We start from the raw sequence: 111,346 nt of genomic DNA on the forward strand, positions 1-111,346 counted from the left end.
CGGAGTTCCCACGGCCGAGCCATGGCGCTTGGTGACCAGCGGCGGTGCTCCTTCGGGCCTTGAGGGCATGAAGGCGCTCGGGCGCGCTCCGGTCCGGGACAGCCCCGCGACACCCGCCGGCGCGCAGCGCCATGAGAGCCAAGGAGAACCGGCATGAGCCAGCCTGACCAGGAGCATATCGAGCCCCCCGGCACCGAGGCGGAGATGACGCCGCGTGCCGACCATGGCGAGGAGAGCTACCGGGGCTGCGACAAGCTCACCGGGCGCGTGGCGGTGATCACGGGCGGGGACAGCATCGGGAGGGCGGTGGCCATCGCCTACGCCCGCGAGGGCGCGGACGTGCTCATCAGCTACCTGAGCGAGGCGGAGGACGCGGACGCCCGGGAGACGGCGCGCCACGTCGAGGCGGCGGGGCGACGCTGCGTGCGGGTCCCCGGCGACATCGCCGAGGCCGCCCAGTGCCGGTCGATCGTCGACCGGGCCGTGGCCGAGTTCGGCCGCATCGACATCCTGGTGAACAACGCCGCCTTCCAGCGCACGTACCAGTCGCTGGACGAGGTTCCGGACGAGGAGTGGGAGTACACGTTCCGCACCAACATCACGGCCATGTTCCGCCTCGCCCAGGCCGCCGTGCCCCACATGCGGCCGGGCTCGTCCATCATCAACACCACCTCGATCCAGTCGGACAAGCCCGCCCCGATGCTCTTGGCCTACGCCGCGACCAAGGGCGCCGTCTCGAACTTCACCGCGGGCCTGGCCCAGATGCTGGGCGGCAAAGGCATCCGCGTGAACGCGGTGGCCCCCGGGCCGATCTGGACGCCGCTCATCCCCTCCACCATGCCGGACGAGAAGGTGAAGAGCTTCGGCGAGGACACGCCGCTCGGCCGCCCCGGTCAGCCCCGGGAGCTGGCGGGCATCTACGTCCTGCTCGCCTCCGACGAGGGCAGCTACATGACGGGCGGCATCCACGCCGTGACCGGGGGCACGCCGCTGCTGTAGGCTTCGCACGCTCGGCGGCGCCTGGCGCGGTGAGGCCTCGATCGGGTCGCGGTCGATCACCGGAACCTGATCAGGACTACGCGCCGCGGGGTTACCCCGGTCCTTGCCCCTCCTCGGTCGGCTGGCCCAGAGCCGGGTGGAAGTCGGCGAAACCGGCATCGTCGAACAACGCTCCGAGCCGGTCAGGCAGGAGCAGGGAGGCGATATCGTGCGGGAAGGCGGCGGTAGGCCCGCCTGGAGGGATGGAGCGTGATGGCCGAGCCCTGGCGCGTGGTGATCATCGGTGGCGGCTTCGCGGGCCTGGAGGCCGCGAAGGCGCTCGGGCGCGCGCCGGTCGAGGTCACCCTGATCGACCGGCAGAACCACCACTGCTTTCAGCCCCTGCTCTACCAGGTGGCCACCGCCGCGCTGAACCCGGCCGACGTCGCCTGGCCGATCCGCGGCATCCTCTCGCGCCAGAAGAACACGCGCGTTCTGATGGCCCAGGTGAACGCGATCGACGCGGACCAGCGGCTCGTCCACACGACCGGCGGCGACTTCGCCTACGATCAGCTTGTTGTCGCTACAGGCGCGACCCACGCCTACTTCGGCCATGAGGAGTGGGCGCCGCACGCGCCGGGGCTGAAGCGCATCGAGGATGCGACCGAGATCCGCCGCCGCATCCTGATCGCCTTCGAGCGTGCCGAGCTCGCGTCCGAGCCGGCCGAGCGCGAGGCTCTGACCACCTTCGTCGTGGTCGGGGGCGGTCCCACCGGGGTCGAGATGGCCGGCGCCATCGCCGACGTGGCGCGCGAGGCCCTGCCGCCCGACTTCCGCACCATCGATCCGCGCCAGGCGCGCGTGCTCCTCGTCGAGGCCGGCCCGCGGCTGCTCGCGGCCTTTCCCGAGCCCTTGAGCGCCTATGCCCGGCGCACCCTGGAGCGTCGGGGGGTGGAGGTGATCACGGGCACGCCGGTCACCGCCATCGGCCGGGGCCACGCGATCGTGGGCGAGCGCCGGATCGATGCGGGCGCCATCGTGTGGGCGGCCGGCGTGGCGGCCTCGGCGGCCGCGGACTGGCTCGGCGCGGAGCGCGACCGCGCCGGTCGGGTCAAGGTGGCCCCGGACCTGACGCTTCCGGGCCGGCCGGAGATCTTCGTCATCGGCGACACGGCCTCGGCCGCCATGCCGGACGGCAGGCCGGTGCCGGGGCTTGCTCCCGCCGCCAAGCAGATGGGCCGCTACGTCGGTGAGCTCATCGCCGCCCGCGCCAGGGGACGGCCGCTCCCCGGTCCGTTCCAGTACCGGCACCAGGGCGACCTTGCCACGATCGGGCGGCGGGCGGCGGTGGTGAAGCTCGACCGCCTGACCCTCACCGGGTTCACGGCCTGGCTCTTCTGGAGCGTGGCCCACGTCTACTTCCTGATCGGGCTCCGCAGCCGGATCGCGGTCGCGTTCAGCTGGGTGTGGGAGTACGCGACCTTCGGCCGGCGCGCGCGCCTGATCACCGAGCCCGCGAACGCCGGTCCCGCCGAGGCGCCGCCGGGAGGGCCGTCGCTCCTGCCCTCCGCCGCCCAGCCGGCGGCCGGGGCGGGGGTCGCCCCGTCGAAGGGCCGCGTCTGGGGTTAGCTCGACGGCTGGGCTCACCCTCGCTGTGGGGCGCGCTCAACACGCACCTGCAGGCGAGAGTTCGAGCTGTTCTCGGCGAAAAACCGGGTCGACCAGGGCACCGGTCGAGGTCTGGTCCGTTGTCGTGCCCGTTGCGGCACCTCTCCCCGCGGCTCGATGCGGTACGAACGGAGGAGTGAGCGCGATGCGCCCTGAGACGCTGGACTTCATGAGATCGCTGGCCAACGCGCCCTCGCCCAGCGGCTTCGAGCAGCCGGCCGCAGAGGTCTACCGCCGCTACACGGAGCGCTACGCCGACCTGGTCAGGACGGACGTCGCCGGCAACGTCGCCGCGGTGCTGAACCCGGAGGCGGAAGCCAGGATCATGCTGGCCGGGCACATCGACGAGATCGGGTTCCTGGTCCACCACATACGCGAGGACGGCCTGCTGCACTTCAGCGGCATCGGCGGGCATGACGACGTCACCCCGGTCGGGCAGCGGGTCTGGGTGCATGGGCGGCAGCGCTTGCCCGGCGTAGTCGGCAGCCGGGCCTTCCACCTTCTGAGCCCTGACGAGAAGACGAAGCGGCCGGAGATCAAGAAGCTCTGGATCGACATCGGGGCGAGGTCGAGGGCAGAGGCCGAGGAGGTGGTCCGGCTCGGGGACCCGGTCACCTTCCAGCAGGAGTTCCAGCCGCTCATGGGGGAGCGCGCCGCCGCGCGCGGGTTCGACAACACGGCCGGCGCCGTGATCATCGCGGAGGCGATGCGGCTGCTGCACGACGAGGGCGGCCTGCATCCCGAGATGGGCCTGTACGCGGTCGCCACCGTCCAGGAGGAGATCGGGTCGCGCGGCGCCCAGACCGCGACGGAGGCCATCGGGCCGGTCACGGGTCTCGTCGTCGACATGGACCACGCAACCGATCTGCCGCGGCTCGACGAAACCCAGCTCGGGCAACTCGAACTCGGGCGCGGGCCGACGATCGCCCGCGGCGCGAACGTGAACCCGGTCGTCTTCGACCTCCTGACCTCGGCGGCGCGCGAGGAGGGCATCCCCTATCAGGTGAGCGTCTTCGCGGGCATCACGCCCACGGACGCGAACGCCGTGCAGGTCGGCCGCGCCGGCGTCGCCACCGGGCTGGTCGGCGTGGCGCTTCGCTACATGCACACGCCCTCCGAGACCTTGAGCCTCGCCGACGTCGAGGCCTGCGCCCGCTTGGTCGCGGCGTATTGCCGGCGGGTCGGGCCGGACACGGACTTCACGCCGCGCCTCGCGAACGGCTCGTGAGACCGGCGGTGAGGCGTGGCGCACAGGTCCCTTCACGTCACGCCAGGGCCGGGAGGGGCAGTACCTCCGTGCTCCCTCCCGGCCCTCACCACTATGCGCGAGGCGTGGTCGACCCAGTAATGCTGCATGGGCCGGAACGTTCCTGTTTCGTATGCTGCCGGACGGTGTGCCGGGACCGGGCGGCTTCGCAGGGTGCATGAGCAATTGTGAATGTCCGCGTGGCTTGCGGGTGCTCTCTCCCAGGTATGGCAACGATGCCTTCTCCGCCCCTGATGCAGTGCCTCAGCCCCGCGGAACTCCGGGTGGTCGAGAGCGCTTACCGAACCGCCCTGAACGCGGTCGATGAGAGCACCACGGCCGCCTTCTCGCCGCTGGAACTGCGCCGAGTGCTCGCCCGCAGCGTCATCGAGCCTGCGCTGGGTGGCGAGCGTGATCCGAGCAGGATGTGCGAGGCTGCGCTGCGTCGTCTTCGGGGGTTGAGGAGCGGATAGCGGCTTCCCGCCCAGCGTGGTGGCCAGCATGGCGGGGCATCTGCTTGGCAGCGCCTCGGCGCAGCGGTGGATCGGTCGCACCGCCGGCGGGTCCATGATCGGCGCCGAGGTGGTGATCGCCTCGCCGCAGCACACCAGGCTTGACCAGCCGTCCCGCTTCCCACTCGGCGCCCAAGACGCGTGAGGGCCGCGAGCAGGCGCGTCGGTCCGACCGGTGCCCTGACGAGAGGAGGAGGGCTGGGAGGAGCTTTGTGACGAGTGTTGGGGTGAGAGAAAGGCTCTCGCCCGCCCGTCGCGGAGACCCGCCGACATGGCGACCTTGCCGAAGATCACGCTCACCAGCGCGCGCGACATCCCCTTCAACAAGCTGGTGCTGTCCCAGAAGAACGTCCGCCGCATCCAGAACGGCCAAAGCATCGAGGACCTCGCTGAGGACATCGCCCGCCGCGGCCTGATCCAGTCCCTCCACGTCCGGCCCCTGCTCGACGGCGAGGGGGCGGAGACCGGCATGTTCGAGGTGCCCGCCGGCGGCCGCCGCTACCGGGCGCTTCAGCATCTCGTGAAAACCAAGCGGTTCGCCAAAACCGGCGCCGTGCCCTGCATCGTGCGGGAGGCCGACAGCCCGATCTCGGCCGAGGAGGACTCGCTCGCCGAGAACACCATGCGCGAGGCCCTGCACCCGCTCGATCAGTTTCGGGCCTTCAAGGCCCTGATCGACACCGGGCTCGGCGAGGAGGAGATCGCAGCCCGGTTCTTCGTCACGCCCGCGGTGGTCAAACAGCGGCTCCGGCTGGTGACAGTCTCCCCGAAGCTCCTGGAGGTGTACGCCGAGGGCGGGATGACGCTCGAGCAGCTCATGGCGTTCTCGGTCTCGCCCGACCACGCCCACCAGGAGCAGGTCTGGGCCGCGCCGAGCAACGGCTGGAACAAGGAGCCTCACTCCATCCGCCGCCAGCTCACCGAAGGGCACGTCGAGATCCGGCGCGACCGCCGGGCCCTGTTTGTGGGCGTAGAGGCCTACGAGGCGGCCGGGGGCGAGGTGCTGCGCGACCTGTTCAGCCAGGATGGTGATGGCTGGATGAAGGATGTGCCGCTCCTGAGCCGCCTCGCGCAGGAGAAGTTGCAGGCAATCACGGCCGAGGTGCTGGCCGAGGGCTGGCGGTGGGTCGAGGCGGCCGAGAGCTTCCCCTACAACCACACCTACCACCTGCGCCGGCTAGAGCCGGCCGAGGTGGCGGTGATCGAGGACGCCCAGGGCGCCTTCGCCGCCCTGCAGGAGGAGTACGAGCGCCTCGAACAGGAGTACCAGGACGTCGAGGAGTTGCCCGAGGAGGTGGATGCGCGGCTCGGCGAACTCGAGCAGGCGATCGAGACCTTCGAGGGCAGGCAAGCGCGCTACAGCGCCGAGCAGATGGCCTACGCCGGCGCCTTCGTGAGCATCGGCTACGACGGCAAGCCCGCCATCGACCGGGGCTGGGTGCGCCGGCAGGACGAGCCGAGAGCGGCCGAGCCCGCCGTCGCCGAGGGCGGTGGGACCGACGTCACGCCCGGGCAGACGCGCGCCGGGACCATCCAGCGCGCCACCTTCACGGTCGGCGGCGCGGCGGTGGGCGGCGCTGACGTCCAAACTCCCCAGGGGGCGGAGCCCGAGGACGAGGACGGCGAGCGTCCCTTGAGCGCGCGCCTGATCGCAGAGCTGACCACCCAGCGCACGGTCGCCCTGCGTGAGGCGCTCAGCAACGACCCGGACGCGGCCTTCCTGGCCGTGCTCCACGCGCTCGCGCTCGGCGCGTTCTATCGCGGCATGGCCGCCTACGCGGCCGGTTACAGCGCCCATGGTCGCGGGGCGGAGAGCTGCCTGGAAATCCAGTTCCGCTCGACGGAGCCCGGCCGGGACGTCCCGAACCTGGCCGAGGCGCCGGGAGCCATCGCCCTGGAGCGTCGGCGGCGCGAGTGGCAGGAGCGCCTGCCCAAGGAGGGTGTGCGCCTCTGGGACGCCCTGCTGGGCCTCGACCCCGACTCGCGGGCGGACCTGTTCGCCCTGTGCGCCGGCCTGAGCCTAAACCGATGCAGCAGCCCCATGACGGGCGGGCCGGGGCCATCGCCCATGCGGACCGGGTGGCGGAACTCGTCGGGCTCGACATGACCGAGCACTGGCAGCCGACCAAGGAAACCTTCTTCGGGCACGTCACGAAGGGGCGCATCCTGGCCGCCGTGCGCGAGGCCAAGGGCGAGGCGGCCGCGCAACTTATCGATCACCTGAAGCGGTCCGAAATGGCCGAGGAAGCCACGCGACTGGTCGAGGGCACCGGCTGGCTCCCGCAGCCGCTGCGCACGCCGGGCCTGGAGCGCAGCAATCCGGCACCCACCCAGCCCGAGCCGGCGCCCGCCGCCTTGGAACCGGAGGAGGAGGCGCTTCCGGCCTTCCTGGCGGACGAGGGCGAAGTGCCGGCCGCCGTTGCCGGCCCCGAGCCGGGCGAGGAGCCCCAGGTCGGCATGGACGAGGATCGGAGCTGGGACATCGACGCCTTCGAAGGCGATCCGGAGAGCCTGGAGCCCGACGCCGAGGCCCGGGCGCTGGCTGACGCGGAGCGCCGCGACGACGAGGGCTACTACGGCATCGCCGCCGAGTAGGCCTCAACGGGACCGCCTCCGGGCGGTCCCACCCCCATCAGCATCGCACATCACGAGCCGAGCCCGCCTTGACGAGCGGGCTGCGCGCCGGAGGATGCGTGCGAGCGAGGAGCGCAACGCCTTCCTGGTTCGCTTCTCGGACGCGGTGCGCGGCCTGTCCGACCCGGCCCTGGTGGCGGAGGAGACCTGCCGCATCCTCACCGAGCAACTCGGCACCGAGCGCACGCTCTGGGCCGTGATGGATTGGGAGGCTCGGGAGTACGTTTCAGATTGGGTCTTCTACGCGGACGGCACGACGGCCGAACCGTCGCGCTGGCCGTTCGACGAGCGCGAGCCGTTCGCCGCGGAACACCTGGCGGGCCGGCCGGTGGTTTACGAGGATGTCGTGCTCGACCCGCGCATCCCCGACCCGGTCAAGGCGGCGATGGTCGAGCGAGGCCTCCTGGCCGGGATCGCGGTTCCGGTGCTGGTGGGCGGCCGACTGGTCGCAATCCTCAACACCAGCCAGGGGATCGCGCCCCGTCGCTGGACCGCCGAGGAGGTCGCCTTCGTCGAAGCGCTCGCCAAACGCGCCTGGTCGGAGATCGAGCGGACCCGCATCGAAGCGGGGCTGCGGGAGAGCGAACAGAAATACCGAACCTTGTTCGAGTCGATCGACGAAGGCTTCTGCCTGCTCGAATATGTCGACGATCCCCAGCGCTCGTTGGACTACCGTTTCGTGGAAGTGAACGCAGCGTTCGAGAAACAGACCGGGCTGACCGGTGTCGTCGGCAAGCTCAGAAGCGAGGTGAGCCCGAACACCGAGGATTACTGGATCGGAACCTATGCCGAAGTGGCCCGAACCGGCGTGGCACGGCGCGTCGAAAGCCACCATGAAGAAACCGGCAGGTGGTACGACGTCTTCATCTCGCGCGTTGGCGGGGAAGGCAGCCGGCAGATCTGCCTCGTCTTCAACGACACGACCGAACGCAAACGCGCTGAGGAGGTGCTGCGCGAACGCGAAGAGCGCCAAGGGTTCCTGCTTGAGCTGGGGGACGCCATGCGGTCCCAGACGAGCGCCGAGGGCGTGGTCGAAACTGCTGCCCGGCTCCTGGGACTCAGGCTCAACGCCTCACGCGTCGCCTTTGGGGAATTCGACGACGAACACGACCTGGTCCACATTCGCCGGAGTTGGACTGCGGATGGTGCCGAGACGCATCCTGCCATCCTACGGCAGTCCGATTTCGTCGGACCACTTTTGGATGACCTGCGGGCGGGCAGGACGGTCCGCTTCGACACGCTTGGACCACGCCCACGCTTTCAGCCTGAGCGACTGGCGCAGGGCCTCCAGGTCGCCCCTCCTCGCGTCCCCGTTGAGCTCCGCGTCGAGGGCCTCAGCCTGCCTGCGGCGCTGTTCCTCCAGGGCGAGCCGGCCGTCGTCCTCGGCGAGGGAGGCCTCGGCCGCGGCGATGGCGTCGACCGCTACCGCGTCGCCCTGCGCCGGGTCTTCCCAGCACACGAGCTGGACCGCGCCCCCGCTCCGCTCGACCGTCCCCCAGGAATAGCCCGCATCGTAGAGCGGCGCCTTCGCCAGCCGGAAGGCACGGGAATACCGCGTCGAGTCTCCCTCACCGAGCCAGAGGACGCGCGGGCCTCGGCCGGTGCGCACGTCACGAAGGCGGCGCCACGTGAGGCCGAGCGCCGAGAGGGGGATGGCCGCCCCGAGGGGCGTGGGGACCGGAGCGGCCGGCTCCGAGGCGCCCCGGGACGCGGCGACGGCGGCCGCCAGGATCGGGAGGACGACCCCGGCGGCAGTGAGGATGAGGAGAGCGAGGGAGAGCACGGCAGCGGTCTTTCACGGGTTGGCAACGAGGGTAAAGTGCCCCCCCCGAAGACAGGATTCGCAAGATGTTGTCGAGCTCCAAAATGCTTTGAAAGTCGGTGGATCGGAGCCTCCTTCGATGACATAAATTGAACGGTGTTCAATTTAACCAAGCGGCTCTTGCGCGCATCGTCGTGGTGCTTACCATCGTTGGCAATGCGGGTCGTAATAGGGCGAGCTGCGGCTTTCTACTGAGGGAATGATAACTTCGATGGGACCCAGGTTAACGCGCGACGAGGTCCTCGACCTCCTGCGTGCCCGCGTGGAGGCCGCCGGTTCGGCCAGCGCGGCCGCCCGTTCGCTGGGCGTCAGCCCGGCATACCTCATTGACGTGCGCGCCAAGCGGCGCCCCCCGGGCGCGCGGCTCCTCGCCGGCCTCGGGCTTGAGCAGGCCATCGTCCCCGTGGAGGGCGCGGGCCGTGTCGCGTAACCCCTTCCTCGACGACCCGGACATCCGGGACCTGCCCGATTTCCTCAGGCATCTCATCGCCGACGAGCGCCTGGCGCAGTCCCCGTCCTTCAACCGCTCTGCTCCCCGCGCCCCGGTCGAACCCCTTCCGCCCGAGGTGCCCCCGGCCGCGCCCGTCGACGCGCGCCCCGTCGCGCAGGTTCGCACCGTCCCGGCGGCGGCGCCGAAGCTCCCGCCGCGGCCGCCCCGCCGCATGCCGTCAGCCGATCCCCGACAGTCGCAGGGGAGGCTTCTGTGAGCGACGGCGTCTACAGCATCGACGCTGCCATCCACGCGTCGCCGTCGCCGGCTTTGGTCGCGCAGATCGTCGATTCGCACGGCGCCGAGGCCGCCCAGGAGAGGTGGCATTGGCTCGACGCCTGGGCGCACGAACGTCCGCTGCCCGAGCTGTCACCGCGAGAGGCTCGCCGTGGCTGACGTCCTCGCTCGCCTCGCCAACCGGGCGCCCTCGAACACCGAGCGGCTCCCGGGCCAACTCGATTTGGAGGATGCCATTGCCGAGAAGGTCGCTGCCGAGGCGGCAGGCGCAGCCCGCCTCGCCATTGGCGCGAACGGCGGCCCCCGCCTCGACGAGCGCGACATCGATGTCGTCGCCCGCATCGCACGCGCTCAATACGGAGAACTATGGATCGGCAAAATCGGCGTCGAGATCGGCGTGGATCACCGTCAAATTCGCCGCTGGCTCGCGGGGAAAGGCACGCCGCCCCCCACGGTTCTGTCCTGCGTCCGGCTGCAGGCTCGTAGCCACGCAGCCCGCATCCTGCGCTCGCTTGAGGAGTAGGCAATGACCGATTCCCCCTTCGAGCCCCCGGCGGTCGTCCGCCTGGAGGGCGTCGACGCCGCCGTCGAGGCCCCTCGCATCCGGGCCGGCGAGCCCTGGGCCGGCACGGAGATCGCCGGCTTGCAATACTACGACTACGACCAGACCGGCCTGGACGGCGAGCCGGTCCGCCCCGTGCCGGGGACCGCCTCGTCCTCGTCCGGGCGCCCGACAACGAGTACGACCCGCGGGCCGTCGAGGTCTGGTGGCGGAACGACATCCGCCTCGGGCACCTGCCCCGGGGCGTCGCCCGGGAAGTCGCCCCGCAGATGGATGCGGGCGTGCCCCTGCGGGCCTACGTCGCTGATGCCGGTGACGGTTCGGCCTGGTCGGCCCGGGCGCTTCTCGTCGGCCCCGCCGTCGCCGAACTGCACGGGAAGCTGATCAAGCACGCGGTCGCGCAGGCGCTGGAAGAGTGGCGCTGGTCGGAGAAGCTTGCCGAGATGCGCCGCGAGGGCGACAGCCGCGCCCGGGCCGCGCGGTTCGAAGAGCGCCTGAAGCGGGCCAGGGCCGCCCGGCTCGCGCAGGCCGTCAACACCTTCGTCGCGCAGCTTCCGCCAGAGCCCATCGACGAGGCGCGTCTGCCCGAGGCCGGACGGTGCATCGAGCTCTTCGACATCGCCCATGCGGTCGGTTGCTCGCGTTCGACCGCACGGCGCCTCGCCGAGCGGGCCGGCGCCCGCGTCGAGGTCTCGATGCGGGGCTGGTACGCGGCAAGCTCGACGGTCGTCGTCACAGACGAGCTCCGGGCGGTCCTGGCCGAATGGGCCGCCCGGCCGCGCCGGCGCGTCACCGTGGCCGAGCTCGTCTAGGGACCGGCGGACTCAGGCGGGGTTCGTCGCCCCGGCTGGCCGACGTCGCTGGCGCCACGTGCGCCCCTCGGCGTACGCCTTGGCCGCCGCCTTCCGACGGCGCTCACCTTCCGCCTCCAGGTCGGTGACGCCGCGCTGGCGAAGGTTCTCGGCCACGATCTGCTCCTTCAGCGTGATGCTGTCCGGGAGCTCTACCTTGAGCCGCTCGGCCCACACCGCTTTCTGCCACGCCTCCAGGGCCGGCGCCTTCAGGGCGAGCATCTGGTCGAGCGTGTAGCGGCGCGTCATCGCGTTCCCGTCGGACACTTCCAGCAAGTCCGAGTTCGCGTGGTCGAGGACCATGCCGACGACGGGCGTCGCCACGCCGAGATCGCGCTGGCACACGGTCGCGAAGGCCCTCCGGACGTCGTGGGGCGAGGCCTCGATGCCCGGCATCGCGGCGACGGCGTGCGTCAGGGTATGCGGCGACAGGTGGGTGACCGGGTCGCCGAGCCGCCGCGGTCTCGCTGCCGGGTACATCCATTCCGACCGCGCCACGCCCCGCTCATCCGCCTCCCGGCGCGAGAACGCGAGGTACGTGTCGATCCTCCGCCAGACGTGCGGCGGGAGCGGCAGGGCATGGGACCCGTGGCGCGGGTCGTCCTCCGTCGGCGCGCCCTGGCCGATTTTCCGGTGGCCCTGCCACCAGATGCCCCAGCCCTCACGCTCGGCCCAGGGCTCGAATTCGTCGATCCTGGCCTTGACGACGCTTAAGCGCCTCTGCGCGGTATAGATGAGGAGCTCGATGGCGCCGCCGACGGACGTCGAGAGGACGCCGTGCTGGGCGACGGCCAGCATGTAGGCGACGGCGGGCAGGCGCGGGTACCGCCGCTTCGGCTTGCTTCCGGACTTCGGCGCCCGCAGCCCCGCCATGGCGTTCGGGTCGGCGCCGGCTAGGTGTTTCCGGCCGGCGTCGCCCATCCACGGCCAGAACCGCTTCGAGACGCGGACGACGTCCCGGGCGGTCGACCGCTTGCCTTGCTCGACCAGCGTCTCGACGACGGCCGCGACGTCCGCCGCGGTGATGCGCGAGACGATGCTGGCGTCGAGCGTCCGCATGGCCGGCCCGCCCATCACCCCCAGGTAGTTCCGAACCGTCGCGTCCCGGAGGAGCCCCGCCTCGACCTCGCGCCGCATCCAGGCGCCCCAGGCCTGCCGCGCCTCGCCGAACGTCCACGTCGCCGGGCCCTTGTCGCGCGGCATGAAGGTCGGGACCTCGACCTCGCCCTTCGACGCGAGGGCGGCGCGCTTGAGCGTGATCCACTCTTCCGCCGGGACGCCTTGTCCGGCCTCGACATGGTCCCGGACGGCCCCGGCGACCGAGCGAGCCTGCGCCAGGGTCCATTCCCGGGCATCGCCGAGGCGCACGCGCAGCGGCTTGTCGGCGTGCCGGAACCGGATCGACCAGACCGCCGCCGTCGGCGTCAGGCGCAGCGTCAGCCCCGGGCATCCCCCGTCGGCGACGTCCCGGGGCGCGGCGCCAGTCTCGCGCGCCTCCCGGATCAGGCTCTCGATGCCCTTGGCGGTGAGGGTCTCGGCTTTCCTTGGCATGTCGTGCTCCGCTGGGACGGAAGCTCTAGCGCGTAGCAAACCCGTAGCAAATCGGCGTCTCGCTACCCGTCCCCCGCAGCGATTGCGGAGGCCCGGCCAGGTTCGCCCTCGCGTCCCTCGGAAGGGGCCGGAAACGGGCCTTCGCAGAGGGGAAACGCCTTTCAGGTGAGGTTCTTGTGGACGGGCGGCGGGCGGGCTGATACGACGGAAATCGGTCAGGCCCCGTAGCTCAGCTGGATAGAGCAGCCGCCTTCTAAGCGGCAGGTCGCAGGTTCGAGCCCTGCCGGGGTCGCCACTGAAATGCATTGCATGCCAATGAGTTGGCGTCTTTCAAGTATATGCAGACCCGCCCGCCGGAGCAGCGGAGCGGGAACGACAGACGCCGAAAGCTACCGATCGGTGCGAAAGATCCCGACCGACCTCCCGAAGGGTGTTCTGCGGACGGTCTTTCCTGTGCTGCCAACCGGACAGGCGGCGAATGCAAGCCGATCGCCTCACCAACATATCCCGGAACCGTACATCTGGTCCCTGAGGTCCATGCCGACCGGGATCACCCGCCGAGGGTCGAGCCGCGGCGGGTGGTCAACAGGAGACGTCAGATGGTCAGCCGGCCGGTGAGCAGGAGCACGATCAGGATGATGAGGAGGATGCCGCCGATGCCGAGGCCGCCCGTACGGTAGCGGCCGCCACCGTAGAAGCTGCCGCCGCCGCCAAAGAGCAGGATGAGCAGGATGAGGACGATCAGAAGCGTCATGGGCAGCAGTCCTTAAAGCCAAGCTGGCTGGCATGAGGAATGCCGGCCGCGCATTTTCGTTCCTTCAGGGCGTAGCGTCCTGCGGCGATGTCGCTTCGCGATGGTGGCTTCGGCGTTTCTCGATCGACCGCGGTGGAGCGGCGCGGATCGTCGCGTCTCAGCCGTGTTCCGCGCAGCGGCCCGACCCCATCGGACTTGGCCGAGGCGCAGATTTCCAGCCGGTCCGAGTTCCGCGTACGTGGCATGCCAGCGGGCTCAATCGAGGTCGGCTTCCGCATCCGATACGGGCCGGAGCCCCGGCCATCTCCTCATCGAGGCGAGCGCCGAGCCGGTTCGATTGGTCCGTTCGCCTCCGCCCCTGGCCCGGCGAAAGGGCTCACGTCCGGATGTGCTCGTGCGGATGCGGCTCCGGGCCGTGGCCGTGGTCGTCGAGCTCGATCCGGGCGGGGATCAGCGAGAGGCTGTCGTGGCGGATGCCGCGCTGGGTCGCGACCTCGTCGGCGAAGGCCAGGATGTCGCGGGCGCGGCCGCGCAGCATCAGCGTGTGCAGGCTGGCGTCGTGGTCGAGGGGGGCCTGGACCTGGGCGATCACCAGGTCATGGCGGCGCTGCTGAATCTCGGCGAGGCGCTGGCCGAGGTCGCGCACCCCCGCCTCGGCGACGAAGCCGAAGGTCGCCACGCAAGAGAGGTCGGGATCGAGCTGCCGGCGCGCCTCGGCGAGGCCGCGCCGCAGGAGGTCGCGCATCGCCTCCGAGCGGCCGGCATAGCCGCGCAGCGTCGCGATCCGGTCGACCTCCGCCACGAGGCCGGGATCGAGGGTGACGGTGATCCTCTGCATCAGCGCGCCTCCGCGGGCTCGGCCGGCAGGACCGCGTCGAGAAGTTCGCGCGCCGCCGGATGGGTGAGCGACAGGACCGGCCGGCAGGGCGAGGCATCGACGATCCGCCCGTCACCCAGAACCACGATGCGGTCGGCGAAGCGGCGCGCCAGCCGCACGTCGTGGGTGACGAGCAGGAAGGCCGTGCCGTGCCGGCGGCGCAGGGCCGCGAGCTGGTCGAGGATCTCGACCTGGCGCGGCGCGTCGAGGTTCGAGACCGCCTCGTCGAGGACGACGAGGGCCGGCCGCGTGGCGAGCGCCCGGGCGAGGCCGACCCGCTGCACCTGCCCGCCGGAGAGCTGTCCCGGGAGCCTCAGGGCCACGGCGGGGTCGAGGCCGACCGTCGCCAGCACCTCCTCGACCCGCACCTGCCGCTCGGGGACCGACAGGCCGGTCAGGTGGCGTAGCGGCTCGGCGACGATCCGCCCGACCGCGTGGCGCGGGTTGACCGCCGAGAGCGGGTCCTGAAGCACCATCTGGATCGCGGCCCGGAAGGCCCGCCACCCGGCGCGGTCGAGGCGGGACAGGGGCGTGCCGCGAAACAGCACCTCGCCGGCCTCCGCCGGCTCGAGCCCGAGGAGCAGGCGGGCGAGCGTGCTCTTGCCCGAACCGCTGCGGCCGATCAGGGCGACGCACTCGCCCTCCCCCAGCGCCAGCTCGATGCCCGCGAGCACCGGGCGGCGGGCGCCGGGCCCCGGATAGGAGTGGCCGAGCCCGCGGGCGGCGAGCAGGGCCGTCATGCCGGTTCCCCGTGCAGGGCCCGGTGGGCGGCAAGCAGCGCCCGCGTCGCCGGCGCGGCCGGCGCTGCGAAGAGCCGCGGGGCGGGACCGGCCTCGACGATCCGCCCGGCCTCCATCACCGCCATCCGGTCGGCGAGGCGGGCGACGACGCCGAGGTCGTGGGTGACGATCAGGAGCCCGAGGCCGCGGGCCCGCACCAGCCCGGCGAGGAGGTCGAGGATGCGCTTCTGGGCGACGAGGTCGAGGTCGGTGGTCGGCTCGTCGGCGACGAGGAACGGCGCGCGGGACATCAGCGCCAGCGCGATCATCGCCCGCTGCAGCATCCCGCCCGACATCTGGAACGGGTAGAGGCCCGGCATGCGGGACTCGTCGCCGAGCCCGACCGCCGCGAAGGCCTCCAGCATCGCCGTCCGGGCGGCGGCCCCGCGGATTCCCGCCACCGCCAGGGTCTCTGCCGCATGGTCGGCGAGGGTGCGCAGCGGGTTGAAGGCGGTGCGCGGCGCCTGCAGCACGGTCGCGACCGCGCGGCCGCGCAACGCCGCCGGCTCCGCCGCGACGCCGTCGAGGAGGATCCGCCCGCCGCCCTGCCGGGTGCCCGGCGGCAGCACGCCGAGGAGGGCCGCGCAGGCGAGCGACTTGCCCGAGCCGCTGGCGCCGACGAGGGCCAGGACCTCGCCGGTGACGAGATCGAGGCTGGCCTCGCGCACCAGCGGCACCGCCTCGCGGCCGGCCTGGGTCTCTTGCCGGGTCTCGCGCCGGGTCTCGCGCCAAGTCTCGACCGACAGGCCCTCGGCCCGGAGCGTGCGGGCGCTCACAGGCCCCGCTCCGCGGTCAGCGCCGGGTCGAGCCGGTCGCGGAGCGCGTCGCCCAGCCGGTTGAAGGCCAGCACCGCGAGCGCGATGGCGAGGCCCGGCCAGACGACGAGGAGCGGCCGGGTCCAGAAGAAGGCGCGGGCGTCGTTGATCATCACGCCCCATTCCGGCGTCGGCGGCTGCACCCCGAGCCCGAGGAAGGACAGGCCGGCGACGTGGAGCGCCATGTGGCCGATATCGAGGGTGGCGAGCGCGGCGAGCGGCGGCACCACGCCGGGCAGGATGTGCTCGGAGAAGATCGCCCGTCGCGGCGCCCCGGCGATCCGCGCGGCCAGCACGTAGTCGCGGGTCTTCAGCTCCAGGACCAGGCCGCGCACGATCCGCGCGTACCAGGCCCAGTGCGACAGCGCGATCGCCGCCACCACGTTGGCGAGCCCGGTGCCGAGCGCCCCGATCATGAACAGGGCCAGCACGAAGGTCGGCACGGTGAGGAAGACGTCGCAGAGCCGCATCAGGGCCGTGTCGATCCGGCCGCCGAGCATGCCGGCGAGCCCCCCGACCGCGAGGCCGAGGGCGGCGACGATGGTGAGCACCGCCAGCACCGCGCCCAGCGTCGTGCGCGCCCCGGCGACGAGGCGCGAGAGGATGTCGCGGCCGAGATGGTCGGTGCCGAGGGGATGGAGGAGGCTCGCGGGCGCGAAGCGGTGGGCGAGGTCGACCGCCAGGGGGTCGTGCGGCGCCAGCATCGGCCCGAGCAGCGCCAGGAGCAGGAAGACCGCCGCGAGGAGGCCCGCGAGAACGACCGGGGGAGAGGCGGGCACGGCGGGTCTCACGCGGCCTCCCGCCCATGGCGCAGGCGCGGGTCGAGCCAGGCGTAGGCCAGGTCGACCGCGAGGTTGCACAGCACGAACACCAGCGTCATCACCAGGGTGAAGCACTGGATCACCGGATATTCGCGGTCGTAGATCGCCGAGACCGCGTAGCGGCCGACGCCCGGCCAGGAAAAGATCGTCTCGACCACGAGCGCCCCGCCCAGGAGTTCGCCGACATGCATGCCGGTGGCGGTGACGACCGGCACCAGCGCGTTGCGGAAGACGTGCCGGCGGGCCACCGTGCCCTCGGAGAGGCCGCGCAGGCGGGCGTAGAGGACGTGGCGCCCGCGGCCCGCCTCCAGCATGCTCGCCCGCAGGAGTCGGGCATTCACCGAGAGCGACATCAGGCAGATGGCGAGCGCCGGCATCACCAGGTGGGCGGCCCCGCCGCGGCCCATCGCCGGCAGCCAGCCGAGCGTGACCGAGAAGGCGACGACGAGCAGGAAGGCGACCCAGAAGTTCGGCAGCGAGACGCCCAGCACCGCGATCCCCCGCACCAGCCGGTCCTGCCAGCCGTCGCGATGCGCCGCCGCCCAGGCGCCGAGCGGCAGGCTGAGCGCGAGGCTGACGGCGAGCGCCGTGCCGGCGAGCTCGAGCGTCGCCGGCAGGTAGCTGAGGAGCTCCGGCAGCACCGGCCGGCGGGTGGCGTAGGAGAGGCCGAAATCGCCCTGGAGCGCCCGCCACAGCCAGTCGAGGTACTGGACCGGGAAGGGGCGATCGAGGCCGAGCATCGACCGGGCATCGGCGAGCGCCGCGTCGGTGGGCGGCACCTGCGACAGGCGCAGGTAGTCGAGCGCCGGGTCGCCCGGCCCGACCCGCAGCATCACGAAGACGAGGAGCGAGACGCCGAGCAGCATCGGCGGGATCAGGGCGAGGCGGGCGAGGACGAAGCGCAGCATCAGCGGCCCGGTCCCGGGCGCATCGCCGCGAACGGGATCTCGTTGAGGGTGGCGCCGAAGCGCACGCCGGTCACGGTCGAGCGGTGGACCTCGATCGCCACCGCCGACGAGATCGGCAGGTAGACCGCCGCCTCGTGCAGGGCGGTGAGGACGCGGCCGGAGAGGCGGCGACGCTCCTGCGGGTCGGTGGCGGCGAGTGCCGCCGTGATGGTGGCGTCGATCGTCGGCTTGTCGGGCAGGCCATTCTGCGCCTGGTAGTCGGCGTGGGAGGGGGCGCGCATCGCGCTCAGGAAGGAGGCCGGATCGTAGGGCGGGCCCCAGGTCTCGCCGAAGATCAGGCCGAAGCGCCCGTCCTTCTGGCGGGCGAGGATCGCGCTCTCCTCCTCGCCGACGAGCCGCACCGCGATGCCGACCCGAGCGAGGTCGGCCTGGACCACCTCGGCGATGGCCTTCTGCTGGGCGTTGGTGCCGACGAAGGCGAGCTCGACCGCGAGCGGCCGGCCGTCCTTCGCCCGCGCGCCGTCGCGCCCCCGGATCCAGCCGGCCTCGTCGAGGAGCTCGTCCGCCGCCGCCCGGTCGAAGCCGTACGGGGTGAGGCCGGCATCGGCGTCGGGGACGTTGCGCCCGAACAGGAAGTCGGCCCGGGGTTCGAGGCCGTCGAGGACGGTGCGCACCAGGGTGTCCTTGTCGACCGCCCGGTTGATCGCGCGGCGAACGGCCAGGTCGTCGGTCGGAGCGCGCGCCGAGTTGAGCGCCAGAACTCGTGTGGCGAGCGGCGGCGAGAGCGCGGCCGAGAAGGCCGGCGCCTGGTCGCGCAGGCGCAGGAAGGCTTCCGAGGGAATCAGGCCGGCGGCACCAGCGATCAGGTCGATCTCGCCGGTCTGCAGGGCGATGGCCCGGGTGTTGGGGTCGGGGATCACCTTGACGACGAGGCGCGCGAAGCCGGGCTTCTCGCCCCAGTAGGCCGGGTTGGCGGCGAACGTGTCCGAGACGCCGAGCCGGGTCTCGACGAGCCGCCAGGGCCCGGTGCCGATCGGCGCCGCAATCCCGTCCGCCGTGGTGCCGCCCGCCTTCATGGCGGCCGGGGAGACGAAGCGGAACGGCCGCGGCAGCGAGAGTTCGTTCAGCGTCGGCGCGTGCGGGGCGTCGAGCACCAGGCGGAAGGCCAGCGGTCCGGTGACCTCGGTGCGGTCGATCCGTCGGACGAGGTCGAGCCAGGCGTGGCGGGCCCGGTTGGCGAGGATCGCGTCGAAATTCGCCTTCACGGCCGGCGCGTCGAAGGGCGTGCCGTCGCTGAAGGTCACGCCGGGGCGCAGGGTGAAATCGTAGGTCCTCCCGTCCGGCGAGACCGTCCAGGCGGTGGCGAGCCAGGGCTCGAGGGTGCCGTCGGCCCGGTACTTCACCAGCGGCTCGTAGACGCTCGCCTGGGCGAACATCTGGTTGGGCGCGTAGAGGTGGGGGTTCAGCGGCCCGACATTGCTCGGCCAGGCCGTGGCGAGCTGCTGGGCGCCGGCCGGGCCGGCATGCAGGGCGGCGAGGGCCAGCAGCACGGTACGGACCTGGATGAGGATCGCCGGCTTCGACATCGGGCCCCTGGTATGACGAACGCACCGAAACGTCCTACGCCCTGATACGGCGGCGGGCGCGAATGGCAAGGCCGTGCCCGTCCGCGCGGGCGGGTATCTCGGGGGCCGTCTGTCGTGCTCCAATGGGACGGGCGCGCCGGACCGGACGACGCCCCGAAGGACATCGACAGGGGAGGGGACGGCATGGCGAAGGTCGCGATCGTCGGGTGCGGCGCCATGGGCTCGGTCTACGCGGCGCTGATGGCCTCGGCGGGCCACGCGGTCCACGCGGTCACGCTCTGGGCCGACCACGCCGCGGCCATGCGCGCGCACGGCCTGCGGGTCGAGGGGGCGAGCGGGGACCGCACGGTGCGGCTCGCGAGCGCCGGCACGACGACCGAAGGGATCGGCCCGTGCGACCTCGTGATAGTCGCGACGAAGGCCTTCGACGTCGCGGCGGCGGCCGCGAGCGCCGCCCCCCTGATCGGCACCGGGACGGTGGTGCAGACGATCCAGAACGGGCTCGGCTCGCCGGAGGTCGCCGCCGCCGTCATCGACCCCGACCGGATCGCCGTCGGCGTGGTCGGGGGCTTCGGCGCCTCGATGCGCGGGCCGGGCCACGCGCACCACAACGGCCTCGAGATGATCCGCTTCGGCGCCCTTGCGGGACTCTCGCGGGAGCGCCTGGAGGCCTCGGCGGCGATCTGGCAATCGGCCGGGTTCACGGTCAGCCTGTTCGACGATCTCGGCCGGATGGTGTGGGAGAAGCTGATCATGAACGTCACCTTCTCGGGCACCACGACGCTGACGGGCCTCACCATCGGCGAGGTGATGGACGATCCCGACGCCTGGGAGGTGGCGCGGGCCTGCGCCGAGGAGGCGATCGCCGTGGCGGCCGCGATGGGCGTGGCGCTGCAGGTCGGCGACCCGATCGATCACATCCGCCGCCTCGGCGGCAAGATCCCGGCGGCCCGGCCCTCGATGCTGCTCGACCACCGGGCCGGGCGCCGCGGCGAGGTCGAGGCGATCAACGGGTCGATCCCCCGGCTCGGGCGCCGCTGCGGCGTGCCGACCCCGGTCAACGACACGGTGGTGGCGCTGATCAAGGCGCGGGAGACCGCTTTCCCGGTCCAGGCCGACCCCGCGCGGTGCCCGACCTGATCAGGTCCCGAGCGCCCGGTCGGTCTCCTCCCGCCAGGGCAGGCTCGCCTGGCTGCCCCGCCGCCCGCAGGCGAGGGCGGCCGCGACGCTCGCCCGCTCCATCGCGGCGCGGAGCGGCGTGCCGCGGTCGAGGGCCGCGGCGAGCACGCCGACGAAGCAATCTCCCGCCGCCGTGGTGTCGACCGGCTCGACCGCGCGGGCCGGGACGTGCCAGGCGCCGCTCTCCGTCGCTGCCTCCGAGCCGGCCTCCCCGAGGGTGCGAACCACGTCGATGCCGAGCGCGGCGTGGAGGGACGCGGCCTCCGGCGCGCAGCCGAGGCGCGCGGCGGTCGCCTCGGCCTCGTCCTCGTTGACGACGAGGAGGCCGGCGAGCCGCATCGTGTCGAGGTCGAGCGGCAGGGCCGGGGCGAGGTTGAGGATGCTGCGCAGGCCGAGCGCCCGGGCGCGGCGCAGCAAAGCCGTCGTCTCGGCCGGATCGACCTCCATCTGTAGGAGCAGCGACGTCGCCCGGGCGAGGTCGGCATCCGCGACCTGGTCGGCCCGCGTGTGCCCGTTGGCGCCGAGCGCCACCACGATCCGGTTGCGGCCCTGCGCGTCGATCCAGATCGAGGCGCAGCCCGTCGCCGCCGCGACCTCCCGGACCCGGGCGGTGTCGGCGCCGGCCTCGCGCAGGCCCGACAGGGCCACCTCGGCCAGGGCGTCGCTCCCGACCGCGCCGACCATCGCGACCGAGGCCCCGTCGCGCGCCGCCGCCACCGCCTGGTTCGCCCCCTTGCCGCCGGCCTGCACGGCGAGGTCGTCGGCCAGCAGGGTCTGGCCGGAGCGCGGGACCTCGGGCAGGCGGAAGATGAGGTCGGCGTTCAGGGAGCCGAAGCAGACGATCACGCAGATTCCCCCTCGGACGATCTTGTCGGACGACCTTGCCGGCATCGCGCCGTCCGGCCGGGCCCGGCGCCGCCGAGAAGTGCCGGCTCGGGGCGATCTCGGCGTCGGACCGGACATGGCCGAGCCGAGGCTCCCTGGTCAAGCGGAGGCCGGAGCCGCGCCGCCGGACGCGTGCATCGCACCGTCGATCCCCGCCAGCCGCAGGGTTGCCGGCCCTCGCCGCCGGGGCGCTATCGAGGCTGGCGGAACACCGCGCGTCGGCTCGGCCCTCCGCTCCCGAGGCCGCCCGAGATCCCTTCTCGCCATGCCCGCGCTTCCGCCCGCGCTCAACCTCCGCATCGACCTCGCTCCCGGGATCCGGATCGGGCCGGACAAGATCAACCTGCTCGAGGCGATCGCGGCACGGGGCTCGATCTCGGCGGCGGTCCGGGCGCTCGGGATGTCGTATGCCCGCGCGTGGCTGCTGGTCGACGAGCTGAACCGGGCCTTCGCCGAGCCGGTGGTTGCGGGCCAAGCCCGGGGGCGTCGGGGCGGCGGTGACGCCGCTCGGCGAGCGCTTGGTCGCCAGCTGCCGCGCCGTCGAGCGCGATGCGGCCGAGGCGGCGACGCGGCACCTGGCCCGGGGGCACTTGGCCGGGCTGGAGGGGGCGCTGGCGCCGCGCCGGGCCGGTCAGGGAGCTTCGAGGCGGCTGGCGCGCAGCGCCCCCCGGCTCTCCAGGATCGGGTAGGCGGCGCCGGCCACCAAGTGGTCGTTGACCCGCTTCAAGTCGCGCACGAGGTCGGGATAGAGGGCGCTCGCCTCGGCCGGCCCTGTCCCGGCGCTCCCGCCGGCCTCGCGCAGGCGGCGGAAATGCGCCTCGGTCGAGCGTGCCTCGAGGTCGCGGAACACCGCCTTCTCGTCGGCGAGCCGCCGGGCCGCGCGGGGATCCTCGGTCAGGAAGGCGGCGCCCGCCGCGCCGAGATTCGCCTGGAGCCGCGCCAGCAGCGCCTCCACCTCCGTCCTGCCCTCGGACGAGAAGGCGAGCCCGCGCTTCAGGCGCTTGGCGGCGTGGGTCATCACGTTGCGCGAGAGGATGTCGCCGGCATGCTCCAGATTGGTGGTGAAGGCGACGAGCGCCGCGATCCGCCGCTCGTCGTCCTCGCTCAGGGCCTCCGGGTCGAGGCGCACGAGGTAGGCCTTGATCGCGCCGTTGAGCCGGTCGAGGGTGTCGTCCATCCGGCGGATCTCCGTGACCTTGGCCCGGTCGCCGCCGGTCAGCGCCTCGCCGGCGCCGGCCATCATCTCGGCCAGCACGTCGGCCATGCGCAGGGCCTCGCGGCCGGCGGCGCCCAGCGCCACCGGCGGCGTCTCGAGGGCCGCCTCGTCGAGATGGATCGGCCGGCCCGGATCGTGCGCGTCGATCCGCTCCGGCACCAGCCGGCGCAGGAGGGCCGCGAAGGGTCCGAGCAGCGGCAGGAAGACCAGCGCCAGCGCGAGGTTGAAGGCGGTGTGGAAATCCGCCACCGCCCGCGACAGGTCGGGCTGCCAGGTCACCGCGAGCGGCCCGATCAGCCCGAGGCAGGGCAGGGCGACGGCGCAGCCGGCGGCCCGGGTGAGGAGGTTGCCGAGCGCCACCCGGCGCCCCGCCGCCTCGCCGTCCCGGGCCCCCTCCAGCACCGGGTTGAGGGCCGAGCCGAGATTGGCCCCGAGCACCAGCGCCATCCCGGCCTCGAAGGGCAGCACCCCGGCCTGGGTGAAGGACATCACCAGGAGCACGATCGCGACGCTCGAATGCGCCGCCCAGGTCAGCACCGTGCCGAGCATCAGGGCGATCAACCTGTCGGTCGCGACCGCGCCGAGCAGCACGCGCAGGGCCGGCACGTCCTCGTAGGGCGTGATCACCTCGACGAGGCGCGAGAGCGCCATCAGCATCAGCCCGAGCCCGATCGCCGCCCGGCCGAGGTCGCGGGTGCGCGGCTCGGAGCCGCGGCGAAACAGGATCACGCCGACCAGCACCAGGACCGGCGCCACCCGGGCGACGTCGAAGGACAGGACCTGCACGATGAGCGTGGTGCCGATATTGGCGCCGAGCATCACGGCCAGCGCCGGCACCACCGCCACCAGCCCGGCCCCGGCGAAGGAGGCCACCATCAGCCCGGTCGCGGTGCTGCTCTGGAGCAGCGCGGTGACGCCGAGACCCGCCGCCAGCGCCTTCACCCTGTTGCCGAGCGCCACCCCGAGCAGGCGCCGCAGGTGTGGGCCGAGCGCGCGCTGCACCCCGGTCTGCACCATGTGGATGCCCCAGAGCAGCAGCGCGACCGCGCCGCACAGGTCGAGCAGGGTCAGGGTGGTGTCCATCCGCGTCGGTCGTCCTCCGTCCGGGTCCAGGCTCTGACATAGGGCGCCGGAGCACCGGGGTTCCTGCCCCCGATGCAAGTCTGCTGCCTGCTCGTGTCTGCTGCCCGCTCACGTTGGCGGAGGATGTCAGGGCCTGGGACAGGCCGGGTCCGCCGGGCGCGGCGCCCGCCGGAAGTCGAGGACCGCGCGGGTGTAGGTCTCGACCACCTCCGAGAAGGGCTGCCGCTCGCCCGTGAACAGCACCGCGCGGTGGCTGAACAGGTGCTCGGGCACCTCGAGCGTGCCGCAGGACGGGGCGGGCGGGGCCGCCTGGTCCCACCCCTCGGGCAGGGGCTGCCAGTGCGGCTCGGACCCGACGGTCTGGCGGGTGGTGCCGAGCGCCGAGACCGCCCGGCCGAACGGGGTGTCGCTGGTCTCCAGCACCCGGTTCATCTCCGGGGTCAGGCGGGCCGGCACGTACCAGTTGTCGGCCTCCGACAGGACGTGCTCGCCGCAGGCGAGCCGCACCCGGCGGTAGCGCAGGGGCTCGTCGGGGCCGACCGCGAGGCGCTTGCGGGTCTCGGCGGAAGCCGGCTTGTCGACGCCCCGGTCCAGCCGGGCGACGAGGCGCGGCGCTTCGGCCATGCGGTGGGCGCCGCACCAGCCTTCCAGCGTCGCGGTGGCGCTGCGGCTCGCGAGCAGGGTGGCGTTGAGGCTCTGCACCACCGCCACCGCCTCGACGCGGGAGAGATAGGTGTCGGGCCAGTCCGGCCCCGCGGCGCGGGCGGGCGACGCGGCCACGGCGATGGCGAGGAGGAGGGCGGCGGACGGGGTTCGGCGCATGGTCGGGCGTCTCTCGGGATGTCTCTTCGGGGCGTCTCTTCGGGGCCGGCCCTCGCGGCGGGGCCGTGCGGCAGGCCTGCCCGCTCCCGGGCGGCCCTGCAAGCGGGGGCTGGCGCCGCCCGGCGACCCGGCTATGAAGGCGCGGGCGCCGCCGGCTTCATCGATCGGGCGCGCCCCCGGTTCTTCGTCCTGTCGCAGGGTTTCGCCAGACGAGGCCGCGCCTGTCGGATTGGTTCGGGAGAGACGACGATGTCGGGTGGTCACGGGGCGGTGGACAGCTCCAACAAGAAGGTCGCGCTGCTGATCTCGGTGCTCGCGCTGTTTCTCGCCCTCGGCGAGACCCTGGCGAAGAGCGCCCAGACCGATGCGCTCGGCGCCAACGTCGAATCCGCCAACCAGTGGGCGTACTTCCAGGCCCGCACCATCCGCGGCACGGTGCTGAAGACCGCGGGCGAGCAGATCGCGCTGGAGCCGAACGCCTCCCCGGAGGCGGTCAAGAAGCAGATCGAGGAGTGGGCTAAGACCATGGCCCGCTGGGATTCCGATCCGGCCTCCGGCGACGGCCGCAAGGAACTCGCCGCCAAGGCCAAGGCGGCCGAGGCCAAGCGCGACCTCTCGCTCGCCCGCTACCACCATTACGAGCTCGGCTCGGCCGCGTTCCAGATCGGCATCGTGCTGGCCTCGGCCCAGGTGATCACCGGCATCGCCGCGCTCGCCTTCGCGGGCGGGGCCCTGGGGATCGCGGGGATCGGCATGCTGGCAATCGGGCTGTTCGCCCCGCACGCGATCCATCTGTTCTGAGGCGGGTGCCGGAGGCCCGGTCGGGCCTCCGAGCGATGATTGTCGCACCCCATGATGTTGTTCCGGGTCCGCGCGGCGGTGCCCGGGATCCGCAAAGGGCACAGTCGAGACGACGACGCGAAAAGTGTCGCCATGTCCTGTCCGGCCCACTCGACTGCATTTTGGATCACGCGCCGCCGCCGCTGACTGACGCTGGGGCGGGATCAGGCGCGCGCGTGATCGATCCGGATTGGACGGTGCGCGGGGCCCGCCCCGTCTCCACTCCGCGGCCCGATCCGCCTGGATGCAGGGGCACGCCCGATGGCAGCGCTTTCTTATCGTGCTATTATGTCGCGGAAACCCGTGCTTGCCAGCACGGCGCCCCACCCCGCTAACTGAACCCATCAGTTCAGTTAGGGCTTCATGAGCGACGCCGCACGCCACGCCGATCGCCCGCACATCGCGCACGCCGCCGCCGCGCGCCCGCTTGATCCCGCGCGCCGCCGCCGCATCCTCGAAGCCGGGATGGGGCTTTTCTCGGGCCTGCCCTACGCTGCCGTGCACATGGATGCGGTGGCGGCCGCCGCCGGCGTCGCGAAGCCCACGCTCTACCGCTACTTCTCGACCAAGGAGGCCCTGTTCATCGCCGGCCTCGCCTGGACGCTGGCCGATCTGCGCGAGGCGATCGGGGCGATCCGGGTGGTCGACGCGCCGGCCCGCCTGCGCGCCGCCGTCGCGCTGGTGCTGGAGCGGGTCGGTGCCCTGTCGCCGGCGCTGACCGCGATCGAGGGGCGGGGCGCCGAGTTCGGCGAGCGCAGCCGGCGCGTCCTGCGCGAGGGGTTCGACGGCCTGCGCGGCGCGCTCGCCGACCTGTTGCGGGCGGGCGTCGAGGCCGGCGAGCTCGCCGTCCCGGACGTCGAGCTCGCGGTGCTGATGATCCTCGGCGGCATCCGCATGGCGGTGCACGGCACCGGCCGGCGCGCGCCGGCTTCCGCTGCGGTCGCCGACTTCTTCCTCCACGGCCTCGGCGCGCCGGCGCCGTCCACAGGAGCCCCGCGATGATCCGCCTCGTCCTCCTTCTCCTGGCGCTGGTCGCGGCCGGGGCGGGCTGGCTCGTGCAGCGCCACGGCGGCGACACCCACGCCGCCTGGACCACGGCCCGGACGGCGCTGCCGCCCGACCTCGCCCGATACCTGCCCGAGCGCCCGCCCGGCGCGGTCCCCGCGCAACTGCCGTTCGCCGCCCTGACGCCGGCCCCGGCGGCGAGGCCCGCCAACCCGGCCGCCTCGCCCCCCCTGGTGACCACCGTGGCGGCGGGCGTCACCGACCTTGCCCTGACCCGCTCGGCGGTGGGCTGGATCGAGCCGATGGCGAGCGTGGTGGTGCGCCCGCGCATCGACGGCGTCATCACCGAGCAGCTCGCCCGCGACGGCCAGGTGGTGAAGGCGGGCGACGTGCTCTACCGCCTCGACGACCGCGAGCTCCGCGCCCAGATCGCCCGCGACGAGGCGGCGCTCGCCCGCGACCAGGCGACCCAGGTCCGCACCCAGAACGACGTGCGCCGTGTCGGCGAACTGCTCTCCCGCTCCTCCGCCTCGCAGGCGCAGTTCGACGTCGCCTCCGCCGAGGCCAAGGTGGCGGCGGCGAACGTCGCGGCCTCCCAGGCGGCGATCGACGCCGACAAGGTCCGGCTCGACTACACCGTCGTGCGCGCGCCGATCTCCGGCCGCCTCGGCCGGGTGCTGGTGACCACCGGCAACCTCGTGAAAGGCAACGAATCGGCCGGCACCGGCCTCGTCACCATCACGCAGATGCGGCCGCTCCGCGCCACCTTCTCGCTGCCCGAGCGCGACCTCGACGGCTTGCGCGCGGCGCTCGCGCGGCCCGGCACCGCCCCGGTCCGGGTCTTCTCCAGCGGCGGCGAGGCGGTGCTGGCGGTGGGCCGGCTCTCCTTCGTCGATTCGAGCGTCGACCAGGCCTCCGGCACCGTCACCGCCTGGGCCTTCTTCCCCAACGAGGACGACCGGCTCTGGCCCGGCCAGTACGTGCGGGTCGAGGTCGATCTCGGCTCGCGGCCCGGCACCGTGACGGTGCCGCAGGCCGCGGTGCAGCCGGGCCAGGAGGGCAGCTTCGTCTGGGTGGTGCGGCCCGACCGCACCGTGGAGCGCCGTACCGTCGAGGTCATCACCTCCCGTGACGGCCGAGCCGCCCTGAGCCTGGGCCTGCGCCCCGGCGAGCGGGTGGTGGTCGAGGGCCAGTTCCGGGTCCGCCCGGGCCTGCCCGTCAGCGAGCGCCAGCAGGACGCCGCCGAGGCCCAAGCGTCCGTTCCCGGCACCCCCACGCGGATCGAGTGACCCGATGAATCTCTCGGCCCCGTTCATCCGCCGGCCCGTCGCCACGATCCTGCTGTCGATCGCGCTGACGCTGTCGGGGCTGTTCGCCTACCGCTTCCTGCCGGTCGCGGCCCTGCCGACCGTGGACTTTCCGACCATCTCGGTCACCGCGCAGCTCCCCGGCGCCTCGCCGGAATCGATGGCGGCCTCGGTGGCGACGCCCTTGATCAAGGAGTTCTCCACGATCCCGTCGATCGCCACGATCTCGGCGACGAACTATCAGGGCTTCACCTCGATCACCGTCGAGTTCGAGCTGTCGCGCAACATCGACCAGGCCGCCGCCGACGTGCAGGCGGCGATCACCCGGACCCTGCGCCGGCTGCCGATCGAGCTGACCATCCCGCCGAGCTTCCGCAAACTCAACCCCGCCGACGCGCCGGTGATCCTGCTCGCCCTGTCGAGCGAGACGACGCCGCTGCCGACGCTCGACGCCTTCGCCCAGACGGTGATCTCACCCTCGCTCTCGACCATCACGGGCGTGGGCCAGGTGCTGGTCTACGGCAGCCAGAAATTCGCCGTGCGGGTCCAGCTCGATCCCAACGTGCTCGCCGCCCGCGGCATCGGCGTCGACGAGGTGCAGGCGGGTATCCAGAACGCCAACACCTCGACCCCGGTCGGCGTGGTCGAGGGGAGAGGGCAGAATCTCACCATCCAGACCAACACCCAGTTGATGAACGCCGATGCGTTCCGCGACGTGATCGTGGCGGTCCGCAACGGCCGGCCGGTGCGTCTCGGCGAGGTCGCCCGCGTCATCGATTCGGTCGAGAACAACCGCATCGCCTCGTGGAAGGACGGCACCCGCGCCCTGGTGCTCGCCGTTCAGCGCCAGCCGGACGCCAACACGGTCGACGTCGTCGACCGTGTCCGGGCGATGCTGCCGAAGTTCCAGGAGCAGCTGGGCGCGAGCGGCACCATCGACGTCGTCAACGACCGCTCGGTGTCGATCCGCGAGGCGGTGCACGACGTCCAGTTCACGCTGGTGCTGACCATCGTGCTCGTCGTGGCCGTGATCTACCTCTTCCTCGGCCGGCTCGCCGCGACGCTGATCCCCTCGGTGGCGGTGCCGATCTCGATCATCGCCACCTTCGGGGCGATGTATCTTCTCGGCTACTCGATCGACAACATCTCGCTGCTGGGCCTCACCCTGGCGGTCGGCCTCGTCGTCGACGACGCGATCGTGATGCTGGAGAACATCGTCCGGCACGTCGAGGAGGGGATGAAGCCGTTCGAGGCGGCGCTGAAGGGCGCGGGCGAGATCGGCTTCACCATCCTGTCGATCACCATCTCGCTCGTCGCGGTGTTCATCCCCGTGCTGCTGATGGGCGGCGTCGTCGGGCGCATCTTCAACGAGTTCGCCATCGTGGTGACGATCGCGATCATCGCCTCGGCGGTGATCTCGCTGACGCTCACCCCGATGCTCGCCGCCCGCCTGCCGGCCGATGCCGCCGGCCACGGCCAGAAGAAGAACCTGTTCGAGCGCGGCTTTGCCCGCATCCAGGCCTGGTACGAGCGCGGCGTCGATCTCTGCCTGCGCTGGCCCTTCGCGGTGCTGATGGTGTTCTTCGCTTCCGTCGCGCTCACCGCCTGGATGTTCGTCGTCATCCCGAAGGGCTTCTTCCCGTCCGAGGATATCGGCCAGCTCCAGATCGCGACGGAGGCCGGCCAGGACGTGTCCTTCGACGCGATGAGCGCGCTCCAGCACGAGGCCGAGGTGATCCTCGCCCGCCATCCGGCGGTGGCCCACGTCGTGAGTCGCGCCGGCTCGAACGGGTTCTCCGGCACGCTCAACCAGGGCTCGTTCTTCGTCGAGCTCAAGGACCGCGACCAGCGCCCGCCGCTGCCCAAGACCATCGCGGAGCTGCGCCAGCAGCTTGCCGCGGTGCCGGGCCTGACCGCGTTCATCACGCCGGTGCAGAACCTGCGCCTCGGCGGGCGCCAGTCGAAGAGCCAGTATCAGTACGTCGTGCAGGGCCTCGACCGGCCCGGGCTCGAGCGCTGGTCCGAGCGGCTGACCGAGGCCCTGGCGAAGGACCGCGCCATCTTCGCGGGCGTCACCAGCGACCTGCAGAACGCCGCGCTCCAGGCCAAGGTCACGGTCGACACCGACAAGGCGCAGGCGCTCGGCATCACCTCCGACCAGATCCGCCAGACCCTCTATACCGGCTTCGGCACCCGCCAGGTCTCGACCATCTACGGTACCGCCGACAGCTACCAGGTCATCACCGAATTCGACCCGCGCCTGAACTGGACCGCCGACCGCCTCGACGAGATCCGCCTGCGCGCGACCAACGGCAAGCTCGTCCCGCTCTCGGCGGTGGCGGGCATCACCCGGGTGCCGGGCCCGCTCTCGATCAACCAGCTCGGCCTCCTGCCGGCGGTGACGATCTCGTTCGACCTCGCCCCCGGCGTGGCGCTCGGCCAGGCGGTCAACCGCATCGCGGAGATCAAGGACTCGCTCGGGGTACCCGGCACCATCACGACGACGTTCGCCGGCACCGCCCAGGTATTCCAGGACGCGCTGGCCAACCAGGGCCTGCTGCTGGCCGCCGCCGTCATCACGATCTACCTCGTGCTCGGCATCCTCTACGAGAGCTTCATCCACCCGCTCACCATCCTCACCGGCCTGCCGGCGGCGGCGATCGGGGCGCTGGGGGCCCTCCAGCTCTACGGGATGGACCTCTCGGTCATCGCGATCATCGGCGTGCTCATGCTGATCGGCATCGTGAAGAAGAACGCCATCATGATGATCGACGTCGCCCTGGTGCTCCAGCGCGAGAAGGGCTGGAGCCCGGCGGCGGCGATCCGCGAGGCCTGCGGCTTACGCTTCCGGCCGATCATGATGACGACGGCCGCCGCCGTGATGGGCACCCTGCCGATCGCCATCGGGCACGGCGCCAGCGCCGAATTGCGCCAGCCGCTGGGCGTCGCGGTGGTGGGCGGGTTGCTGGTCTCCCAGCTCCTCACCCTGTTCATCACGCCGGTGCTCTACCTCTACATGGACCGGCTCGGGACGGGCGTGACCCGGACGGTCCTCGCCCTGCGCCGCGGCCGCCGGCCCGCGGCCCGTCCCGACGAGGCGGAGGGGCGGCTGCCGGCGGAGTGAGCCGGGCCCCGCCTCAATGCTCCTTGGCGGCCGCCGTGACGGCGATGACCGGCTCTGGCATCGCCGAGGAATGGTGGTGGGCGATCAGCCACTCGCCGTCCCTGAGCACGTAGACGAAGCTGTAGCGGGCCGGCACGACGACGTGCTCGCCCGGCTTCTTGCCGTCGACCAGGAAGGTGTAGGTGCCGACATCGGTCGCCAGGTTGCAGCCGATGCGGATGGTGTGGGTGTTGATGACGCCCTGCGGGTGCTTCTCCAGGAAGTGCACGAAGTAGTCCTGGATCATCGCCCGGTCGGTGCGCGGCACGTTCGAGACCGTCGGCAGCAGCACGGCGTCGGGGGCGTAGTTCGCCGTGACCTTCGCCGGGTCGAGGGTCGCCAGCGACGCGTTCCAGCGGTCGAACAGGCCCTCGATCTGGCGCTCGCTCACCGCGGCGCAATCCATCGCCTCGGCCCGCGCCGGCACCGTGCCGAGCAGCGCCGCCCCGACCGCCAGGGCGGCCGCCATCATCCTCGTCGTCATCCGATCGTCCCCTGCCTGTGAAGCAGCGGAACGGTACGGCGGCCGCCGCGCGCAATCGACGTCAAATCTGCGCGGTTCCGAGGAGACTTCGAATTCTTTCGATATAGTTCGGATGACTGAGGGGAAGAATGCCCCTCTGCTAACGGTTAGAAGGTTGCGCCGTCGCGGAATTAGGCTTCGGCGAGCGGCCGCGTCGCCGCCGCCAGCCACGTCCGGGTCTCCGGGTCGACGAGGTCGTCGAGGGCCGCGCGCACCCGGGCGTGGTAGGCGTCGAGCCAGGCCGTCTCCGCCGGGGTGAGCAGCTCCAGGGCCACCAGCGCGCGGTCGAACGGCGCCAGCGTCAGGGTCTCGAAGCCGAGCATCGGTCGCTCGGCACCCGGCAGGCTCGTCTCCTCGACCAGAACCAGGTTCTCGAGGCGGATGCCGAAGGCCTGCACCTTGTAGTAGCCGGGTTCGTTCGAGACGATCATCCCGGGCTGGAGCGCCACCGTGCCGGTCTTGGCGATGCGCTGCGGCCCCTCGTGCACCGACAGGAAGGCGCCGACGCCGTGGCCGGTGCCGTGATCGAAGTCGAGGCCGGCCTCCCAGAGCGGGCGCCGGGCGAAGGAATCGATCTGCGCCCCCGTGGTGCCGCGGGGAAACACCGCGGTGGCGATGGCGATGTGGCCCTTGAGCACCCGGGTGAAGCGGTCGCGCATCTCCGGGCTCGGGGTGCCGACCGCGACCGTGCGGGTGATGTCGGTGGTGCCGTCGGCGTATTGTGCGCCCGAGTCGATGAGGAACAGTTCGCCGGGCTGCACCCGGCGGTCGGTGCCGCGCGAGACCCGGTAGTGCACGATGGCGCCGTTCGGGCCCGAGCCAGAGATGGTCGGGAAGGCGATCTCGCGCAGAAGGCCGGTCTCGGCCCGGAAGGCCTCGAGCCGCACCACCGCGTCGATCTCCGAGACGGCGCCCCCCGGGGCCTCGCGGGCGAGCCAGGCGAGGAAGCGGGTCACCGCGGCGCCGTCGCGCCGGTGGGCGGCGCGGGTGCCGGCGATCTCGGCGGCGTTCTTCGCCGCCTTCATGGCGGTGATCGGGTCGGGCCCGACATCGACGCTGCCGCCCGCCGCCTCGATCCGCCGGCGCAGGGCCACGGCGCCGGTCGCCGCGTCGAGGCGCACCCGGGCGTTGCCCGCGCCGAGGGCGTCGAGCGCCTCGGTCAGCGCCTCGGGATCGTGGCGCTCGGCCAGCCCGTCGAGGGCGGCGAGCGCCTCGGCCGTGACCTTGCGGGCATCGAGAAAGAGGCGCGGCAGGCCGTCCCGCGGGATCACCGCGTAGCCGAGCGGCAGGGGAGTGTGGGAGACGTCGCCGCCGCGCAGGTTGAACGCCCAGGCGAGGTTGTGCGGGTCCGACACGACCAGCGCGTCGAGCCGCGCCTTGTCGAGGGCGGCGCGCACGCGGTCGAGCTTGGCTGCCGCCGCCTCGCCGGCGAGGTGGTCCGGATGGGGCACCACCGGGGCGCGGGGCGCGGCCGGGCGGTCGATCCAGACGAGGTCGACGAGGTTGAGCGCCGTCGCCTCGACGCGTCCGCCCGCGGCCTGCGCGGCCCGCTCCAGCCGGGCGAGGCCGTCCGGCGTGTGCAGCCAGGGATCGTAGGCGAGCACCCCGCCCGCCGGGAGGTTGGCCTCGATCCAGGCCTCGACGCTGGTCTCGGCCAGCGGCACCGGGGTGACGATCGCGGTGTCGACCTGCTCGGCCGCCTGGAGCGTGTAGCGCCCGTCGACCACCAGGGCGGCCTTGTCGGCGAGCACGATCGCCGTGCCGGCCGAGCCGGTGAATCCGGTGAGCCAGGCCAGCCGCTCGGCATTGGCCGGCACGTATTCCGACTGGTGCTCGTCGGCCCGCGGCACGACGAAGCCGGCGACGCCCCTCTGCGCCATCGCCGCCCGGAGCGCCGCGACCCGCGCCGCGCCCTCCCGGTGGCTGGGATCCTCGAAGCTCTGGAAGCGCGCGGTCTGGCTCATGCCCCCTGGGGTACGACGGCCGGGGCGGGGCGGCAACCGCCCCGCCGCGTCAATTCGGCGGGCTCAGTACAGCGGCTGCAGCCGGACGTTCGGCACCGCGAACGGCCCGACCACCACCCGCCCGCCGGCGAGGCGCACGGTCGGCAGCACCTTGAGCGGCGGCTCGCCCGGCCGGTCGCCGGCACCCTGGCCCGGCGCCGGCTCCTTGCGGCGCCCGCCGAGGAACTGGCCGACGATGTTGCCGATCAGCGCCGCGCCGTCGCCGCCGAGGCGCGCGCCGAGCTGCTCGCTGATCAGCGGGGCGATCACCTGCTCGAGCCCGGCGGTGCGCACGTCGAGCTGGCCCGAGGGCCGGTGCAGCTCGTCGAGGGCGAGCACGCCCTGCGCCCGCAGCCGCCGGCTGCCCTTCTCTGCGGCGAGGCTGGTGATCTCGACGGTGCCGCCGGCCTCGCGCCAGCGCTCGAGCTCCTGTGCCAGGGTGCGGGTGCGGAAACCCGCCGCCCGGGTCACGGTGGCGTCGAGCGCGAGGTCCGCCGGCTCGGTGCCGCCGAGCACCGGGTCGAGCATCGGCACGGCGGCCTGCCTCACCCGGGCGCTGAGGTCGACGGCACCGTCGGTCTCGAAGCGGCCCGGGGTCGGGCGGGCATGCAGCTCGAGATGCTGGGTCGAGAAGTCGATCGGCGACGGGTCGGCGCCGGTGACGCTGCCCTTCAGGCCGTCCGCCACCACGGAGGCGCGCTGGAAGCCGTCGCTCGTGGCGTGCAGGCTCGCCTCCAGGCTCGTCCAGGTCACGTCGGCATCAAGGCCGCCCTGCTGCACCTTGAACGGCCCGGTCGCCTCCAGGATGACGTGGCGCGGCTGGTAGACCTGCGCCACCGCGACGAGCGGCCCGGTGGTGAAGCGCACGTCGGAGCGGGCGAAGCCGAGCGAGGCGCAGCGCAGCTCGAACCGGAACGGGAAGCCGGTCAGCGAGCGGTCGGCGCAGGTCCATTGCCGCCCGGCCTGGGCCTCGCGGGCAAACCACCGGTCGATCTCGCCCTCGGCCTTGCCCCGCAGCCAGAACCACCCCGCGCTCCAGGCGAGCGCCAGGAGCAGGAGCAGCACGAACGGCGCGAACAGGCCGAGGCGCAGGCCCGGTCCGCGTCCTCCGGTCGTCCGCCCCGTCTCGGTCGTCGGCCCCGCTTGCGTCGGCCTGTCCATCGGCATGATCCCGGTTCTGCGGCGGCCCTGAAGGACCGCCCGGATTGAACCGCGCTCCCGTAGCTGCTACCGGCCGCGCCCGGCAAGTGAGACCGGCGGGTGACACCGAACGGGTGAGGCACGCTCACGCGGTCGTGCCGGGGGGAGGATGCGGGCGATGGAGGCGGGCGAGCCGTCGGATCTCTGGGTGTTCGGCTACGGCTCGCTGATGTGGCGGCCGGGCTTTCCCTTCGTCGAGAGCGGGCCGGGGCGCCTGCGCGGCTATCACCGCTCGCTCTGCGTCCTCTCGCACGTCCATCGCGGCACGCCGGAGCGGCCGGGCTTGGTGCTCGGGCTCGACCGGGGCGGCTCCTGCCGCGGCATGGCGTTCCGGGTCGCGGGCCCGGACGCGGCGTCCACGCTCGCCTACCTGCGCGAGCGCGAGCAGGTCACCGCGGTCTACGTCGAGCGGGTGCTCGGGGTCACCCTCGACGACGGCCGCCGCATCGCGGCGGTGACCTACCTCGTCGACCGCCGCCACCCGCAATATGCCGGCCGCCTGCCGGAGGCCGAGCTGGTGCGGCTGGTGCGCCAGGGCCTCGGCCGCTCGGGCGCCAACCCGGACTACGTCCGCCACACTCACGACCAGCTCGTCGCCATGGGCATCCCCGACCCGATGCTCGCCCGCCTCGCCGCCGCCTTCGCGGTGCCGAGCCCGTGATGCCTCGCGCCTCGGCAGGTCGATGCCGAGGGCCGAGGGGTCGGGCGCGTCGGCGCCGTCGCCCGTCCGGGCTCGGCCCGGCACCGTCGAACGGATCGGTTCGACGGCGCCGCGGTGCGGGGCCGGGTGGTGGCAGGCGCACGATCATTCCCCGTTCAGGTGCGGTAGGCCGTGTGGGCCTGGACTTTTGGACGACGGCCCGAACGGGCAAGCCGGAGCGCTTCCGCGTTGATGAACCCCACCACCCACCTCGCCCTGATCAACGTCTTCGTGGGCGACATCCAGGGCGGGCTCGGCCCCTTCCTCGGCACCTGGCTGGCGCAGGCCGCGAAGTGGGGCCCGAGCGAGGTCGGCCTCGTCACCACCATCGTGGGCTTCGCCACCCTGGGCCTGAGCGGGCCGCTCGGCGCCCTGGTCGACCGGCTCGGCCGGCCCCGGATGCTGATCGCGGCGGCCTGCGCGGCGATTCTCCTCGGGACCCTGCTGCTCCTGCCGGCCCGGGCGTTCATGACGGTGCTCGCCGCCCAGTTCATCGCCGCGGTCGGCGGCACCCTGGTGGTGCCGGCGGTGACGGCGCTGACGCTCGGCATGGTCGGCAAGCAGGCCTTCCCCAAGCAGCAGGGCCGCAACCAGGCCTGGAACCACGTCGGCATCCTGGGGGCGGCGCTGGCGATCAGCTTCGGCACGCCGTACATGGGCCCGAGCATCGCCTTCTGGATCCTCGGCGGGCTCTCCGCCTGCGCCATCGTGGCGGCCCTGACGACGCCGAAGCAGGCCTATAACGGCCGCCGCGCCGTCGGCTGGAAGGAGGACGATCCGGACGACAAGCCGGAGCGCTCCGGCATCCTGAAGGTCCTGTCGGACCGCCGGCTCCTGATCCTCTCGGCGGCGCTCGCCCTGTTCAACCTCGCCAACGGCTCGATGCTGAGCCTCGTCGGCCAGAAGCTCGTCGCGGCGGGTGAGGACGGCACCGGCTGGACCGCCCGCTACGTCATCGTCGCGCAGGCCGTGATGATCCCGGTGGCGCTCTTTGCCGGCTCCCTCGCCGACCGGCGCGGCCGGCGCCAGCTCCTCCTCGTCGCCTGCGCGGTGCTGCCGGCCCGCGCGCTCCTCTCGGCCTTCCTGTCCGACCCCTACTGGTTGATCCTCGCCGAGGTGCTCGACGGCGTCGCCTCGGGCGTCATCGGCGTCGCGGTGCCGGTGGTGGTGGCCGACCTGACCTGGGGCTCGGGCCGCACCCAGACCGCGCTCGGCACCGTCGCGGCGGTGCAGGGGGTGGGCGGCGCCCTCTCGGGCTGGGTCGGGGGCCTGCTCGCGTTGCATCTCGGCTGGACCTGGGCGTTCCTGGCGCTCGCCGTGCCGGCCGGCCTCGCCCTGATGATGGCCCTGTGGCTCGAGGAGACCTGCGCCCCCGGCGGCCAGGACGGGGCGGGCGCCGCTTGCAGCCAGTCCAACCCGCCCGAGGGGGAAGATCCGCCCGAGGACGACGCAGCGCCGGAGGAGGCCGGGGAGGCGGAGCCGCGCCGCCGCGGCGCGGTGGAGGCCTCGGCACGATCCTGACGCTCCGCCGTGGAGGAGCCGTCCTGCCCCCTGGACAGGGCGGAGGCCGCCGTGATGCTATCGCGGGGTCCCGAGGCTCCAGAGGTGAGTGCGCCGCCATGAAGACGCTTCTCGTTCCGGTCGCCCGCCACACCCTGCTCGATTCGGTGCTCGACACCGCCGTGCTCACCGCCCGCCGGTTCGACGCCAGCATCGAGGGGTTCGGCCTGCGCCCGGCGCTGGCCGAGTACGTCCCCGTCGACATGGTCGGCGGCATGACCTGGGTGCGCGACGAGGAGACCGACCTCGTCGAGGCCCGCGATTGCGGCGGCCTGTTCACCGCGGCGATGGACCGCCACGGCGTCGCCCGCGACAGCGCCGATGCCGGCCGCAGCGGCCCGCGCTACCGCTGGCGCCCCGACGCGCCTCCCGGCGACGGATTCCTGGCCCAGCACGCCCGGCTGTTCAACGCCACGATCGTCGGCCGGCCCGGAAGCGGGGAGGGCACGCCCCGGATGACCACCCTGGAGGCGGTCCTGTTCGAGAGCGGGCGCCCGCTGATCATCGCCCCGCCGACGACGCCCGCGAGCATCGGCGAGACCGTGATGATCGCCTGGAACGGCTCGACCGAGACCGCCCGCACGGTCGCCTTCGCGGCGCCGTTCCTGCGCGCCGCCTCGCGGATCGAGGTGCTGGGGGTCGATGCCGGCATGGTACCCGGCCCGAGCGCCGAGGAGATGGCCGCCGCCCTCAACCGCGAAGGCCTGTCGGCGCAGGGGCGCACCCTCGCGGCCGGCCGCCGCGCCGTCGGCGAGGTCTTCCTCACCGAAGCGGAGGCGATCGGCTGCGACCTCCTGGTCAAGGGCGCCTACACCCAGAGCCGCCTGCGCCAGATGATCTTCGGCGGCGCCACCAGCCACATCCTCGCCCATGCCACCATGCCGGTGCTGATGGCGCATTGACGGACCCCGATGACCGATTTCGCCCTCGACCCGCGGCTCTCCGCCGACACCATCGCGCTCGGCGACCTCGCCCTGTCGAGCGTGCTGCTCCTGAACGACAAGCGCTTCCCCTGGTTCGTCCTGGTGCCCCGGCTCCCCGGTGCCTCCGAGCTGACCGACCTCTCGCCGCAGGACGCCGCCCGGCTGATGGAGGAGACGCGCCTGACGGTCGGGGTGATGCAGGCGCTCGCCCAGCCCGACAAGGTGAATGTCGGGGCGCTCGGCAACGTGGTGGCGCAGCTCCACGTCCACGTCGTCGGGCGCTTCCGCTCCGATCCGGCCTGGCCCGGCCCGGTCTGGGGCCACGGCACCCGCGAGCCCTATCCGGCGCACGCAGCGGCGCAGCTCGTGGAGCGGGCGCGAGGATTGTTCGCGGCGGCGTGACGAAACGCCGGCTCGCTGCTTACCTTGGGCGAGGAACGGGCTAGGGTGCGCCGTCCCGTCCCGAATCGCGCTGGCCCACTCCGATGACCGACGACCCGTCCGCTCCGCTCGCCGCCTGGGGCCCCCCGGTGATCCGCACCATCGCGATGCCGGCCGACACCAACCCGGCCGGCGACATCTTCGGCGGCTGGCTCATGGCGCAGATGGACCTCGCCGCCGGCAACGTCGCGGCGCGGCGCGCCCGGGGGCGCTGCGCCACCATCGCGGTCGAGGGCATGACATTCCTGCAGCCGGTGGTCGTCGGCGACGAGGTCAGCCTCTACGCTCACATCGTCTCGGTCGGCCGCTCCTCGATCCGCATCCAGATCGAGGCCTGGCGCCGCGCCCGGGAGAGCGAGGAGACGATCAAGGTCACGCAGGCGCTGTTCACCTTCGTGGCGATCGACGAGAATCGCCGCCCGCGGGCGGTGCCGCCGGATTCGGCCGCGGTGGCGCCCGGCGTGGTGTGACGTCGAGGAAAAACTCGTCTCGCGCGCCGGTTCCTGGAAAAATAGTCCACGTCCCGGTCCGGACTTGATCCCGAGGTTTCGGCCCGGCAAGGATGGGTTGACATGGAAGGGCACTTGCAGTCGGCGCCACAATTTCCTTATCGCTCAGAGCCTGTTTGACACACGCGATAGGTCGCAGGATGATCTTGCCTCCAACACCTCAGGATGAGGTTGCTGGCGGGATGGAAAATCCCCTCGCGAATGTATCGATGCAAGTCGAACAGATTGGGTAGTTGGCGAGACGCTGCAGGTCCGCTGAAGGCTGCTCCTCCTATCGAGCCGTGAGATCGTGATCGAGGTTCGATCGCCACGGCATCGGGAAGGAGCGGCCATGACGCACTTTGCCGGCCTCGACGTCTCCCTGGAAGAGACCCCGATCTGTGTGGTCGACGCGACGGGTCGGATCCTCAAGGAGACGCGGGTAGCAAGCGAGCCCTGCGCTCTCATCCGCGGCCCTGACGGCGCTCGGCCTGCCCCTGGAGTATATCGGCGATCGGCAGGACCCTGCAGGTCGGCCTCATCCTGGGCTCTCGAAGGACGACCCCGTAGACCTCCCGATGATCGTCGATGAAGCCGATCAAGGCCGCGACCGGCGGTCGAGCTCGGCAAAAGCGAAATACGCGCTCGCCTTGCGCAGGATCTCGTTGGCTCGGCGCAGCTCACGGTTCTCACGTTCGAGCGCCTTGATCCGCTCGCGCTCGTCCGTCGTCTGCCCGGGTCGCACACCTTGATCGCGTTCGAACTGGCGCACCCGGTTTCGTAGCGTCTCGCCCGAGCAGCCGATCTTGGCCGCAATCGACTGGATCGCCGACCATTGCGAGCCGTGCTCGCCCTTGAGGTCGCGCACCTCAGGGAAAAAGCCGGGCTGTTCGCTTCGTCATGGCTCCCCCTCTCAGAAGCCGGAGCCTCCGGGACACGCGGAGCGGTTCGTTCCCCGTACGGGAGAGGGGGGATGCGTCTACGGTTAGTCGAACAGATCGCGCGGAAACCACATCACCCCTAGGACGCCGTGTACCGGCCGTCTTGAGCGACCGTCGGGCACGTGGTCGTGGCGCCGAGCTGATGCCCGGACGGAAGCGGCGCCGGCCGCGCGACCGCCTCTCCGGCCCCTTCGCAGGTCCCCGTTCGGCCCGAAGGTTCCGCCCGTCCACCGGCGAAGCGGCCTACGTGGTTTACCACAAGTATAGAGATCGCGCGGGATTCGGTGGTTCCCGGACCGGAAGAGTCGATCGACTCTCAGCCTTGCGCGAAACCCTCCGCAATTCGCCGAAATACGTAATAAATCCCGAGGGCAATTTTACCCTCTTGGGGGTTTCGGCTTGCCTGGCGGGCGTCGCCCCGGCTTCACTGCCGGACAAGCGTGGCGCTGGCGAGTGTCGCGCCGGCGTCATTCCCCGCGACCCCCGAGGATCTCCGACCATGACCGCTCCGGTCACCCGTGCCATCGCCGCGACCGCGCTCGCGGCCGGCCTCGTCTCCGCCGCCCCGGCGCTCGCCGGCGGCTACGGCTGCACCACCGATTGCTACCGCCAGGTCTCGACGCCGCCGGTCTACGGCACGGTGTCCGAGCAGGTGATGGTGCGCCCGCCGCGCACGGTGACCCACGTCGTGCCGCCGGTCTACGACACCGTGTCCGAGCAGGTGCTGGTGGCCCCGGCCCGCCGCGTCTGGCAGACCTCGGTCGACGCCTACGGCCAGACCGTCGGCTGCTGGGTCACGATCCCGCCGCGCTACGCGACCCAGACCCGCCGGGTGCTGGTGCGCCCGGCCCAGGTGGTGCCGCAGGTGATCCCGCCGGCCTACGCCTCCTACCAGCGCCGCGTCCTGGTCGAGCCCGGCCGCTCGGGCTGGGTGCCGGCCAATGGCGGCGGCTACGGCGGTGGCTACGGGGCCGGCCCGGCCGCGGGCGGCCTCGTCGGTGCGGGCCTCGGCCTCGCGGGGGCCGGGATCGGGCTCGGTGCCGCGGCGGTCGGCGCCGGCACCGGCCTCGTCTTCGGCGGCGGCAGCATCTACGACGGCTACTGAGCCGATGCGCGGCCCGGGCCGGACCCGGGCCGCTCCCTTGCCGACCCCCGGCCCGGGTCCGACCCGGGCCGTCGTCACCTTGCCGCCGGGGGGCTCGCGCCCCACAACCCGGGTCGGCGACGCGGCACGAAGGCCGCGCGCGGACAGGGAGGCGACGGCGTGGGTACCTTCAAGGCGGTGGTGATCGAGAAGGGCGAGGGCGGCCAGCGCGTCGCGCTCAAGGACTTCGACGAGGCCGATCTGATGGACGGCGACGTCACCGTCCGGGTCACCCACTCCACCCTCAACTACAAGGACGGGCTGGCGCTCACCGGCAAGGCGCCGGTCGTGCGGCGCTGGCCGATGATTCCCGGCATCGACTTCGCCGGCGTGGTCGAGGCCTCCTCCCATCCGGACTGGAAGCCCGGCGACGCCGTGGTGCTCAACGGCTGGGGCACCGGCGAGACCCATCTCGGCGCCTACGCGGAGAAGTCCCGCGTCAAGGGCGACTGGCTGGTGGCGCTGCCGGCCAGCCTCACCCCCGAGCAGGCGATGGCGATCGGCACCGCCGGCTACACCGCGATGCTCGCCATGCTGGCGCTGGAGCGCCACGGACTCACGCCTCAATCCGGTCCGGCCCTGGTGACCGGGGCGGCCGGCGGCGTCGGCTCGGTGGCGGTGTCGCTGCTCGCCCGCGCCGGCTGGCACGTCGTCGCCTCGACCGGGCGTGCCGCGGAGGAAGCGGAGTACCTGCGCTGCCTCGGCGCGGCCGAGATCATCGACCGCGCCGAGCTGAGCGCCCCGGGCAAGCCGCTCGGCAAGGAGCGCTGGGCCGCCGCGATCGACGCGGTCGGCGCGACGACGCTCGCCAACGCTCTGGCGATGACCCGCTACGGCGGCGCCGTCGCCGCCTGCGGCCTCGCCGGCGGCATGGATCTGCCGACCTCCGTCGCGCCCTTCATCCTGCGCGGCGTCGCGCTCTACGGCATCGAGAGCGTGATGGCGCCGCTCCCCTTGCGCCGCGAGGCCTGGGCTCGCCTCGCCCGCGACCTCGACCCCGCCGCCCTCTCGGCGATGACCACCACGGTGCCGCTCGCCGAGGTGATCGCGCGCGGCCCCGAGATCCTGGCCGGGCGCACCCGCGGGCGGGTGGTGGTGACGATCGCCTGACCGTGCCGGGAGACGGAACCTTGGCGTGGCCTCGCGCATTGCCCGTTTCATGAGCATCGCCTTCGTTCGCGAGAAGGAGGGCGGGGAAGCCTTCGAGGACCTCCCCGACCGTCCCGTCTCCCCGCACCCCAACTTCGTCACGCCGGAGGGCCTCGCCTTCATCGACGCGGAGCTCGACCGGCTGCATACCGAGCATGCCGGCCTGTCGCCCGACGACAAGGCGAACATGGCGCGGGTGAACCGCGACCTGCGCTACTGGACCGCCCGGCGCAACTCGGCCCAGGTGGTCGAGCAGCCTCCCGGCGACACCGTGCATTTCGGATCGACCGTCACCATCGCCCGCGACGACGACGACGAGCAGACCTTCCGCATCGTCGGCGAGGACGAGGCCGATCCGGCCAAGGGCAGCATCGCCTACGTGGCGCCGCTCGCCCGCGCGCTCACCGGCAAGCAGGCCGGCGACACCGTCACGCTCGCCGAGCATGAGATCGAGATCATCGCGGTGCGCTGAGTGCGCACCTTGGGGCGGTAAATTGTCAGGCCCGACCTCGCGGTGGTCGACGAGGTTGGGCCTTTTTTGTGATGTCATGGGCCAGCTAGCGGACTTATAGAAGTGTCGTCTCGCATGGCCTGTTCGACAAGTGCGCCTGCTCTCACGAGCGCTTTTCATCCCATCGACAACTTAGTGCACCTCACAAAACTCCCGCCGCAACGTCGCTGCCACAGCAAGCCGAGGCGGTGATCGGGGGTTTTTTGAGAGACACTTAATCCCGAGGTATCGGACCATCGACGCCTGCCGGATTACAGCAAGAGCCCTTGTCCCACCCTCGACCTCATCCTGAGGTGTCAGTCCATCAGAGATGGACTGACCTCGAAGGAGGGCTCCAAGGATCACACCGCCTGCTGGAGGTCTCCTTCGAGGTCAGTCGATTTTCAATCGACCGACACCTCAGGATGAGGTTGCGTGTTGGAGATAAGATCGTCCATCAACGTATTGGATTCGTTGAATCGGCTTTCGACCCGTCGAAGACGGGCTGACCTTGGAGGAATCCTCCATCCGTCATGAAAGCTCCTGGATTCTTTCTTCGAGTGCCCGCCAGGGCCGACGGCGGGGTCGTCGCATGCCGGAACGAAGCCGGACGACGGGGCGTTGCCGGGGGCACTTCAGTACCCCACGGGAGCATACGCATGGCCGACGACAAGACCCTTCGGGCGCTCTTCCTGCACCAGCTCAAGGACACCTACTTCGCCGAGAACGCGATCCTGAAGGCCTTGCCGAAGATGGCCCAGGCCGCTCGCTCCGACGCCCTGCGCGGGGCCTTCGGCGTCCACCTGGAGGAGACCCGCGAGCAGGTGAAGCGCCTCGACCAGGTGTTTCGGATCGTCGGCGAGAAGCCCGAGGGCGTCACCTGCCAGGCGATCCAGGGGATCCTCGCCGAGGGCGAGGAGGTGATGCGGGACTTCGCCGGCGGGGAGGCCCTCGACGCCGGGCTGATCGCCGCCGCGCAGGCGGTCGAGCATTACGAGATCGCCCGCTACGGGACGCTGCTCGCCTGGGCGCGCCAGCTGGAATTCGGCGAGGCCGAGGAGCTGATCAAGGAGACGCTGATCGAGGAGGAGAATACCGACGAGTTGCTGTCGGAACTCGCCGAGGACGCGGTCAACCCGGCCGCGGCGGCGTAACCGCAGGGGCCGTCCGGGCGTTGGTCCGACGTGAGGTGCCAGCCATGCCGCCGATCGCCGGGATCCTCGAGACAGTCCTCTACGTCGACGACCTCGCGCGAGCGGCCGCGTTCTGGGGCGGGCCGATGGGCCTGCCGTGCCTGTACGAGGACCACCGGATGCGGGCCTACGACGTCGCCGGGCGCGGCGTCCTGCTGCTGTTTCCCCGCGGCGGCTCGCTCCGCCCGGTCGCGACCCCCGGCGGCACCATCCCGCCGCATGACGGGGCGGGCCCGCTCCATCTCGCCCTGTCGATCCCGGCCGACGCGCTCGACGCCTGGGAGCGGCACCTCGGGGTGCACGGCATCGCGATCGAGGGCCGCACCACCTGGCCGCGGGGCGGCACCAGCCTCTACTTCCGCGATCCCGACGGCCACCTCGTGGAGCTGGCGACGCCGGGCTTGTGGAACGGGTACTGAGCGGCCCCGCTCACGCCACCCAGTGCTGCCCGTCATAGGCGAACCGGTCGGGCTGGCAGGCGAGCGCCGCGAGGCCGGTGAGCGCCGGGTCGGCGATGGTGATGACGCAGGTCGGGATCTGCGTCATGCGGTCGGAGAAGGGCGGCTTGTGCTCGAAGGCGCGGCGGAACGTGCCGTCGTTCAGGACGTCGAGGATGCGGGGCGCGATGCCGCCGCCGATATAGACCCCGCCGGTGGCCAGGAAGGTGAGGGCGAGGTCGCCGCAGAGCCGCCCGAGCAGCTTGGAAAACACCTGCAGGGTGCGCCGCGCCGCCGGGTCCTCGCCCGACATGCCCCGCTCGGTGATGTCCTTCGGATCGGCCTCGCCGCCGCCGAGGCCGGCATGCAGCCGGGTCAGCCCGGGTCCGGAGAGCAGAGACTCGACGGTGATCCGTCCCTCGATCCGGGCGAGGTTCGGCCAGAACGCGGCCTCGTCGGCGTCGCTCGGCCCGAAATCGATGTGCCCGGCCTCGGTCGAGACGATGGCGAGCTGCTTGCCGTAGGGTACGAGCGCGGCGGCACCGAACCCGGTCCCGGGGCCGAGGACGAGGCGCGCGCCCCCGTCGGGGCACAGCGTCGGGCCGATCTGCTCGAGGATCGAGCTGTCGCGCCCGGCCGGGTCGAGGGCGGCGGCGCCGGCCGCCACCGGGACGTAGTCGTTGACGACCCGGCAGCTCTTCAGGCCGAAATCGCGGCCGATCCGCTCGCCCTCGATCACCCAGTGGGCGTTGGTGAGGTGGACCGACGGCCCGTCGACCCGGGCGGCCACCGCCAGGATCGCCGAGCGGGGCGGGGCGACGTCGCTCTTCGCGAGCGCCGCCCGGATCGCCGCGCTCGGATCGGGATAGGCGGCGGTCTTCTCGTGGGCGAGCACCACCGGCTCGGCCCCGGGCGTCTCCTGCACGGCGAAGCGCGCGTTGGTGCCACCGATGTCGCCGAACAGGACCGGGAACTCGAACATGGGCCGCCGCTTCTCTCCGCCTCAGGGCTACCCGTTATAGCGCCGCGGCGGCTCCGGTCGACCGGTTCACTCGCCTTCCATCCGGCCGACATCCTTCATGGCCCGCTTCAGCGCGAGCAGGCGCCGGTCGCGGTCGCGGAACAGCTCGGCCGGGTCGCGTCCGCCCCAGTCGAAGAAGCCTTTTCCCGCCATCACGCCGGTGCGCCCCTGCGCGACGAGATCGTCGACCGCCTCCGAGCGGGTGCGGGCCGGAGGCGGGCTGTAGCTCGCATTGGCGAGCGCGTGGCGCAGCAGCTCGATGCCGGTGAAGTCCGCCTTGGCGAGGTGGCCGAGGATCGGGATGCGCAGCGCTAGGCCGTGGATGATCGCGTCGTCGATCTCGCGGGCGGACGCCACGCCCTCGTCGAGCAGGTGGTAGACCTCGGCCGAGATCGCCGACTGGATCCGGTTGGCGACGTAGCCCGGGATGAAGCGCTTGAGCACGATCGGCACCTGGCCGAGGCCGAGCACCAGCTGGCGCGCCTCCTCGATCACCGCCGGATCGGTCCGCGGGCCCGGCACCACGTCGACGAGATCGACGATGTAGGGCGGGGTGTACCAGTGCATCACGAGCGCCCGCGCCTGCCGGGCCTCCGGAATCAGCGGGAAGACGTCGAGGTAGCTGGTGTTGCTGGCGATCCGGGTCTCGGGCGCGCACAGCCGGTCGAGCTCGGCGAACAGGGTGCGCTTGGCCTCCGGGTTCTCGGTGATCGCCTCGATGACGAGGCTCGCCCCCGCCACGGTCGCGGCGAGGTCCGGTTCGAGCCGGATGGCCTGCGCCGCCCGCTCCGGCGTCCAGTCGGCGGAAACCGCGCCGGCCTCCCGCAGGGTGTCGAGGGCCGAGGCGATCAGGCCCGGCACCCGCTCCAGGGTCTCGGGCCGGCTGTCCGTCAACCGCACCCGGTGCCCGCCGAGCGCCAGCACCAGGGCGATGCCGTGCCCCATCAGTCCGGCGCCAACGACCGCGATCTCGCTCATGATGTCCTCCCGTTTCGATTGATTGTCATCGTTGCGAGCCGTCCGCGACCGGCGTTCATCCGCGGCTGCCGGCTCGTCCCACCCGCACCCTCATCCTGAGGTTCCGGCGCTCGCCGATCGCAGACGTGAGAGGAGCCTCGAAGGAGGGCTCCAGGAAGCGCGCCGACATCTGGCGCCCTCCGTCGAGGTTCGGTCCATGTTTAATGGGCCGACACCTCAGGACGAGGGTGTGGATGGGAGGGGCCGGGGTGCTGAGGCTCACGCCCGCCACGGTCCCAGCCGGGCGATGTCCTTCTCCCGCCGCTCCAGCCACCAGCCGGCCTGCTGCGGCCACGCCTCGAAGCCGGGCTCCTGCGTCCCGTCGAGGACCCGGCTCGCCCGGACCGCCCAGTTCGGGTCGGCCAGCGCCTCGCGGCCGACCGCCACGAGGTCGGCGCGGCCCTCGGCCACGATGGCGTCGGCCTGGCGCGGATCGACGATCAGGCCGACCGCCATGGTGGCGAGCCCCGTCTCCCGCTTCACCGCCTCGGCGAAGCCGACCTGGAAGCCGTAGTCGCGCCGGATCCGCGCGGCGGTGGCGGAGCCGGCGAGCCCGCCCGACGAGCAATCGAGCACGTCGACCCCCAGCGCCCGCAACTCGCCCGCGAAGGCCAGCGTGTCGTCCAGGGTGAGGCCGCCCTCGAGCCCGTCGACCGCCGAGACCCGCACGAAGAGCGGCTTGCCCGCAGGCCAGGCCTCCCGCAGCGCCCGGGCGACGCGCAGGGGAAACCGCATCCGCCCGGTCCGGTCGCCCCCGAACGCGTCCTCGCGCCGGTTGGTCAGCGGCGACAGGAAGGTGTGCAGCAGGTAGCCGTGGGCGGCATGGAGCTCGATCACGTCGAACCCCGCCGCCTCCGCCCGCCGGGCCGCCGCGACGAAGGCTTCGGTCAGGGCGTCGAGGTCGTCGCCCGAGAGCTCGGCCGGCATCAGCCAGCCCTCGTCGAGGGGGACCGCGCTCGGTGCCACGATCGGCCAGGGCGCCTCGCCGCGGGCGATCTCCTCGGCCGAGAGCGGGCCGTTGCCCTCCCAGGGCCGCTGCATGCTGGCCTTGCGGCCGGCATGCGCCAGCTGCACCCCGGCGGCCGCGCCATGGGCCTTGAGGAAGGCCGCGATCCGGGCGAGCGCGGCGCCGTGCGCGTCCGACCAGATCCCGAGATCGCCGTGGGTGATGCGGCCTTCCGGCACCACCGCGGTCGCCTCCAGGATCACCAGCCCGGCGCCCCCGAGGGCGAGGCGGCCGTAATGGACGAGGTGGTAGTCGCCCGCCATCCCGCCGGCCGCCGAGTACTGGCACATCGGCGGGATCACGACGCGGTTGCGCAGGGCGACGTCGCGGAGGGAAACGGGAGTGAAGAGCGGCGCGGTCATGATCGGGCTCACACGGTGGCGATCGGCGTCGTCGGCGAGCCGACCGCGCCGGGCAGCCGCAGGGGCGGCGCCGTCAGGAGGAAGCGGTGGCGCCCGTTGGCCCGCAGCCAGTTCGCCAGCGGGGTCAGGTGCCACAATTCGCCGAGATTGACCCCGAGGCGGAACAGGCAGTGCTCGTGGAGGGGGAGGGTGGCGCAGCACCCCTCCGCCGGCATCGCCGGATGGACCTCGACCGCGTAGTTGTCGGCGATGAGGGCGGCGAGACCCGAATCGGTGATCCAGTTGAGGAGCTTGCGGTCGCGCCCGTCGAGGCCGGCGCAGAGGTCGTGGACGATCGCCGGGTCCGGGTTGCGGTTCATGCCGAGCAGTCGCTCGGCGAAGCCGGTATGCAGGCAGACCATGTCGCCCGGCTCGACCGTCACCCCGTCGGCGTCGAGGATGCGGCGAAGCTGCTCGTAGCCCACCGCCACCCGGGCCTCGCCGAGATGGGCATGAAGGTCGATCATCACGCCGCGGCCCTGCATGCCGCGCTCGGCCAGCCGCTCGATGCCGAGCGCCCGGGCACGGGAGGGGGCGCCGGCCTCCTCCGGCGTGGCGGGGCCGGTGATGTCGGTCCCGGCCCGGAAGCCGTTGTAGTAGACCGGGCGCGGGGTGCCGTCGCCCTCGGCGTCGAACAGCGAGCCGACATGGGCGAGGCTGTCCCACTGCGTCGAATATTGCAGGTGGAGCACCGCGAGGTCGTCGCTGATCACGTCGGTGGCGTCGGGCACCTCCTCGCAGACCGGGAAATTCATGTTGGGGCGGCCGCTCGCCCGCACGGTCGGCCGGATCTGCGGCGGGTGGCGCCGGGGGTTGAGCACGTTGCCGCCCGGATAGTCGAGGGGCAGGCTGAGGCAGAAGGTCAGGCCCTCCCGCACCTCGGCGGCGCCCTGGCGCACCTTCTCGGGTGTCAGGAGGTTGAGCCGGCCGAGCTCGTCGTCGGGGCCGAAATCGCCCCAGGTCGAGCCCTCCGGCCGGCGGCGCCAGCGCAGGGTCATGGTCGGGACCTCCCTTCAGGGGCAACAGGACGGCGCGCCGGTCCGCGGCGCGCGTCCGCCGTCACTTCTTCACCAGCGGGCAGCGCGAGGCCGCGAGCGGCTGGAACGCCTTGTCGCCCGGCACGGTCGCGACCAGCCTGTAGAGGTCCCACGGCCCCTTCGATTCCTCGGGCTTCTTGACCTCGAACAGGTACATGTCGTGGACCATGCGGCCGTCCTCGCGGATGCGGCCGCCGCGGGCGTAGAAGTCGTCGACCGGCGTATCGCGCATCGCCTGCATCACCGGCCCGGTCTCGTCGGTGCCGGCCTTCCGCACCGCCTTCAGGTAGTGCATCACCGTCGAGTAGACGCCGGCCTGGGACATGTTCGGCATCTTGCCGACCCGCTCGAAATAACGCTTCGACCACGCCCGGGTCTCGTCGTCGAGGTCCCAGTAGAAGCCTTCCGTGAGCAGCATCCCCTGCGTCGCCTTGAGGCCGAGGCTGTGGACGTCGCTGATGTAGACGAGGAGCCCGGCGAGCTTCTGGCCGCCTTGCGTCAGGCCGAACTCCGCCGCCTGCTTGATCGCATTGGTGGTGTCGGCCCCCGCATTGGCGAGCCCCACCACCTTGGCGCCGGAGCCTTGTGCCTGGAGCAGGAAGGACGAGAAGTCGGCCGTGTTGAGCGGCACCCGCACGGAGCCGCGCACGGAGCCGCCCTGGGCCTTCACCACCGCGCTCGCGTCGCGCTCGAGATCCTGGCCGAAGGCGTAGTCGGCGGTGACGAAGAACCAGGAATCGCCGCCGGCCTTGACGGTGGCCTGCGCGGTGGAATTCGCCAGCGCGTAGGTGTCGTAGGCCCAGTGCACCGAGACCGGCGAGCACGCCTCGTTGGTGAGCCGCACCGCGCCGGGACCGTTGAACACGATCACCTTGTTCTTGGCCCTGGCGATGTCGGCGGCGGCGAGCGCGGTGGCGGAGGCCGCCACGTCGAGAATCGCGTCGACCCCGCCGGTGTCGAACCAGGCCCGGGCGGTGGTCGCCGCGATGTCGGGCTTGTTCTGGTGGTCGGCGACCACGACCTCGACGGGAGCGCCCAGCACCGTGCCGCCGAAATCCTCCACCGCCATGCGGGCGGCGGCCGCGCTGCCTGGCCCGGTCACGTCGGCATAGGGCCCCGACATGTCGAGCAGGAAGCCGAGGCGCACCACCCCGTCGGAGATCTGCTGGGAGACTGTTGGAGCCGGCGCCGTCTGCGCACGCGCCACCCCCTGCCAAGCCATGCTCTGCAGAGCATTGATCGGCATCGCGGCGACGAGCGTCGCCGCCATAAGCGTTGTCCTCACCCGGTCCGTCCTTCGTCGAAGACGTTCGTTCGTGCGGTACGCCGTCGAGGGCGCCCGGGTGCATGGTCCGGACAAGCGCCCCCGGTTGTCAACTGCGAGCCGAGCGGGTCGGCCCGGGAAAATCGGTATGGCGGCGCCTCACGCCGCCGGTCCGGTCCCTTCCGCCGATCCGAGCCAGGGCTGGGCGTTGACCATCCCGACGCGCCAGCCGGCGCCGTCCGGGCCGTCGTAATGGTCGAGGAGGGTGAGCGAGCAGTTCTCGATCGCGAAGGCGAGGCCACCCTGGGGCGGCAGGTTCAGGGCGAGCGCGATCGCGGCCCGGATCGTGCCGCCATGGGCCACCGCCACGATGTCGCGCCCGCTATGCTCGGCGGTGAGCTCGGCGATGGCGCCGCCGACCCGGGCGGAGAGGTCCGAGAAGCTTTCGCCGCCGGGCGGGCATTCCTCGGCGGGGGCGAACCAGTAGCTCGCCGCGAGGGGCTGGCGGTCGGCGAAGAACCGCACCCGGTCCTGGCCCTGCCAGGCGCCGAGGTTCTGCTCGGCCAGGGCTGGAAGCGCGGTGAGCCGCGGGCCGCTGCCGTCCACCGTGAAGTCGCCCGCCTGCCACAACGCCTCGGCGGTCTGCCGGGTGCGGCCGAGATGGCTCGCGACCCAGACTGCGCCGCGGGGCAGGACCGGGGCGAGGGCGGAGAAGACGTGGGCGTCGCTGCAATCGCAGGCGATGTCGGCGCCGCCGTAGATGCGGCCGCCGTCGCCCCGGACGGGGGCGTGGCGCACCCACCACCAGCGGGTACGGACGAAGGAGGAGGGGGGAGAAGCGCTCATGCCCCCACTCTTAGCACCGCCCCCCGGCACCGCCAGACCGACTTCGGACGGCGGCACGCCGAAATGCCGGCCCGAATTGCCAGGCCGGCGAACTCTGCCCATACGGGCCTGGAGTTAGCGGGAGCGGACGATGGACGAGGCGGAGCACGGCACGGACGACGGCACCATCTACGGGGCGACGATCCCGTTCGCGCGGCACTGCGGCATCGAGGCCCTGGAGGTGGTGGAGGGGCGCACCCGCCTGCGCCTGGCGCTCGGGCCGCAGCACGGCAACAACCTCGGCATCGCCCATGGCGGCATCCTCTGCACGCTGCTCGACATCGCCATGGGCACGGTGGCGCGCCTCACCGCCGGCCGTCCGGTGGTGACCCTCGACATGCAGACCCGCTTCCTGTCCCCCGGCCACGGCGTGCTGCTGGCGGAGGGCCGGGTGGCGCGGGCCGGCCAGTCGATCCTGTTCTGCGACGCGGAGATCCGCGACGAGGCCGGACGAGTGGTCGCGACCTCGACCGGGGTGTTCAAGCCGGTCGGCGTGAAGGAACACGCCAAGGCGTAGAGCGGGCTTTCGGGCGGGTCGCCGAGGTTTCTGATCGGTTTCGGGTTCCCCTGGCGGCCTCGGGGGCCATCTCCGTTCCGGCACGGTCAGAGCGAAGGGCCCCGATGACGCACCCCACCGCCACCCGCCCCGCCGTCGGCGGCGTGATCGAGACCGACGTCTCGGCCCGGCTCGACCGGCTGCCCTGGGGCCGGTTCCACACGCTGGTGGTGCTGGCGCTCGGCATCACCTGGGTGCTCGACGGGCTCGAGGTGACGCTGGCGGGCGCGCTCGCCGGCGCGCTCAAGGCGAGCCCGACGCTCCAGTTCTCCAACGCCGAGATCGGGCTCGCGACCTCGAGCTACCTCGCCGGCGCGGTGCTCGGCGCCGTCGGCTTCGGCTGGCTCACCGACCGGCTCGGGCGGAAAAAGCTCTTCTTCATCACGCTGGCGGTCTACCTCGCGGCCACCGCCGCCACCGGCCTGTCCTGGAACCTGTGGAGCTTCTGCCTCTTCCGCTTCCTCACCGGCGCGGGCATCGGCGGCGAGTACACGGCGATCAACTCGACCATCCAGGAGCTGATCCCGGCCCGGGCCCGGGGCTGGACTGATCTCGTCATCAACGGCAGCTTCTGGCTCGGCGCGGTGCTCGGGGCCGGCACCTCGCTCGTCGTGCTCGATCCCGCCCTGTTCGGGCCGGATACGGGCTGGCGCGTCGCCTTCGGGCTCGGCGCCTTCCTCGGGCTCGTGATCCTCTTTCTGCGCACCTGGATCCCCGAGAGCCCGCGCTGGCTGATGACGCATGGCCGCCACGAGGAGGCCGAGGCCCTGGTCGCCGGGATCGAGGCGCGCTTCCGCGCCGAGGGCCACACCCTCACCGAAGGCCCGTTCCCGAAGGCGCGGCTGCGCCAGCGCAGCCACACGCCGCTCGCCGAGGTGCTTGCCGCCCTCAAGGCCTACCGGCAGCGGGCCTGGGTCGGCCTCGCGCTGATGTCGGCGCAGGCGTTCTTCTACAACGCGATCTTCTTCACCTACGCGCTGATCCTGATCGACTTCTACAAAGTGCCGGCGGACGGGGTCGGCTGGTACATCCTGCCCTTCGCCGCCGGCAACTTCTTCGGTCCGGTGCTGCTCGGGCGGCTGTTCGACACGCTCGGCCGCAAACCCATGATCGCCGCGACCTACGGGATGTCGGGGGTGCTGCTGGCGTTGAGCGGGTGGGCGTTCCAGCAGGAGATCGTCACCGCGACGACCCTGACCGTGTGCTGGATGGCGGTGTTCTTCTTCGCCTCGGCGGCGGCGAGCTCGGCCTACCTCACGGTGAGCGAGGTGTTTCCGCTCGAGATCCGGGCGCTCGCCATCGCGCTGTTCTACGCGGTCGGCACCTCGGTCGGAGCGGCGGGGCCGGCCCTGTTCGGGGTGCTGATCGAGGGGCATTCGCGCAACGCCATCTTCGGCGGCTACCTGCTGGCCTCGGTGCTGATGATCGCGGCCGGGATCGTCGCGGGGATCTGGGGCGTGGCGGCGGAGCGGAAATCGCTGGAGGATGTGGCGAAGCCGCTGGCGGCGGAGGAGTGAGACTCAGCCCAACGTCTCCTCCACCCCTCTCCAGATTCCGCCCAACACCTCGCCCGCCGACACCGCTTGCGCCAGCCCCGCCGCCTGCCCGGCCCAGGCCTGCATGCGGGCAAGGTCGCCCGTCTTCGCCGCCGCCTCGCGCATCGCCTGCGTCAGACCGCGCTGGACGGGGTAGGGGGCGGGCGCCGGGGCATCCGGCGCCGCGGCGGCCGCGACGTACTCGGTCGCGAGGCTGCGGCCGGCGCGGCCGCTGAAGGCGCGCGTCAGCCGCGTATCCTCGGGACGGGCCCGGCCGAGAGCGTCGGCCCAAGGGGCGGAAATCCCGGCCTCGGGGCAGCGCAGGAATCCGGTGCCGGCCTGCACGGCGCTGGCGCCGAGCAGCAGGGCCGCCGCCGCCCCACGGGCATCGGCGATGCCGCCGGTGGCGATCACCGGAATCCGCACAGCGTCGACCACCGCCGGCAGCAGCGCCATCAGGCCGATTGCGGCCAGTTCGGCCTTCGCCGGATCGAAGCTGCCGCGGTGTCCGCCGGCCTCGGCGCCCTGCGCCACCACCGCGTCGGCGCCGGCCGCCTCGGCGGCCAGCGCCTCCGCCACCGTCGTGACGGTGGCCCACCAGGCGATGCCGCTCGCCTTGAACCGCGCGACGATATCCGGCGGGTAGAGCCCCATGATGGAGGAGACGATCCGGGGCCGGGCTTCGATCACCGCCTCGCACTGGGCGAAGAAGTCCGGCGGCGTCGCGTCGCCCGCCTTCGGCGCCACGGCGGGACCGAAGCCGCCCAGGAATGTCCGCAGGCGCGCCTCGTGCCCGGGGTCGCGGACGGGGGCGGGATCGGGGATCCACAGGTTGATCTGGAACGGGCCGGCCGCCCGCACCGCCTCGGCCCAGGCCAGGATCGCGGCGGGCTGCATCAGCAGCGCCCCGCAGGCTCCGAGCCCGCCCGCCCGCATCACCGCCACCGAGAGCGCCGGCGGGCAGGCCCCGGCCATCGGCGCGAGCAGCAGCGGCCGGCGCAGGCCGTAGCTCTGCGCGAAGGCCTCGGCGCGGGCGAGTGCGGGATGACGAGGCGTCACGAATGGGCTCCGGGCTGGCGCACCCGGCGGATGCCCGGCCGCAGCATCGATCCCAGGGGGCCGGGGCGCAAGCCGCGCGCCGGGTGCAGGGGAGGCCGTCCCATGCTGCACCGCGCCCGGCGATTGACTTCGCACCCGCACAACGCCATATGGCGGATTGCAGCGTCAGCGGCCGATCGTGGCCCGCTCGAGAGGGCTGCGTGACGGATTTCGCCGCGGCACCTGCGCGGCAGGCCCGGCCCTCTCTTAATCGCTCGTCCCTTGGATCGCTCCATCACGCGGGCGGTCTCCTGACATCGGATCGCGATGAAGGCCGTGCGTTGCGCGCGCCTTGCGGCGATCCCGCTGCCAAAATTCAAGAAGATTCCCTTGACCCAGTTCACCGATTTCGGCCTCGCGGCGCCGATCCTGAAGGCGCTTGCCCAGGCCGGTTACGTCACGCCGACCCCGATCCAGGCCCAGGCGATCCCGCCGGCGATGCAGGGCAAGGACCTGTGCGGCATCGCGCAGACCGGCACCGGCAAGACCGCCTCCTTCGCGCTGCCGATCCTGCACCGTCTTGCCAGCGAGAGCCCGTCGAAGCCCGCGCCGCGCCGCAGCTGCCGCGTGCTGGTGCTCGCGCCCACCCGTGAGCTCGCCAGCCAGATCGCCGACAGCTTCAAGGAATACGGCCAGTTCCTGAAGCTCACCACCACGGTGGTGTTCGGCGGCGTCACCATCGGCCGCCAGGAGCGGGTGCTGGCGAACGGCGTCGACGTGCTGGTCGCCACCCCGGGCCGGCTCCTCGACCTGATCGACCGCCGCTCGCTGACTCTCGACGGCGTCGAGTTCCTCGTCCTCGACGAGGCCGACCAGATGCTCGACCTCGGCTTCATCCACGCCCTCAAGCGGATCGTGAAGCTGCTGCCGGCCCAGCGCCAGAGCCTGTTCTTCTCGGCCACCATGCCGAAGAACATCGCCGGCCTCGCCGACCAGTACCTGAAGAACCCGGTCCAGGTCGCGGTGACCCCGGTCGCCACCACCGCCGAGCGGGTCGACCAGAAGGTCGTCTTCGTGCCGACCGGCTCGAAGCAGTCGCTGCTCGCCACCATCCTGCGCGACCAGTCGATCGACCGGGTGCTGGTCTTCACCCGCACCAAGCACGGCGCCGACCGCGTGGTGCGGGGCCTCGAGCGCGACGGCATCGGCTCGGCGGCGATCCACGGCAACAAGTCGCAGCCGCAGCGCGAGCGGGCGCTCGCCGCCTTCCGGGCGGGCACCTGCCGGGTGCTGGTGGCGACCGACATCGCCGCCCGCGGCATCGACGTCGACGGCGTGTCCCACGTCGTCAACTTCGACCTGCCGAACGTGCCGGAGGCCTACGTCCACCGCATCGGCCGCACCGCGCGCGCCGGCAAGGACGGTCTGGCCATCTCGTTCTGCAACGACGAGGAGAAGGCCTACCTGCGCGACATCGAGCGCCTGACCCGCCAGAAGGTGCCGGTGATGGCGATCCCCGAGGGCTTCGTGCCCCCGAGCCGCGAGGAAGCCGCCCAGGCCGTGGCCGAGGCCGAGCGCGACCGGCGCCAGCCCGGCTCGGGCCCGCGCGGCCAGCGTCCCGGCGGCGGCCGCCAGGGCCAGCAGCCCGGTGGGCGCCAGGGCCAGCCGGCCGGCCGTCAGGGCCAGCCGCGCCACGGCGCCGGCCGTCCGCAGGAGCACCGCGAGCCCCGCGCCAACGACGGCCGCGGCGGCCAGGAGGGTCGTCAGGGCCGGGCGCAGGGCCAGGGCCAGGGCCGTCCCCAGGGTGGCCAGCGCACCGACGGCAACCGCCAGCAGCGTCCGGCGGGTGGCGGCGGCAACCGTGACGGCCGCGCGATCGGCTGGCTCGACCGCGCCCCGCGCTGAACGGCCTGATCCGCACTGAAAGTTGAGACGCCCGCGCTCCGGACAGGAGCGCGGGCGTCTTTCGTTTCGGGCGCTGCGTCAGCGTGGCGCGATCCGCCAGCGGATCGTCACGGCGGCGGAGAAGGTGACAACCGCCGGCGGGATGATCCGGGCGACGCGGGGGCGTGGCATGTCGGCATAGCCGTCCGGCGGCGAGGCCTCGCCGTCGGTGATCTCGGTGATCTCCACCAGCTTCAGCTCCGCGGCCTCGGCATAGATGCGCGCCTGCTCGCGGGCATCGAGCACGGCGGCACGCCGTGCCTCGTTCAGGGCCTGCCGCTCCGAGGCGACCGCGTCGGTGATCTTGCGGACCTCGACGACTCCGCTCGCCGCCAGCCGGTTGACCGCCTCGTCGACGGTTCCGACGGATGGCACGGTCAGGGTCATCTCCGTGATGGCGGTGAACGGCTGATTCGGCGGCTTCGGATTCGGGTTGTCAGCCATGCGGTACGGCTCGGATTCCCGGTTCAGGCGAAAAACGCTCGTCTCGACCGTCATGCCGGCGGTCTCGAGCGATTTGAGAATCTCCTGGACGCGCCGGGTGGGATCACCATGGGCGTCCACCGCGCCGTCGAGCGTCTTTCCCCTGGTGACGATGGCGACGTCGACCCGCGCGAGATTCGGCTTGGTGGCGAACGGGTCCGTCCCGCGGACGCGGAGGACGCTGCCGCGACGCGGCACCATGATGACATGGCGTCAGGCTCTCCGGCCTCTCGGCGTTGTCGTCAGTCCATTCGGCCCCATCTCCATCCCTCATGTCATCCAGGCAGGAGACCGCCGATGCGCTTCGAACTCTATCGCGACGGCAAGGGCGAGTGGCGCTGGCGCCTGCGGGCCGAGAACGGCGAGGTGGTGGCCGATTCGGGCGAGGGCTACGTCCGCCGCGAGAATTGCGAGCACGGCATCGCGCTGGTGAAGGGGGCGACCAACGCCCGGGTGGTCGACATGACGCTCAAGATCGCCTGAGGGTGGGCCGGGATCCGTTCGATCGACGATCGGTCCCGTTCACCATCCGACGGAGCGGGCGCAACGCTTTCCCGCCTCCGTGCGTTTCAGCCGTCCATGCCTCGATCGCGAGGCGACCGCCTCTCCCGGGAGGCCTTCTTGCATGAGTAGGACCGACGACGTGCTGAAGACCGTGATTCTGGCGGCCGGACTGATCCTGGGCGGCGCGGCCGCCATGCCGCAGGGCGCGAGCGCCGCTCCGCTGAGCGAGAGCGCCGCCCCGGCGGCGACCTCCGCGCCGACCGCCTGGGCGCAGTACGGCTATTACGGCCGTCACCGCCACTGGGGCCACCGCGGCTACGGCTACGGCCACCGTCGCCATTTCGGCCCCGGCTACGGCTTCCGCGGCCCGCGCCACTTCGGGCACCGCCACTGGGGCCATCGCGGCTACGGCTACGGCCCGCGCGGCTACTACCGCGGCTTCTGAGCCGAGGGACTTAAGCCACACCGATTAGGCGGTCGCCCCATGCGGGGCGGCCGTGCCGCATTGTCGCCGCATCCGTGACCATGGTTGGTAGAGCTTGGCCGTTCCGGCGGCCCAAGCTTGGCTCATGGCCGGCCCGTCACCGCGCGGGCCCGCCCACCAAGGGAACCCGGAATGCCCCATACCCTCAACGAACGCCGCCGCCGCCTCGAGGCCCAGCTCGAGGATTACGAGCGGACGCTCGCCGAGATCCGCTCCTCCGCGGGCCTGGGCGCCAACAGCCGCGCCCTCCAGCTCCAGCATGCCCGCCTGATCTCGCAGGCGCGCACCGAACTCGCCTCGCTCGACGCCGAGGAGGCCGCTCTCTAGCGGCGGAGCCTCCTTTCGGTCCCGCGGCTTTACGCGGGACCCTCCAGGGCGGAGCGCGCCGCGTCGTAATAGGCCAGGATGTCCTGGGGGTAGACCTGCATCGGCGGTACCGCGAGCTCGGTCCGCGACCACCAGCGGTGCTCGGCCAGGACCTCGACCTCGTTCTCCGTCCAGCCGTCGCGGGAGAGGGGATCGGTCCCCGCCCGCAACGCGAAGAAGCGCTCCTCCGCCCGGACCCATTCGCCGTCCTGCATCCGCATGACGAAGCGGCAGGCACCGACCTCGGGCGCCGTCTCCGGGCAGGTCAGCCCGGTCTCCTCCCGCAATTCCCGGATCGCGGCCTCGGCGAAGCTCTCGCCGGGCTCGACGCCGCCGCCCGGCGTCGCCCAGTATTCCTCGCCGGCGAGCGCCCCGCCGCGGAAGGCGAAACGGAACAGGAGCAGCCGGTCCTCGCCGTCGAGGACGAGGAGCCGGGAGGCGGGGCGTTCGCGCATCGCTCGAGCATTTTCCGACGAAGTGGAAACCAGTTCGTCGCAGAAAATGCGACCTGACAAAGACGGAGAGACCTTCGCGATTGCAACGCGATCGTGAAGCTCTCTAGTGGTACGGATCGGCAGCGTCGCGTAGGCCGTCGCCCAGGAAGTTGAAGGCCAGTACCACGATCACCACCGGCAGGATCGGCGCCAGCAGCCAGGGATGGAGCTGCACCGCGGCGAGGTTCTGCGCCTCGTTGAGGAGCACGCCCCAGCTCGTCACCGGCGGGCGCAGGCCCAGGCCGAGGAACGACAGCGCGGTCTCGCCGAGGATCATCGAGGGGATCGACAGCGTCGCCGAGGCGATCAGGTGGCTCATGAAGTTCGGGATCAGATGCCGGGCGATGATCCGGGTCTTCGAGGCGCCCATCAGCTCGGCGGCGCGGACGTAATCCTCCTCGCGCAGGGCCAGGAGCTTCGAGCGTACCGCCCGCGCGAGGCCCGGCCAGTCGAGGAGCCCGAGGATCAGCGTGATGCCGAAGAAGACCAGGATCGGGCTCCAGTTCGGCGGCAAAGCCGCCGAGAGCGCGAGCCAGAGCGGCAATTCGGGCAGCGAGCGCAGGATCTCGATCACCCGCTGGATCACGTTGTCGACCCAGCCGCCGAGATAGCCGGCGAGCCCGCCGAAGAAGAGCCCCAGCGCGAACGACACCGCGATGCCGACGAGGCCCACCGTGAGCGAGATCCGGGTGCCCGAGACGATCCGCGAGAGGAGATCGCGCCCGAGCCGGTCGGTGCCGAGCAGGAACATCGTGCCGTTCTCGGGCGGGCAGACGAGGTGCCAGTCGGTGTCGATCAGGCCCCAGAAGGCATAGGCGTCGCCCCGGCAGAGGAAGCGCAGCGGCTGCACTGTCCTGCGGTCCACCGTGTAGTCGCGGTGGAAGGTCTCGATGTTGAAGGTGAAATGGTAGGGATGGGTGTAGGGCCCGACGAACCGGCCCTCGTGGAAGAGGTGGATCGATTGCGGCGGCGCGTAGAGGAAGTCGCCGTGGCGCTTGGCCGGGTTGTAGGGCGCGATCACCTCGACGAACGGGATCAGGGCGTAGAACGCGATCAGGATCAGCCCCGCCGCCACCGCGACCCGGTGCTTGCGGAACTTCCACCAGGTCAGGCGCCAGGACGAGGCGCGGTCGACGGCACTGCTCTCCGCCCCCACCGGTTCGGTGCGGCCGGGGTCGAAGGGCGCGGGATCGACGTAGTGGGGCGGCCGGTCGCGCAACTCCAGGTTCATCGGCCGTCCCCTCCGAGGCGGATGCGCGGATCGAGCCAGGCGAGCAGCAGGTCGGAGATCAGCATGCCGATCACCGTGAGCATCGCCACGAACATCAGGATGAACCCGGCCAGGAACTGATCCTGGCTCTTGAGGGCGGCGAGCAGGATCGGCCCGACGGTCGGCAGGCTCAGCACCAGCGACACCAGCACCGAGCCCGAGATCAGGTGCGGCAGGAGGTTGCCGATATCGGCGATGAACGGGTTGAGCGACATCCGGAACGGGTACTTGATCAGCGCCCGGGTCGGCGGCAGGCCCTTGGCGCGGGCGGTGACGACGTACTGCTTGCCGAGTTCGTCGAGGAGGTTGGCGCGCATCCGCCGGATCATCGCGGCGGTGCCCCCAAGCCCGATCACCAGGGTCGGCACGACGAGGTGGGCCATGAGCGAGCGGACCTTCTCCCAGGTCCAGGGCTGGCCGGCATAGGCGCTGTCGTAGAGCCCGCCGATCGACACGCCGAACCAGCGGTTGGCGTAGAACAGCATCACCAGCGCCAGGAGGAAGGACGGGGTGGCGAGCCCGATATAGCCGATGAAGGTCGCCACATAGTCGCCGAGCGAGTATTGCCGCGTCGCCGAGTAGATCGCGATCGGGATCGAGACGAGGTGGACGAACACCACCACGGCGAGATTGACCACGAGGGTGAGCCAGAGCGCATCGCCCACCACCTCGCGCACCGGGCGATCGTACTCGAACGACCAGCCCCAGTTGCCCTGGATCAGCCCGTTGAAGGCGCCCTCGGGATTGGGCCACAGCCCGATCCAGCGCAGGTACTGCTCCCAGACCGGACGGTCGAGGCCGTATTGCTGCATCAGGAATTGCGCCTTGGCGACGGACGCCGCCTCGCCCTGCGAGCGCAGCTCGGCGATCTGGTTGGTGAGGAAGTCGCCGGGTGGCAGCTTGATGATGACGAAGACCAGCGCCGAAATGACGAGGAGCGTGGCCGCCATGGTGAGGAGGCGGCGGGCGAGGTAGCGGATCACCGCGCGGCCTCCTTCGGGGTCGGGCCCCAGTAGAACTCGTCCATGCGGTAGATGCCGATCAGGGCGGTCGGCTTCCAGCTGTAGGTCTCCTTGTCGGGGACGTTGCGCAGCCGGGTCTTGGCCACGACCGGCTGCAGCGCCCCCGAGACGGTGCCGATCACCCACTGGTTCTCGGCCCGGTTCCGCAGCATCTCGCCCCAGATCTTCGCCTGCTCGGCGTTGTCGGCGGTGGCCATCCAGCGGGCGTTGAGGTCGATCAGCACCTTGGCGGCGGGGATGTCGCAGGCCTCCCCCTCCTTGCCCTTGGTCTCGACGTACTGGCCCCATTTCGGCCAGGCATAGGTGTCCTGGTGGACCGGGGCGAGCTCGTCGGGGGACATGTCGGCGGTCGGCATCGCGAGGTCGAGCCCTTGCGCGGCCACCATCACGGCGGCGCCCGAATAGGCGCGGTTGCGCAATACCGTGCGGTCCTGCGGCTTGACGAACAGCTTGACGCCGACCTCGCGCCAGAACTCCGAGATCAGGGTGAGCCCGTCGGTGAGCATGCTGCTCTCGCCGTCGGTCTCGACCACGATCTCGAGCTCGCGCCCGTCGGGCAGGAGGCGGATGCCGGCGCCGTTGCGCCGGGTCAGGCCGATCTCGTCGAGGAGCCGGGAGGCCTGCCCCGGGTCGTAGCCGGCATTGAGGGTACGGTATTCCGGCCGGTAGAGCGGGCTCTCCTCGACCACCGTGTCGTTGCCCTCGGTGCCGAGCCCGAACAGCAGGGCGTTGTTGAGGGTGCGCCGGTCGATGGCGAGCGACAGCGCGCGGCGGTAGCGCAGGTCGCGGTTGAGCGCGCGCCAGACCGGGTCGGTGACGGTCATGTTGGGGTAGAGCGCCAGCTCCGAGCCGCGGGCGGTCGGCCAGAGGTGGGTCCGGTACCCTTTGGCGCGCTCGCCCTCGCGCAGGATCGGGATGTCCTCCATGTTGAGGCCGCGAAACAGGAGGTCGGCCTCGCCGGCATTGGCCTTGGCGGCGAGCAGGCCCCCGGCGGCCACGTCCATGTTGACCTTGTCGAGATAGGGCAGCTGCTGCCCGTTGGTGTCGACCCGGTGGTAGTAGGGATTGCGCACGAAGACGAAGCGGGCGGCGGGCGCGGTGTTGGTCACGCGCCAGGGCTGGAGGGTCGGCAGGTCGGGGTTGGTCTGCTCGAACATCGCGTCGAGCCGGTTGTGCAGCGCCGCCCAGCCCTTGACCTTAGCCTGCTTCACCAGGGGCTCGATCTCGGCCTTGGGCGTGTACTTGACGTTGAACTTCTTCAGGTAGTGCGCCGGACGGTAGATGAAGGGATCGCGCGGGGAGGCGAGCTCCGGCAGGAAGCGCGGGTTCGGCTTGTCCCAGGTGAAGCGGACGTGCAGCGGGTCGAGCACCTCGAAGCGCGGCAGCTGCCCGTCGACCAGCATGAATTCCGGCGGGCCGGACGGGCTCAGCTCCTTGTTGAGCGCCACGTCCTCCCACCAATAGCGGATGTCCTCGGCGGTGAAGGGCTGGCCGTCGGACCAGCGATGGCCGTCGCGGATCGTGAAGGTATAGACCTTGTCGCCGTCGTTCTCGAATTTTTCGAGGATGTCGGCCTTCAGCCCCAGCGTCTCGTCGTAGCCGACGAGGCGGGTGTAGCTGTAGGTCGAGATGTAGCGGATGTCCCGGGCCTTCGAGACCAGGGTGACGAGGTCGCCGCCCGGCTTGCCGACCTGGCGGCCGTGGGCGACGGGATCGACGACCAGGGGTTGCTTGGGCAGGCGGTCGGACGGGGATTCGGCGAGGGCCGTGCTACCGAGCAAGGGTAGCAAAATGGCCAGAACGGCAGTGCGTGTGAAAGGGCGTCGGATCCCAATCGTCATGTCCCGTCCCTCCCGTGCAGGCGCACCCAGGTGATGCGGGTGGGCGAGTAGCCGGTCGCGGCGTGCAGGTCGTCGAAGGCGTGGGTGGCGGCGATCGCCGCGCGGGCTCCTTCCGCCTCCGGGTCGTCGGGCCGGTAGACGAACTCGCGGCCGTTGCGGCGCCAGCGCACCGGCTCGCCGGAGCGGGGGGCGGTCAGCATCGCGATGGTCGGGAAGGCGGGCCCGCCGTGGGCGTGGAGCCGGTGGGCGGCGGCGTCGTCGTCGAAGACGAGGCGCGTCAGGCCGCGCTCGCGGGCCTCCAGCACCCGGCGGGCCTGGCTGATGTGGTCGTCGAAGAAGCCCACCGCCCGGTCCGGGTCGAGGCGCGGCAGGCTCACGGTCGACCAGTCGACGGCGTGGTAGCGCGCGCGCGGATCGCGGTAGCGCAGGCCCGAGAGGTCGGGATCGAAGCAGAAGATCTCGGCCTGCGGGCAGGCCTGGCGCATCACCCAGGTGGTCAGCCCGCGAAACACCCCCGACTCGACGATCACCTCGGGGGCGAGCGCCCGCATCAGCACGTAGAGCTGGAGCGCGCCGTTGAAGCCGTTGCCGCCGCGCTTCTGCGCGACCGGCGCCGTCGCGATAAGGTCCCAGAAGGTCGCGACCGCGGATGCCGCGCCGCCCGGCAGGGCGAGCCCGGCCTGCGCCAGGTCCGCGTCGAGGCGCGCGGCGGCGGCGGCGATCAGCGCGTCGGTCTCCGGCCCGGAGAGCGGGCGGTGGTTCCAGTCCGACACCGCCGGGACGAGATCGTAGCCGAGGCGGTCGAACAGGCGGCCGAGGAAGCGGCGGCGGAGCCGCTCGACGAGGGGGTGGGGGCGGAGGGCGGCACCGTTCGACATCGGGGGCTCTATCGGGGTCTCGTACGTCAGGTCGGGCGGCGTGGTTCAGGCAGCTTGCCGGCTCGCCGGGCCGGCGACCCGGACGCGGTGCCCGGGCTCGATCTCGGTCATGGTGCCGGCCGCGCCGCCGGTGAGTCGGTAGGGCTCGGGCCAGCTCGCCGGGTCGGAGAACCGGTCGCTCATCAGGAGTTTCAGGTCGAGGGGGTGGTCGAGGTCGGGCTCGGGCACGGCGGCGAGGAGCGCCCGGGTGTAGGGGTGGGCTGGGTTCTTGAAGAGCGCGTCCTTCGACGCCTCCTCGACGATGTAGCCCCGGCACATGACGGCGATCGTATCGGCGATGTAGTCGACCACCGCGAGGTTGTGGGAGACGAACAGGTACGAGACGCCGAGGCTCGCCTGCAGGTCCTTCAGGAGGTTGAGCACCTGCGCCTGGACCGAGACGTCGAGGGCCGAGACCGGCTCGTCGCAGAGCAGCACCCGGGGCTTCAGGGCGAGCGCCCGGGCGATGCCGAGGCGCTGGCGCTGGCCGCCCGAGAAGGCATGCGGGTAGCGCCGCAGGGACGCCTGGTCGAGCCCGACCATGTCCAGGAGTTCCTTGGCGCGCTCGTAGCGCTCGTCGGCGGTGCCGACGCCGTGGATGCGCAGGGGCTCGGTCAGGAGCTCGTAGACCGTCATGCGCGGGTTGAGCGACGAGAACGGGTCCTGGAACACGAACTGGACCGCCCGGCGAAAATCCTTCAGCTCCCGGTCCTTGAGGGCGAAGACGTCGCGGGGGCCGCGCCCCGAGCCGTCGTCGAAGGTCACGGTGCCGGCGTCCGGCCGCAGGGCCCGCATCACCACCTTCGACAGGGTGGTCTTGCCGCAGCCCGACTCGCCGACGAGGCCGAGCGTTCGGCCCGGATGCAGGCTCAAGGACACGCCGTTGACGGCGTTGATGGTGCGGGTCTTCCCCTTGAACCAGCCCGAGCGCAGGGTGAAGGACTTGCGCACGCCCTCGATGGCCAGGAGCGGTCCGGCCGGATCGGGCCGGTGCGGCTCGCCGGCCTTGCGGGCGAGCACCGCGCTCCTCACCTCGCGGATCGGGGTCAGCCGCTCGCCGGGCGCCATGTGGAAGCGCGGCACCGCCCGCATCAGGGCCTTGAGGTAGGGATGGCCGGGATGGCGGAAGATCTCCTCCCGCGAGCCCGCCTCCATCACCCGGCCGCGATACATCACCACCACGTCGTCGGCCATGTTCGCCACCACCCCGAGGTCGTGGGTGATGAGCAGCATCGCCATGCCGGTCTCGGCCTGCAGCTCGCGCATCAGCTCCAGGATCTGTGCCTGCGTGGTGACATCGAGCGCCGTGGTCGGCTCGTCGGCGATGAGGAGCGCCGGCCTCGTGATCAGCGCCATCGCGATCATCGCGCGCTGGCGCAGCCCCCCGGACAATTCGAACGGGTAGGTGACGAGCGCCCGCTTCGGATCCGGGAAGCCGACGCGGTCGAACACCTCGATCGCCCTCGCCCTGGCCTGGTCGGCCGAGACGTCGGCGTGGAGGCGCAGGGCCTCGGTGACCTGGTCGCCGACGGTGTGGAGCGGCGACAGCGAGGTCATCGGCTCCTGGAAGATCATCGCGATGCGCCCGCCGCGCAGGGCCTGCATGCGGGCGGAATCGGCCTTGAGCGCCGCGATGTCGGTGCCGCCGGCGGGACCCGCCGGATCGGAGAGGCGGATGCTCCCGCCAGAGATCCGCGCGACCTTCGGCAGGATCTGCAGGATCGCCTGCGCGGTGACCGACTTGCCCGAGCCCGACTCACCGACGAGCGCCACGGTGCGGCCCGCCGGCACGTCGAGGGACAGGCCGTCGACCGCCCGGAACGCGCCGGAATCGGTCGAGAAATCGACCCGGAGGTCGCGGATCGACAGGAGCGGAGCCGTCATCCTGATGCCGTGCTGTCCTCTCGGGGCGGGGGCGCCCCCGGATCACCGCGGAAGATAGGGCCCGGTTGTGACACGGGCAGCGGCGGGTTCGCAAACAATGCGGCGGCGCGCGATATTGTCGGAGGCCAGCTTTTGGCCGCACGATCCGCGAGGCGGTCGAGGAAACGGGCGCAGAACGCCCAGGTCGCGTCGTCCTGCACGAGGTGATGGGTGAGGAGCCCGACCGGGCCGCCGCCCGCGACCGCCGCGGCCGCCCGGTCGATCACGCCGTCCGGGTCGGCGAGCCCGCCGCCGGAGCGCCAGGCCACCGGGTCAACCGCCGCATGGGCCTGGACCAGGCCGGGCACCGGGGCGACGGGGGCTGCGGCCGAGAGGCCGCGATAGCCGATCCCCGGCAGAATCCCGGGCAGGTCGGGGGCGAGACGGTTCCAGGGCGGCACCAGCACCGGCAGCAGGCGGGGGCCGAGGCGGGCGCGGGCGAGCGCCAGGGCCTCGGCGGCGTCGGCCCGCAAGACCGCGAGGGGGCGGTGGGGGCCGAACTCGGCCTTCCTGGCGCCCGGCGGGGCGTGGTCGGCGTGGGCGAGACCGTGGACCAGGAGGTCGACCCCGGCTTCGTCGGCGAGCCGCGCCGCCAGCGACGGCTCGGCCCGGGCCGGCACCGCGGCGAGCGCCACCGGCCAGCCGGTGCGGGCCGCCAGGGCGAGCAGGCGATCGAGGGCCGGGGTGTGGGCGACCGCGTCGTCGTCGCGCCACCAGAGCGCGATCGCGCGGCCTTCGCCCGCGGCGCGGTCCAGCGCCTCGGTGAGGGGAGTGAAGTCGATGGATGGAGGAAGGCTGAGATGGGAACCGGCGCCATCCCGCATCGCCGCGACGATCGCCACGCTCCGCCGTGCCCCGTCGCACGCGATGGCGTGGCGCACGCCCGGCAGCGGAGCGGCCTGGACCGCCCCGGCCAGGCTCTCGGCCGTCAGCGCGCCCTCCGGCAGCACCCGGGCGAGGCCGTGGGCCGCGAGGGTGTCGGCGCGCAGGCGCTGCTCCGTCTCGTGGCCGGCCTCGAACGGCACCAGCACGGCCGGGCAGCCGCTCCGCAGGAGGTCGAGCACGGTGTTGTAGCCGGCTTGGCTGACGGACAGCGCCGCCCCGGCGAGCAGCGCGCGGAAATCCGGCCGCGCCCGCTCGACCACCGCGTTCGCGGGCGCGGCGTCCCGCAGGGCGGCGAAGGCCGGCTCGGGCACGGCGCGGCCGACGAGGATGCGCCAGGACAGGCCGGGCGTGAGGATGGCGGCGGCGACCGCGGCTTCCTGCAGCGGCAGGCCGGCGGCGCTCGACCCGCCCGAGACGACGATGCCGGATCGCGGACCGTTCGGCGCGGGCACGGCCTCGCCGTCGTCGACGTAGCCGGTGTAGCGCAGGCGCGGGGCCAGATCCGGCGTGACCGGCCAGGAGGCGTCGAGCGGCAGGAAGGCGGGATCGCCGTGGACCAGCACGGCGTCGTAGGCGGTCAGGCGCGCATGGGTGGCGGCGATGCGATCCGGGCGGCTCGGGGTCGCCAGGATGTCGCGGATCGACGCGAGGAGCAGGGGGCGGGGAACGGCCGCCCGCACGGCCTCGACCAGCGCCTCGAATTCCGGTGCCAGCACCCGGCGTCCGAACGGGTAGAGCTCGGTGATCACCGCGTCGGGTGCGGCCTCGGCGAAGGCGGCGACGAGGCCGTCGCGGCGCGCGGCCAGGCGCTCCGCCGACACGGGCGCGCCGTCGGGATCGAGCAGCGTGGTGAAGGCGGTGCCGACGATGCGCAGGGGCGGCAGCTGCACCAGGCGCACGCCGTCGAGGCGCGGCAGGGCCGCGGGCATCCCGCCCGACACCAGCGTCACCGCGTGGCCGGCGCCCGCGAAGGCCCGCGCCAGGGCGGCCGCCCGGGTCAGGTGCCCGGCGCCCAGCAGGTGCGTGACGGCGATCAGGATCCGGCTCATGCCCGGGGTGCCTGCAGGAGGGGGGAGAGCGTGTCGCGCAGGATCGCGGCGGCCCGGTCGAGGCTGCGCTCCTCGCGCACGAAGGCGAGGGCGCCCGCGCGCATCGCGGCGAGCCGGTCGGGTCGGTCGGCGAGGGTGCGGATCGCGGCGGCGAGGGCGGCCGCGTCGCCGGGGGGCGTCACCCGGCCGGTCAGCCCGTCCCGCACCACGTCCGGCACGCCGCCATAGGCGCCGGCCACCACCGGGCAGCCATGGGCCTGCGCCTCCAGGAGCGCCATGCCGTAGGCCTCGTTGACGGCCGGCCAGACCAGGAGGTCGGCGGTGGCGTAGAGGGTCGAGAGCGCATCGGGCGCCACCGCGCCGTGCCGGCGCACCCGGGCGCCGAACGGGGCGAGCAGGTCCGTCACCGCCGCCGCGGCCGGACCGTCGCCGGCGACGTCGAGGGTCCAGTCGAGGTCGCCGAGCCGCGCCAGCGCCTCGGCCAGCAGCCGGTAGGAGGCGAGCTTGTCGCCTTCGCGCATCATCGCGACGGTGAGGAGGCGCAGGGGACCGCGCACCCGGTCGGCCGCTCCGGTCGGCCACTCCGCCAAGTCGAGGAAGGGCGGCAGTTCCGCCAGCCCCTGGCGCGCCGGCCGCGCGGCCTCGAGCGCCGGCCGGTCGCGGCGGTTCATCACCAGGATCAGGTCGGCGGCATCGAGCGCCGCCTCCGCGCCCGCATGGCCCAGCGCGTGCGGGCCGTTCGCGCGCTTGGGCGAACGCGACCCCTCCGCCACCACGTAGGGGATGCCGAACGCCGCGGCGACCGCCGGGCCGATCCAGTCCGGCGCCTTGTAGTAGACGTGGTAGGTGAACCAGAGCGCGGGCGGGTCGGAAGACCAGGCGGCGATCAGGCGTCCGGCCTCGGCCAGCGATTCCTCCCTCACGCCCGGATGCCGCGCCCCGCCGGGATCGCGGGTGCGCAGGGCGCTGGCGACCTCCGGGCCGAAGCCCGCCGCCGCCAGCGCCCGCAGGAGAAGCCGCGCCATCGTGCGCTCGCCGGAGGGCACCGGGTGGTCCGGGGCCTTGAGCGGCGCGTAGAAGGCGACGCGGGTCATCGCCGGGCCGCGTCGCCGAGCAGGCGCGCGACGGTGTCGAACCCGGCCTCGGCGCCGAACTCGGCCTCGAGGCGGGCGAGCGCCGCGGCGGCGAGGCGGGTCCGCTCGGCGGGATCGCGGGCCAGCAGGTTGACGGCGTTCGAGAGCGCGCCCCAGTCGCCCGGCGGCACCAGCCGGCCCTCGATCCCGTCGCGCAGGAATTCGGGGATGCCGGCGAAGTCGGTCGCGACGACGCAGAGCCCCTGCGAGGCCGCCTCCATGATCACGTTGGGCAGCCCGTCCCGGTCGCCCGAGGGCGCGCGCTTGGCCGGCAGCACGAACAGGTCGGCCTCGCGCAGGAGCGCCACCACCTCGGGCTGGGGTTTCGCTCCCAGGAAGACCACCTTCTGGCCGAGGCCGAGCGCGGCGGCCTTGGCCCGCAACGCCGCCAGCTCCTCGCCGCCGCCGACATGGGCGAGGCGCCAGTGCAGGTCCGGCGGCAGGGCCGCGAGGGCGTCCAGAAGGTCGTCGAACCCCTTCTTCGCCACCGCGCGGCCGACGCTGACGACCCGCAGGGGATCGGCCGGGTCCGACCCGTCCCGCGCCGGGCGGGACTCCGGGGGAGGGGGAAACCGCGACAGGTCGAGGCCGTGATAGACGAGCGAGACCCGGTCCGGCCCGGCCGCGACCTCGCGCAGCCGCGCCGCGCCCGCCGCCGTGCAGGTCACCGCGAAGGCGAGGCGGGGATCGTCGAGCTTGCCCGCGAGCTCCCAGTCCGGCGTGGTCCAGATGTCCTTGGCGTGGGCCGAGGCGCTCCATCGCCGCCCGGTCAGCGCGGCGGCGTAGCGTGCCACGGAGGCCGGGGTGTGCAGGTAGTGGACGTGGATGTGGTCGGTCTGTGCCGGCAACTCGCGGGCCAGCACCAGGGCCTGGCCGAGGCGCCGGCCGCGATTGGCGGTGAAGTCCCGGGCGAGGTCGCGGCGGGCGAGCGCCAGGAAGGTCCACAGGCCCGGCCGGCGCAGGGCCGAGACGGCGCCGCGCAGCACCCGCCAGGGCGCCTGGTAGAGGTATTCGGGCAGGTAGGAGACCGGCGCGCGGATCTTGCGGTGCATCGGATGCACGGCGCCGTCATGCGGGCGGCGAAGCGACCAGATCGCGAGGTCGAGGCCCCGCGCCTCGAGCCCCAGCAGCTCCTGGGCGATGAAGGTCTCGGACAGGCGCGGGTAGCCCTTGACGAGGACGGAGATGCGGAGCGGGGGCATACGGTCGGGGGTTCGGGAGAGGAGGGCTTACTCGGCCGCCACGCAGGCGGCGTCGGCGGTGGCGGCGAGACGGCGGATCGCCGGCAGGCCGTCGAGGAGGCCGGGGATCGGCCGCGCGGAGGGGGCGGGCCGGTGCGGCAGGGCGGCGAGCGCCTCCGCCATCCGGGCGGTCTCGTTCGCCGTGGATTCGTCGGCGTCGCCGGGCTCGATCACGCCGACGAGGCCGAGCCGGGCGGCGGCCCGGGCCCGGATCAGCTGCTCGCGCCGGGGCCGGACCCGCGGCAGGATCAGGGACGGACGATCGAAGGACAGGATCTCGCAGAAGGTGTTGTAGCCTCCCATCGCCACCACGCCGGCGGCCCGGCGCATCAACCGCTCCAGCCGGGCATCGAAGCCGAGGGAGGAGAGCCGGGGATGGGCGGCGATGCGGGCGCTCAGGTCGGCCTGCTCGGCCGCCGGGAAGAACGGCCCGAACACCACGAGCGCCGGGTGCTCCAGGGGATGCGCCTCGTAGGCCCGCACCACCGCCTCGACCAGCTCGACCCCGTCGCCGCCGCCGCCCGGAGTGACGAGGAGGAACGGCTCCCGTGCTGCCGCCTCGGAGCCTTCGGGTTCGGGCGCCTCGCGCCGGAGGTAGCCGGTATAGGTCAGGCGCCCGGACACCCCCGCCGGCAGCGTCAGCCCGTCGAGGGGCGCGTAGATCGCCTCGAGGCCGTAGACCCAGAGCGAATCGTAGAGCGGCAGCACCGCGAGCGCGCCCTTGCGCTCCCATTCGGGCGCCAGCAGGTCCGGATCGTCGAGGACGTCGCGCAGGCCCAGCACCAGCCGGCAGCCGCGGGCCTTGAGCCGGTGGAGCGCCGGCAGCACCTCGCCGTGGAAGCCCGCCGGCTCCTTGTCGACGAGGAAGAGGTCGGGATCGAAGCGCTCGGCGACGTGGCGGATCAGGGCGGCGCGGGTCGCCACCACCTCGTCGAGGCCGTGGCCGGGCCCGAGGCTCTGGTACTCGCCGGAGGCGAGCTTGGTCACGCCCGGCAGGCGCCGGCAGGTCACTCCCGGGGCGAACCGGAAGGCGTGGCTCACCGGCGAGCCGGACAGGATCACCACCCGCCGCTCCGGCGCCTCCGCCACCAGCGCGTGCGCGATCGCCCGCGCACGGCGCAGGTGGCCGAGCCCGAACGTGTCGTGCGAGTAGATCAGCACCCGCTGCGGGGACGCGCCGGGCGGGGGGAAGGGGACCCCCATCAGGCGCGCGTCGCGATCCGCGAGGACGCGGCCGTCCCGGCACAGGAACTGGCGGGGGAGCACGCCCGTGCGGACACGGCGGGCCGAATGCGGCTCAACGGGTTCGGCATCGGGTGGCGGCTCTCCCGGGCGCGGGAGCCCAGACTAGCGCATCCGCCCCCAAGCCGGCTACCCGGGCCGCGGGATCGCCCGGCGGTTATGGCCAGGCTTGTGGCGCCGGCGCATCGTCGGCCGCCCGGGACGGCGCATCGGCGCGGGTTGGCGACGAAGTTGCAGGGCGATGCGGGCCCATCTTCCCGCCAAGATCCATCCTCCCGTCAAGAAAAGTCAGGGACCCGCGATGCCCGAATGCCTCGTCTTCCGCGTGCCGACCCGGCACCCCGCCGACGTCTCGGGCCTCGACGCCCTGTTCGCCTCCGGCGCCCTCGCCCCGGAGGAGGTCGTCGCGGTGTTCGGCAAGACCGAGGGCAACGGCTGCGTCAACGACTTCACCCGGTCGCTCGCCGTGATGGCGCTGGAGGCCGCGCTCGGCGCCCGGCTCGGGCTCACCCCGGCCGAGATCGGCGCGCGGGTCGCGCTCGTGATGTCCGGCGGCACCGAGGGCGGGCTCTCGCCCCACCTGCTGGTCGTCGCCCGGCGCGAGGGGGCCGGCGGTCCCGGCACGGCGCTCGCGGTCGGCACCGCCTTCACGGACGACTTTCTCCCCGAGGAGATCGGCCGCATGGCGCAGGTGCGGGCGACCGCCGCGGCGGTGGCGCGCGCCATGGCGGCGGCGGGCCTGACCGACCCGGCCGACGTGCATTTCGTCCAGGTGAAGTGCCCGCTCCTCACCAGCGCCCGCATCCAGGAGGCGGCCGCCCGCGGGCAGGACGTGTCCACCCACGACACCTACGCGTCGATGGGCCTGTCGCGGGGCGCCTCGGCGCTCGGCATCGGGCTGGCGCTCGGCGAGATCCCGGGCGAGGCCCTCGACGATAGCGTGATCGGCACCCGCCCCGACCTTTTCTCGGGTCGCGCCAGCGCCTCGGCGGGGATCGAGCTGATGCGCAACGAGGTGATCGTGCTCGGCAACGCGCCGGGTTGGAGCGGCCCCTTGCGCATCGCCCACCGGGTGATGCGCGACGGCATCGATCTTCCGGCGATCCAGGGCGCGCTCGCCGATCTCGGCCTGCCGGCCTCCGGCCAGCTCCCGCCCGAGGCGGCCGAGCGCGTCGTCGCGCTGCTCGCCAAGGCCGAGCCGACCGGCGACGGGCTGATCCGCGGCCGCCGCCACATCATGAACGACGACAGCGACATCAACGCCACGCGCCACGCCCGGGCGCTGGTCGGCGGGGTCGCCGCCGCGGCGATCGGCCGGACGGACCTGTTCGTCTCGGGTGGGGCCGAGCACCAGGGGCCGGACGGGGGCGGGCCGGTGGCGGTGATCGCGCGGATGAACGGTTAGACGGGGCGCGTCCGGCCGAGCCTTCCGCACCCGGACGCGTTACCCTGACGACGGGGATCACCGTCGGCGTTTGGGGGTGTCATGCCGTGCATCCTGCCCGCAACCTGGTCGGACGCGGAAGGCGCTCTCTGGGCGCGTATCCGGGCGCACCCGTTCGAGCACCCGGACCGGGCCCTCGACTTCACCCGGCGGCTCGCCCGCGACCGGGACTGGTCCCTCGCCTTCGCGCGGGCGGCGGTCGAGGCCTATCGCCGGTTCTGCTTCCTCGCCTGCAACGGCCGCGAGCCGGTCACGCCGAGCGAGGAGGTGGACGAGGTCTGGCACCTCCACCTCACCTATTCGCGCGACTACTGGGAGGTGTGGTGCGGGGCGGTCCTGCGCACCGCCCTCCATCATGAGCCGACCTCCGGCGGGCCGGTGGAGCAGGCCCGCTACGCCCGGCAATACGCCGCGACGCTCGCCCGCCACGAGGCCTATTTCGGCCCGCCCGATCCCGCCCTGTGGCCCGGCGCGGGGGAGCGCTTCGGCCGCCGGCCGCGCTACCGCACCGTCGACACGCGGCGTTCGCTCGTCGTCCCCCGTTCCATCCTCCGCCTGCCGCGCCTCGGCCGGGTCCTGCTGCCGGGGCTCGCCGGGACGCTCCTCCTCGCGCCGCGGCCGGCGCTCGCCCTGCCGCTCAACCCCCTCGACTGGCCGGGACCGCCGTTCCTGTGGCTCGACGGGACGTTGACCGCCGGCGCGCTCCTCGTCGGAATCGTCGCGCGGGCGCGCTGCCGGCAGACCGTGCGATCGGCGCCGGACGCGGATCTCGGCCTGCCCGACCTCGCCTATCTCGCCGGCGGCCCTGACCGGGTGGCCGACGTGACGGCGCTCGCCCTCCACACGTCCGGTGCGGGACGCATCGACCCGCCGCGGGGAATCTGGATCGATGCGCGGGGCATCGCCCTGCCGCCCGACCTCGCGCCCTTCCGGCCGCCGGACGGGCTGACGACCCGCGGCCAGCTGATGCGCAGGCTGAGCGCACCGACCGAGCGGCTGGCGGAGCGGCTCGCCGCGCGCGGCCTGTGCCCGAGCGCCGAGCAGCGCCGCCGGACGCTCGTCGTCTCGCTCGGCGCCGTGGCGCTGGTGCTGGCCCTCGGCCTCGCCAAGGTCGCCTGGGTCGCCGGCACCGGGCGCCCGGTCGGCTATCTCGTCGGCCTGATGATCGCGACGGTCGTCGCCGCGACATTCCTTCACATCCGGCCGATCACCTGCACGACGGCCGGCGCGCGGGCGCTCGAACGCCACCGCGCACGCCACGCCCGCTCCGCCCGGGCGCCCCTGCGCCACGAGATCCCGTTCGCCTTTGCCTTGGGCGGCGCGGCGGCGCTCGCCGGCACCGAACTCGCGTCGCTCCGGCGCTTCTTCGTCACCGACAGCGGAGGCGGCGACAGCAGCGGGAGCGGTGGGGACGGGGGCGGCAGTGGCGGAGGCGGCTGCGGGGGATGCGGGGGTGGGGGCGGCGACTAGAGCATTTTCCGACGAAGCGGATGCCGGTTCGTCGTAGAAAATGCGGCAAAATCAAAGGCCTGACGAGCTTCACGATTGCAACGCCACGGTACACGACAGGGGCGTGAAGCGTTTCTGCGTCAAGGCTTTCCCATACACCACCTCGTCCTGAGGTGCGGGCGATCGACGATCGCTGAGCCTCGAAGGAGGGCTCCAGGGATCGCGGAGACTTCTGGAGCCCTCCTTCGAGGTCATTCGATCTTCGATCGACTAACGCCTCGGGATGAGGTCGCGGATGGGAGAGATAATCATCGCGGATTCACGTCGCTGTCGTGTGCCGTGTTGCAGCGCGATCGTGAAGTGCTCTAGCGGACGCGACTCAGCCCGGCGGGATCACGTCGATCTGGATGCCGCTGTAATACGCCGCCAGGTTGGCGATATCGGCATCCGACAACTCCTGGGCGGCGACCGACATCACCTCGTTCTTGCGGGTCCCGCTGCGGAACTCGGTCAGCGCCTTGACGAGGTAGGGCTCGACCTGGCCGGCGAGGTTCGGCGCGTCGGGGAGCTTCGAGAGCCCGTCGAGGCCGTGGCAGGCCTGGCAGGCGATCGCCTTGGCCCGGCCGGCCTTGGCGTCGCCGGCCGCCGCCGGGGCGGTCGCGGCGAGGAGCAGCAGGAGGGCGAGGGCGCGGGTCATGGGCGTCTCCTTGAGAGGGAAGCGGGGCGGCCCTCCGGCCGCCCCGCTCCGAAAAACCTACTTCTCGTAGGAGATGCGGTAGATCGCACCGGCGGTGTCGTCGGAGACGAGCAGCGAGCCGTCGGGCAGGGTCGCGACGTCGACCGGGCGGCCGAGATACTCGCCGCCCTCGGTCAGCCAGCCCTCGGCGAAGGGCTCGGGCTTGCCGGCGCTGCCGTCCTTGTTGACCGGCACGTACATCACCCGGGCGCCGATCGGCGTGGTGCGGTTCCAAGAGCCGTGCTCGGCGGTGAAGATGCCGCCGCGGTACTTCTCCGGGAACGACTTGCCCTTGTAGACGATCATGCCGAGGTCGGCGGCGTGGGGCGGCAGCTCGGCCTTGGGCGCCACGACGTCGGCCGGAACCTTGTCGTCCTTGTACTCGACCGTGCGCACCCCGCCGCCGCCGTACCACGGGAAGCCGAAGTTCTGGCCGGGCTTGGTGATCTGGTTGAGTTCGCCCGGCGGCTGGTCGTCGCCCATGCCGTCGACCTGGTTGTCGGTGAACCACAGGGTCTTGTCGGGGGCGAAGTCCATGCCGACCGAGTTGCGGATGCCGGTGGCGTAGACCTCCCGGTTCTTGCCGTCGGCATCCATGCGGATGATGCCGCCGATGCCGGTCTTGGCGTAGAGGTCGGCCTTGTCCTTGGGCGGTACGTTGTAGGGCTGGCCGAGCGAGACGTAGAGCTTGCCGTCGGGCCCGATGCGGCACATCCGGGCGGTGTGGTTGTAGCTCTCCTCGGCCGGCGGGATCAGCTCGCCCTGCTTGACCACCACCACGGCCGGGCCGTCCGTGCCCTCGTAGAAGAACTCGGCGGCCGGGAAGGCCAGGACACGGTTCTGCTCCACCACCGTCAGCACGCCGTCGCGCGAGAAGCAGACGCCGTTCGGGATCTTGAAGTCGACGCCCGGGGCGTAGACCTTGACCTCGTCGGCGACGCGGTCCTTGTCGCGGTCGGTGACGGTGTACATCTTGGACTTGCGGGTGCCGACGAAGACCACGCCGGCATTCGGGCCGACCGCCATCGCACGGGCGTCCGGCACGACGGCGTAGAGCTCGATCTTGAACCCGTCCGGGACCTTGATCTTCTGGAGCGTCTTGTTGATCGCGTCGGCGCGCCGGCCGGTCTGCGGGATCGGCGCCGGCTCGGCGACGCCGGTCTGCTTGAAGCTGCCGAGCTTTTCCAGGTTGTCGACCTTGGCCTTGGTGTCCCCGGCGGTCGTGTCCTGGGCCAGGGCGGCGCTCGCGAAGGAGACGCCGGCGGCGAGCGCCAGCAGGAAGGGCTTCATCGGGATTTCCTCCGAACCTCGGCCGTTGCGGCGTGGCCGAGCTTGTTGCTCGCCATGTATGCCGGGAGCCCTCACAGGCGGCAAGCGGAGCAGGCAGCCTATCTCGTTCACGCCGCCGTGATCGGTCGCCGGGATCAGCCGCGCAGGGCCGGCGGCAGCACCCGGTCGAAGCCCGTGACCGCCTCGTAGGCCGCCGCGATGGCCAGCAGCTCCGCCTCGCCGCGGTTCGGGGCGATGAGCTGGAGGCCCATCGGCAGGCCGGCCGCGCTGAAGCCCGCCGGCAGGCTGATCGTCGGGCAGCCGGAGAGCGTGGCCGGCACAACCACCTCCATCCAGCGGTGATAGGTGTCCATGGCGCGCCCGCCGACCTCCCGCGGCCAGGTCTCCTCCGCCGCGAACGGGAAGACCTGGGCCGAGGGCATCGCCAGCACGTCGAAGCGCTCGAACAGCCCGCGCACGCAGTGATACCAGGCGGTGCGGGTGACGCTGGCGGCGTGGACGTCGAAGGCCGAGAGCTTTTGGCCCTGCTCGACCTCCCAGATCGCCTCCGGCCGCATCAGGGTGCGCTTCTCCTCGTCCCGCCAATGCACCGCGAGGGTCGCGCCGATGATCCATTGGCGCAGCCGCGTCCAGCTCTGCCAGATCGCCTCCGGGTCGAAGTCCGGGAGCACCGGCTCGACCGCCGCGCCCTCGCCGGCGAAGACCCGCAGGGCGTCCTCGCAGAGGGCGAGCACGCCGGGCTCGAAGGGGAGGTGCCCGCCGAAATCACCGATCCAGCCGATCCGCAGCCCCTTCAGGTCGCGGGGCCGCGGCACCGCGAAGGCGGCGGGATCCTCGCGGAAGGCCGTCGGGGTGCGGGGATCGTACCCGGCCTGGACCGAGAGGAGCAGGCCGAGATCGGCGGTGCAGCGCGCCATCGGGCCGAGCACCCCGAGCTGGGGCAGGAAGACCTCCTCGGTGCCGTTCGGGATGCGGCCGGCTGCGGGGCGCAGCCCCAGCACGTTGTTCCAGGCGGCGGGGTTGCGCAGGGAGCCGCCGTGGTCGCTGCCGTCGGCGAGGGGCACCATCCGCATCGCCAGCGCCACCCCGGCGCCGCCGCTCGATCCGCCGCCGGCCTTCGCCGGGTCGTAGGCGTTGCGGGTCGGGCCGAAGACCGGGTTGGTGCTGTGCGAGCCGAGGCCGAATTCCGGCACGTTGGTCTTGCCGATGAGCAGCGCGCCGGCGCCCCTGAGCAGCGCGACGTGGAGAGCATCGGCCTCCGGCACGGTGTCGCGGAACAGCGGCGAACCGTGGGTGGTGCGGAGGCCGGCGGTGGGCGAGAGGTCCTTGACCGCGTGCGGCAGACCATGGAGCGGCCCGCGCGGTCCCCGCTCCTTCAGTTCCCGGTCGGCCGCCTCGGCCTCGGCGAGGAGCGCGTCGGGCTCGCGAAGGGATACGATGGCGTTCACCGCCGGGTTGTGGCGGGCGATCTGGTCGAGATGGGCCTGCATCACCTCCCGGGCCGAGACGGCCCGGTCGCGGATCGCCCGCGCGAGGTCGGTGGCACGCATCGTCACGAGATCGTTGGCGGGCATCGCGGGGTCCTGGATCGGCGTCGCGGCAAGCGGAGCACGCGAGCGGCGAGGGAACAAGCGCGGCCATGTCGGGCGGGGATGCCGCCGCGCGCATGGCGGCGCTCAGGCCCGCAGCCGCCCGTCGTGGATCGCGCTGGCGACGAGCACGCCGGCGGCCCCGGCCTCGTCGAGGGCCGGCAGGTCCTCCGGCCCGCGCAGCCCCCCGGCGGCGTAGAAGGCGACGTGGGGCGCCCGCGCCCTGAGCGCCCGCAGGCCCGCGAGGTCCGGCCCGGCGCCGCTGCCGACGCGCGCGAGCGTCATCACGATCACCTCCGGGGGCCAGGCGGACGGGTCCTCGTGCAGGATCGCCGGTCCCATCGGCGCGCCGTCCCGGCTGTCGAGGGAGAGGACCGCCCGGTCGCCGATGCGGCGCACCAGGGCGTCGTCGACCTGGCTCTCGCTGCCGAGCACCGGCCGGCCGAGGCCGGAGGCCAGGAACGCCGTGACGCCGGCCTCGCCCGAAAACCCCGCATCGACCCAGAGTTCGGTTCCGGGGCAGGCGGCCAGGATCGCCCGCAGCACGCCGAGATCCGGCGGGGCGCCGTCCACGATCGCGTCGAGGTCGGCGACGTAGAGCCGGCGCGCCGGCCAGGCGGCGAGCAGGCCGCGGGCGACGTCGGCCGGAACGGGGCCGGGGCTGAGCGGCGTCACGATCGGCGCGTAGGCGTCGCGGTCCCCGGCCCGGGCCCGCACGACGAGGCCGCCGCGCAGGTCGAGGACCGGCACCACCTCGGTCCGGGTTGCGAAGGGAGCGCCGCTCATGCGACCCGGTCCCGACGCGCCGCGACCGAGAATCGACCGTGACTGATCCGCATTCCTCCGTCCCTTCCGTTTCCTCGCGCGAGCGCATCATCGGCTGGGACTTCGGCGGGGTCCATGTCAAGGCGGCCCTGGTCGAGGGCGGGCGCGTCCAGGCGGTGGTCCAGGTGCCGTGCCCGCTCTGGAACGGCCTGCCGGCGCTGGAAACCTCGGTCGCGGCCCTGCCGGACTGGGCGCGCCAGCCGGGGCACCACGCCGTGACGATGACCGGCGAGCTGACCGACTGCTTCTCCGACCGCGCCGACGGCGTGACGCAGATCGCCGGCTGGGCCGGCACGCACCTGCCGGGCGCCGTCGCGGTCTATGCCGGGCGCGCCGGCTTCGTGGCGCCCGGGGAGGCGGGGACGAAGACGCCCGATGTCGCCAGCGCCAACTGGCACGCCACCGCGGCCCTCGTCGGCCGCCTCCGGCCGGCAGCCCTGCTGGTCGATCTCGGCTCGACCACCGGCGACCTGATCCCGATCCTCGACGGGCAGCCCCGCACCGTCGGCTACAGCGATGCCGAGCGGCTGGAGACCGGGGAACTCGTCTATACCGGGGTGGTGCGCACCCCGCTCCTGGCGCTGGCGCAGGCCGTCCCGTTCCGCGGCCGTCGCACCGCCCTGATGGCCGAGTGCTTCGCCACCACGGCGGACGCCTACCGGCTCCTCTCCGATCTGCCGGAGGCCGAGGACCAGCAGGACACCGCCGACCTCAAGGGCAAGTCGATCCCCGAGACCGAGATCCGCCTGGCACGGATGATCGGGCGGGACCGCCACGAGGGTTCCTCCGCCGACTGGATCCGCCTCGCGGGGGTCTTCGCGGAGGCGCAGCTGAGGCTCCTGCACGATGCCGCCGCCACGATCCTGTCCCGGGGCGAAATGCCGGAGGAGGCGCCGGTGGTGATCTGCGGCGCCGGCCGCTTCGTCGCCGCCCGCCTCGCCGCCCGCCTCGGGCGGCCCGCCGAGGAGCTGAGCGACCTGATCGCGCCGCGCCTTGCCCCCGACGCGGCGGCCTTCGCGTCGACCTGTGGGCCGGCGGTCGCGGTGGCGCTCCTCGCCGCCGAGCCGTCCGCGCGGGCGGGGTGAGCACGCCGCACGACGGGGTATCCCGAAAGACATTCGACCTGCCGACCTCGGAGCCTGCTCGAGTGCATCCGATGAACGAGCCCCGATCGGCGTGTCGGATGTCCGATCCCCCGACCTCGGGACGAGGTCGAGGGTGGGAGAGACGGATCGCGACGGGGCGTGCGCGAGTGCCGTGTGTCGGGCCGGATGGGACCGGTTTCAGCGGTAAGAGCGTGCGGAGCTCCCGGAGGCGGCGTCTTGGCCGGCTGCGCCGGAATGCCAGGGCGTGCTGATCGGGCTGTCGACGAGGAGCAGCAGCGCCCGCCGCAGGAGCTGGTCGAGGGCCTTCGGGCCGCCGGCGGGACAGGACCCGTCGCCGTTCAATCGCTTGTCGAGTTCCGCACTGGTGCCGAGGAAGCCCATGTTCCAGCCCGGGAAGCGCCGCTCGGCGGCGAAATCCATTTCGATCACCGCCAGGGTGTGGTGGCGCCGGTCGACCAGGATCGACTCGAAGATCGGCTGCACGGCGGCGCGCCGGCCCTCCAGCACCTGGAAGAAGCCGAGTCCGGTATAGACCAGCACGCCGCTCACGTCCGCCAGGCGGTTGCGGTGCCGGGCGGCGCCAAGGAGAGACGCGATGTGGCCCTGTCCCAGCATCGCCTCTGGCGGATGAGCGGCGGTGCTCTTGTAAACGATGCGGAAGATGTCGCCTGACATCCGTGTCCCCCGGAAGGCTGAGCGGACGGGATAATTCGAAAGGCCGCGTCCGCGATAGCGCCGAACGGCACGGCCCTGGAATTTCCTGCCGTTGTCGCGGCGCGGGACAGAACTGACGAGCGCTCGATCCACCTCTGGACCGCCCTTCCCCGACGGCAACGCCGCGCACTCGCCGCCGATCCCGTGTCGGACAACCCGTATTGTCGTTCAACTGCGCCAGCGCAGCTCCCGCGGCTCGAGCGGATTGACGAAGGGCGCCGCCGCCTCGCGCGCCCGCAGGAACTCGCGCTTGAGGCTGAAATACCATTGCGACTGCACGTCGCTCTCGCCCATCAGCACCATGGCGGGCTTCCGGTCGAGGCCGCGCTGGGCGATCTGGAGCACGTCGCGGTCCTGGCCGAGGAACTGGCGCATCAGCGGCCGGGCGACGGGCTTCAGCAGGTTGAGAGCGGGGATGTTCCAGTACATCGCGTTGATGAGCGCGGTGCGGCCGTTCGCCAGCGGTGCGGCGAAGGTGTAGTTCGCCAGGCGCTTCTCGCCCGCGGTGATCCGCTCGAGCCGCACGCCCGGCAGGCGGAACTCGATCTCGACCTCGGGGATCGAGCCGAGCAGGCGGTAGGCAAGGGAGGCGGTCTTCGCCGTGTGGCTCGTCATGGTGAAGCCGAAGGGCGAGGGCGCGAAGTGCTTCACCTTCTCCTTCATGGTCTTCGAGGGGCGCCACCACCACGAATCGTGGACGTAGGCGACGTGCGCCGGATCGACGAAGCTCAGCGCCACGAGGTCGAACGAGGCCTCGACCTCGAGGATCTCGACGAGCTGCCCGCAATAGTCGAAATCGACCTCCGGGATCGGCGGAACCGTCTCCGGGGCGGCGCCGGCGGGGTTGGCGCTGGCATGCACCCAGATCAGGCCGGCCTTTTCGGTCACCGCGAAGCGGGCGAGGCGGACGGAGGCGAAATTCGCGTCGTCCCGGCGGGCGAGCGCCGGAATCGCCGCGCAGGCGCCGTCGGGCCGGAACTGCCAGCCGTGGAACGGGCAGACGAGGTTGCCGTCGACGATCCGGCCGGCCGATAGCGCCATGCCGCGATGCGGGCAGCGGTCGCGCAGGGCGAACAGCGCGCCCGATTCCTCCCGCCCGACCACCACGGCCTCCTCGCCGAGGCTGACCGACCGCATGCCGCCGGGCCGGACGCTGCGGCTCTCGCCGACGCAGTACCAGACGTCGTCGAGCGCCCGGCGTATCGGATCCCCTGTCATGCCGCTCCCACGCGATTCCCGTCGCGGCCGGCGCCACGCGCCCGGCCCGCCTTCCGGCCCGTCCTTAACCGATCCTGCGGCGGCGTGCAGCGCCGGGATGGTCGCGGACGCGCGCTTCACGGAACGGTGAGCGGGGCCGTTCGTTAGCCTGCCGCAAGGCCGAGCGTGCCCGCCTTTCGCCCGCGCGGATGCGGGCAGCGCCACGCTAGCCCCAGACGGAGAACGACACGATGAGCCTGCTCGGGACGATCGTCAGCAAGATCCTGCACCCCTTCGGCGGCGGCGACGCCCAGGCGCAGACGTCGGGTGATGCGCCCAAGACCGACACGTCCTCGGCGGGCGGGGCGCTCGGCGGCGGCTCGGACGCGGCGTCCGGCGGCGCGGTGCCGAAGGTCGACGGCAAGGTCGACGTCGAGGCGGTGCTCAACGACCTCGCCGGCAAGGCCGGCCAGCCGCTGAACTGGCGCACCTCGATCGTCGACCTGATGAAGCTGCTCCACCTCGACAGCAGCCTGTCGTCCCGCAAGGAGCTCGCCAAGGAGCTGAACTACACCGGCGACACCGAGGATTCGGCCACCATGAACGTGTGGCTGCACAAGCAGGTGATCAAGAAGCTCGAGGAGAACGGCGGCAAGGTGCCGGACGACCTCAAGGATTGATGCCGGGACGCGATCCCGCCCGCGCGGCGGGTGAACGGGACGCGCGAGAGGGGCCCGCTCCGGAGAGGAGCGGGCCTTTTTCGTGAGCGGGGCCTCAGCGCCCGGTGCGCACCCGGGTCCAGAGCCGGGTCACCAGCCGCTGCGTGCGGTCGTCGTAGGCGGTGTTGGTGAACAGGCGCCGGAACGTGGCGTCGTCCGGGTAGATCCCGGGATCCGACAGGATCTCTGGCTTGACCAGGGCCTTGGCCGCGAGGTTGCCGCTCGCATAGGCGACGAAGTTGGTGTTGGCCGCCGCAACTTCCGGCCGCATCATGAAGTCGATGAAGGCGTGCGCCTCCGCCGCGTGGGGGGCGTCCTTCGGAATCGCGAAGGAATCGAACCACATCAGCGCGCCCTGCTGCGGGATGACGTAGGCGATGTCGACGTCGTTCTTCGCCTCGCGGGCGCGGCGGCGGGCCTGGAGCACGTCGCCCGAATAGCCGACCGACAGGCAGACGTCGCCGTTGGCGAGCTGGTTGATGTACTCGGAGGAGTGGAATTTCTGCACCGCGCCGCGGATGCGGAACAAAGCCTCGCCGGCCTTCTCGAGGTCGTCGACCCGCCGCGTGTCGGGCTTCAGCCCGATCGCCTGGAGCACGCTCGGAAAGATGTCCTCGGGAGCGTCCAGCATCGTGACGCCGCAATCCTTGAGCTTGGCGACGAGCTCGGGACGCAGGACGATGTCCCAGGTGTTGAGCGGCTGGGTCGCGCCCAGGCGGGCCCGCACCAGGGCGGTGTTCATGCCGATCCCGGTCGTGCCCCACATGTAGTCGACCGCGTAGGCATTGCCCGGATCGTAGACCGCGAGCCGCGCGGTCACCTCGGGCCAGGCGTGCTTGAGGTTCGGCAGCTTCGCCTTGTCGAGGGGCTGGAAGACGCCCGCCTTGATCAGGCGTTGCAGGAACGGACCGGAGGGCACCACGATGTCGTGGCCCGAGCGGCCGGCGAGCAGCTTGGTCTCGACGATCTCGTTGGTGTCGTAGGTGTCGTAGACCACCTTGATGCCGGTCTCGCGCGTGAAGGCGTCGAGCATCTTAGGGTCGATGTAGTCCGACCAGTTGTAGACGTTGACGACCCGCTCCGGCGCGGCCGCCGCGGGGCCGGCGGCCACCGCCGCGAGGGCGAGGAGGCGGGCCGAGGCCCGCAGGAGACCGCGCCGGAGCAGCCGCATCGGTCAGGCTCCGATCGCGGCGATGATCGAGATCTCGACCTTGTATTGCGGGCCGGCGAGCTTGGCTTCGACGGTGGCGCGGGCCGGGGTGTGGCCGGCGGCGACCCAGCCGTCCCAGGCGCGGTTCATCTCGGCGAAGGTCGACATGTCGGCGAGGTAGATCGTGGCCGAGAGGAGCCGGGTCTTGTCGCTGCCGACGCTGGCGAGCAGGGCGTCGATCTGGGCGAGGATGTCCTTGGTCTGCGCCTCGACGCCCTCGTCGTTCGAGACGTTGTCGGCGACCTGACCGGCCAGGTAGGCGGTGCCGTTATGGACCACGGCCTGGCTCATCCGGGGGCCGGTCTCGAAACGCGTGATGGTCATCGAATACTCCAGGTGTTGACGGTCGGGGAGGCTTGCGGTCGAGCGCTCCGGCGCCTTGTGCCGTCGAAGGCGGGGCCGCGTAAAGGGCCCGGGCGGGAAACCCGGAACCGTCGAGGACAGGGCGGAGGAGGCGAGAGCGCCGACGAGCCGCGACCCGCCGAATCCGGGCGGCCGCGATGGTGCGAAGAATGTCCGCGCCCCGTCGTCGGCCTCGCCCGGCGCGATCATCGGATCGTACGTCGACAGGCAAAGGGCGCCGGGCGGTGCGGCACAGGTCACCTGCCACTCCCCGACGGTGCCCGGTTCGCCATCGCGACGTTCAGGCCGCGGGCGCGGTCCCGTCCAGGCGCATGCAGCGCGCCGCGTGCCCCGGCGCCACCGCCACGCGGGCCGGCAGGCCCTCGCGGCAGGCCGGCACGACGAGGCCGCAGCGCGGCTCGAACGGGCAGCCCGGGGGCGGGTCGGCGAGATCCGGGGGCGAGCCGGGAATCGTGGCGAGCCGCACGCCCTTGGGCGAATCGGGGGTGATGCGCGAGGCGAGCAGGCCTTGCGTGTAGGGATGGGCCGGCCGGCCGATCACCTCACCGCTCGCTCCGACCTCGACGAGGTGGCCGCCATACATCACCGCCACACGGTCGGCGACCTGGACGGCCACGCCGACATCGTGGGTGACGAAGATGACGGCGAGGCCGAGGTCGCGCTGCAATTCCCGCAGCAGCAGCAGGATCTGGATCTGTACCGTGGCGTCGAGCGCCGTCGTCGGCTCGTCGGCGAGCAGCACCTTGGGCCGGCAGGCGAGCGCGAGCGCGATCATCGCGCGCTGGCGCATGCCGCCCGACATCTCGTGCGGGTAGGCGTCGAGGCGCCGGGCCGGGGAGGGGATGTGGACGCGCTCGAACAGCTCCAGCGCCCGGGCGCGGCCGGCGGCGCGGGAGACGCCCTCGTGGCGCATCACGGCCTCGGCGATCTGATCGCCGATGCGGTAGACCGGATCGAGGGCGAGGCCCGGATCCTGGAAGATCATCGCGACGGTGCCGCCGCGATAGGCCGAGAGCGCCTTGCGCTTGAGGGACAGCACGTCGTGCCCGTCGACCCGCAGGTGCCCGGCGATGCGGGTGCGGGATTCCGGCAGGAGCCGCATCAGGGCCCGCAGCGTCACCGACTTGCCGGAGCCGGATTCGCCGAGCAGCGCCAGGGCCTCGCCGGCCCGGATCGAGAAATCGACCCCGCCGACCGCCCGGACGGGTTTTCGGCCGCCGAGGAAGTCGACCGTGAGGTCGCGGACCTCGATCAGGGCGTCGGAGGCGGTGCTGCCGGTCGCGCGAAGGGGTGCGTTCATGTCAGCCTCACGCCGCCATCGGGACCGGGGGAGCCTCCGGGTGGCCGGAGCCCGCCGCCGCCCGGTGACAGGCGGCGAAGTGCGCCGGCGCGACCGGATCGAGGCCGGGCTCGCGGGTGCGGCAGACCTCCGCGGCGAACTGGCAGCGGGTGTGGAAGCGGCAGCCCGGGGGCGGGTTGATCGGGTTCGGCGGATCGCCGGTGAGCGGCGCTTCCTCCAGCCGGGCGTTCGGGTCGGTCGAGGGCTGGGAGGCCAGCAAAGCCGCCGTGTAGGGGTGGCGCGGGGTGCCCAGGATCGCGTCGGCGGGTCCGATCTCGGCGATCCGGCCGAGATACATCACCATCACCCGGTCCGACATGAACCGCACGACGTTGAGGTCATGCGAGATGAAGATGTAGGTCAGGCCGAATTCCTGCTTGAGGTCGGTGAGCAGGTTGAGCACCTGCGCCTCCACCGACTTGTCGAGGGCCGAGACCGCCTCGTCGAGGATCAGGAGGCGGGGTTCCAGCGCCAGGGCCCGGGCGATGTTGACCCGCTGGCGCTGCCCGCCCGAGACCTCGTGCGGGTAGCGGCCGCCGAAGCGCCGCGGCTCCAGCCCGACCCGGCGCAGGAGGTCGTGGGCCCGCGACAGGGCGGCGGCCGCGGACAGCCCGTGCGCCTTCGGGCCGAAGGCCACCGATTCCTCGACGGTGAGGCGCGGGTTGAGCGAGGCGTAGGAATCCTGGAAGACCATCTGCACCTGGCGGCGATAGGCCTTCAGGTCGAGGGCGCGGGAGCCGAGCAGCTCGCCGTCGAAGACGATGTCGCCCTTGTCCTGCCGGGCGATCTGCATCAGCAGGCGCGCCGTCGTCGACTTGCCGCAGCCGGATTCGCCGACGACGCCCAGCGTCTCGCCCTTCATCACGGAAAAGTCGACGCCGTCGACGGCGCGCACCGCCGGGCCCTTGCCGAACAGCCCGCCCTTGCCGGGAAAGTGCTTCACCAGGCCGTCGACGGTCAGCAGCGGCTGCGCGGGACCGCCGCGGTCGCGGGGATCGAGGTCGGTCACTGGCGCACCTCCATGGCCGAGCGCAGGCCGTCCGACAGAAGGTTGAACGAGATCGAGGTGAGGAAGATCATCACGCCGGGAAGCGCCGCCACGACCGGGTTGACGTAGATCGCGGTGCGCAGGGTGTTGAGCATCAATCCCCATTCCGGCTCGGGCGGCTTCACGCCGAGGCCGAGGAAGGACAGGCCCGAGGCGAGGATCATCGAGACCGAGATCAGGCTGGTGGCGTAGACGAAGACGGGGCCGAGCACGTTGCCGAGCACCTGGACGCGGACCACCGTGAACGGGTTCGCCCCCGAGACCCGGGCGGCCTCGACGTAGTCGCGGTTGCGGATCTGCACCGTCACGCTCTCGGCGACGCGGGTGATCTGGGGCACGAACACGACGGTGAGCGACACGATCGAGTTGAGGATGCCCGCACCGAGCGCCCCCGAGAGCGCGATGGCGAGCAGCACCGAGGGGAAGGCGAAGAATACGTCGACGACGCGCATGATCACGGTGTTGACCCAGCCGCCGGCATAGCCGGCGAGGATGCCGAGGCCGGAGCCGACGAAGAACGCGATGACGACCGGCAGCACGCCCATGAACAGCGACAGGCGGCCGGCGTAGAGGAGCCGTGTGAGCATGTCGCGGCCGAGCTCGTCCGAGCCGAGCCAGTAGGTCGCGTCGCCGACATGGCGCAGGCGCCGGACCATCGAGCCCTTGAACGGGTCCATCGGGGCGATGAGCGGCGCGAAGATCGCCGCGAGCACGATGGCGAGGATGACGCAGGCCGCAGTCATCGCCACCGGATCGCGCAGGAGGCGGCGCAGCACGCTGCCCCAGTAGCCGCGCGAGGCGACCGCCGGGATCTCCGGAGGAGCGACCGCCGCGACCGGATCGCCGCTGGCGAGGGAGGTCTGGATGGTCATGCGCTCACGCCCTCTCGATGCGGGGGTCCAGCGCGGTCTGCACCACGTCGACCAGGAGGTTGAGGGTCACGAAGAACATCGCGAGCACCAGGATCGTGCCCTGCAGCAGCGGCAGGTCGCGCTGGAAGATCGCGGCGTTGAGGAGGAAGCCGGTGCCCGGCCAGGCAAACACGGTCTCGATCAGGATCGAGCCGCCGAGCAGGTAGCCGAGCTGGAGGCCCATGATGGCGATGGCGGTCGGCGCGGCGTTCTTGACGACGTGGCGAAAGACGCCGAATTCCGACAGGCCCTTGGCGCGGAGCGCCTGGACGAAGTCCTGGTGCAGGATGTCGCCGACGAGCGCCCGGACGGTGCGGGAGATCACCCCCATGGGGATCACCGACATGGTGATGGCCGGGAGCAGGATGTAGCGCAGGTGCTCGAGGTCCGGGAACCAGTTGCCCGAGCCCTGCGGCCCCGCCCCCGTCGGCGGCAGCCAGCCGAGGGTGGCCGAGAAGATGATCACCAGGACGATGCCGAGCCAATAGTGCGGCACGCTGACCCCGAACACCGCGATCGCCGAGGCGACCCGGTCGAGCCAGGAATCGCGGGCATAGCCGGCGACGAAGCCGAAGAAGGTGCCGAAGGTGAAGCCGATCAGCGTCGCCATCGAGGCGAGGATCAGGCTGTTGCCGACGGCGCGGCCGACCTCCGACAGGACCGGGCGGCCGGTGGCGATCGAGGTGCCGAGGTCGCCGTGCAGGATCTTCCAGAGCCACAGGCCGTACTGCACCGGCAGCGGCTTGTCGAAGCCGTAGGCCGACCGCATCTGCGCCTGCATCTCGGCGGTGGCGTCGACCGGCAGGATCGCGCTCAGGGGATCGCCGGGGGCGAGGTGGACGAGGAGGAAGCACACCAGGCTGACGCCCAGGGCGACCGGGGCGGCGTAGCCGATGCGCTTGAGGATGAAGAGGATCATGAGGCGGCGCCGTTTGTCGGGGTCGTGGTCCCGCCCGGCGCAGGGCCGGGCGGGGGATCGATCAGGCGCTTACTTCGCCATCGTGATCGGCGAGAAATCCTGGAACCAGCTCTGGGCCTGGACGAAGCCCTGGACCTTCTTGCTCATCGCCCGCGGGTTGACGTCGTGGGTGACCATCAGGAACAGGGCGTCGTCGACGAACTTCTCGTGCACCTTCTGCAGCACCGCGACCTGCTCCTTCGGATCGAAGGTCGCCCGCACCTCGTCGAACAGCTTGTCCATCGCCGGGTCGCAGTAATAGCCCCAGTTGGTGCCGTTCGGCGGCGCCAGGTTGCACTGGGCGTGGCGGATGAAGGCGGTGAACGGGTCCTGGATCAGGTAGGAGTAGTTCATCGCGGTACCGCCGCGCGCGCTGTCGGACTTGGAGCCGGCCCGCCAGATGTTGATGAGCGTGTTCCACTCCACGACCTCGTAGTCGACCTTGATGCCGACCTCCGCGAGGTTCTGCTGCAGGAACTCGTTCATCGGCAGCGGCTGCATCTGGCCGGAGCCCGAGGCCGAGATCAGCACCTTGGTGGAGAGCGGCTTGTTCGGGCCGTAGCCGGCCTCCTTCAGCAGCTTCTTGGCGGCCTCCGGATCGTAGCCGAGCTTGAAGGTCGGCTTGCCGAACCAGGGATGGCCGGGGGTCAGGAAGCCCTCGGCCGGGGTGGCGAGGCCGCCCAGGAACTCCTTCAGGCCCTCGCGGTCGATGGCGAGGTTGGCGGCCTTGCGCACGCGGACGTCGTTCCACGGCGAGCCCTCGGCCCGCGACAGGTGCCAGGTCCAGTTGTGCGGGTAGAGGTTGGTGACGAGGGCAAAGCCCGCGGCCTTGAGCGAGGGCACCGCGTCGGGGGCCGGCGCCTCGATCCAGTCGACCTGGCCCGACCGCAGGGCGGCGACCCGGGCATTGGCCTCGGGCAGCGGCACCAGCACCATCTTGTCGAGCTTGGGAACGCGCGCCTTGTCCCAATACTCCTTGTTCGGCACCAGCTCGAGGCGCTCGCGCGGCACGAAGCCCGTCACCTTCCACGGACCGGTGCCGGAGGGCGCCTTGGCGACGGCATCCCAGCTCTTGCCCTGCTTCTCCCAGTTGGCGGGAGACGACATCAGGATCCAGGCGAGCTGGTAGGGGAAGGTCGCGTCCGGAGTCTTGGTGACGATCTCGAGCGTCATCGGATCGACCGCCTTGTAGGAGGCCACCGCCGGGATGCGGGTGCGCCCCTGCGCCGACTGGCGCGGGTCGAATTGCGGGCTGTCCGACTTCAGGAGCTTGTCGAGGTTCCACACCACGGCGTTCGCATCGAAGGCGGAGCCGTCGTGGAAGGTGACGCCGGGGCGGAGCTTGAAGGTCCAGCGGGTCTTGTCGGCGGGATCGATCGACCAGGAGGTGGCGAGGCCGGGGGTTAGGTCGGAGGCCTTGTCGGCCCGGCTGAGGTCCCAGTTGATCAGGGCGTCGTACACCGTGTAGCCGGTGAAGCGCATGCCCTCGCCGCCATTGTCGGCCTGGCCGGTGGTGAGCGGGATGTCGGAGGCGGTCATGCCGATGCGCAGCACGCCCTGCGCGCTCGCGGGCCCCGTCAGAGCGAGGGCGAGGGCGAGCCCGGACAGGGTCCGCCCGAGCGCGGACCGGCGCAGGGACGGGGGGGTGAGCAGCGGCATCGTCGATCGTCTCCGTGGGGTTGACGGACGACAGGATTGCAAGAGCCCTGCCAACCGCCTCGCCTGTGCCGGAGGCGCATCCCTGGAACTGGAATGCCTAAATTATAGCTTGCCTCATTCGTAGGCGAATAAACGACGGTCGCGTTGCCTTCACACGAGGCAGGCTTCGGCCTGGGCGGCCTCGATCTGCCTGTCGGCGACGAGGTGGGCGAGGCCGTGGACCAGAGCCCAGGCCCGCAGGGCGTCGCGGTCGGCGGATGCCGAGGGCTCGCGTTCCGCCACCGCGCCCCGCAACGTCCCGAATGCCGCCGCGGAGGCCTCGGCAAGGTCGGGATGGGCGGCGCGGTCCAGGGTCCCGCCGAACATCAGCCGGAAGGTCGCCCGATCCGCCTCGGCGAAGCGCAGATAGGCCCGGCCGAGCGCCGTGAGCCGATCAGGCGGGCGCGCCTCGCCCGCCGCCCGGTCGAGCGCCCGGTGCAGGGCCAGGAAGCCCTCCGTCGCGAGCGCCGCGAGCAGCGCCTCGCGGCTCGGGAAGTGCCGGTAGGGCGCGTTGTGCGACACGCCGGCGAGGCGTGCCGCCTCGCGAAAGCTCACAGCCTCGACCCCGCCGGAGCGCAGAAGATCCTGCCCTGCTGCGATCAGGCCGCGGCGCAGGTCGCCGTGATGGTAGCTCGCGCCGCCGCCAAATGTTGACAATGCCCACATGCTCCGTATGTTGCGCTTGTCAACATACGGGCCCCGGACGCCGCCGCAAGCTGCGACAGCCGGGTCGCGCCGTGGATCGGGCCTGCGCCATGACCCTCCAGCCGCTGCTTCAGGCCTCGCCGGTGATCCAGGTCCACGCCGCGGCGGCCCTCGCCGGCTTGTTGCTCGGGGCGCTGCAGTTCGGGCTCCGGCGGGGCGGGGGACGGCACCGGTGGATGGGTCGGCTCTGGGTCGGGCTGATGGCGGTGGTGGCGCTGAGTTCGTTCGGCATCTCGGGCCTGCGCCAGGTCGGACCGTTCAGCTGGATCCACCTCCTGTCGCTGTTCACCCTGGCGGCGTTGGTCCGTGGGGTGCTGCACGCGCGGCGCGGCGAGATCGCGGCCCATCGCTGGACCATGATCGGGCTCTATCTCGGCGCGCTGGCGGTCACCGGGCTGTTCACCCTGCTGCCCGGGCGGATCATGGGCCGCGTCGTTTTCGGGTGAGGGGCGGCGGCGTCAGCGCCGCCCCGCATCGAGCCGGTCCCGGTCCATCGCCACCGGCGGCCGGGCTTGCGGCGCCCGCAGCAGCCGGTCGCGGCTCAGGCCCTTGTGGACGTGGACCATCAGGGCGATGCCGAAGAGCGGGGTGATCAGGTTGACGACCGGCACCAGCATCAGCCCGGCCAGCAGCGCCCCGGCGAGCATCACGGTCGCGGTGTGGTGGCGCCGCATCGCGCCGGCCTCGGCCAGGGGCCGGAACCGGGCCGCGGCGAGCTCGAAATACTCGCGCCCGAGCAGGTAGGTGTTGGCGAGGAAGAACGCCGCCACGTTGATGCCCGGCACGAGCAGCAGCAGCAGCGCCGCGAGGTTGACGGCGAGCGCCAGCCCGGCGAACCGCGCCGTGTAGAGCATCGCCTGGCCGAACGGCATCGCCTGGCCCGGCACCTCATCGGGGAAGTCGGTGCGCTCGACGATCGCGGCGGCATCGTCCAGGAAGTAGCCCGCCACCAGGATCGAGACCGGCGGCAGGATGTAGGCGAGGCCGACGAACAGCCCGGCCCCGGCCAGGAACGACGCCACGGCGTTGACCATGGCGTAGTCGGTCGAGATCGGGTGGGCGGCGATCAGCGCCGCGATGCCCTTGGACAGGCCGAACCACACCAGGAACAGCAGCCCGATCGTTAGGCCGAGGGACTTCCACAGGATCTGGCGGAGCGGCGGGGAAAACACCTGCCGCAGGGCCGCGAAGGCGGCGTTGATGAGCATCGAAGCCTCTCGAATGGGGCGCGCCGCCGCTCACTTGATGTCGAAAGGCCCCGGCGTCCAGGGGCGAACCTCTGCGGCAGGCGAACCGGGCCACGCTTCGCGGGTTGAGGCTCCACAGCATGGCGCCCGCGCCGCGAGGAGATTCGACCGATGGACATCGCCGTAGACAAGGTCAGTGAGTTCATTCTGCGCGCCCGCGCCCTCGACGTGAAGGAGGGTCTGAGCGATCCCGATTCCGGCTCGAACCCGATCGACGACGGCGCCCGCGACGTGCTGGTCGACGGCACCGACGACGCGACCGAAGAGGAGCTGCGCGAGATGATCGCCGGCCTCAACGACGACGAGCGCGCCGACCTGGTGGCGCTGCTGTTCGTCGGCCGCGGCGACATGGAGCCGGAGGAGTTTCCCGACGCGGTGCGGCTGGCCCGCGAGCGCGAAGCCGCCGGCACCCGCACCGCCGACTACCTGCTCGGCATCCCGAATGTCGGCGACCTGCTCGACGAGGGGCTTGCGGCGATGGGCCTGAACAGCACCGTCTGACCGGGCGCAGGCATGCCCTGTCCGGCATGGCCGGACCCCTGAAACGCGAAAAGCGGGGCACGAGGCCCCGCTCTCCGTCCCGGACGATCGTCCGGCATCGCGCCCGGGCGGGCGCGGGGGTCAGAAGTTCTTGACGATTTCGTCGACCACCTTCTTGGCGTCGCCGAACAGCATCATGGTGTTGTCGCGGAAGAACACCTCGTTCTCGACGCCGGCATAGCCCGAGCCCATGCCGCGCTTGATGAACAGCACGGTCTTGGCCCGCTCGACGTCGAGGATCGGCATGCCGTAGATCGGCGATTGCGGGTCGGTCTTCGCGGCCGGGTTGGTGACGTCGTTGGCGCCGATCACGAAGGCCACGTCGGCCTGCGGGAACTCGCCGTTGATGTCCTCCAGCTCGTGCACCTCGTCGTAGGGCACGTTGGCCTCGGCGAGCAGCACGTTCATGTGGCCCGGCATGCGGCCCGCCACCGGGTGGATGGCGTACTTCACGTCGACGCCGGCCTTCTTGAGCTGGTCGGCCATCTCGCGGAGCGAGTGCTGGGCCTGCGCCACCGCCATGCCGTAGCCCGGCACGATGATGACCTTCTCGGCGTTCTTCATGATGAAGGCCGCGTCGTCCGCCGAGCCCTGCTTGACCGGCCGGGTCTCGACCTGGCCGCCACCCGAGGACGCCGCGGCGTCGCCGCCGAAGCCGCCTAGGATGACCGAGATGAACGAGCGGTTCATCGCGTGGCACATGATGTAGGACAGGATCGCGCCCGACGAGCCGACGAGCGCGCCGGTGATGATCAGCGCGAGGTTGCCCAGCGTGAAGCCGATGCCGGCCGCCGCCCAACCCGAATAGGAGTTGAGCATCGAGACCACGACCGGCATGTCCGCGCCGCCGATCGGGATGATCAGCAGGCCGCCGAGCACGAAGGACAGGATCACGATCAGCCAGAACAGCACCTTGCTGCCGCCGCCGATGAAGCCGACCAGCAGCGCGACCAGCACGACGGCCAGCACGATGTTGATGAGATGGCGCTGCGGCAGCATGATCGGCTTGCCCGACATGCGCCCGTCGAGCTTGAGGAACGCGATCACCGAGCCGGTGAACGTGATGGCGCCGATGGCCACGCCCAGGCCCATCTCGAACAGCGACTGCTTGTGGATCGCGCCGTTCTCGATGATGCCGAAGGCCTGCGGCGCGTAGAGCGCGCCGGCCGCCACCGCGACGGCGGCGAGGCCGACGAGGGAGTGGAAGGCCGCGACGAGCTGGGGCATCGCCGTCATCGGCACGCGCTTGGCGATCACCGCGCCGGCGCCGCCGCCGATGCCGAGACCCAGCAGCACCAGGAACCACGCCCCGACGCCGGACGGCGCGTGGCCGATCAGCGTCGTCAGGATGGCGATGCCCATGCCGATCATGCCGTACAGGTTGCCCTGCCGGGAGGTGGTCGGATGGGACAGGCCCCGCAGCGCCAGGATGAACAGGACGCCGGAGACGAGATAGAGGAGCGAGGAGACGTTCTCCGACATCGCCTCAGGCCTTCTTCTTGTACATGCTGAGCATGCGCTGGGTGACGAGGAAGCCGCCGAAGATGTTCACGCTGGCGAAGACTAGGCCGATGAACCCGAAGAAGCGGGCCCAGCCGGTGCCCTTCTCGATCAGCGGGACGCCGACGGCGAGCAGCGCACCGACCACGATCACCGAGGAGATCGCGTTGGTGACGGACATCAGCGGGGTGTGCAGCGCCGGGGTCACCGACCAGACGACGTAGTAGCCGACGAAGATCGCCAGCACGAAGATCGCGAGACGAAAGACGGTCGGATCGATGGCGCCGTGGGTCGCGGCGGCGAGGCCGTGACCGAGACCGTCGGCGATCGCCTGGGCCTGGGCGGCGGCACCGGTTGCCGCATCGGCGGAGATGCGGGCGGCGGCGGCGGCGGCGCGCGCCTGCTCTGCCGCCTGATCGGGAGTGAGAGTGGCCATGAGGTTCTCCGGCGGGCTCAGGCGGCCTTGGGCTGGAAGTTCGGGTGGACGACGGCGCCGTCGCGGGTCAGGCAGGTCGCCTTGACGAGCTCGTCGTCCCACTTCACCGCCAGCGCCTTCGAGGTCTTGTCGACCAGGGTCTCGACGAAGGCGTAGAGGTTGCGGGCGTAGAGGCTCGACGAGGTGGCGGCGAGACGGCCCGGCACGTTGGCGTAGCCGACGATCTTCACGCCCTTCTCAGTCTCCACGACCTCGTCGGCCTTGACGCCCTCGACGTTGCCGCCGCGCTCGACCGCGAGGTCGACGAGGACCGAGCCCGGACGCATCGCCGCCACCATGTCGGCGGTGACGAGCTTCGGCGCCGGCCGGCCGGGGATCAGCGCGGTGGTGACCACGATGTCCTGCTTGGCGATGTGGCTCGCGACCAGCTCGGCCTGCTTCTTCTTGTACTCGGCCGACATCTCCTTGGCATAGCCGCCGGCGGTCTCGGCCTGCTTGAACTCGTCGTCCTCGACGGCGACGAACTTGGCGCCCAGCGACTCGACCTGCTCCTTGGCGGCGGGCCGCACGTCGGTGGCGGTCACCACCGCGCCCATGCGGCGGGCGGTGGCGATGGCCTGAAGCCCGGCGACGCCGGCGCCCATCACGAAGATGCGGGCCGCCGGCACGGTGCCGGCCGCGGTCATCATCATCGGCAGCGCCCGGCCGTAGACGGCGGCGCCATCGACCACGGCGCGGTAGCCCGCGAGGTTGGCCTGGCTCGAGAGCACGTCCATCACCTGGGCGCGGGTGATGCGGGGCATCAGCTCCATGGCGATCGCCGAGACGCCGGCATCGGCCATCGCCTTGACCTCGGCCTCGTGGCCGTAGGGGTCCATGATGGCGATCACGATCGCGCCGCGCTTGAGCGCGGGCAGCTCCTCGGCGGCGGGACGGCGCACCCTGAGCACGATGTCCGCCCCGTCGGCCGCGGCCTTGGCGTCGGGCGCGATCGAGGCGCCGGCGGCCTCGTACTCGGCATCCGGCACGCCGGCCTTCAGGCCCGCGCCGGACTGCACCGTCACCTCGGCCCCGAGAGCCTTGTACTTCTTCACCGTTTCCGGGACTGCCGCGACCCGCGGCTCCGCCGGATCGGTCTCGGATAGGACCGCGATCCGCATTCAGACTTCCTTTGGTCGTTTACACGGCGCGGTGCGCCGATCCCCCCTTGCGGGCGGTGTGTACAAGGCCACGCCTGCCCCACAACTGTAAAGCCGTCCCCCCGGCAGAAGGGACGGCTCTGGTTACAAATCTTTAACCATTAAGTCACGCGCAATCTTTCGGCGCGTGAGAGGGGAGGGGCGGGCGGGCCGCCCGCCGCCTCAGTAGAAGGCGAGCATGAGGGCGAGCAGCACCGCCACGACGGCGGGCGCGCGCCAGCCGATCGCCGGGGAGAGAGCGCCGACGGCCCCGCCGATGCCGCCCAGAACGACGCCGACGATCGCGGTGATCCAGGCCTCGCGCACGCCGCCGACGGCAAGCGACAGGACCCAGCAGATCACGACGGTGGTGGCGATCTCGACGAAGCGCACGAAGCCCCGATAGGTGGCCTCGTGGGTCGGACCGTCCATCTCCGGGCTGTAGGCGGAGTCGGTGGCGTGATTGATGTCGGCCATGATGCGGTAGACCCCGTCTTGTGCTCGTTGGCCGGGCTTTAGCGCATGCTCAAGGTCCCGGCAATCAGCCGATATGCGGTCCGCGCGCGACGGAACGGCCCACTCGTTCCCGGGCAAGCCGTTGCGATATCTCGATTTTCACGGCTGGGCGAACGATCCGGCCCGGTGTCGGGTCACCCCCGGCCACCGGCCGGAGGTGCGGATCCGCACCTTTTTCCAAATCGAAGTCCCGCGCCCCCGGCCTCAGGCCGGTTGCGGCAGGCCGGCCTTCTCGAGTGCCGCGTGCTGGCGGGCGGCGAGATCGTCGAGGGAGAAGCGGTCGATCTGCGCCTCGAAGAGGCGGTGGTAGTTCAATTCCGAGCGCAGGTGCAGGAAGACCGCGCCGAGACCCACCGCGGCCCGGTCCATGAACACGAATTCCCGCGGCACCGTGACGGGCCCGCGCTCCTTGAGGGCACGGTGGACCTCGAAGGCCTGGCGGCGGCCGTACTCGCTCGGCTTGACGCCGTCCGCCACCGTGCGGACCCGGTCCTCGAGCAGCGGCCCGTAGATGAAGCGGGCCCAGATGTTGAGGGTGTCGACGAGATCGCGGGTGAGGTTGCGGAACCCCCAGCTCTCGTAGGCGTGGACGACGCGCGCCTGGTCGTCGTGCAGGAGCCCCTTGTAGAGGTCGACCACGCCGCCGACGAAGCGGGGGTGGAAGATGCGGATGCAGCCGTAATCGAGCAGGTTGATGCCCTGCGGCTCGCCGCCCTCGGAGAAGACCGTGTAGTTGCCCAGGTGCGGGTCGCCGTGGATCACCGCGGCACGGCTGAAGGGGTGCCACCAGGCCTGGAACATCGCGTGGGCGAGGCGGTTGCGCACCTCCAGCGGCCCGCCGGTGAAGTTCAGGATCTTCTCGCCCTCGAGCCAGCCCTGCGTGAGCAGGCGCCTGGTCGAGAGGTCGGGGAAGACGACCGGGACCCGCACCGTCTCGACGCCCTGGAGCACGTCGGCGTAGAGGGCGGCGTTCCGGGCCTCGCGGGTGTAGTCGAGCTCCTCCCGGACCCGGTCGCCGATCTCCTTGGCGATCTCGCGGGTGTCGATCACCGCGCTGATGCGCCGGTGCAGGGCGAAGGCGAGCTCGAGCTGCTTGAGGTCCGCCTCGACGGCGGATTGCATGTCCGGGTACTGCAGCTTGCAGGCGAGCGCCACGCCGTCCAGCGTCTCGGCCCGGTGGACCTGGCCGAGGGAGGCGGCCGCCGCCGGGCGCAGGTCGAACGCGCCGAAGCGCTCCTTCCATTGCGGGCCCAGCTCGGCGGCCATGCGGCGCTTGACGAAGGCCGCGCCCATCGGCGGCGCCTCGGATTGCAGCTTCTGCAGCTCGGCGGCGTATTCGGGCGGCAGCAGGTCCGGCACGGTGGCGAGCAGCTGCGCCACCTTCATGATCGGCCCCTTGAGGCCGCCGAGCGCCTGGGCGAGGGCGGCGGCGCTGGACACGTCCTCGCCCTTGCGGCCGAGGAGCCGCGCGCCGGCCATCCGGGCGGCGACGCCGCCCACGTTGGCGCCGACCTTCGCGTAGCGGGCGGCGCGGGCGGAGAAGCGATTGGCTTCGCTGTCGGAGGCGGACATGCGGGACGGGGCTCGTGCGAGGATGCGCGCGGACGGGGCCGGGCGCCGGACTTGGAGCCTAGATAAGCCCGCGCTCCCGCACCGCCAGGGCGACCGGACAGCGCGGGGCGCCGCCCGTCCGCCTGCAGGGGCTCACGACTGGCGCAGGGCCGCGCGCAGGACCCGCACCATCTCCTCGATGGCCCCTTCGCGATCGTCGGATTTCGCCGCGTAGTCGACCGAGGCGTCGAGGTGCGAGCTGATGAGCTGCAACACCGCCTCGCGCACCGCGGCCGTGATGGCGTTCATCTGCTGCACCTCGTCGAGGCAGTAGCGGTCCTCCTGGACCATCGCCTGGAGGCCGCGCACCTGTCCCTCTATGCGCTTGAGGCGCTGCAGGATCGGCTTCTTCTCCTCGTCGGTGCGGCGCACCTGGAGCCGGCCGTCGACGTATTGGTAATCCATGGCGTGCCTTCCCCGACCGGGGGTCCGCTCGTCCGGGAGGGCGCGGGCGGCCCGGGCGATGTCGGGTCTGGTGAGTGATCGCCGCCCTATCCCTGAGGAACGGCAACCGTTCTTACATGCCGATCGGGCAGGTCAAGCTCAATCTTGGCCGCTCGGCTGGGCGCCCCCGGTTCCTTTGGGCTAACTCTCGTCGTGGGTGATCGGGGGGGCGGTCCCCTGCTCGCGTTGCGCGCCCGGACCCGGCCGGGTGGGGCCCGGCACCGGCTCCCTCCCGAGGGCTCGAACGCCGTGAAGCCGAACCGGCCCCGGCCGTGGAGGGACGGGCTCTCGCGCAGCAATAGGACCACATCCGGCCGGCACGGCCTGAAAACGAAAAAACCGGGCTACGGCCTGCGCCGCTCCCGGTTCGTCCCACCCCGATCCAAGTCGAGGCCGGTATCCACCAAAGAAGGTTTGGTGGAGCTGAGGGGATTCGAACCCCTGACCTCCGCAGTGCGATTGCGGCGCTCTCCCATCTGAGCTACAGCCCCGCCGTGAGCGGGCATATGTCATATCGCCGGAGCGATGTCACTACCCGGTGGCCTTCGCCACCTGACCTCTTCACCGGACCAACCCAGCGTTAACCACGCGAGGCAGGCCTGGTGGAGCTGAGGGGATTCGAACCCCTGACCTCCGCAGTGCGATTGCGGCGCTCTCCCATCTGAGCTACAGCCCCGTCCGAGGCGGGTGCCTTGTAGGCCGGCCCTTCTCAGCCTGTCAATTCCCTTGGTGGCACGGCCGCGTCGCGACTGCGCGCGGGCGCCCCGGGCTCGCACGGACCACGCATGCGCTCGATCCTCTGGCTCATCGACAACATCATCACGCTCTACGTGTACCTCCTGATCGCCAGCGCCGTGCTGAGCTGGCTGGTGACCTTCAACGTGGTCAACGTGCGCAACCCGATCGTCTCGCAGATCGGGGAGTTCCTGTTCCGGGTGACCGAGCCGGCCCTGCGGCCGATCCGGCGCATCCTGCCCAACCTCGGCGGCATCGACATCTCGCCGATCATCCTGGTGCTGGGCCTGTTCTTCCTGCGCAACCTGATGTTCGAGCTGCTCGCCGGCCTGGCGTAGGCCGGCGATGGACGCCCGGCCCTGGCGGGCGACCGCCGGGGGGATCGAGGTCCGGGTCCGGGCCACCCCGCGCGGCGGGCGCGATGCCCTCGACGGCATCGAGACCCGGGACGACGGATTGCCCGTGCTGAAGGTACGGGTGCGGGCGGCGCCGGAGGACGGCGCCGCCAATGCTGCGATCCGGGACGTGCTGCGGCGCGCGCTCGGCCTCCCGGCCTCGGCGGTGACGCTCGCGGCCGGCGCCACGGCCCGGATCAAGCTTTTCCGCATCACCGGCGACGGACCGGCTCTCGCGCGACGCCTCGAGACCCTGACCGATCCCTGATCCGGGACACCGCACGTCCCTCCGACCCCGGGCTCCCTTCGGACCCTTGGGCTGCGGTGGGGCTTGACCGTGGGGCGGGGCTGACCCTCAAATCCCCGTCGACGTCACCGGCCGGCCCCGTCCCGGCCGCACGGAACGAATCCCGGAGCCTGCCCGGCGCCCGCGCGCCCGGCGGGCTCTTGCACGAGAGGGCGACGATGAAGACCAATCCGGGCCGTTTCTTCGAGGATTTCCGCCTCGGGGAGACCATCCGCCACGCCACGCCGCGCACCGTGACCACGGGCGACGTGGCGCTCTACACCGCGCTCTACGGCCCGCGCTTCGCGGTGCAGTCCTCGGACGCCTTCGCGTCGGCCTTCGGCTACGCCCGGGCTCCCCTCGACGACCTGCTGGTCTTCCACGTCGTGTTCGGCAAGACCGTGCCGGACATCTCGCTCAACGCGGTCGCCAATCTCGGCTACGCCGAGGGGCGCTTCCTGCGGCCGGTCTATCCGGGCGAGACCCTGAACACGGTCTCGGAGGTGATCGGCCTCAAGGAGAGCTCGAACCGCCAGACCGGCGTGGTCTATGTCCGGTCCACCGGCACCGACGCCGCCGGGCAAGCGGTGCTGAGCTATTGCCGCTGGGTGCTGGTGCGCAAGCGCGACCCGGAGGCGGTCATCGCTGTCGAGGCCGTGCCGACGCTGGCCAAGGCGGTGGCGCCCGAGGAACTGGCCGCCGCCCTGCCGCCCCTGGACGCGGCCGCCTACGATCTCGGCCTCGCCGGCAGCCCGCACCGCCTCGGCGACTACGCGGTGGGCGAGCGCATCGACCACGTCGACGGCATGACCGTCGAGGAGGCCGAGCACCAGATCGCCACCCGGCTGTTCCAGAACACCGCCAAGGTCCACTTCGACGGCTTTGCGGCCAAGGACACCCGCTTCGGCAAGCGGCTGATCTATGGCGGCCACGTCATCTCGCTCGCCCGGGCACTCAGCTTCAACGGGCTCGGCAACGCCTTCTCGATCGCCGGCATCAATGCCGGCCGCCACGTCGCGCCGCTGTTTGCCGGCGACACGGTCTATGCCTGGAGCGAGGTCCTGGCGGTGGCGGAGCTTCCCGGGCGCGACGATGTCGGGGCGCTGCGCCTGCGCACCGTCGCGACCAAGAACCAGCCCTGCGCCGCCTACCCGGACAAGGCGGGGGAGGGCTACGACCCGGCGGTGATCCTCGACCTCGATTACTGGGCGCTGATGCCGCGCTGAGGCAGTTTCCGCGGGCGCCGGCGAGGACGGCGCCCGTTCCCGCCGTCGGGCCGGCCGTTCTCGGCAGGAGCGGTCGGGATGAGCCGGCAACAACATCGTGCCGTGACGTAACGCGTCGTTCATCGGTCGTCGATAAGATCTGTCCAGGAACGATCGGACGACCCCATGCTGACGCGCTTTTCCCGCAAAGACGGATTTCTCGAACTTCTGGCGACGCGCGCCGGTGTGGGGCTCTGGGAGGTCATCCCGTTCAAGGGCGACCTGACCCATCCGAAGACCAAAGTGACCTGGACGCCGGAATTCCGGCGTGTCGTCGGCTACAAGACGATCGAGGACTACCCGGACACCCTGGAATCCTGGTCGAGCCGGATCTACTCCGAGGATGTCGAGCGGATCATGAGCGCCTTCGCGGCGGCGATCAAGGACGTCAAGAACCAGGGTGCCTACGACGTCCGCTACCGGATCGTGATGCCGGACGGGACGCCGCGCTGGTTCCGCGCCACGGGCGGCGCCGCCTACGACGCCAACGGCGTTCCGGTCCGGATCTGCGGTTCGCTCGTCGACATCGACGAGGAGACGACCATCAAGCTGCGCGACGAGGAACGGGCCAGGCGCCTGGAGGAGCTGGTCGCCGGCTTCACCCGGGATTCCTCGGCCCTGCTCGCCGCCCTGTCGAACGCCGCCGCCGAGATGAACGGCGCGGCCTCCTCGATGGCCGGCACGGCGAGCCAGACCAGCGCCCGCTCGACGGAGGTCGCGGGGTCGGCCCAGCAGACGTCGAGCAACATCGGCACCGTCGCGGCGGCCTCCGAGGAACTCGGCAGCTCGGTCAACGAGATCGGCCGCCAGGTCCAGGGCTCGGCGAGCCTCGCCGAGGCGGCCGTGGTCGAGGCGGATTCGACCGCGCGCCTGGTGCAGGAATTGAGCGGCGCGGTGAGCAAGATCGGCGACGTGGTGAGCCTGATCTCGTCGACCGCCGGGCAGACCAACCTCTTGGCGCTCAACGCCACCATCGAGGCGGCGCGGGCCGGCGAGGCGGGACGCGGCTTCGCGGTCGTCGCCGCCGAGGTGAAGGAACTCGCCAACCAGACCGCCAAGGCGACCGACGAGATCTCGGCGCAGATCTCCCGGATCCAGGATTCGACCGCCCAGGCGGTCTCTGCGATCGGCGGGTTCGGCGCGCGGATCCGCGAGATCAGCAGCGTCACGACCACCATCGCCGCCGCGGTCGAGGAGCAGAACGCCGCGACCCAGGAGATCGTCCGCAACGTCGCCCAGGCGGCCGCCGGCGCCGGCGACGTGATGGCCGGCACCGCCGGCGTCTCGGCCTCGGCCGCCGAGACCGGCGAGACCGCGACGCGGGTGATGAGCGCCTCGTCGCAGGTCTCCGAGCGCTCGCGCGAGCTGAACGCCCAGACGGAGGCCTTCCTGCGCAGCATGCGGGCGGCCTGACCGGGCCCCGCCGCGGCCCGCCCTCATCCCGCTGTCGTCCCCGAGGACCGGTGCGCCCGCGCGCCGGTCCCCCGGCGTCAGGCGTCGGTCCGGGCGGCGGTGAAGCGGCGGAACGCCTCCAGGGTCTCGCGGCTGACGTGGTGCTCGATGCCCTCGGCGTCGCAGCGCGCCACGTCGGGGCTGACGCCGAGCGCCAGCAGGAACGACTCGACGATGCGGTGGCGCTCCCGCGCCTCCGCGGCCAGCGTCCGGCCGGCCTCGGTGAGGAAGACCCCGCGATAGGGCCGCTGCTGCACCAGCCCGTCCTCGGCCAGGCGCTTGAGCATCTTGGCCACCGTCGGCTGGGCGACGCCGAGGCGGGCCGCGATGTCGACCTGGCGCGCCTCGCCGCCATCGCCGATCAGGTCGGCGATCAGCTCGACGTAATCCTCGACCAGCTCGAGCCGGCGCGCCTCGCGCACCTGCCGGAAGCCGGCGGAATGCGCCTCGGCATCGACCAGGGCGGCGGGCTCGGGCGGGCGGTCGGTATCCTGCATGGGGTGGGGTCGTCCGCCTCGTTCGCTGGCTCGGGGTGACGCAGTCTTACCCGAGGACGGGCCGGGTGTGCAGGGCCCCGGACCCGGCGATCCCCCGCGGCGGGCGGGCGCCCTAGGCAGACTTGCGTTGGCAGGCCAACGCTTCGCCCGCTCAGGTTCTTGTTGTGTCGCAGATTTTCGGCGCCGAACCGGCGACCGCTTCGGCGAAATCCGCTGAGGCCCCCGGCAGCCGCAGGTCGGCGACGAAATCCTGTGCGAACGGGGGGAGGGCGGCGAGGTCCCGCACGCAGATCGTGAGGTCGCGCACCGCCCAGGGGTCGTCGAGGGCGACCGGGGCGATCGCCATGGTGCGGGCGGCCCGGCGCGCGGTCGTCTCCGGCACGATGCCGAGGCCGACGCCGCACTCGACCAAGCGGCAGACCGCGTCGAAGCCGCGCAGCTGCACCCGCAGGCGCAGGGGCTGGCCGCTGCGTCCGGCCTTGGCGGCGAGGAAGCGGGTGAGCGCGCTCGCCCGGTCGAGCCCGACGAGGTCGTGGCCCAGCACCTCCGCGAAGGGCACGGACGGCCGCGCCGCCAGCGGGTGGCCCGCCGCCACCACCAGGACGAAGCGGTCGCGGCGGAACGGGTAGGTCTCGAGGCTGCCGGTCTCGACCGTGCCGGCGACGAGGCCGAGATCCGCCGCACCTTCCGCCACGAGGCCGACGATCTCGTCGGAGAGCCGCTCCTCGATGTCGACGCTCACCCCCGGATGCCGGGCGAGATAGGCCGAGAGCACCTCCGGCAGGAACTCGGTCAGGGCGTTGGTGTTCGACAGGACGCGGATCTGCCCTGCCGCCCCGCCCGCGAAGGCGGCAAGGTCGCCCTGCAGGCGCTCGACGTTGCCGAGGATCTGGCGGGCGTGGGCCAGCAGCGTGCGCCCGGCGGGGGTCGGCGTGACGCCGAGCCGGGCCCGGACCAGCAGGGCGGCGCCGAGCGAGGCCTCCATGGTGCGGATGCGGTGGCTCGCCGCGGCAAGCGCCAGGTTCGCCCGGTTCGCCCCGTGGGTGATCGATCCCGCCTCGACGACGTGGCGAAACAGGCTGAGATCGACGAGATCGAAGTGCATGGCGCCCCCGCGAGGCGTCCGGCGGCCCTGTCTTCGGCCGAACGTTTCGCCGACCACGAAGGTAGACCGGGGCGGACCACGATGACCAGGGGCGGGTTCGGCCTTCGCGGTTCGCGAAGGCTGGGTCAACGAGAATCGCATTGCGAACTGGACGCATTCCAGAGAGACAGGTCGCGGCCTGTGTCACGCGTGTGGACTGGCGGCCACGTTGCGCTCGCGCGGCGGAGCCGATAGGTGACCCAGTTTAGAGCCGGTACAGACCAGGAATCGTTCGAGGATCACGATGGCGGACACCGCAAGGCCCACCAACCCCGCCGGCAGGCCGGTCGTGCGACCGCTCTCGCCCCATCTCCAGATCTACCGCTGGACCTGGACCATGGCGATGTCGGTGGCCCACCGCATCACCGGCGTCGCGCTCTACGGCGGCACGGCGTTGCTCGCGCTCTGGCTGGTCGCGCTCGCCGCGGGCCCCGGCGCCTACGGCCCGGTGGCGTGGTTCTTCGGCTCGATCCTCGGGCGGCTGATCCTGTTCGTCTATACCTGGATCCTGCTGCACCACATGCTCGGCGGCATCCGCCACCTGGTCTGGGATTTCGGCCACGGCATGGAGCCCGGCACCCGCATCGCGATGGCGCGCCTCACCCTGGTGGGCTCGACCGCGCTGACGCTGGTGATCTGGTTCGTCGCCCTGCTGGCCCGCTGAAGAGGGAGACCGACACGATGGCCGAACCCCGTCCCTCGATCCGCACCGCCCGCGCCCGCATCAGCGGCCTGGGACCGGCGCATCACGGCACCCGCGAGTGGTGGATGCACCGCGTCACCGCGGTCGCCAACGTGCCTCTCGTCCTCGCCTTCGTGGTGATCGTCGCCATGATGGCCGGCCGGCCCTACCCGGAGGCGGCCGCCCTGGTGTCGCACCCGCTGGTGGCGATCCTGCTCATCCTTGGCGTCCTCTCGGTCACCAACCACATGCGGATGGGCCTGCAGATCGTCATCGAGGATTACGTCCACGACAAGAGCCTGCGCATCGCCGCGGTCATCGCCAACAACTTCTACTGCGTCGTCGTCGCGGTCGCCTGCCTCTACGCCATCGTGCGCGTGAGCCTGCGGGCCTTCGTGTAACGGCAGACCGCGTCACGCCAGATACGGGAACCTCGCCCATGGCCTCCACCGCTTCCGCCGCGCCGGCCCAGAACGGCAAGGCGTACACCATCATCGACCACAGCTTCGACGTCGTGATCGTCGGCGCGGGCGGCGCGGGCCTGCGCGCCACCGTCGGCTGCTCGCAGGCGGGCCTGCGCACGGCCTGCATCACCAAGGTGTTCCCGACCCGCTCGCACACCGTGGCGGCGCAGGGCGGCATCTCGGCCTCGCTCGGCAACATGGGGCCGGACGACTGGCGCTGGCACATGTACGACACCGTGAAGGGGTCGGACTGGCTCGGCGACCAGGACGCGATCGAGTATCTGGTGCGCAACGCGCCGGCCGCGGTCTACGAGCTCGAGCACTGGGGCGTGCCGTTCTCGCGCACCGCCGAGGGCAAGATCTACCAGCGCCCGTTCGGCGGCATGACCACCGATTACGGCAAGGGCACCGCCCAGCGCACCTGCGCGGCGGCCGACCGCACTGGCCACGCCATGCTGCACACCCTCTACGGCCAGGCCGTGAAGGCGCAGACCAACTTCTTCATCGAGTACTTCGCCCTCGACCTGATCATGGACGAGGAGGGCCGCTGCCGCGGCGTCATCGCCATCGACCAGGCGACCGGCGAGATCCACCGCTTCCGCGCCGCCACGACGGTGCTGGCCACCGGCGGCTACGGCCGGGCCTACTTCTCGGCGACCTCGGCCCATACCTGCACCGGCGACGGCAACGCCATGGTGCTGCGCGCGGGCCTGGCGCTCGAGGACATGGAGTTCGTCCAGTTCCACCCGACCGGCATCTACGGCGCCGGCTGCCTCATCACCGAGGGCTCGCGCGGCGAGGGCGGCTACCTGACGAATTCCGAGGGTGAGCGCTTCATGGAGCGCTACGCCCCCTCGGCCAAGGACCTCGCCTCGCGCGACGTGGTCTCCCGCTCCATGACCATGGAGATCCGCGCCGGCCGCGGCGTCGGCAAGGGCAAGGACCACATCTTCCTCCACCTCGACCACCTCGACCCGAAGATCCTGCACGAGCGCCTGCCCGGCATCTCGGAGAGCGCGAAGATCTTCGCCGGCGTCGACGTGACCAAGGAGCCGATCCCGGTCATCCCGACCGTCCACTACAACATGGGCGGCATCCCGACGAACTTCCACGGCGAGGTGCTGACCCTGAAGAACGGCAACCCGGACCACGTGGTGCCGGGCCTGATGGCGATTGGCGAAGCGGCCTGCGTGTCGGTCCATGGCGCCAACCGCCTGGGCTCGAACTCGCTTATCGACCTCGTGGTGTTCGGCCGCGCCGCCGGCCTGCGCTGCGCCGAGACGGTGGAGAAGGGCGGCCGCCTGCCGGAACTGCCGAAGGACTCCGCCGACAAGGCGCTCTCGCGCCTCGACCGCTTCCGCTACGCCAACGGCGGCACGCCGACCGCGGAGCTGCGCCTCGAGATGCAGAAGACGATGCAGAACAACTGCGCCGTGTTCCGCACCGGCGAGGTGCTGGAGGAGGGCAGAGGCCTGATCAACAAGGTCTGGGCCGGCACCGACGACGTGAAGATCACCGACCGCTCGCTGGTCTGGAACACCGACCTCCTGGAGACCCTGGAATACGACAACCTGATCGGCCAGGCCGTCGTCACCATGGAATCGGCCGCCAACCGGACCGAGTCGCGCGGCGCGCATGCCCGCGAGGACTTCCCGGACCGCGACGACAAGCAGTGGATGAAGCACACGCTCGCCTGGCTCGACCCCGACGCCCGCAAGGTCGCGATCGATTACCGGCCGGTCCACACCTACACGATGTCGAACGACATCGCGTATATCGAGCCGAAGGCCCGCGTGTACTGATGATGACGACCGGCCGTCCCCGCGCAGCGGGCCGGCCGGTCGCGCCGCACTCGGCGGTCCCTCCGCCCGCATCTTCCGCAATCCGGCCGTCGCGGGCGGGCCCATCCGCCTTCGCTCCCTCGGGTTGACCGCACCGATCAGGCATAGACAGATGGCCCAGTTCAACCTTCCCAAAGGCTCTCAGTACACCGAGGGCAAGACCTGGCCGAAGCCGGCCGGCGCCAGGAACGTCCAGGAGTTCCGGATCTACCGCTGGAACCAGGACGACGGCGCCAATCCGCGGATCGACACCTACTACGTCGATCGCGACGATTGCGGCCCGATGGTCCTCGACGCGCTGCTCTGGATCAAGAACAAGATCGACCCGACCCTGACCTTCCGGCGCTCGTGCCGCGAGGGCATCTGCGGCTCCTGCGCCATGAACATCATGGGGCAGAACACGCTGGCCTGCACGCTCGGCATCGACGACTGCAAGTCGAGCCAGGTCAAGATCTACCCCCTGCCGCACATGCCGGTGCTGAAGGACCTGGTCCCCGACCTGACCTCGTTCTTCGCCCAGCACGCCGCGATCGAGCCGTGGCTGCAGACCGAGACGCCCTCGCCCGAGAAGGAGTGGCAGCAGACCCCCGAGGACCGCGCGCGGCTCGACGGGCTCTACGAGTGCATCCTGTGCGCCTGCTGCACCACCTCGTGCCCGAGCTACTGGTGGAACGGCGACCGCTTCCTCGGCCCGGCGGCCCTGCTCCAGGCCTATCGCTGGCTGATCGACAGCCGCGACGAGCATACCGGCGAGCGCCTCGACAGCCTGCACGACCCGTTCCGGCTCTACCGCTGCCACACCATCATGAACTGCGCCAACACCTGCCCGAAGGGCCTGAACCCGGCGAAGGCGATCGCCGAGATCAAGAAGATGATGGTGGCCCGCGAGGTCTGATCCTCACCGAAAACCCCTCCGGTGCGGCCGACTGGGTCCTGTCGGCCACACCCCCTCGAAAAGGCGCCTTCGGGCGCCTTTGTCGTTGGGGAAAGACCTGTGCCCGCCTTTGCGGGATCGTATTTGCCGGGGACCAACGACCTCGACACCAGGCCCCCTGCAGGACCCTTCGATGCCGCGTCAGATCCTCTGCACCGTCGCCGCCCTGGCGCTCGCCGCCAGCGCCGGCGCCTGCTCCTCGTCGCGCTTCGACACCGCGGCCTTGAGCGCTCCGGTCCGGCCGGCCCCGCGGGTCGCCCGGCCGCTGCCGCCCGAGGAGCCGGATCTCGGCCCCGGCCTGTCCTCCGGCCCGGTCACCTCGGCGCCGCTCGCCCCGCCGCCGGGTGCGGCCGGGGCCCCGGTCGTGGCCAACCCGTCCGGCCCGATCATGGCGGAACCCGCCCCGCCGCCGCCGGTGCAGCAGCAGGCCGCCATCGCGCCGCCGCCGGCCCCGCCGGTGGTGTCCACGGGCGGCCGCTCGGCGGTGGTCGGCGGCTGGACCGCCAAGGACGCCACCGGCGCGAGCTGCAAGGTGAACCTCGCCAGCACCCCGGCGCTCGACCTCTACAAGGCCTCGTCCGCGGGCTGCGCCAACAAGGACCTCGCCAAGGTCACCGCCTGGGATTACCGCGACGGCGAGGTCTACCTCTACCAGCCCGGCGGCACGGTCGCGGCGCGGCTGCGCCCGGCGGGCGGGGCGATGGACGGCGCCCTGTCGAAGTCCGGCGCGCCGCTGGCGATGGTGCGGTAGGCCGCACGGCCGGTGACCCGAGCCACGGGACGACGGCAGCGATCGTAGCCGTGTCGGCACGGTTGCGAGCCGTCATCTCGTCGCGGGTCGGCTCACAGTCTGGGGCGCGGTGTCGCCGAGGCTCGACCACCACGCCCCGGCTGCCCTCGCATCGGTCGACGCCTGACCGCCACGAAGGCGTGTGCGCTCGTCGAGCGGCCGGCGCGGTCCCAAGACGGTGATCGACTCCCTGCGCGAGACCGGCGTGGGGTGCGTCGATCACGGGTGCGGTCACGCGGTCGCGGGGCTGGCACGATTTCCGTCCGGTCACTTCGCGATACGTAAACCGGCTTCGCTCATGGGCCGCGCGGGCTAGAGAGCTTCCCGATCGCGCTGCAATCGCGAAGCTCTCTATGTCCTGTATTTTGCCGCATTTTCAGCGAGCCGGCATCTACTTCGTCGGAAAATGATCTAGCCATTCGGCTTCCGGAAGAAAATCCTCCGGAAGCCGAATGGCCCGACCATCCACGAAGGCATTCGCCCGGCAGGCTGACCGCCTCGGGTTCGCGTGCGGGGTCGAGCCGGCCCGAGGCGATGGCCGACCCGTCAGTGGTTGTCGGGCAGCCGGTCGGTCTGGGCGAGGTTCGAGAACCGGGTGATCTCGGCGTCGAACTGCAGTTCGACGGTTCCGGTGGGGCCGTGGCGCTGCTTGCCCAGGATCACCTCGGCTTTGCCGTAGACGCGGTTCATCTCGGCCTCCCAGGTGAAGAACTCCTCGGTGCCCTCGCGCGGCTTCTTGTTCTTGACGTAGTATTCCTCGCGGAACACGAACATCACCACGTCGGCGTCCTGCTCGATCGAGCCCGATTCGCGCAGGTCCGAGAGCTGGGGCCGCTTGTCGTCGCGGGCCTCGACCTGGCGCGAGAGCTGCGACAGGGCGACGATCGGCACCGCCAGCTCCTTGGCGAGCGCCTTCATGCCGGTGGTGATCTCGGTCATTTCCTGCACCCGGTTCTCGCCCTTCTTCGACGAGCCGGAGAGCAGCTGGAGGTAGTCGACGACGAGCAGATCGAGGCCGCGCTGGCGCTTCAGCCGGCGGGCCCGGGCCGCCAGCTGGGCGATCGAGATGCCGCCGGTCTGGTCGATGTAGAACGGGATCGTCTGCATGTCCCGGGCGGCGTCGGTGATCTTGTAAAACTCCTCGGGCCGGATGTCGCCGCGGCGGATCTTGTAGGAGGCGACGCCCGATTGCTCGGCGATGATACGGGTGGCGAGCTGCTCGGCCGACATCTCGAGCGAGAAGAAGCCGACGATGCCGCCGTTCTTCGTCGCGATCGAGCCGTCGGGCTGCTTCTCGCCGACATAGGCCTTGGCGATGTTGAACGCGATGTTGGTGGCGAGCGAGGTCTTGCCCATGCCGGGACGGCCGGCCAGGATGATCAGGTCCGAGGCCTGCAGGCCGCCCATCTTGGCGTCGAGGTCCGACAGGCCGGTGGCGATGCCCGAGAGCCGCCCCTCGCGCTGGTAGGCCTTGGCCGCCATGTCGACCGCCGCCGTCAGGGCGTCGGAGAATTTCTGGAAGCCGCCGTCGTACTTGCCGGTCTCGGCGAGCTCGTAGAGCCGGCGCTCGGTCGCCTCGATCTGCTCGCGCGGCGAGGTCTCGACCGGGGCCTCGTAGGCGCCGTTGACCAGGTCCTCGCCGATGGTGATGAGCCGCCGGCGGAGCGCTAGGTCGTAGATCGTGCGGCCGTAATGCTCGGAGTTGATGACCGTCGAGGCCTCGGCGGCGAGCCGCGCGAGGTACTGGCCGACGGTGAGGCCGCCGAGGTCGGCGTCGCCGAGATAGGTCTTGAGGGTGATCGGGCTCGCGAGCTTGCCGGCCTTGATCAGCGTGATCGACACCTCGTAGATCCGCCGGTGCACCTCCTCCATGAAGTGCTCGGGGAGCAGGAAGTCCGAGACCCGGTAGAACGCGTCGTTGTTGACCAGGATCGCGCCGAGCAGCGCCTGCTCGGCGTCGATGTTGTGGGGGGCGACGCGGTATTCCTGCTGCACCGGCTCGAGGTTCGCCGTCAGGGTGCTGGGGATGGCCATCCGGCGGGGCTCCAGGCGAGAGGGGTGAGACGCGGAAGTACGGGTGTCGGATCATAGCCGCTGCCGCGACCAGCGCACTGGCATCCTTGACCGAACCTTGCTTAACCGAGCCTTGCCCGGAAGCCCGTTGCCGGCTCCCGAAACGAGGACGGGGCCCGCGACTCGCGCCGCGGACCCCGTCATGCTGGAACAAAATGGGAACAAGTCAAGCCCGAAGCTCGGGCTTGTCCCCGCTGTCCCGGTTCTCCCGCCGTGGGGCGGGAGAACTTTCGGGGATATCAGCGGTCGTCCGCGTCCGGGCCGGCCTCGGCCAGGGCGGCGCCGACCTCGAGGCCGAGGTCGTCGAGGTTGAACTCCTCGCGGGTCGTGGTCGACTCGCCGCGGGCCTGGCGCTCGGCCTCCTCGGGGCTGCGGGCGATGTTGACGGTCACCGAGACCTCGACCTCGGGGTGCAGCACCACCGGGACGGTGTGCAGGCCGAGCGTCTTGATCGGCTGGGCGATGCTGAACTGGTCGCGGCTGATGGTGAAGCCGTCCTGGGTCACCACCTCGGCGAGGTCGCGCGGAGAGACCGAGCCGTACAGCACGCCGGACTCGCCGGCCTGGCGGATCAGCACGAAGCTCTTGCCGTTGAGGGTCTCGCCGACCTTCTCGGCCTCGGCGCGGCGCTCGAGGTTGCGGGCCTCGAGCTGGGCGCGCTGGTCCTCGAAGCGCTTCTTGTTGCCTTCCGTGGCGCGCAGGGCCTTGCCGCGGGCGAGCAGGTAGTTGCGGGCGAAGCCCGGGCGCACCTTCACGGTCTCGCCCATCTGGCCGAGCTTGGCCACGCGCTCGAGCAGGATCACGTCCATCGTCGTCGTCCTTCGTCTGGGGAGGCCGCACGGGCCCCCGGGGTGGTGATGGCGGAGCTTTTCCGCCGTCGGGGATCCGGACCGCCTGGGCGGGCCGGGGATTCGCTTGTCGCTCAGGTCGCCGGCGGGGCCTGGGCGGGCCGGCGCCATCCCGTGAGGGCGTCGACGAGGCCGAACAGGGCGAGGGCGGCGATCGCCAGCCCCTGCGTGAGGAAGACCAGCACGTAGAGGCCGATCAGCAGCGGCGTGCGGCCAGGCTTGGCCCGGCTGCGGTCGTGGATCGCCGCGAGGCCCTGAAGCGCCAGGGCGGCCGCGAAGGCGCCGACGAGCGCGACCCCGAGGGCGCCGGCATAGCCCGGCGCCACCGTCAGGATCGCCCCGGCGGCGAGGCCCCAGAGCGCGCGGCGCGGCAGCGCGGTGGCGGCGAGGTCCGGCCAGGGCCGCGGCAGCCGGCCGGAGATCTGCACCACCCGGGCGCCGGCCCAGAGGTAGAAGGTCAGGAGCAGCGTGAACGTCGTCGCCATGATGGCGGGGGCGAGGCCGGCGACCCGCTCGGCGATGCGGGCGAGGTCGTCCTCGTCGAGGCCGGCGCCGCGGGAGGGGGTCTCCTGCAGCTGGAGCTGCAGCATCGCCCGGGCGAGGCGCTGGACCCGCTCCTGGTAGGCGGCGTGGTCGCCGGACGAGAGCATCACCACGACGACGAGGGCGACGGCCGCCGTGACGGCGACCCAGGCCAGCAGCCGCCCGGTCGGGTACCATTCCATCCGGCCGGGTGCCGTCTCGCGGCCCAGCAGCGCGAGGTAGCCGAGCCACCAGGCGGGCAGCGCGGTCGAGACCAGGAAGGCGAGGCCGCGCAGGGGGGAGG

General features: G+C 72.0%; 103 protein-coding genes, 3 tRNA genes and 3 pseudogenes (1 of these 109 cut by a window edge). 48 read left to right on the forward strand and 61 right to left on the reverse strand.

Annotation, left to right across the window (positions count from 1 at the left end):
* Nucleotides 1-153 precede the first annotated feature (153 nt).
* The 10 genes and pseudogenes from V3T34_RS10605 (at nt 154) to V3T34_RS10645 (ending at nt 10,961) form a co-directional block, all read left to right on the forward strand.
* Nucleotides 154-999: an SDR family oxidoreductase gene (locus tag V3T34_RS10605; RefSeq protein ID WP_305076746.1), complete on the forward strand. Its 846-nt coding sequence runs from the start codon at nt 154-156 to the stop codon at nt 997-999.
* A gap of 252 nt (nt 1,000-1,251) precedes the next feature.
* The gene (locus V3T34_RS10610) at nt 1,252-2,607 is read left to right on the forward strand and encodes an NAD(P)/FAD-dependent oxidoreductase (protein WP_305076745.1); all 1,356 of its coding nucleotides are present in this window, start codon (nt 1,252-1,254) and stop codon (nt 2,605-2,607) included.
* Between the two features lie 184 nt (nt 2,608-2,791).
* Nucleotides 2,792-3,874 (forward strand): M20/M25/M40 family metallo-hydrolase, encoded by a 1,083-nt coding sequence (locus tag V3T34_RS10615; RefSeq protein WP_305076744.1) that lies wholly within the window; start codon nt 2,792-2,794, stop codon nt 3,872-3,874.
* An 801-nt stretch (nt 3,875-4,675) separates the two neighbouring features.
* On the forward strand, nt 4,676-6,511 hold the full coding sequence (locus tag V3T34_RS10620) for a ParB/RepB/Spo0J family partition protein (protein WP_305076743.1): 1,836 nt from the start codon (nt 4,676-4,678) through the stop codon (nt 6,509-6,511).
* A complete protein-coding gene (locus V3T34_RS10625; protein ID WP_305076742.1) occupies nt 6,433-6,999 on the forward strand; it encodes a hypothetical protein in 567 nt (188 codons plus the stop codon). The genes V3T34_RS10620 and V3T34_RS10625 overlap by 79 nt, the downstream gene beginning before the upstream one ends.
* A gap of 94 nt (nt 7,000-7,093) precedes the next feature.
* The gene (locus V3T34_RS10630) at nt 7,094-8,953 is read left to right on the forward strand and encodes a GAF domain-containing protein (protein WP_305076741.1); all 1,860 of its coding nucleotides are present in this window, start codon (nt 7,094-7,096) and stop codon (nt 8,951-8,953) included.
* Between the two features lie 610 nt (nt 8,954-9,563).
* Nucleotides 9,564-9,746, forward strand: coding sequence for a hypothetical protein (locus tag V3T34_RS10635; protein ID WP_048434678.1), 183 nt, complete (start codon nt 9,564-9,566; stop codon nt 9,744-9,746).
* Complete coding sequence (locus V3T34_RS10640; RefSeq protein WP_305076740.1) at nt 9,739-10,110, forward strand: hypothetical protein; 372 nt, start codon at nt 9,739-9,741, stop codon at nt 10,108-10,110. The genes V3T34_RS10635 and V3T34_RS10640 overlap by 8 nt, the downstream gene beginning before the upstream one ends.
* 125 nt (nt 10,111-10,235) lie before the next feature.
* Nucleotides 10,236-10,418: pseudogene (locus V3T34_RS28565) on the forward strand (HIRAN domain-containing protein); the annotation flags it as partial.
* A complete protein-coding gene (locus V3T34_RS10645) occupies nt 10,419-10,961 on the forward strand; it encodes a hypothetical protein (protein ID WP_331369159.1) in 543 nt (180 codons plus the stop codon).
* A gap of 12 nt (nt 10,962-10,973) precedes the next feature.
* Here the strand turns inward: V3T34_RS10645 and V3T34_RS10650 are convergent, their stop codons facing one another.
* On the reverse strand, nt 10,974-12,551 hold the full coding sequence (locus tag V3T34_RS10650) for an integrase family protein (protein WP_305076739.1): 1,578 nt from the start codon (nt 12,549-12,551) through the stop codon (nt 10,974-10,976).
* 218 nt (nt 12,552-12,769) lie between these two features.
* Here V3T34_RS10650 and V3T34_RS10655 point away from each other — a divergent pair.
* A tRNA-Arg gene (locus V3T34_RS10655) sits at nt 12,770-12,846 on the forward strand.
* Between the two features lie 300 nt (nt 12,847-13,146).
* On the opposite strand, the gene V3T34_RS10660 is transcribed toward V3T34_RS10655, so the two are convergent.
* The 7 genes from V3T34_RS10660 to nikA form a co-directional block, all read right to left on the reverse strand.
* A complete protein-coding gene (locus V3T34_RS10660) occupies nt 13,147-13,305 on the reverse strand; it encodes a DUF3309 domain-containing protein (protein ID WP_089504140.1) in 159 nt (52 codons plus the stop codon).
* 376 nt (nt 13,306-13,681) lie between these two features.
* Nucleotides 13,682-14,143, reverse strand: coding sequence for a nickel-responsive transcriptional regulator NikR (nikR, locus tag V3T34_RS10665; protein ID WP_091888230.1), 462 nt, complete (start codon nt 14,141-14,143; stop codon nt 13,682-13,684).
* Entirely contained in the window at nt 14,143-14,922 is a 780-nt protein-coding gene (locus V3T34_RS10670) for an ATP-binding cassette domain-containing protein (RefSeq protein WP_305076738.1), read from the reverse strand. Before V3T34_RS10670 ends, nikR begins: the two co-directional genes overlap by 1 nt.
* Nucleotides 14,919-15,737: an ATP-binding cassette domain-containing protein gene (locus tag V3T34_RS10675; RefSeq protein ID WP_305076737.1), complete on the reverse strand. Its 819-nt coding sequence runs from the start codon at nt 15,735-15,737 to the stop codon at nt 14,919-14,921. The genes V3T34_RS10670 and V3T34_RS10675 overlap by 4 nt, the downstream gene beginning before the upstream one ends.
* Entirely contained in the window at nt 15,734-16,606 is an 873-nt protein-coding gene (nikC, locus tag V3T34_RS10680; protein ID WP_407942692.1) for a nickel ABC transporter permease subunit NikC, read from the reverse strand. Before nikC ends, V3T34_RS10675 begins: the two co-directional genes overlap by 4 nt.
* The gene (gene nikB, locus V3T34_RS10685) at nt 16,564-17,505 is read right to left on the reverse strand and encodes a nickel ABC transporter permease subunit NikB (protein WP_305076735.1); all 942 of its coding nucleotides are present in this window, start codon (nt 17,503-17,505) and stop codon (nt 16,564-16,566) included. The genes nikC and nikB overlap by 43 nt, the downstream gene beginning before the upstream one ends.
* Entirely contained in the window at nt 17,505-19,091 is a 1,587-nt protein-coding gene (gene nikA, locus V3T34_RS10690) for a nickel ABC transporter substrate-binding protein (RefSeq protein ID WP_305076734.1), read from the reverse strand. The genes nikB and nikA overlap by 1 nt, the downstream gene beginning before the upstream one ends.
* A gap of 183 nt (nt 19,092-19,274) precedes the next feature.
* On the opposite strand from nikA, the gene V3T34_RS10695 reads away from it, so the two are divergent.
* Entirely contained in the window at nt 19,275-20,231 is a 957-nt protein-coding gene (locus V3T34_RS10695; protein ID WP_305076733.1) for a ketopantoate reductase family protein, read from the forward strand.
* Here V3T34_RS10695 and V3T34_RS10700 read toward each other — a convergent pair whose 3' ends face one another.
* From V3T34_RS10700 to V3T34_RS10715, 3 genes are all read right to left on the reverse strand, one after another.
* The gene (locus V3T34_RS10700) at nt 20,232-21,161 is read right to left on the reverse strand and encodes a ribokinase (RefSeq protein ID WP_331369160.1); all 930 of its coding nucleotides are present in this window, start codon (nt 21,159-21,161) and stop codon (nt 20,232-20,234) included.
* Between the two features lie 625 nt (nt 21,162-21,786).
* Nucleotides 21,787-23,454, reverse strand: a complete 1,668-nt coding sequence (locus tag V3T34_RS10710; RefSeq protein ID WP_305076731.1) for a Na/Pi cotransporter family protein — start codon at nt 23,452-23,454, stop codon at nt 21,787-21,789.
* A gap of 126 nt (nt 23,455-23,580) precedes the next feature.
* The gene (locus tag V3T34_RS10715; RefSeq protein WP_091888248.1) at nt 23,581-24,276 is read right to left on the reverse strand and encodes a hypothetical protein; all 696 of its coding nucleotides are present in this window, start codon (nt 24,274-24,276) and stop codon (nt 23,581-23,583) included.
* Between the two features lie 249 nt (nt 24,277-24,525).
* On the opposite strand from V3T34_RS10715, the gene V3T34_RS10720 reads away from it, so the two are divergent.
* The 4 genes from V3T34_RS10720 (at nt 24,526) to V3T34_RS10735 (ending at nt 30,552) form a co-directional block, all read left to right on the forward strand.
* The gene (locus tag V3T34_RS10720; protein ID WP_048430904.1) at nt 24,526-25,077 is read left to right on the forward strand and encodes a DUF4337 domain-containing protein; all 552 of its coding nucleotides are present in this window, start codon (nt 24,526-24,528) and stop codon (nt 25,075-25,077) included.
* Between the two features lie 402 nt (nt 25,078-25,479).
* Nucleotides 25,480-26,118: a TetR/AcrR family transcriptional regulator gene (locus V3T34_RS10725; protein ID WP_331369161.1), complete on the forward strand. Its 639-nt coding sequence runs from the start codon at nt 25,480-25,482 to the stop codon at nt 26,116-26,118.
* Complete coding sequence (locus tag V3T34_RS10730; RefSeq protein ID WP_305076728.1) at nt 26,115-27,410, forward strand: efflux RND transporter periplasmic adaptor subunit; 1,296 nt, start codon at nt 26,115-26,117, stop codon at nt 27,408-27,410. The genes V3T34_RS10725 and V3T34_RS10730 overlap by 4 nt, the downstream gene beginning before the upstream one ends.
* Before the next feature lie 4 nt (nt 27,411-27,414).
* On the forward strand, nt 27,415-30,552 hold the full coding sequence (locus V3T34_RS10735) for an efflux RND transporter permease subunit (RefSeq protein WP_305076727.1): 3,138 nt from the start codon (nt 27,415-27,417) through the stop codon (nt 30,550-30,552).
* A 13-nt stretch (nt 30,553-30,565) separates the two neighbouring features.
* Here V3T34_RS10735 and V3T34_RS10740 read toward each other — a convergent pair whose 3' ends face one another.
* The 3 genes from V3T34_RS10740 to V3T34_RS10750 all read right to left on the reverse strand — a co-directional run bounded on the left by V3T34_RS10740 (nt 30,566) and on the right by V3T34_RS10750 (nt 34,284).
* Nucleotides 30,566-31,075, reverse strand: coding sequence for an SgcJ/EcaC family oxidoreductase (locus tag V3T34_RS10740; RefSeq protein WP_060848583.1), 510 nt, complete (start codon nt 31,073-31,075; stop codon nt 30,566-30,568).
* A 170-nt stretch (nt 31,076-31,245) separates the two neighbouring features.
* The gene (locus V3T34_RS10745) at nt 31,246-33,078 is read right to left on the reverse strand and encodes an aminopeptidase P family protein (protein WP_305076726.1); all 1,833 of its coding nucleotides are present in this window, start codon (nt 33,076-33,078) and stop codon (nt 31,246-31,248) included.
* Between the two features lie 63 nt (nt 33,079-33,141).
* A complete protein-coding gene (locus V3T34_RS10750) occupies nt 33,142-34,284 on the reverse strand; it encodes a DUF2125 domain-containing protein (RefSeq protein WP_331369162.1) in 1,143 nt (380 codons plus the stop codon).
* A 151-nt stretch (nt 34,285-34,435) separates the two neighbouring features.
* Here V3T34_RS10750 and V3T34_RS10755 point away from each other — a divergent pair, with 151 nt between their 5' ends.
* From V3T34_RS10755 to V3T34_RS10780, 6 genes and pseudogenes are all read left to right on the forward strand, one after another.
* Nucleotides 34,436-34,978: a gamma-glutamylcyclotransferase gene (locus tag V3T34_RS10755; RefSeq protein ID WP_060848586.1), complete on the forward strand. Its 543-nt coding sequence runs from the start codon at nt 34,436-34,438 to the stop codon at nt 34,976-34,978.
* A gap of 231 nt (nt 34,979-35,209) precedes the next feature.
* On the forward strand, nt 35,210-36,538 hold the full coding sequence (locus V3T34_RS10760) for an MFS transporter (RefSeq protein ID WP_305076725.1): 1,329 nt from the start codon (nt 35,210-35,212) through the stop codon (nt 36,536-36,538).
* 98 nt (nt 36,539-36,636) lie between these two features.
* The gene (locus tag V3T34_RS10765) at nt 36,637-37,479 is read left to right on the forward strand and encodes a universal stress protein (RefSeq protein WP_305076724.1); all 843 of its coding nucleotides are present in this window, start codon (nt 36,637-36,639) and stop codon (nt 37,477-37,479) included.
* Nucleotides 37,480-37,488: 9 nt separating this feature from the next.
* Complete coding sequence (locus V3T34_RS10770; RefSeq protein WP_060848588.1) at nt 37,489-37,902, forward strand: HIT domain-containing protein; 414 nt, start codon at nt 37,489-37,491, stop codon at nt 37,900-37,902.
* 83 nt (nt 37,903-37,985) lie between these two features.
* Nucleotides 37,986-38,411: an acyl-CoA thioesterase gene (locus V3T34_RS10775; RefSeq protein WP_091754447.1), complete on the forward strand. Its 426-nt coding sequence runs from the start codon at nt 37,986-37,988 to the stop codon at nt 38,409-38,411.
* 370 nt (nt 38,412-38,781) lie between these two features.
* Nucleotides 38,782-38,941, forward strand: a pseudogene (locus V3T34_RS10780) (IS110 family transposase); the annotation flags it as partial.
* Here the strand turns inward: V3T34_RS10780 and V3T34_RS10785 are convergent.
* Nucleotides 38,939-39,331, reverse strand: a pseudogene (locus tag V3T34_RS10785) (transposase); the annotation flags it as partial. The pseudogenes V3T34_RS10780 and V3T34_RS10785 sit on opposite strands and share 3 nt — an antisense overlap.
* Nucleotides 39,332-39,869: 538 nt before the next feature.
* Between V3T34_RS10785 and V3T34_RS10790 the strand changes: the two are divergent.
* From V3T34_RS10790 to V3T34_RS10810, 5 genes are all read left to right on the forward strand, one after another.
* On the forward strand, nt 39,870-40,475 hold the full coding sequence (locus tag V3T34_RS10790; protein ID WP_060848591.1) for a hypothetical protein: 606 nt from the start codon (nt 39,870-39,872) through the stop codon (nt 40,473-40,475).
* A 159-nt stretch (nt 40,476-40,634) separates the two neighbouring features.
* Complete coding sequence (gene acuI / locus V3T34_RS10795) at nt 40,635-41,624, forward strand: acrylyl-CoA reductase (NADPH) (RefSeq protein ID WP_305076723.1); 990 nt, start codon at nt 40,635-40,637, stop codon at nt 41,622-41,624.
* A gap of 49 nt (nt 41,625-41,673) precedes the next feature.
* On the forward strand, nt 41,674-42,135 hold the full coding sequence (gene greA / locus V3T34_RS10800) for a transcription elongation factor GreA (protein ID WP_060849552.1): 462 nt from the start codon (nt 41,674-41,676) through the stop codon (nt 42,133-42,135).
* 677 nt (nt 42,136-42,812) lie between these two features.
* Nucleotides 42,813-43,307: a YciE/YciF ferroxidase family protein gene (locus V3T34_RS10805; protein ID WP_305076722.1), complete on the forward strand. Its 495-nt coding sequence runs from the start codon at nt 42,813-42,815 to the stop codon at nt 43,305-43,307.
* 44 nt (nt 43,308-43,351) lie between these two features.
* The gene (locus V3T34_RS10810; RefSeq protein ID WP_091888260.1) at nt 43,352-43,765 is read left to right on the forward strand and encodes a VOC family protein; all 414 of its coding nucleotides are present in this window, start codon (nt 43,352-43,354) and stop codon (nt 43,763-43,765) included.
* A gap of 10 nt (nt 43,766-43,775) precedes the next feature.
* Here V3T34_RS10810 and V3T34_RS10815 read toward each other — a convergent pair whose 3' ends face one another.
* From V3T34_RS10815 to V3T34_RS10840, 6 genes are all read right to left on the reverse strand, one after another.
* Nucleotides 43,776-44,765 (reverse strand): glucokinase, encoded by a 990-nt coding sequence (locus tag V3T34_RS10815; RefSeq protein WP_060848595.1) that lies wholly within the window; start codon nt 44,763-44,765, stop codon nt 43,776-43,778.
* Nucleotides 44,766-44,831: 66 nt separating this feature from the next.
* Entirely contained in the window at nt 44,832-45,782 is a 951-nt protein-coding gene (locus tag V3T34_RS10820; protein WP_060848596.1) for a 3-hydroxyacyl-CoA dehydrogenase family protein, read from the reverse strand.
* Between the two features lie 258 nt (nt 45,783-46,040).
* A complete protein-coding gene (locus V3T34_RS10825; protein ID WP_305076721.1) occupies nt 46,041-47,189 on the reverse strand; it encodes an NADH:flavin oxidoreductase/NADH oxidase in 1,149 nt (382 codons plus the stop codon).
* An 8-nt stretch (nt 47,190-47,197) separates the two neighbouring features.
* Complete coding sequence (locus tag V3T34_RS10830) at nt 47,198-48,226, reverse strand: cyclase family protein (protein WP_305076720.1); 1,029 nt, start codon at nt 48,224-48,226, stop codon at nt 47,198-47,200.
* A 61-nt stretch (nt 48,227-48,287) separates the two neighbouring features.
* Nucleotides 48,288-49,550 (reverse strand): ABC transporter substrate-binding protein, encoded by a 1,263-nt coding sequence (locus tag V3T34_RS10835; protein ID WP_407942690.1) that lies wholly within the window; start codon nt 49,548-49,550, stop codon nt 48,288-48,290.
* A gap of 138 nt (nt 49,551-49,688) precedes the next feature.
* Nucleotides 49,689-50,375 (reverse strand): histidine phosphatase family protein, encoded by a 687-nt coding sequence (locus tag V3T34_RS10840; RefSeq protein WP_060848599.1) that lies wholly within the window; start codon nt 50,373-50,375, stop codon nt 49,689-49,691.
* A gap of 130 nt (nt 50,376-50,505) precedes the next feature.
* On the opposite strand from V3T34_RS10840, the gene V3T34_RS10845 reads away from it, so the two are divergent.
* A complete protein-coding gene (locus V3T34_RS10845) occupies nt 50,506-50,931 on the forward strand; it encodes a PaaI family thioesterase (RefSeq protein WP_305076719.1) in 426 nt (141 codons plus the stop codon).
* 104 nt (nt 50,932-51,035) lie between these two features.
* Nucleotides 51,036-52,487 (forward strand): MFS transporter, encoded by a 1,452-nt coding sequence (locus V3T34_RS10850; RefSeq protein ID WP_305076718.1) that lies wholly within the window; start codon nt 51,036-51,038, stop codon nt 52,485-52,487.
* Nucleotides 52,488-52,490: 3 nt separating this feature from the next.
* Here V3T34_RS10850 and V3T34_RS10855 read toward each other — a convergent pair whose 3' ends face one another.
* Nucleotides 52,491-53,564 carry an NAD(P)H-dependent flavin oxidoreductase gene (locus tag V3T34_RS10855; RefSeq protein ID WP_091888272.1) on the reverse strand — a complete coding sequence of 358 codons (1,074 nt, stop codon included), beginning with the start codon at nt 53,562-53,564 and terminating at the stop codon, nt 52,491-52,493.
* Nucleotides 53,565-53,933: 369 nt separating this feature from the next.
* Here V3T34_RS10855 and V3T34_RS10860 point away from each other — a divergent pair, with 369 nt between their 5' ends.
* Complete coding sequence (locus tag V3T34_RS10860; RefSeq protein WP_305076717.1) at nt 53,934-55,448, forward strand: DEAD/DEAH box helicase; 1,515 nt, start codon at nt 53,934-53,936, stop codon at nt 55,446-55,448.
* 78 nt (nt 55,449-55,526) lie between these two features.
* Here V3T34_RS10860 and V3T34_RS10865 read toward each other — a convergent pair whose 3' ends face one another.
* A complete protein-coding gene (locus V3T34_RS10865; protein WP_305076716.1) occupies nt 55,527-56,171 on the reverse strand; it encodes an SIMPL domain-containing protein in 645 nt (214 codons plus the stop codon).
* Between the two features lie 96 nt (nt 56,172-56,267).
* On the opposite strand from V3T34_RS10865, the gene V3T34_RS10870 reads away from it, so the two are divergent.
* The 3 genes from V3T34_RS10870 (at nt 56,268) to V3T34_RS10880 (ending at nt 57,285) form a co-directional block, all read left to right on the forward strand.
* Nucleotides 56,268-56,453, forward strand: coding sequence for a YegP family protein (locus V3T34_RS10870; RefSeq protein ID WP_305076715.1), 186 nt, complete (start codon nt 56,268-56,270; stop codon nt 56,451-56,453).
* Nucleotides 56,454-56,595: 142 nt separating this feature from the next.
* Nucleotides 56,596-56,919 carry a hypothetical protein gene (locus tag V3T34_RS10875; protein WP_305076714.1) on the forward strand — a complete coding sequence of 108 codons (324 nt, stop codon included), beginning with the start codon at nt 56,596-56,598 and terminating at the stop codon, nt 56,917-56,919.
* A 171-nt stretch (nt 56,920-57,090) separates the two neighbouring features.
* On the forward strand, nt 57,091-57,285 hold the full coding sequence (locus tag V3T34_RS10880) for a hypothetical protein (RefSeq protein WP_060848604.1): 195 nt from the start codon (nt 57,091-57,093) through the stop codon (nt 57,283-57,285).
* A gap of 29 nt (nt 57,286-57,314) precedes the next feature.
* Here V3T34_RS10880 and V3T34_RS10885 read toward each other — a convergent pair whose 3' ends face one another.
* The 10 genes from V3T34_RS10885 to V3T34_RS10930 all read right to left on the reverse strand — a co-directional run bounded on the left by V3T34_RS10885 (nt 57,315) and on the right by V3T34_RS10930 (nt 70,302).
* Complete coding sequence (locus V3T34_RS10885) at nt 57,315-57,779, reverse strand: NUDIX hydrolase (RefSeq protein WP_305076713.1); 465 nt, start codon at nt 57,777-57,779, stop codon at nt 57,315-57,317.
* A gap of 103 nt (nt 57,780-57,882) precedes the next feature.
* Nucleotides 57,883-59,049, reverse strand: coding sequence for an ABC transporter permease (locus tag V3T34_RS10890; RefSeq protein ID WP_305076712.1), 1,167 nt, complete (start codon nt 59,047-59,049; stop codon nt 57,883-57,885).
* Nucleotides 59,046-60,071, reverse strand: a complete 1,026-nt coding sequence (locus V3T34_RS10895) for an ABC transporter permease (RefSeq protein ID WP_305076711.1) — start codon at nt 60,069-60,071, stop codon at nt 59,046-59,048. Before V3T34_RS10895 ends, V3T34_RS10890 begins: the two co-directional genes overlap by 4 nt.
* The gene (locus V3T34_RS10900; protein WP_305076710.1) at nt 60,068-61,951 is read right to left on the reverse strand and encodes an ABC transporter substrate-binding protein; all 1,884 of its coding nucleotides are present in this window, start codon (nt 61,949-61,951) and stop codon (nt 60,068-60,070) included. Before V3T34_RS10900 ends, V3T34_RS10895 begins: the two co-directional genes overlap by 4 nt.
* Complete coding sequence (locus V3T34_RS10905; RefSeq protein WP_305076709.1) at nt 61,948-62,829, reverse strand: hypothetical protein; 882 nt, start codon at nt 62,827-62,829, stop codon at nt 61,948-61,950. The genes V3T34_RS10900 and V3T34_RS10905 overlap by 4 nt, the downstream gene beginning before the upstream one ends.
* A gap of 45 nt (nt 62,830-62,874) precedes the next feature.
* Complete coding sequence (locus V3T34_RS10910) at nt 62,875-64,752, reverse strand: ABC transporter ATP-binding protein (RefSeq protein ID WP_305076708.1); 1,878 nt, start codon at nt 64,750-64,752, stop codon at nt 62,875-62,877.
* Nucleotides 64,749-66,725, reverse strand: coding sequence for a glycosyltransferase (locus tag V3T34_RS10915; RefSeq protein WP_305076707.1), 1,977 nt, complete (start codon nt 66,723-66,725; stop codon nt 64,749-64,751). The genes V3T34_RS10910 and V3T34_RS10915 overlap by 4 nt, the downstream gene beginning before the upstream one ends.
* A complete protein-coding gene (locus V3T34_RS10920; RefSeq protein ID WP_305076706.1) occupies nt 66,722-67,819 on the reverse strand; it encodes a glycosyltransferase family 4 protein in 1,098 nt (365 codons plus the stop codon). Before V3T34_RS10920 ends, V3T34_RS10915 begins: the two co-directional genes overlap by 4 nt.
* Nucleotides 67,816-69,060 (reverse strand): glycosyltransferase, encoded by a 1,245-nt coding sequence (locus V3T34_RS10925; protein ID WP_305076705.1) that lies wholly within the window; start codon nt 69,058-69,060, stop codon nt 67,816-67,818. Before V3T34_RS10925 ends, V3T34_RS10920 begins: the two co-directional genes overlap by 4 nt.
* A gap of 27 nt (nt 69,061-69,087) precedes the next feature.
* Nucleotides 69,088-70,302 (reverse strand): glycosyltransferase family protein, encoded by a 1,215-nt coding sequence (locus V3T34_RS10930; protein WP_305076704.1) that lies wholly within the window; start codon nt 70,300-70,302, stop codon nt 69,088-69,090.
* A 340-nt stretch (nt 70,303-70,642) separates the two neighbouring features.
* Between V3T34_RS10930 and atzD the strand changes: the two genes are divergently transcribed.
* The gene (atzD, locus tag V3T34_RS10935; protein ID WP_331369163.1) at nt 70,643-71,746 is read left to right on the forward strand and encodes a cyanuric acid amidohydrolase; all 1,104 of its coding nucleotides are present in this window, start codon (nt 70,643-70,645) and stop codon (nt 71,744-71,746) included.
* Nucleotides 71,747-71,827: 81 nt separating this feature from the next.
* The gene (locus V3T34_RS10940) at nt 71,828-73,255 is read left to right on the forward strand and encodes a TIGR04222 domain-containing membrane protein (RefSeq protein ID WP_305076702.1); all 1,428 of its coding nucleotides are present in this window, start codon (nt 71,828-71,830) and stop codon (nt 73,253-73,255) included.
* A gap of 358 nt (nt 73,256-73,613) precedes the next feature.
* Here V3T34_RS10940 and V3T34_RS10945 read toward each other — a convergent pair whose 3' ends face one another.
* From V3T34_RS10945 to V3T34_RS10960, 4 genes are all read right to left on the reverse strand, one after another.
* Nucleotides 73,614-73,931, reverse strand: a complete 318-nt coding sequence (locus V3T34_RS10945) for a c-type cytochrome (protein ID WP_060848615.1) — start codon at nt 73,929-73,931, stop codon at nt 73,614-73,616.
* 57 nt (nt 73,932-73,988) lie between these two features.
* A complete protein-coding gene (locus tag V3T34_RS10950; protein WP_305076701.1) occupies nt 73,989-75,260 on the reverse strand; it encodes a PQQ-dependent sugar dehydrogenase in 1,272 nt (423 codons plus the stop codon).
* A 134-nt stretch (nt 75,261-75,394) separates the two neighbouring features.
* Entirely contained in the window at nt 75,395-76,834 is a 1,440-nt protein-coding gene (locus V3T34_RS10955) for an amidase (protein ID WP_305076700.1), read from the reverse strand.
* A gap of 102 nt (nt 76,835-76,936) precedes the next feature.
* Nucleotides 76,937-77,635, reverse strand: coding sequence for a HisA/HisF-related TIM barrel protein (locus V3T34_RS10960; RefSeq protein WP_305076699.1), 699 nt, complete (start codon nt 77,633-77,635; stop codon nt 76,937-76,939).
* Between the two features lie 38 nt (nt 77,636-77,673).
* Between V3T34_RS10960 and V3T34_RS10965 the strand changes: the two genes are divergently transcribed.
* Nucleotides 77,674-78,759 carry a hydantoinase/oxoprolinase family protein gene (locus V3T34_RS10965; RefSeq protein ID WP_305076698.1) on the forward strand — a complete coding sequence of 362 codons (1,086 nt, stop codon included), beginning with the start codon at nt 77,674-77,676 and terminating at the stop codon, nt 78,757-78,759.
* A 198-nt stretch (nt 78,760-78,957) separates the two neighbouring features.
* Here V3T34_RS10965 and V3T34_RS10970 read toward each other — a convergent pair whose 3' ends face one another.
* Nucleotides 78,958-79,455, reverse strand: coding sequence for a BLUF domain-containing protein (locus V3T34_RS10970; RefSeq protein WP_305076697.1), 498 nt, complete (start codon nt 79,453-79,455; stop codon nt 78,958-78,960).
* A 207-nt stretch (nt 79,456-79,662) separates the two neighbouring features.
* Nucleotides 79,663-80,712, reverse strand: coding sequence for an aromatic ring-hydroxylating oxygenase subunit alpha (locus tag V3T34_RS10975; protein WP_305076696.1), 1,050 nt, complete (start codon nt 80,710-80,712; stop codon nt 79,663-79,665).
* Nucleotides 80,713-80,942: 230 nt separating this feature from the next.
* Between V3T34_RS10975 and V3T34_RS10980 the strand changes: the two genes are divergently transcribed.
* Entirely contained in the window at nt 80,943-81,371 is a 429-nt protein-coding gene (locus V3T34_RS10980) for a DUF3597 domain-containing protein (RefSeq protein ID WP_060848621.1), read from the forward strand.
* A gap of 94 nt (nt 81,372-81,465) precedes the next feature.
* Here the strand turns inward: V3T34_RS10980 and V3T34_RS10985 are convergent, their stop codons facing one another.
* The 8 genes from V3T34_RS10985 to V3T34_RS11020 form a co-directional block, all read right to left on the reverse strand.
* Complete coding sequence (locus V3T34_RS10985) at nt 81,466-82,575, reverse strand: polyamine ABC transporter substrate-binding protein (protein ID WP_407942693.1); 1,110 nt, start codon at nt 82,573-82,575, stop codon at nt 81,466-81,468.
* A gap of 9 nt (nt 82,576-82,584) precedes the next feature.
* Nucleotides 82,585-82,944: a RidA family protein gene (locus V3T34_RS10990; protein WP_060848622.1), complete on the reverse strand. Its 360-nt coding sequence runs from the start codon at nt 82,942-82,944 to the stop codon at nt 82,585-82,587.
* 319 nt (nt 82,945-83,263) lie between these two features.
* Nucleotides 83,264-84,283, reverse strand: coding sequence for an ABC transporter ATP-binding protein (locus tag V3T34_RS10995; protein ID WP_305076694.1), 1,020 nt, complete (start codon nt 84,281-84,283; stop codon nt 83,264-83,266).
* 7 nt (nt 84,284-84,290) lie between these two features.
* A complete protein-coding gene (locus V3T34_RS11000) occupies nt 84,291-85,331 on the reverse strand; it encodes an ABC transporter ATP-binding protein (RefSeq protein ID WP_305076693.1) in 1,041 nt (346 codons plus the stop codon).
* Entirely contained in the window at nt 85,328-86,242 is a 915-nt protein-coding gene (locus tag V3T34_RS11005; protein ID WP_091888311.1) for an ABC transporter permease, read from the reverse strand. The genes V3T34_RS11000 and V3T34_RS11005 overlap by 4 nt, the downstream gene beginning before the upstream one ends.
* Before the next feature lie 4 nt (nt 86,243-86,246).
* On the reverse strand, nt 86,247-87,200 hold the full coding sequence (locus tag V3T34_RS11010) for an ABC transporter permease (RefSeq protein ID WP_048429155.1): 954 nt from the start codon (nt 87,198-87,200) through the stop codon (nt 86,247-86,249).
* Nucleotides 87,201-87,269: 69 nt separating this feature from the next.
* Nucleotides 87,270-88,898, reverse strand: a complete 1,629-nt coding sequence (locus V3T34_RS11015) for an ABC transporter substrate-binding protein (protein ID WP_060848627.1) — start codon at nt 88,896-88,898, stop codon at nt 87,270-87,272.
* A 150-nt stretch (nt 88,899-89,048) separates the two neighbouring features.
* Complete coding sequence (locus V3T34_RS11020) at nt 89,049-89,594, reverse strand: TetR/AcrR family transcriptional regulator (RefSeq protein WP_305076692.1); 546 nt, start codon at nt 89,592-89,594, stop codon at nt 89,049-89,051.
* A gap of 98 nt (nt 89,595-89,692) precedes the next feature.
* Here V3T34_RS11020 and V3T34_RS11025 point away from each other — a divergent pair, with 98 nt between their 5' ends.
* Entirely contained in the window at nt 89,693-90,088 is a 396-nt protein-coding gene (locus V3T34_RS11025) for a DUF2306 domain-containing protein (RefSeq protein WP_305076691.1), read from the forward strand.
* A 12-nt stretch (nt 90,089-90,100) separates the two neighbouring features.
* On the opposite strand, the gene V3T34_RS11030 is transcribed toward V3T34_RS11025, so the two are convergent.
* Complete coding sequence (locus V3T34_RS11030) at nt 90,101-90,850, reverse strand: sulfate transporter family protein (protein ID WP_305076690.1); 750 nt, start codon at nt 90,848-90,850, stop codon at nt 90,101-90,103.
* A 150-nt stretch (nt 90,851-91,000) separates the two neighbouring features.
* Here V3T34_RS11030 and V3T34_RS11035 point away from each other — a divergent pair, with 150 nt between their 5' ends.
* A complete protein-coding gene (locus V3T34_RS11035) occupies nt 91,001-91,390 on the forward strand; it encodes a DUF3775 domain-containing protein (protein ID WP_060848631.1) in 390 nt (129 codons plus the stop codon).
* 120 nt (nt 91,391-91,510) lie between these two features.
* On the opposite strand, the gene V3T34_RS11040 is transcribed toward V3T34_RS11035, so the two are convergent.
* The 8 genes from V3T34_RS11040 to V3T34_RS11075 form a co-directional block, all read right to left on the reverse strand.
* Entirely contained in the window at nt 91,511-92,911 is a 1,401-nt protein-coding gene (locus tag V3T34_RS11040; protein WP_091888319.1) for an NAD(P)(+) transhydrogenase (Re/Si-specific) subunit beta, read from the reverse strand.
* Nucleotides 92,912-92,915: 4 nt separating this feature from the next.
* On the reverse strand, nt 92,916-93,365 hold the full coding sequence (locus V3T34_RS11045) for a proton-translocating transhydrogenase family protein (protein ID WP_060848633.1): 450 nt from the start codon (nt 93,363-93,365) through the stop codon (nt 92,916-92,918).
* A gap of 17 nt (nt 93,366-93,382) precedes the next feature.
* On the reverse strand, nt 93,383-94,525 hold the full coding sequence (locus V3T34_RS11050) for a Re/Si-specific NAD(P)(+) transhydrogenase subunit alpha (protein WP_060848634.1): 1,143 nt from the start codon (nt 94,523-94,525) through the stop codon (nt 93,383-93,385).
* Nucleotides 94,526-94,726: 201 nt separating this feature from the next.
* The gene (locus tag V3T34_RS11055) at nt 94,727-95,020 is read right to left on the reverse strand and encodes an aa3-type cytochrome c oxidase subunit IV (RefSeq protein ID WP_060848635.1); all 294 of its coding nucleotides are present in this window, start codon (nt 95,018-95,020) and stop codon (nt 94,727-94,729) included.
* A gap of 243 nt (nt 95,021-95,263) precedes the next feature.
* On the reverse strand, nt 95,264-96,631 hold the full coding sequence (locus V3T34_RS11060) for an ABC1 kinase family protein (RefSeq protein ID WP_060848636.1): 1,368 nt from the start codon (nt 96,629-96,631) through the stop codon (nt 95,264-95,266).
* Nucleotides 96,632-96,763: 132 nt separating this feature from the next.
* Nucleotides 96,764-97,075, reverse strand: a complete 312-nt coding sequence (locus V3T34_RS11065; RefSeq protein ID WP_060848637.1) for a metal-sensitive transcriptional regulator — start codon at nt 97,073-97,075, stop codon at nt 96,764-96,766.
* 454 nt (nt 97,076-97,529) lie between these two features.
* Nucleotides 97,530-97,605, reverse strand: a tRNA-Ala gene (locus V3T34_RS11070).
* 109 nt (nt 97,606-97,714) lie between these two features.
* A tRNA-Ala gene (locus V3T34_RS11075) sits at nt 97,715-97,790 on the reverse strand.
* 109 nt (nt 97,791-97,899) lie between these two features.
* Between V3T34_RS11075 and V3T34_RS11080 the strand changes: the two genes are divergently transcribed.
* The 4 genes from V3T34_RS11080 to V3T34_RS11095 all read left to right on the forward strand — a co-directional run bounded on the left by V3T34_RS11080 (nt 97,900) and on the right by V3T34_RS11095 (nt 101,208).
* On the forward strand, nt 97,900-98,187 hold the full coding sequence (locus tag V3T34_RS11080; protein WP_060848638.1) for a YggT family protein: 288 nt from the start codon (nt 97,900-97,902) through the stop codon (nt 98,185-98,187).
* 7 nt (nt 98,188-98,194) lie between these two features.
* Nucleotides 98,195-98,512: a DUF167 family protein gene (locus V3T34_RS11085; protein ID WP_060848639.1), complete on the forward strand. Its 318-nt coding sequence runs from the start codon at nt 98,195-98,197 to the stop codon at nt 98,510-98,512.
* Nucleotides 98,513-98,709: 197 nt separating this feature from the next.
* Nucleotides 98,710-99,756: a MaoC family dehydratase gene (locus tag V3T34_RS11090; RefSeq protein WP_305076689.1), complete on the forward strand. Its 1,047-nt coding sequence runs from the start codon at nt 98,710-98,712 to the stop codon at nt 99,754-99,756.
* A 165-nt stretch (nt 99,757-99,921) separates the two neighbouring features.
* Nucleotides 99,922-101,208 carry a methyl-accepting chemotaxis protein gene (locus tag V3T34_RS11095; protein ID WP_305076688.1) on the forward strand — a complete coding sequence of 429 codons (1,287 nt, stop codon included), beginning with the start codon at nt 99,922-99,924 and terminating at the stop codon, nt 101,206-101,208.
* A 77-nt stretch (nt 101,209-101,285) separates the two neighbouring features.
* On the opposite strand, the gene mntR is transcribed toward V3T34_RS11095, so the two are convergent.
* Both mntR and V3T34_RS11105 read right to left on the reverse strand, forming a co-directional pair.
* Nucleotides 101,286-101,744 carry a manganese-binding transcriptional regulator MntR gene (mntR, locus tag V3T34_RS11100; RefSeq protein WP_060848641.1) on the reverse strand — a complete coding sequence of 153 codons (459 nt, stop codon included), beginning with the start codon at nt 101,742-101,744 and terminating at the stop codon, nt 101,286-101,288.
* A gap of 151 nt (nt 101,745-101,895) precedes the next feature.
* Nucleotides 101,896-102,849 (reverse strand): LysR family transcriptional regulator, encoded by a 954-nt coding sequence (locus V3T34_RS11105; protein WP_060848642.1) that lies wholly within the window; start codon nt 102,847-102,849, stop codon nt 101,896-101,898.
* Nucleotides 102,850-103,132: 283 nt separating this feature from the next.
* On the opposite strand from V3T34_RS11105, the gene sdhC reads away from it, so the two are divergent.
* From sdhC to V3T34_RS11130, 5 genes are all read left to right on the forward strand, one after another.
* The gene (gene sdhC, locus V3T34_RS11110) at nt 103,133-103,552 is read left to right on the forward strand and encodes a succinate dehydrogenase, cytochrome b556 subunit (protein ID WP_060848643.1); all 420 of its coding nucleotides are present in this window, start codon (nt 103,133-103,135) and stop codon (nt 103,550-103,552) included.
* A 17-nt stretch (nt 103,553-103,569) separates the two neighbouring features.
* Entirely contained in the window at nt 103,570-103,971 is a 402-nt protein-coding gene (sdhD, locus tag V3T34_RS11115) for a succinate dehydrogenase, hydrophobic membrane anchor protein (RefSeq protein WP_305076687.1), read from the forward strand.
* 38 nt (nt 103,972-104,009) lie between these two features.
* A complete protein-coding gene (gene sdhA, locus V3T34_RS11120) occupies nt 104,010-105,836 on the forward strand; it encodes a succinate dehydrogenase flavoprotein subunit (protein ID WP_091888325.1) in 1,827 nt (608 codons plus the stop codon).
* A 151-nt stretch (nt 105,837-105,987) separates the two neighbouring features.
* Nucleotides 105,988-106,770, forward strand: a complete 783-nt coding sequence (locus tag V3T34_RS11125; protein ID WP_305076686.1) for a succinate dehydrogenase iron-sulfur subunit — start codon at nt 105,988-105,990, stop codon at nt 106,768-106,770.
* A 172-nt stretch (nt 106,771-106,942) separates the two neighbouring features.
* Nucleotides 106,943-107,560, forward strand: a complete 618-nt coding sequence (locus tag V3T34_RS11130) for an AprI/Inh family metalloprotease inhibitor (RefSeq protein WP_288580105.1) — start codon at nt 106,943-106,945, stop codon at nt 107,558-107,560.
* Between the two features lie 585 nt (nt 107,561-108,145).
* On the opposite strand, the gene V3T34_RS11135 is transcribed toward V3T34_RS11130, so the two are convergent.
* The 3 genes from V3T34_RS11135 to V3T34_RS11145 all read right to left on the reverse strand — a co-directional run.
* On the reverse strand, nt 108,146-109,633 hold the full coding sequence (locus V3T34_RS11135) for a replicative DNA helicase (RefSeq protein ID WP_060848649.1): 1,488 nt from the start codon (nt 109,631-109,633) through the stop codon (nt 108,146-108,148).
* A 278-nt stretch (nt 109,634-109,911) separates the two neighbouring features.
* Nucleotides 109,912-110,481 (reverse strand): 50S ribosomal protein L9, encoded by a 570-nt coding sequence (gene rplI / locus V3T34_RS11140; protein ID WP_060848650.1) that lies wholly within the window; start codon nt 110,479-110,481, stop codon nt 109,912-109,914.
* Between the two features lie 113 nt (nt 110,482-110,594).
* Nucleotides 110,595-111,346, reverse strand: the 3' portion of a protein-coding gene (locus tag V3T34_RS11145) for a DUF2232 domain-containing protein (protein ID WP_305076685.1). It continues 199 nt past the right edge of the window; the window shows 752 of its 951 coding nt (coding positions 200-951); its start codon lies off the right edge, out of view; its stop codon occupies nt 110,595-110,597.

This window comes from Methylobacterium ajmalii (genome assembly GCF_036448855.1).
In the GTDB taxonomy this organism is placed as follows: Bacteria; Pseudomonadota; Alphaproteobacteria; order Rhizobiales; family Beijerinckiaceae; genus Methylobacterium; species Methylobacterium ajmalii.

Coding starts and splice junctions, on each gene's coding strand:
- V3T34_RS11035 (WP_060848631.1), top strand. CDS start 91,001: ATGGACATCGCCGTAGACAAGGTCAGTGAGTTCATTCTGCGCGCCCGC.
- atzD (WP_331369163.1), top strand. CDS start 70,643: ATGCCCGAATGCCTCGTCTTCCGCGTGCCGACCCGGCACCCCGCCGAC.
- V3T34_RS10915 (WP_305076707.1), bottom strand. CDS start 66,725: ATGAGCCGGATCCTGATCGCCGTCACGCACCTGCTGGGCGCCGGGCAC.
- V3T34_RS10710 (WP_305076731.1), bottom strand. CDS start 23,454: ATGGACACCACCCTGACCCTGCTCGACCTGTGCGGCGCGGTCGCGCTG.
- V3T34_RS10630 (WP_305076741.1), top strand. CDS start 7,094: ATGCGTGCGAGCGAGGAGCGCAACGCCTTCCTGGTTCGCTTCTCGGAC.
- V3T34_RS10970 (WP_305076697.1), bottom strand. CDS start 79,455: ATGTCAGGCGACATCTTCCGCATCGTTTACAAGAGCACCGCCGCTCAT.
- V3T34_RS10720 (WP_048430904.1), top strand. CDS start 24,526: ATGTCGGGTGGTCACGGGGCGGTGGACAGCTCCAACAAGAAGGTCGCG.
- V3T34_RS10725 (WP_331369161.1), top strand. CDS start 25,480: ATGAGCGACGCCGCACGCCACGCCGATCGCCCGCACATCGCGCACGCC.
- V3T34_RS11025 (WP_305076691.1), top strand. CDS start 89,693: ATGACCCTCCAGCCGCTGCTTCAGGCCTCGCCGGTGATCCAGGTCCAC.
- V3T34_RS10910 (WP_305076708.1), bottom strand. CDS start 64,752: ATGACGGCTCCGCTCCTGTCGATCCGCGACCTCCGGGTCGATTTCTCG.
- V3T34_RS10735 (WP_305076727.1), top strand. CDS start 27,415: ATGAATCTCTCGGCCCCGTTCATCCGCCGGCCCGTCGCCACGATCCTG.
- V3T34_RS10920 (WP_305076706.1), bottom strand. CDS start 67,819: ATGACCCGCGTCGCCTTCTACGCGCCGCTCAAGGCCCCGGACCACCCG.
- V3T34_RS10755 (WP_060848586.1), top strand. CDS start 34,436: ATGGAGGCGGGCGAGCCGTCGGATCTCTGGGTGTTCGGCTACGGCTCG.
- V3T34_RS10670 (WP_305076738.1), bottom strand. CDS start 14,922: ATGACGGCCCTGCTCGCCGCCCGCGGGCTCGGCCACTCCTATCCGGGG.
- V3T34_RS10615 (WP_305076744.1), top strand. CDS start 2,792: ATGCGCCCTGAGACGCTGGACTTCATGAGATCGCTGGCCAACGCGCCC.
- greA (WP_060849552.1), top strand. CDS start 41,674: ATGAGCATCGCCTTCGTTCGCGAGAAGGAGGGCGGGGAAGCCTTCGAG.
- sdhD (WP_305076687.1), top strand. CDS start 103,570: ATGGCCGAACCCCGTCCCTCGATCCGCACCGCCCGCGCCCGCATCAGC.
- V3T34_RS10760 (WP_305076725.1), top strand. CDS start 35,210: ATGAACCCCACCACCCACCTCGCCCTGATCAACGTCTTCGTGGGCGAC.
- V3T34_RS10770 (WP_060848588.1), top strand. CDS start 37,489: ATGACCGATTTCGCCCTCGACCCGCGGCTCTCCGCCGACACCATCGCG.
- nikA (WP_305076734.1), bottom strand. CDS start 19,091: ATGTCGAAGCCGGCGATCCTCATCCAGGTCCGTACCGTGCTGCTGGCC.
- V3T34_RS10625 (WP_305076742.1), top strand. CDS start 6,433: ATGCAGCAGCCCCATGACGGGCGGGCCGGGGCCATCGCCCATGCGGAC.
- V3T34_RS10745 (WP_305076726.1), bottom strand. CDS start 33,078: ATGAGCCAGACCGCGCGCTTCCAGAGCTTCGAGGATCCCAGCCACCGG.
- V3T34_RS10810 (WP_091888260.1), top strand. CDS start 43,352: ATGCCGCCGATCGCCGGGATCCTCGAGACAGTCCTCTACGTCGACGAC.
- V3T34_RS10775 (WP_091754447.1), top strand. CDS start 37,986: ATGACCGACGACCCGTCCGCTCCGCTCGCCGCCTGGGGCCCCCCGGTG.
- V3T34_RS10765 (WP_305076724.1), top strand. CDS start 36,637: ATGAAGACGCTTCTCGTTCCGGTCGCCCGCCACACCCTGCTCGATTCG.
- V3T34_RS11125 (WP_305076686.1), top strand. CDS start 105,988: ATGGCCCAGTTCAACCTTCCCAAAGGCTCTCAGTACACCGAGGGCAAG.
- V3T34_RS10815 (WP_060848595.1), bottom strand. CDS start 44,765: ATGTTCGAGTTCCCGGTCCTGTTCGGCGACATCGGTGGCACCAACGCG.
- V3T34_RS10845 (WP_305076719.1), top strand. CDS start 50,506: ATGGACGAGGCGGAGCACGGCACGGACGACGGCACCATCTACGGGGCG.
- V3T34_RS11060 (WP_060848636.1), bottom strand. CDS start 96,631: ATGTCCGCCTCCGACAGCGAAGCCAATCGCTTCTCCGCCCGCGCCGCC.
- V3T34_RS11090 (WP_305076689.1), top strand. CDS start 98,710: ATGAAGACCAATCCGGGCCGTTTCTTCGAGGATTTCCGCCTCGGGGAG.
- mntR (WP_060848641.1), bottom strand. CDS start 101,744: ATGCAGGATACCGACCGCCCGCCCGAGCCCGCCGCCCTGGTCGATGCC.
- V3T34_RS10900 (WP_305076710.1), bottom strand. CDS start 61,951: ATGACGATTGGGATCCGACGCCCTTTCACACGCACTGCCGTTCTGGCC.
- V3T34_RS10660 (WP_089504140.1), bottom strand. CDS start 13,305: ATGACGCTTCTGATCGTCCTCATCCTGCTCATCCTGCTCTTTGGCGGC.
- V3T34_RS10885 (WP_305076713.1), bottom strand. CDS start 57,779: ATGCGCGAACGCCCCGCCTCCCGGCTCCTCGTCCTCGACGGCGAGGAC.
- V3T34_RS10870 (WP_305076715.1), top strand. CDS start 56,268: ATGCGCTTCGAACTCTATCGCGACGGCAAGGGCGAGTGGCGCTGGCGC.
- V3T34_RS11130 (WP_288580105.1), top strand. CDS start 106,943: ATGCCGCGTCAGATCCTCTGCACCGTCGCCGCCCTGGCGCTCGCCGCC.
- V3T34_RS10980 (WP_060848621.1), top strand. CDS start 80,943: ATGAGCCTGCTCGGGACGATCGTCAGCAAGATCCTGCACCCCTTCGGC.
- V3T34_RS10605 (WP_305076746.1), top strand. CDS start 154: ATGAGCCAGCCTGACCAGGAGCATATCGAGCCCCCCGGCACCGAGGCG.
- V3T34_RS10865 (WP_305076716.1), bottom strand. CDS start 56,171: ATGGTGCCGCGTCGCGGCAGCGTCCTCCGCGTCCGCGGGACGGACCCG.
- sdhC (WP_060848643.1), top strand. CDS start 103,133: ATGGCGGACACCGCAAGGCCCACCAACCCCGCCGGCAGGCCGGTCGTG.
- V3T34_RS10995 (WP_305076694.1), bottom strand. CDS start 84,283: ATGAACGCACCCCTTCGCGCGACCGGCAGCACCGCCTCCGACGCCCTG.
- V3T34_RS10875 (WP_305076714.1), top strand. CDS start 56,596: ATGAGTAGGACCGACGACGTGCTGAAGACCGTGATTCTGGCGGCCGGA.
- V3T34_RS10700 (WP_331369160.1), bottom strand. CDS start 21,161: ATGCCGGCAAGGTCGTCCGACAAGATCGTCCGAGGGGGAATCTGCGTG.
- V3T34_RS10730 (WP_305076728.1), top strand. CDS start 26,115: ATGATCCGCCTCGTCCTCCTTCTCCTGGCGCTGGTCGCGGCCGGGGCG.
- V3T34_RS10945 (WP_060848615.1), bottom strand. CDS start 73,931: ATGACCCGCGCCCTCGCCCTCCTGCTGCTCCTCGCCGCGACCGCCCCG.
- V3T34_RS11055 (WP_060848635.1), bottom strand. CDS start 95,020: ATGGCCGACATCAATCACGCCACCGACTCCGCCTACAGCCCGGAGATG.
- V3T34_RS10840 (WP_060848599.1), bottom strand. CDS start 50,375: ATGAGCGCTTCTCCCCCCTCCTCCTTCGTCCGTACCCGCTGGTGGTGG.
- V3T34_RS11085 (WP_060848639.1), top strand. CDS start 98,195: ATGGACGCCCGGCCCTGGCGGGCGACCGCCGGGGGGATCGAGGTCCGG.
- V3T34_RS10950 (WP_305076701.1), bottom strand. CDS start 75,260: ATGAAGCCCTTCCTGCTGGCGCTCGCCGCCGGCGTCTCCTTCGCGAGC.
- V3T34_RS10830 (WP_305076720.1), bottom strand. CDS start 48,226: ATGACCCTGCGCTGGCGCCGCCGGCCGGAGGGCTCGACCTGGGGCGAT.
- V3T34_RS11105 (WP_060848642.1), bottom strand. CDS start 102,849: ATGCACTTCGATCTCGTCGATCTCAGCCTGTTTCGCCACGTCGTCGAG.
- V3T34_RS11045 (WP_060848633.1), bottom strand. CDS start 93,365: ATGGCCACTCTCACTCCCGATCAGGCGGCAGAGCAGGCGCGCGCCGCC.
- V3T34_RS10620 (WP_305076743.1), top strand. CDS start 4,676: ATGGCGACCTTGCCGAAGATCACGCTCACCAGCGCGCGCGACATCCCC.
- V3T34_RS10880 (WP_060848604.1), top strand. CDS start 57,091: ATGCCCCATACCCTCAACGAACGCCGCCGCCGCCTCGAGGCCCAGCTC.
- V3T34_RS10990 (WP_060848622.1), bottom strand. CDS start 82,944: ATGACCATCACGCGTTTCGAGACCGGCCCCCGGATGAGCCAGGCCGTG.
- V3T34_RS10940 (WP_305076702.1), top strand. CDS start 71,828: ATGCCGTGCATCCTGCCCGCAACCTGGTCGGACGCGGAAGGCGCTCTC.
- V3T34_RS11005 (WP_091888311.1), bottom strand. CDS start 86,242: ATGACCATCCAGACCTCCCTCGCCAGCGGCGATCCGGTCGCGGCGGTC.
- V3T34_RS11010 (WP_048429155.1), bottom strand. CDS start 87,200: ATGATCCTCTTCATCCTCAAGCGCATCGGCTACGCCGCCCCGGTCGCC.
- V3T34_RS10975 (WP_305076696.1), bottom strand. CDS start 80,712: ATGACAGGGGATCCGATACGCCGGGCGCTCGACGACGTCTGGTACTGC.
- V3T34_RS10750 (WP_331369162.1), bottom strand. CDS start 34,284: ATGCCGATGGACAGGCCGACGCAAGCGGGGCCGACGACCGAGACGGGG.
- V3T34_RS10695 (WP_305076733.1), top strand. CDS start 19,275: ATGGCGAAGGTCGCGATCGTCGGGTGCGGCGCCATGGGCTCGGTCTAC.
- V3T34_RS10825 (WP_305076721.1), bottom strand. CDS start 47,189: ATGACCGCGCCGCTCTTCACTCCCGTTTCCCTCCGCGACGTCGCCCTG.
- V3T34_RS10805 (WP_305076722.1), top strand. CDS start 42,813: ATGGCCGACGACAAGACCCTTCGGGCGCTCTTCCTGCACCAGCTCAAG.
- V3T34_RS10960 (WP_305076699.1), bottom strand. CDS start 77,635: ATGAGCGGCGCTCCCTTCGCAACCCGGACCGAGGTGGTGCCGGTCCTC.
- V3T34_RS11040 (WP_091888319.1), bottom strand. CDS start 92,911: ATGTCGGAGAACGTCTCCTCGCTCCTCTATCTCGTCTCCGGCGTCCTG.
- V3T34_RS11065 (WP_060848637.1), bottom strand. CDS start 97,075: ATGGATTACCAATACGTCGACGGCCGGCTCCAGGTGCGCCGCACCGAC.
- V3T34_RS11080 (WP_060848638.1), top strand. CDS start 97,900: ATGCGCTCGATCCTCTGGCTCATCGACAACATCATCACGCTCTACGTG.
- V3T34_RS10890 (WP_305076712.1), bottom strand. CDS start 59,049: ATGAACCTGGAGTTGCGCGACCGGCCGCCCCACTACGTCGATCCCGCG.
- V3T34_RS10645 (WP_331369159.1), top strand. CDS start 10,419: ATGGATGCGGGCGTGCCCCTGCGGGCCTACGTCGCTGATGCCGGTGAC.
- V3T34_RS10715 (WP_091888248.1), bottom strand. CDS start 24,276: ATGCGCCGAACCCCGTCCGCCGCCCTCCTCCTCGCCATCGCCGTGGCC.
- V3T34_RS11030 (WP_305076690.1), bottom strand. CDS start 90,850: ATGCTCATCAACGCCGCCTTCGCGGCCCTGCGGCAGGTGTTTTCCCCG.
- V3T34_RS10740 (WP_060848583.1), bottom strand. CDS start 31,075: ATGACGACGAGGATGATGGCGGCCGCCCTGGCGGTCGGGGCGGCGCTG.
- sdhA (WP_091888325.1), top strand. CDS start 104,010: ATGGCCTCCACCGCTTCCGCCGCGCCGGCCCAGAACGGCAAGGCGTAC.
- V3T34_RS11095 (WP_305076688.1), top strand. CDS start 99,922: ATGCTGACGCGCTTTTCCCGCAAAGACGGATTTCTCGAACTTCTGGCG.
- V3T34_RS11050 (WP_060848634.1), bottom strand. CDS start 94,525: ATGCGGATCGCGGTCCTATCCGAGACCGATCCGGCGGAGCCGCGGGTC.
- V3T34_RS11015 (WP_060848627.1), bottom strand. CDS start 88,898: ATGCCGCTGCTCACCCCCCCGTCCCTGCGCCGGTCCGCGCTCGGGCGG.
- V3T34_RS10610 (WP_305076745.1), top strand. CDS start 1,252: ATGGCCGAGCCCTGGCGCGTGGTGATCATCGGTGGCGGCTTCGCGGGC.
- V3T34_RS10790 (WP_060848591.1), top strand. CDS start 39,870: ATGACCGCTCCGGTCACCCGTGCCATCGCCGCGACCGCGCTCGCGGCC.
- V3T34_RS10955 (WP_305076700.1), bottom strand. CDS start 76,834: ATGCCCGCCAACGATCTCGTGACGATGCGTGCCACCGACCTCGCGCGG.
- V3T34_RS10930 (WP_305076704.1), bottom strand. CDS start 70,302: ATGGGGGTCCCCTTCCCCCCGCCCGGCGCGTCCCCGCAGCGGGTGCTG.
- V3T34_RS10905 (WP_305076709.1), bottom strand. CDS start 62,829: ATGTCGAACGGTGCCGCCCTCCGCCCCCACCCCCTCGTCGAGCGGCTC.
- V3T34_RS10850 (WP_305076718.1), top strand. CDS start 51,036: ATGACGCACCCCACCGCCACCCGCCCCGCCGTCGGCGGCGTGATCGAG.
- V3T34_RS10650 (WP_305076739.1), bottom strand. CDS start 12,551: ATGCCAAGGAAAGCCGAGACCCTCACCGCCAAGGGCATCGAGAGCCTG.
- nikB (WP_305076735.1), bottom strand. CDS start 17,505: ATGCTGCGCTTCGTCCTCGCCCGCCTCGCCCTGATCCCGCCGATGCTG.
- V3T34_RS11135 (WP_060848649.1), bottom strand. CDS start 109,633: ATGGCCATCCCCAGCACCCTGACGGCGAACCTCGAGCCGGTGCAGCAG.
- V3T34_RS10820 (WP_060848596.1), bottom strand. CDS start 45,782: ATGAGCGAGATCGCGGTCGTTGGCGCCGGACTGATGGGGCACGGCATC.
- V3T34_RS10925 (WP_305076705.1), bottom strand. CDS start 69,060: ATGCCCCCGCTCCGCATCTCCGTCCTCGTCAAGGGCTACCCGCGCCTG.
- rplI (WP_060848650.1), bottom strand. CDS start 110,481: ATGGACGTGATCCTGCTCGAGCGCGTGGCCAAGCTCGGCCAGATGGGC.
- nikR (WP_091888230.1), bottom strand. CDS start 14,143: ATGCAGAGGATCACCGTCACCCTCGATCCCGGCCTCGTGGCGGAGGTC.